This window comes from Anaeromyxobacter terrae (assembly GCF_022690685.1).
Classification (GTDB): Bacteria; Myxococcota; Myxococcia; order Myxococcales; family Anaeromyxobacteraceae; genus Anaeromyxobacter; species Anaeromyxobacter terrae.
The window spans coordinates 61,135-152,439 of the sequence record NZ_JALCYY010000006.1; the positions used below are offsets into that span (position 1 = coordinate 61,135).

80 protein-coding genes and 1 pseudogene are annotated in these 91,305 nt (G+C 71.2%); 49 read left to right on the plus strand and 32 right to left on the minus strand.

Going from position 1 to position 91,305, the window contains the following annotated elements; all coding sequences use genetic code 11:
* Positions 1-109 precede the first annotated feature (109 nt).
* A complete protein-coding gene (locus tag MNY62_RS04115) occupies positions 110-913 on the minus strand; it encodes an electron transfer flavoprotein subunit beta/FixA family protein (RefSeq protein ID WP_279426212.1) in 804 nt (267 codons plus the stop codon).
* A 154-nt stretch (positions 914-1,067) separates the two neighbouring features.
* On the opposite strand from MNY62_RS04115, the gene MNY62_RS04120 reads away from it, so the two are divergent.
* Positions 1,068-2,126 carry an AraC family transcriptional regulator gene (locus MNY62_RS04120; protein ID WP_242342831.1) on the plus strand — a complete coding sequence of 353 codons (1,059 nt, stop codon included), beginning with the start codon at positions 1,068-1,070 and terminating at the stop codon, positions 2,124-2,126.
* A 27-nt stretch (positions 2,127-2,153) separates the two neighbouring features.
* Here the strand turns inward: MNY62_RS04120 and MNY62_RS04125 are convergent, their stop codons facing one another.
* The 3 genes from MNY62_RS04125 to MNY62_RS04135 all read right to left on the minus strand — a co-directional run bounded on the left by MNY62_RS04125 (position 2,154) and on the right by MNY62_RS04135 (position 9,031).
* Positions 2,154-3,950, minus strand: a complete 1,797-nt coding sequence (locus tag MNY62_RS04125) for an acyl-CoA dehydrogenase (protein WP_242342832.1) — start codon at positions 3,948-3,950, stop codon at positions 2,154-2,156.
* Positions 3,951-4,037: 87 nt separating this feature from the next.
* On the minus strand, positions 4,038-7,325 hold the full coding sequence (gene icmF, locus MNY62_RS04130; RefSeq protein ID WP_408628816.1) for a fused isobutyryl-CoA mutase/GTPase IcmF: 3,288 nt from the start codon (positions 7,323-7,325) through the stop codon (positions 4,038-4,040).
* A gap of 2 nt (positions 7,326-7,327) precedes the next feature.
* Positions 7,328-9,031: an AMP-binding protein gene (locus MNY62_RS04135; RefSeq protein ID WP_242342834.1), complete on the minus strand. Its 1,704-nt coding sequence runs from the start codon at positions 9,029-9,031 to the stop codon at positions 7,328-7,330.
* A 269-nt stretch (positions 9,032-9,300) separates the two neighbouring features.
* Here MNY62_RS04135 and MNY62_RS04140 point away from each other — a divergent pair, with 269 nt between their 5' ends.
* Positions 9,301-10,044, plus strand: coding sequence for a hypothetical protein (locus tag MNY62_RS04140; protein WP_242342835.1), 744 nt, complete (start codon positions 9,301-9,303; stop codon positions 10,042-10,044).
* Between the two features lie 19 nt (positions 10,045-10,063).
* On the opposite strand, the gene MNY62_RS04145 is transcribed toward MNY62_RS04140, so the two are convergent.
* The 4 genes from MNY62_RS04145 to MNY62_RS04160 are packed head-to-tail and all read right to left on the minus strand — an operon-like array spanning position 10,064 to position 13,497.
* Positions 10,064-10,678, minus strand: coding sequence for a PqiC family protein (locus MNY62_RS04145; RefSeq protein WP_242342836.1), 615 nt, complete (start codon positions 10,676-10,678; stop codon positions 10,064-10,066).
* Entirely contained in the window at positions 10,675-11,631 is a 957-nt protein-coding gene (locus MNY62_RS04150) for an MlaD family protein (RefSeq protein WP_242342837.1), read from the minus strand. The genes MNY62_RS04145 and MNY62_RS04150 overlap by 4 nt, the downstream gene beginning before the upstream one ends.
* A gap of 10 nt (positions 11,632-11,641) precedes the next feature.
* Positions 11,642-12,394 carry an ABC transporter ATP-binding protein gene (locus MNY62_RS04155; RefSeq protein ID WP_242342838.1) on the minus strand — a complete coding sequence of 251 codons (753 nt, stop codon included), beginning with the start codon at positions 12,392-12,394 and terminating at the stop codon, positions 11,642-11,644.
* 2 nt (positions 12,395-12,396) lie between these two features.
* Positions 12,397-13,497 (minus strand): ABC transporter permease, encoded by a 1,101-nt coding sequence (locus MNY62_RS04160; RefSeq protein ID WP_242342839.1) that lies wholly within the window; start codon positions 13,495-13,497, stop codon positions 12,397-12,399.
* A 325-nt stretch (positions 13,498-13,822) separates the two neighbouring features.
* Here MNY62_RS04160 and MNY62_RS04165 point away from each other — a divergent pair, with 325 nt between their 5' ends.
* Positions 13,823-14,758 (plus strand): SphA family protein, encoded by a 936-nt coding sequence (locus MNY62_RS04165; protein WP_242342840.1) that lies wholly within the window; start codon positions 13,823-13,825, stop codon positions 14,756-14,758.
* Positions 14,759-14,792: 34 nt separating this feature from the next.
* Here MNY62_RS04165 and MNY62_RS04170 read toward each other — a convergent pair whose 3' ends face one another.
* A complete protein-coding gene (locus tag MNY62_RS04170; RefSeq protein WP_242342841.1) occupies positions 14,793-16,100 on the minus strand; it encodes a PAS domain-containing sensor histidine kinase in 1,308 nt (435 codons plus the stop codon).
* Positions 16,101-16,320: 220 nt separating this feature from the next.
* Here MNY62_RS04170 and MNY62_RS04175 point away from each other — a divergent pair, with 220 nt between their 5' ends.
* Positions 16,321-18,003 (plus strand): LytS/YhcK type 5TM receptor domain-containing protein, encoded by a 1,683-nt coding sequence (locus MNY62_RS04175; protein WP_242342842.1) that lies wholly within the window; start codon positions 16,321-16,323, stop codon positions 18,001-18,003.
* Positions 18,003-18,707 carry a two-component system response regulator BtsR gene (gene btsR / locus MNY62_RS04180; protein ID WP_242342843.1) on the plus strand — a complete coding sequence of 235 codons (705 nt, stop codon included), beginning with the start codon at positions 18,003-18,005 and terminating at the stop codon, positions 18,705-18,707. Before MNY62_RS04175 ends, btsR begins: the two co-directional genes overlap by 1 nt.
* Before the next feature lie 258 nt (positions 18,708-18,965).
* Here the strand turns inward: btsR and MNY62_RS04185 are convergent.
* Positions 18,966-19,419, minus strand: a pseudogene (locus tag MNY62_RS04185) (HNH endonuclease); the annotation flags it as partial.
* Between the two features lie 822 nt (positions 19,420-20,241).
* Between MNY62_RS04185 and MNY62_RS04190 the strand changes: the two are divergent.
* From MNY62_RS04190 to MNY62_RS04205, 4 genes are all read left to right on the plus strand, one after another.
* A complete protein-coding gene (locus MNY62_RS04190) occupies positions 20,242-21,909 on the plus strand; it encodes an L-lactate permease (RefSeq protein ID WP_242342844.1) in 1,668 nt (555 codons plus the stop codon).
* Positions 21,910-22,153: 244 nt separating this feature from the next.
* Positions 22,154-24,919, plus strand: a complete 2,766-nt coding sequence (locus tag MNY62_RS04195) for an FG-GAP-like repeat-containing protein (protein WP_242342845.1) — start codon at positions 22,154-22,156, stop codon at positions 24,917-24,919.
* Positions 24,920-24,988: 69 nt separating this feature from the next.
* A complete protein-coding gene (locus MNY62_RS04200) occupies positions 24,989-25,525 on the plus strand; it encodes a DUF4440 domain-containing protein (RefSeq protein ID WP_242342846.1) in 537 nt (178 codons plus the stop codon).
* Between the two features lie 139 nt (positions 25,526-25,664).
* A complete protein-coding gene (locus MNY62_RS04205) occupies positions 25,665-26,195 on the plus strand; it encodes a hypothetical protein (protein WP_242342847.1) in 531 nt (176 codons plus the stop codon).
* 45 nt (positions 26,196-26,240) lie between these two features.
* On the opposite strand, the gene MNY62_RS04210 is transcribed toward MNY62_RS04205, so the two are convergent.
* Positions 26,241-27,491 (minus strand): hypothetical protein, encoded by a 1,251-nt coding sequence (locus MNY62_RS04210; protein WP_242342848.1) that lies wholly within the window; start codon positions 27,489-27,491, stop codon positions 26,241-26,243.
* Between the two features lie 189 nt (positions 27,492-27,680).
* Here MNY62_RS04210 and MNY62_RS04215 point away from each other — a divergent pair, with 189 nt between their 5' ends.
* Positions 27,681-27,890, plus strand: coding sequence for a patatin-like phospholipase domain-containing protein (locus MNY62_RS04215; RefSeq protein WP_242342849.1), 210 nt, complete (start codon positions 27,681-27,683; stop codon positions 27,888-27,890).
* A gap of 54 nt (positions 27,891-27,944) precedes the next feature.
* Here MNY62_RS04215 and MNY62_RS04220 read toward each other — a convergent pair whose 3' ends face one another.
* Together MNY62_RS04220 and MNY62_RS04225 are read right to left on the minus strand one after the other, a co-directional pair.
* Entirely contained in the window at positions 27,945-30,368 is a 2,424-nt protein-coding gene (locus MNY62_RS04220; protein WP_242342850.1) for a PAS domain-containing hybrid sensor histidine kinase/response regulator, read from the minus strand.
* Positions 30,369-30,651: 283 nt separating this feature from the next.
* Positions 30,652-30,843 (minus strand): hypothetical protein, encoded by a 192-nt coding sequence (locus MNY62_RS04225; protein WP_242342851.1) that lies wholly within the window; start codon positions 30,841-30,843, stop codon positions 30,652-30,654.
* A gap of 169 nt (positions 30,844-31,012) precedes the next feature.
* On the opposite strand from MNY62_RS04225, the gene MNY62_RS04230 reads away from it, so the two are divergent.
* The 8 genes from MNY62_RS04230 to MNY62_RS04265 all read left to right on the plus strand — a co-directional run bounded on the left by MNY62_RS04230 (position 31,013) and on the right by MNY62_RS04265 (position 39,591).
* Complete coding sequence (locus MNY62_RS04230; protein WP_242342852.1) at positions 31,013-32,671, plus strand: B12-binding domain-containing radical SAM protein; 1,659 nt, start codon at positions 31,013-31,015, stop codon at positions 32,669-32,671.
* Between the two features lie 4 nt (positions 32,672-32,675).
* Positions 32,676-33,581 carry a YihY/virulence factor BrkB family protein gene (locus tag MNY62_RS04235; RefSeq protein ID WP_242342853.1) on the plus strand — a complete coding sequence of 302 codons (906 nt, stop codon included), beginning with the start codon at positions 32,676-32,678 and terminating at the stop codon, positions 33,579-33,581.
* Between the two features lie 73 nt (positions 33,582-33,654).
* A complete protein-coding gene (gene gpt, locus MNY62_RS04240; RefSeq protein ID WP_242342854.1) occupies positions 33,655-34,212 on the plus strand; it encodes a xanthine phosphoribosyltransferase in 558 nt (185 codons plus the stop codon).
* 10 nt (positions 34,213-34,222) lie between these two features.
* Positions 34,223-35,761, plus strand: coding sequence for an ABC transporter ATP-binding protein (locus tag MNY62_RS04245; RefSeq protein ID WP_242342855.1), 1,539 nt, complete (start codon positions 34,223-34,225; stop codon positions 35,759-35,761).
* Positions 35,758-36,846 carry an ABC transporter permease gene (locus MNY62_RS04250; RefSeq protein ID WP_242342856.1) on the plus strand — a complete coding sequence of 363 codons (1,089 nt, stop codon included), beginning with the start codon at positions 35,758-35,760 and terminating at the stop codon, positions 36,844-36,846. Before MNY62_RS04245 ends, MNY62_RS04250 begins: the two co-directional genes overlap by 4 nt.
* Positions 36,843-37,763 carry an ABC transporter permease gene (locus MNY62_RS04255; RefSeq protein WP_242342857.1) on the plus strand — a complete coding sequence of 307 codons (921 nt, stop codon included), beginning with the start codon at positions 36,843-36,845 and terminating at the stop codon, positions 37,761-37,763. Before MNY62_RS04250 ends, MNY62_RS04255 begins: the two co-directional genes overlap by 4 nt.
* Positions 37,764-37,819: 56 nt before the next feature.
* Complete coding sequence (locus MNY62_RS04260) at positions 37,820-38,950, plus strand: BMP family ABC transporter substrate-binding protein (RefSeq protein WP_242342858.1); 1,131 nt, start codon at positions 37,820-37,822, stop codon at positions 38,948-38,950.
* 269 nt (positions 38,951-39,219) lie between these two features.
* Positions 39,220-39,591 (plus strand): YciI family protein, encoded by a 372-nt coding sequence (locus MNY62_RS04265; protein ID WP_242342859.1) that lies wholly within the window; start codon positions 39,220-39,222, stop codon positions 39,589-39,591.
* 28 nt (positions 39,592-39,619) lie between these two features.
* Here the strand turns inward: MNY62_RS04265 and MNY62_RS04270 are convergent, their stop codons facing one another.
* From MNY62_RS04270 to MNY62_RS04290, 5 genes are all read right to left on the minus strand, one after another.
* Positions 39,620-42,862: a type 2 lanthipeptide synthetase LanM family protein gene (locus MNY62_RS04270; protein ID WP_242342860.1), complete on the minus strand. Its 3,243-nt coding sequence runs from the start codon at positions 42,860-42,862 to the stop codon at positions 39,620-39,622.
* Between the two features lie 195 nt (positions 42,863-43,057).
* Complete coding sequence (locus MNY62_RS04275) at positions 43,058-43,327, minus strand: mersacidin/lichenicidin family type 2 lantibiotic (protein WP_242342861.1); 270 nt, start codon at positions 43,325-43,327, stop codon at positions 43,058-43,060.
* A gap of 208 nt (positions 43,328-43,535) precedes the next feature.
* The gene (locus MNY62_RS04280) at positions 43,536-44,210 is read right to left on the minus strand and encodes a cyclase family protein (RefSeq protein ID WP_242342862.1); all 675 of its coding nucleotides are present in this window, start codon (positions 44,208-44,210) and stop codon (positions 43,536-43,538) included.
* A gap of 16 nt (positions 44,211-44,226) precedes the next feature.
* The gene (locus MNY62_RS04285; RefSeq protein WP_242342863.1) at positions 44,227-44,730 is read right to left on the minus strand and encodes a cupin domain-containing protein; all 504 of its coding nucleotides are present in this window, start codon (positions 44,728-44,730) and stop codon (positions 44,227-44,229) included.
* A gap of 127 nt (positions 44,731-44,857) precedes the next feature.
* On the minus strand, positions 44,858-45,652 hold the full coding sequence (locus MNY62_RS04290) for an AraC family transcriptional regulator (RefSeq protein WP_242342864.1): 795 nt from the start codon (positions 45,650-45,652) through the stop codon (positions 44,858-44,860).
* 106 nt (positions 45,653-45,758) lie between these two features.
* Here MNY62_RS04290 and MNY62_RS04295 point away from each other — a divergent pair, with 106 nt between their 5' ends.
* Together MNY62_RS04295 and MNY62_RS04300 are read left to right on the plus strand one after the other, a co-directional pair.
* On the plus strand, positions 45,759-46,703 hold the full coding sequence (locus tag MNY62_RS04295) for a DMT family transporter (RefSeq protein WP_242342865.1): 945 nt from the start codon (positions 45,759-45,761) through the stop codon (positions 46,701-46,703).
* Positions 46,704-46,759: 56 nt separating this feature from the next.
* Positions 46,760-47,677, plus strand: coding sequence for a LysR family transcriptional regulator (locus MNY62_RS04300; RefSeq protein ID WP_242342866.1), 918 nt, complete (start codon positions 46,760-46,762; stop codon positions 47,675-47,677).
* Positions 47,678-47,717: 40 nt separating this feature from the next.
* Here MNY62_RS04300 and MNY62_RS04305 read toward each other — a convergent pair whose 3' ends face one another.
* Together MNY62_RS04305 and MNY62_RS04310 are read right to left on the minus strand one after the other, a co-directional pair.
* Positions 47,718-48,380: a Vgb family protein gene (locus MNY62_RS04305; protein WP_242342867.1), complete on the minus strand. Its 663-nt coding sequence runs from the start codon at positions 48,378-48,380 to the stop codon at positions 47,718-47,720.
* Between the two features lie 22 nt (positions 48,381-48,402).
* Positions 48,403-49,623 carry an HTH domain-containing protein gene (locus MNY62_RS04310; RefSeq protein ID WP_242342868.1) on the minus strand — a complete coding sequence of 407 codons (1,221 nt, stop codon included), beginning with the start codon at positions 49,621-49,623 and terminating at the stop codon, positions 48,403-48,405.
* A gap of 111 nt (positions 49,624-49,734) precedes the next feature.
* On the opposite strand from MNY62_RS04310, the gene MNY62_RS04315 reads away from it, so the two are divergent.
* From MNY62_RS04315 to MNY62_RS04325, 3 genes are all read left to right on the plus strand, one after another.
* Complete coding sequence (locus tag MNY62_RS04315; protein WP_242342869.1) at positions 49,735-50,493, plus strand: SDR family oxidoreductase; 759 nt, start codon at positions 49,735-49,737, stop codon at positions 50,491-50,493.
* A gap of 85 nt (positions 50,494-50,578) precedes the next feature.
* Positions 50,579-51,352, plus strand: coding sequence for a DUF899 domain-containing protein (locus MNY62_RS04320; RefSeq protein WP_242342870.1), 774 nt, complete (start codon positions 50,579-50,581; stop codon positions 51,350-51,352).
* Positions 51,328-52,197, plus strand: coding sequence for a DUF2182 domain-containing protein (locus MNY62_RS04325; protein WP_242342871.1), 870 nt, complete (start codon positions 51,328-51,330; stop codon positions 52,195-52,197). Before MNY62_RS04320 ends, MNY62_RS04325 begins: the two co-directional genes overlap by 25 nt.
* Before the next feature lie 465 nt (positions 52,198-52,662).
* On the opposite strand, the gene MNY62_RS04330 is transcribed toward MNY62_RS04325, so the two are convergent.
* Positions 52,663-53,091: an ester cyclase gene (locus tag MNY62_RS04330; protein WP_242342872.1), complete on the minus strand. Its 429-nt coding sequence runs from the start codon at positions 53,089-53,091 to the stop codon at positions 52,663-52,665.
* A 405-nt stretch (positions 53,092-53,496) separates the two neighbouring features.
* Here MNY62_RS04330 and MNY62_RS04335 point away from each other — a divergent pair, with 405 nt between their 5' ends.
* On the plus strand, positions 53,497-54,759 hold the full coding sequence (locus MNY62_RS04335; RefSeq protein WP_242342873.1) for an amidohydrolase: 1,263 nt from the start codon (positions 53,497-53,499) through the stop codon (positions 54,757-54,759).
* Complete coding sequence (locus MNY62_RS04340; RefSeq protein WP_242342874.1) at positions 54,756-55,433, plus strand: trimeric intracellular cation channel family protein; 678 nt, start codon at positions 54,756-54,758, stop codon at positions 55,431-55,433. The genes MNY62_RS04335 and MNY62_RS04340 overlap by 4 nt, the downstream gene beginning before the upstream one ends.
* Positions 55,434-55,638: 205 nt before the next feature.
* Here MNY62_RS04340 and MNY62_RS04345 read toward each other — a convergent pair whose 3' ends face one another.
* Positions 55,639-55,941 carry a DF family (seleno)protein gene (locus tag MNY62_RS04345; RefSeq protein WP_456298373.1) on the minus strand — a complete coding sequence of 101 codons (303 nt, stop codon included), beginning with the start codon at positions 55,939-55,941 and terminating at the stop codon, positions 55,639-55,641.
* Positions 55,942-56,238: 297 nt separating this feature from the next.
* Here MNY62_RS04345 and MNY62_RS04350 point away from each other — a divergent pair, with 297 nt between their 5' ends.
* The 4 genes from MNY62_RS04350 (at position 56,239) to MNY62_RS04365 (ending at position 59,596) form a co-directional block, all read left to right on the plus strand.
* Positions 56,239-56,529 (plus strand): NAD(P)H-binding protein, encoded by a 291-nt coding sequence (locus MNY62_RS04350; RefSeq protein WP_242342876.1) that lies wholly within the window; start codon positions 56,239-56,241, stop codon positions 56,527-56,529.
* A gap of 108 nt (positions 56,530-56,637) precedes the next feature.
* Positions 56,638-57,615 carry an aldo/keto reductase gene (locus MNY62_RS04355; protein WP_242342877.1) on the plus strand — a complete coding sequence of 326 codons (978 nt, stop codon included), beginning with the start codon at positions 56,638-56,640 and terminating at the stop codon, positions 57,613-57,615.
* Positions 57,616-57,707: 92 nt separating this feature from the next.
* A complete protein-coding gene (locus MNY62_RS04360; protein WP_242342878.1) occupies positions 57,708-58,724 on the plus strand; it encodes a zinc-dependent alcohol dehydrogenase family protein in 1,017 nt (338 codons plus the stop codon).
* An 83-nt stretch (positions 58,725-58,807) separates the two neighbouring features.
* A complete protein-coding gene (locus MNY62_RS04365) occupies positions 58,808-59,596 on the plus strand; it encodes a carboxymuconolactone decarboxylase family protein (protein ID WP_242342879.1) in 789 nt (262 codons plus the stop codon).
* Between the two features lie 327 nt (positions 59,597-59,923).
* Here MNY62_RS04365 and MNY62_RS04370 read toward each other — a convergent pair whose 3' ends face one another.
* Positions 59,924-60,160: an alpha/beta fold hydrolase gene (locus tag MNY62_RS04370; RefSeq protein ID WP_332842102.1), complete on the minus strand. Its 237-nt coding sequence runs from the start codon at positions 60,158-60,160 to the stop codon at positions 59,924-59,926.
* A 67-nt stretch (positions 60,161-60,227) separates the two neighbouring features.
* Here MNY62_RS04370 and MNY62_RS04375 point away from each other — a divergent pair, with 67 nt between their 5' ends.
* A complete protein-coding gene (locus tag MNY62_RS04375) occupies positions 60,228-61,460 on the plus strand; it encodes a low temperature requirement protein A (protein WP_242342881.1) in 1,233 nt (410 codons plus the stop codon).
* A gap of 164 nt (positions 61,461-61,624) precedes the next feature.
* On the opposite strand, the gene MNY62_RS04380 is transcribed toward MNY62_RS04375, so the two are convergent.
* Positions 61,625-61,873 carry an STAS domain-containing protein gene (locus MNY62_RS04380; RefSeq protein ID WP_242342882.1) on the minus strand — a complete coding sequence of 83 codons (249 nt, stop codon included), beginning with the start codon at positions 61,871-61,873 and terminating at the stop codon, positions 61,625-61,627.
* A 177-nt stretch (positions 61,874-62,050) separates the two neighbouring features.
* Here MNY62_RS04380 and MNY62_RS04385 point away from each other — a divergent pair, with 177 nt between their 5' ends.
* Both MNY62_RS04385 and MNY62_RS04390 read left to right on the plus strand, forming a co-directional pair.
* The gene (locus MNY62_RS04385) at positions 62,051-62,689 is read left to right on the plus strand and encodes an MEDS domain-containing protein (RefSeq protein ID WP_242342883.1); all 639 of its coding nucleotides are present in this window, start codon (positions 62,051-62,053) and stop codon (positions 62,687-62,689) included.
* 38 nt (positions 62,690-62,727) lie between these two features.
* A complete protein-coding gene (locus MNY62_RS04390) occupies positions 62,728-64,653 on the plus strand; it encodes a sigma-54 interaction domain-containing protein (RefSeq protein ID WP_242342884.1) in 1,926 nt (641 codons plus the stop codon).
* A gap of 120 nt (positions 64,654-64,773) precedes the next feature.
* Here the strand turns inward: MNY62_RS04390 and MNY62_RS04395 are convergent, their stop codons facing one another.
* Positions 64,774-65,805, minus strand: coding sequence for an alpha/beta fold hydrolase (locus tag MNY62_RS04395; protein WP_242342885.1), 1,032 nt, complete (start codon positions 65,803-65,805; stop codon positions 64,774-64,776).
* 460 nt (positions 65,806-66,265) lie between these two features.
* Between MNY62_RS04395 and MNY62_RS04400 the strand changes: the two genes are divergently transcribed.
* The 4 genes from MNY62_RS04400 to MNY62_RS04415 all read left to right on the plus strand — a co-directional run bounded on the left by MNY62_RS04400 (position 66,266) and on the right by MNY62_RS04415 (position 70,992).
* Entirely contained in the window at positions 66,266-67,351 is a 1,086-nt protein-coding gene (locus tag MNY62_RS04400; RefSeq protein WP_242342886.1) for a redoxin domain-containing protein, read from the plus strand.
* Between the two features lie 121 nt (positions 67,352-67,472).
* Positions 67,473-68,231 (plus strand): SDR family oxidoreductase, encoded by a 759-nt coding sequence (locus MNY62_RS04405; protein ID WP_242342887.1) that lies wholly within the window; start codon positions 67,473-67,475, stop codon positions 68,229-68,231.
* A 161-nt stretch (positions 68,232-68,392) separates the two neighbouring features.
* Entirely contained in the window at positions 68,393-69,796 is a 1,404-nt protein-coding gene (locus tag MNY62_RS04410) for an epoxide hydrolase family protein (RefSeq protein ID WP_242342888.1), read from the plus strand.
* Between the two features lie 332 nt (positions 69,797-70,128).
* Positions 70,129-70,992, plus strand: coding sequence for a muconolactone Delta-isomerase family protein (locus MNY62_RS04415; protein ID WP_242342889.1), 864 nt, complete (start codon positions 70,129-70,131; stop codon positions 70,990-70,992).
* Between the two features lie 147 nt (positions 70,993-71,139).
* Here the strand turns inward: MNY62_RS04415 and MNY62_RS04420 are convergent, their stop codons facing one another.
* Positions 71,140-72,123, minus strand: a complete 984-nt coding sequence (locus tag MNY62_RS04420) for a tetratricopeptide repeat protein (RefSeq protein WP_242342890.1) — start codon at positions 72,121-72,123, stop codon at positions 71,140-71,142.
* Positions 72,124-72,357: 234 nt separating this feature from the next.
* On the opposite strand from MNY62_RS04420, the gene MNY62_RS04425 reads away from it, so the two are divergent.
* From MNY62_RS04425 to chrA, 3 genes are all read left to right on the plus strand, one after another.
* Entirely contained in the window at positions 72,358-73,494 is a 1,137-nt protein-coding gene (locus tag MNY62_RS04425; RefSeq protein WP_242342891.1) for a chromate resistance protein ChrB domain-containing protein, read from the plus strand.
* Positions 73,495-73,528: 34 nt separating this feature from the next.
* Positions 73,529-74,212, plus strand: coding sequence for a superoxide dismutase (locus tag MNY62_RS04430; protein ID WP_242342892.1), 684 nt, complete (start codon positions 73,529-73,531; stop codon positions 74,210-74,212).
* A gap of 73 nt (positions 74,213-74,285) precedes the next feature.
* Positions 74,286-75,515: a chromate efflux transporter gene (gene chrA, locus MNY62_RS04435; RefSeq protein WP_242342893.1), complete on the plus strand. Its 1,230-nt coding sequence runs from the start codon at positions 74,286-74,288 to the stop codon at positions 75,513-75,515.
* 20 nt (positions 75,516-75,535) lie between these two features.
* On the opposite strand, the gene MNY62_RS04440 is transcribed toward chrA, so the two are convergent.
* Together MNY62_RS04440 and MNY62_RS04445 are read right to left on the minus strand one after the other, a co-directional pair.
* Positions 75,536-76,879 (minus strand): sensor histidine kinase, encoded by a 1,344-nt coding sequence (locus tag MNY62_RS04440; protein ID WP_242342894.1) that lies wholly within the window; start codon positions 76,877-76,879, stop codon positions 75,536-75,538.
* Positions 76,876-77,577 (minus strand): response regulator, encoded by a 702-nt coding sequence (locus MNY62_RS04445; RefSeq protein WP_242342895.1) that lies wholly within the window; start codon positions 77,575-77,577, stop codon positions 76,876-76,878. Before MNY62_RS04445 ends, MNY62_RS04440 begins: the two co-directional genes overlap by 4 nt.
* A gap of 139 nt (positions 77,578-77,716) precedes the next feature.
* On the opposite strand from MNY62_RS04445, the gene MNY62_RS04450 reads away from it, so the two are divergent.
* The 6 genes from MNY62_RS04450 to MNY62_RS04475 are packed head-to-tail and all read left to right on the plus strand — an operon-like array spanning position 77,717 to position 83,791.
* Positions 77,717-78,370, plus strand: coding sequence for a DUF1080 domain-containing protein (locus MNY62_RS04450; RefSeq protein WP_242342896.1), 654 nt, complete (start codon positions 77,717-77,719; stop codon positions 78,368-78,370).
* A 56-nt stretch (positions 78,371-78,426) separates the two neighbouring features.
* Entirely contained in the window at positions 78,427-79,719 is a 1,293-nt protein-coding gene (locus MNY62_RS04455; protein ID WP_242342897.1) for a NapC/NirT family cytochrome c, read from the plus strand.
* A gap of 13 nt (positions 79,720-79,732) precedes the next feature.
* Positions 79,733-80,494: a hypothetical protein gene (locus tag MNY62_RS04460; RefSeq protein ID WP_242342898.1), complete on the plus strand. Its 762-nt coding sequence runs from the start codon at positions 79,733-79,735 to the stop codon at positions 80,492-80,494.
* Positions 80,491-81,501: an ABC transporter substrate-binding protein gene (locus MNY62_RS04465; RefSeq protein WP_242342899.1), complete on the plus strand. Its 1,011-nt coding sequence runs from the start codon at positions 80,491-80,493 to the stop codon at positions 81,499-81,501. The genes MNY62_RS04460 and MNY62_RS04465 overlap by 4 nt, the downstream gene beginning before the upstream one ends.
* Entirely contained in the window at positions 81,474-83,060 is a 1,587-nt protein-coding gene (locus tag MNY62_RS04470) for an ABC transporter permease (RefSeq protein WP_242342900.1), read from the plus strand. The genes MNY62_RS04465 and MNY62_RS04470 overlap by 28 nt, the downstream gene beginning before the upstream one ends.
* Positions 83,057-83,791 carry an ABC transporter ATP-binding protein gene (locus tag MNY62_RS04475; RefSeq protein WP_242342901.1) on the plus strand — a complete coding sequence of 245 codons (735 nt, stop codon included), beginning with the start codon at positions 83,057-83,059 and terminating at the stop codon, positions 83,789-83,791. Before MNY62_RS04470 ends, MNY62_RS04475 begins: the two co-directional genes overlap by 4 nt.
* A 70-nt stretch (positions 83,792-83,861) precedes the next feature.
* On the opposite strand, the gene MNY62_RS04480 is transcribed toward MNY62_RS04475, so the two are convergent.
* Complete coding sequence (locus tag MNY62_RS04480) at positions 83,862-84,614, minus strand: alpha/beta hydrolase (protein ID WP_242342902.1); 753 nt, start codon at positions 84,612-84,614, stop codon at positions 83,862-83,864.
* A 425-nt stretch (positions 84,615-85,039) separates the two neighbouring features.
* On the opposite strand from MNY62_RS04480, the gene MNY62_RS04485 reads away from it, so the two are divergent.
* Positions 85,040-85,306, plus strand: a complete 267-nt coding sequence (locus tag MNY62_RS04485) for a hypothetical protein (protein ID WP_242342903.1) — start codon at positions 85,040-85,042, stop codon at positions 85,304-85,306.
* Between the two features lie 83 nt (positions 85,307-85,389).
* Positions 85,390-85,863 (plus strand): VOC family protein, encoded by a 474-nt coding sequence (locus MNY62_RS04490; protein ID WP_242342904.1) that lies wholly within the window; start codon positions 85,390-85,392, stop codon positions 85,861-85,863.
* Between the two features lie 116 nt (positions 85,864-85,979).
* Here the strand turns inward: MNY62_RS04490 and MNY62_RS04495 are convergent, their stop codons facing one another.
* From MNY62_RS04495 to MNY62_RS04505, 3 genes are read right to left on the minus strand one after another with little or no spacing between them, the layout of a single operon-like run.
* The gene (locus tag MNY62_RS04495) at positions 85,980-87,290 is read right to left on the minus strand and encodes a DNA polymerase Y family protein (protein WP_242342905.1); all 1,311 of its coding nucleotides are present in this window, start codon (positions 87,288-87,290) and stop codon (positions 85,980-85,982) included.
* A gap of 43 nt (positions 87,291-87,333) precedes the next feature.
* Positions 87,334-88,332, minus strand: a complete 999-nt coding sequence (gene ligD / locus MNY62_RS04500; RefSeq protein ID WP_242342906.1) for a non-homologous end-joining DNA ligase — start codon at positions 88,330-88,332, stop codon at positions 87,334-87,336.
* Complete coding sequence (locus tag MNY62_RS04505; RefSeq protein ID WP_242342907.1) at positions 88,329-89,381, minus strand: AraC family transcriptional regulator; 1,053 nt, start codon at positions 89,379-89,381, stop codon at positions 88,329-88,331. Before MNY62_RS04505 ends, ligD begins: the two co-directional genes overlap by 4 nt.
* 153 nt (positions 89,382-89,534) lie before the next feature.
* On the opposite strand from MNY62_RS04505, the gene MNY62_RS04510 reads away from it, so the two are divergent.
* Together MNY62_RS04510 and MNY62_RS04515 are read left to right on the plus strand one after the other, a co-directional pair.
* Positions 89,535-90,551 (plus strand): zinc-dependent alcohol dehydrogenase family protein, encoded by a 1,017-nt coding sequence (locus MNY62_RS04510; protein WP_242342908.1) that lies wholly within the window; start codon positions 89,535-89,537, stop codon positions 90,549-90,551.
* Positions 90,552-90,621: 70 nt separating this feature from the next.
* A complete protein-coding gene (locus MNY62_RS04515) occupies positions 90,622-91,062 on the plus strand; it encodes an Ohr family peroxiredoxin (RefSeq protein WP_242342909.1) in 441 nt (146 codons plus the stop codon).
* Positions 91,063-91,305 lie beyond the last annotated feature (243 nt).

Genomic DNA, 91,305 nt, shown 5'->3' on the forward strand with positions numbered 1-91,305 from the left:
CCCCCCGCGGCGGGGGGCCCCCGGCCCCCCGGGGGGGGGCGGGGGGGGGTGGGGGGGGCCGCCCCGGCGGGCTCGCTTCGCTCGCCTGTTCGCTAATCATGATGGCCGTTCAGACCGCCTTCGCCTCGTCGCGCAGCTTCCGGACGAGCTCGTCCACGTCCGCGACCTTCACGCCGCCCTTGCGCGCGGGCGGCGCCACGAGCTTCCTCACGATCACCTTCGGCGTGAGGTCCACCCCGAGCGACGCGGCCGGGATCTCCCGGACCTCCTTCTTCTTCGCCTTCATGATCCCGGGGAGCGACGCGAACCGCGGCTTGTTGAGCCTGAGGTCGGTCGTGACGACCGTCGGGAGCCGGACCTCGAGCGTCTCGACGCCCCCGTCGACCTCGCGCACGACGGTGACGCGCGTGCCGTCGGCGGACACGGCGAGCCCCGGCAGCCGCTTCTGCTCCGCCTCGCTCTCGAGGCTCTCGCTCTTCGAGGCGAACGTCGCCTGCCCGACCCCGAGCCGCTCCGCGAGGTACTGGCCGGCCTGGTTCTGGTCGTCGTCGATCGACTGCTTCCCGAGGATCACGAGGTCGGGCTTCTCCTGCTCGAACACCCTCGCGAGGATGGCGGAGACGACGGCCGGGTCGAGGGGGCCCTCGTGCCGGACGAGGACGCCGCGGTCGGCCCCCATCGCGAGCGCGGCGCGGATCTCGGTCACCGACCGCTCCCCGCCGATGGAGACGACGACCACCTCGCCCCCGTGCCGCTCCCTGAGCCGCAGCGCCTCCTCGACGGCGATCTCGTCGAAGGGGTTCATCTTGTAGTTCACGCCGTCCGTCACGATCCCCGTGCCGTCCGGCTTGACCTGGATCCTCGACTCCGGGTCCTCGACCCGCTTCGCGGTGACCAGCAGCTTCAGCGGCATGCCATCCTCCCTCGCGAGCGACCGACCACCGCGACTGTACGCACCGGCGCGGCGCGGGCGCGATGCCTGGCGAGGGCCCGGTGGCTGGCGCTTTTTGCCAGTCGGCGTGGGGGCGCTGTACCATCGAGGGCCACCCCGAAGCGGCCCGAGAGCGATGCAAAAGCACACCGTCTCGATGCATTTCGTCGGCGCCGCCGTCGCCGGACTCTCCGGCGACGCGCGCGCGCGGGTGCTGGCGTCCGCCGGCATCCCCGCGGACCTCCTCGCCACGGCCCACGCGCGGGTGCCGGCGGAGTCCTTCTCTGCCCTGTGGCTCGCCGTGAACCGCGAGCTCGACGACGAGTTCTTCGGGCTCGACCGCCGGCGGATGAAGTGCGGCAGCTTCGCCCTGCTGTGCCACGCCGTCCTGCACGCCGGGACGCTCGACCGGGCGCTGCGGCGGATGCTGAGGGGGTTCGGGGTGTTCCTGGACGACGTCCGCGCGGAGCTGCGCGTGGAGGGGCGGGACGCGGTCGTCGCCGTGACGAACGGCATCGAGGCCGCGCACGCCCGGCGCTTCGCGGACGAGACGTTCCTCATCATGGTCCACGGGCTGATGTGCTGGCTGGCGGGCCGGCGGATCCCGCTCACGATGGCGGAGTTCGCGCACCCGCGGCCCCCCTACGCGCAGGAGTACACGGTCATGTACTCGCAGGCGCTGCGGTTCGACGCGGAGCGCACGGGGATCCGCTTCGACGCGCAGCTCCTCGCGCTGCCCATCCGGCAGAACGCGACCAGCCTGAAGACGTTCCTGCGCACGGCGCCGCAGTCCGTGTTCCTCAAGTACACGAACGAGGACAGCTGGACGGCGCGGCTTCGTCGGCGGCTGCGCAGGAGCATCGGCCAGATCGAGTGGCCGCGGCTCGAGGACGTCGCGCGCGAGTTCCACGTCGCACCGACGACGCTCCGCCGGCGGCTCGACGCGGAGGGGACGAGCTACCAGGGGATCAAGGACGAGCTGCGGCGCGACGCGGCCGTCCATCACCTGTGCGGCTCCCGCCTGAGCGTCGCCGAGATCGCCGCCACGCTCGGCTTCCAGGAGACGAGCGCGTTCCACCGCGCGTTCAAGCGCTGGAGCGGCGTGCAGCCCGGTGAGTACCGCAGGCGGCAGGCGGAGCTCGCGCCGCGCCGGCCGGACGACGCCGCGCCCCTGTCCGCCTCGGCGCGCGGCTGATCCGCCCGGCACCCCGCCGCGCGGCCGTCAGAACTGGTCGTCCTCGAGGGCGAGCAGCGCGTCGGCGTCGGAGACGACGGTCCGCGCGAGCCCGGCCGCGCGCACGAGCACGTGATCGGCGTAGAAGCGCGCGGTCGACACCTTGGCGCGGAGGAAGCCGGCCTCGCCCCGCCCCGCCCCGAGGTGCCGGTGCGCGGCGAGCGCGGCGCGGGCCATCTGCCACCCGCCGGCGACGGTGCCGAAGAGCTCGAGGAACGGCACGGCGCCGACCGCGGCGCGGCGCACGTCCGGGCCGAAGGTGGCGACGACGAACTGCACCGCCTGCTCGAGGGCCGTGACGCCGTCCCTGAGCCGCGCCGCGATGGCGGAGAGCGCCTCGCTCCTCTCCTGATCGAGCTGCGCCACCACCTCGCGCATCTCGTCCATCACCCGGCGGATCGTCTCTCCCCCGTCTCGGGCCACCTTCCGGCCGATGAGATCGATGGCCTGGATGCCGTTGGTGCCCTCGTAGATCGAGGTGATCCGGGCGTCGCGGAAGAACTGCGCCGCGCCGGTCTCCTCGATGAAGCCCATGCCGCCGTGGACCTGGATCCCGAGCGACGCGATGTCGATCGCGTGATCGGTGCTCCACGCCTTCACGATCGGGATCATGAGCTCGACGAACGCCTGGCTGCGCGCGCGCTGCTCCGCCTCGGGGTGGCAGCGCGCCGTATCCATCGCCGCCGCGGTGACGCACGCGATGGCGCGCATCGCCTCGGTCCGCGACTTCATGAGCAGGAGCATCCGGCGGACGTCCGGGTGGCGGAGGATCGCCACCTTCTCCTTGCTCCGCGTGCCGAGCTCCGTCCCCTGGAGCCGCTCGCGCGCGTAGGCGAGCGCGACCTGGTAGGCGCGCTCCGCGAGGCCGACCCCCTCGAGGCCGACCGAGAACCGGGCCGCGTTCATGGTGATGAACATGTACTCGAGGCCGCGGTTCTCCTCGCCGACGAGCCACCCGACCGCGCCCCCCTGGTCGCCGAAGGCGAGGACTGCCGTCGGGCTCGCGTGAATGCCGAGCTTGTGCTCGAGCGACACGCAGCGGACGTCGTTCCGCGCGCCGAGGCCGCCGTCGTCGTTCACGAGGAACTTCGGCACGACGAACAGCGAGATCCCCTTGACGCCCTCGGGGGCGTCGGGCGTCCGGGCGAGGACGAGGTGGATGATGTTCTCGGTGAGGTCGTGCTCGCCGTAGGTGATGAAGATCTTCTGCCCCTCGAGGCGGTAGCTGCCGTCCGGCTGCCGCACCGCGCGCGTGCGCACCGCCGAGAGATCCGAGCCCGCCTGCGGCTCGGTGAGCACCATCGTACCGGCCCACTCGCCCGAGGTGAGCTTCGGCAGGTATCTACGCTTCAGCTCCTCCGAGCCCTTCAGCTCGAGCGCCTCGATGGCGCCCCGGGTGAGCATGGGGCAGAGCGCGAACGAGACGTTCGCCGCGTTCCACATCTCCTCGACGAGCGCCGACACGAGCCGCGGGACCCCCTGGCCGCCGTACTCGGGGCTGCACGAGAGGGCGTTCCAGCCCCCGTCCACGAACTTGCCGTACGCGTCGCGCCAGCCGGTCGCGGTGACGACCTCGCCGCCCTCGACGCGCGCACCTTCGCGGTCGCCCACGGCGTTGAGGGGCGAGAGGACTCCGGCGGCGAACTTCCCGGCCTCCGTGAGGATCGCCTCCGCCAGCTCGAGGTTCACGTCGCCGCAGCCCGGGAGGCGGGCCACCTCCTCGAGCGGGGCGAGCTCGCGCAGGACGAACTGCATGTCGCGGAGGGGTGCGCTGTATTCCTTCATGAGGTACCTCGAGCAGCCGGTAGAGCGAGCGTTCGATGGGGAAACGGTCGGTCAGCCTTCAATCGCCATAACAGGAGCCGTGCTTCGTCACATGTTGCGCCGGTACTGTCCGCCCACCTCGAAGAGCGCGGTCGTGATCTGGCCGAGCGAGCACACCCGGACCGCGTCCATGAGCACCTCGAAGACGTTGCGGCCCTCGAGGACGGCCTGCCTCAGCCGGCGCAGCGCGAGCGGCGCCTCGTCCGCGTGGCGCGCGTGGAAGTCTCGCAGCCGGTCGAGCTGGGAGCGCTTCTCCTCCTCCGTCGAGCGCGCCAGCTCGATGTGGTCGGGGACCGGGTCGCCGTGCGGGTTGCGGAAGGTGTTCACGCCGACGATCGGGTACTCGCCGGTGTGCTTGAGCATCTCGTAGTGCATGCTCTCTTCCTGGATCCGGCTGCGCTGGTAGCCGGTCTCCATCGCGCCGAGCACGCCGCCGCGATCCGCGAGCCGCTCGAACTCGGCGAGCACCGCCTCCTCGACGAGCTCCGTCAGCTCGTCGATCACGAACGCGCCCTGGTTCGGGTTCTCGTTCTTCGCGAGTCCCCACTCACGGTTGATGATGAGCTGGATCGCCATCGCGCGGCGGACGCTCTCCTCCGTGGGCGTGGTGATCGCCTCGTCGTAGGCGTTCGTGTGGAGGGAGTTGCAGTTGTCGTAGATCGCGACGAGGGCCTGGAGCGTCGTGCGGATGTCGTTGAACGCGATCTCCTGCGCGTGCAGCGACCGGCCCGAGGTCTGGATGTGGTACTTCAGCTTCTGGCTGCGCTCGTTCGCGCCGTACCGATCGCGCATCGCCACCGCCCAGATGCGGCGCGCCACGCGGCCGAGCACCGTGTACTCCGGGTCCATGCCGTTGCTGAAGAAGAAGCTCAGGTTCGGCGCGAACTCGTCGATGCGCATGCCGCGCGCGAGGTAGGCCTCGACGAACGTGAACCCGTTCGCGAGCGTGAACGCGAGCTGGCTGATCGGGTTCGCCCCCGCCTCGGCGATGTGGTACCCGCTGATGCTGACCGAGTAGAAGTTGCGCACCTGGTGGCGGACGAAGTACTCGGCGATGTCGCCCATCACCTTCAGGCTGAACTCCGTCGAGAAGATGCAGGTGTTCTGGCCCTGATCCTCCTTGAGGATGTCGGCCTGCACCGTCCCGCGCACGCTCGAGAGCGCGCAGGCGCGGAGCTCCGCCGCCTCGGCCTCGGTCGGCTCCCGCCCGCGCTCGACCACGAACTTCTCGACCTGCTGGTCGACGGCGGTGTTCATGAACATCGCCAGGATCGCGGGCGCCGGGCCGTTGATCGTCATCGAGACCGACGTCGCGGGGTCGCAGAGGTCGAACCCCGAGTACAGCACCTTCATGTCGTCGAGCGTCGCGATCGAGACGCCGGAGTTCCCGATCTTGCCGTAGATGTCGGGGCGCGCGTCCGGGTCGCAGCCGTACAAGGTCACCGAGTCGAAGGCCGTGGAGAGCCGCTTCGCCGGCATGCCCTCGGAGACGAGCTTGAAGCGCCGGTTGGTCCGGAACGCGTCGCCCTCCCCCGCGAACATGCGGGTCGGGTCCTCGTTCTCGCGCTTGAACGGGAAGGTGCCCGCCGTGTACGGGAACGCGCCGGGCACGTTCTCCAGCATGAGCCACGCGAGCCGCTCGCCGTCGTCCTCGAACCGGGGCAGGACCACCTTCCGGATCCTGGTGCCGGAGAGGGAGGTGTGCACGAGCCGCGTCCGCACCTCGCGGTCGCGGATCTTCATGACGTATTCGTCGCCCGCGTAGGCGTCCACGAGCTCGGGCCAGCTCGCGAGCAGCGCCTTCGCGGCGGGCTCGAGGCGGGCCTCGCGCGCCTGCGCGAGCGGCTCGAGCGCCTCGGCGGGCGCCGGCCGCGCCGGGTCGGCCGCGAGCACCATGCGCTGCGCCGCGCGGAGCTGCTGCACCTCCCGCGCGAGCGCCGCCTGCTCGCGGGCGCGGCGCTTGTGGCCGCGGACGCCGTCCGCGATCTCGGCGAGGTAGCGCACGCGCCCGGCCGGCACGAGCGGGGTCTGGTGGGTGCTGTGGCGCGTCGTGACCGCCGGGAGCCGGCCCTCGCGGACCGGGAGGCCCAGCTCGCGCAGGCGCGGGCGCAGCGCGTGGTACAGCGCGGTGACGCCGTCGTCGTTGAAGCGGCTCGCGATGGTCCCGAACACCGGCATCGCGTCGAGCGGCCGGTCGAACGCTCCGCGGTTCCGCTGCACCTGCTTCGAGACGTCGCGCAGCGCGTCGGCCGCGCCCCGGCGGTCGAACTTGTTGATGGCGACGAGCTCGGCGAAGTCGAGCATGTCGATCTTCTCGAGCTGGCTCGCCGCGCCGAACTCCGGGGTCATGACGTACAGCGGCACGTCGACGAGCGGCGCGATCGCGGCGTCGCCCTGGCCGATGCCGGGGGTCTCGACGATGACGAGATCGAACCCGGCGACCTTCGCGGCGGCGACGACGTCCGGCAGCGCCCGGCTCACCTCGGCGCCGGTGTCCCGCGTGGCGAGGCTCCGGAAGTAGACGCGCGGGCCTCGCGCCCACGGGCCGATGGCGTTCATGCGGATGCGATCGCCGAGGAGCGCGCCGCCGCTCTTCCGCCGCGACGGGTCGATGCTGATGACGGCGATCCGGAGCGCGTCGTCCTGGTCGAGGCGCAGCCGCCGGATGAGCTCGTCGGTGAGGCTCGACTTGCCGGCGCCGCCCGTGCCGGTGACGCCGACGGTCGGGACGCGCCGGCTGCGCGACTGCGCGTGGAGCGCCATGACGAGCTTCGGGTCCGCGTCGCCGTTCTCGAGGGCCGTGATGAGCCGCGCGAGGGCTCGCCACGCGGCGTCGCCGTGGCCCGTGATCGCCTCGAGCGTCCGCGGGGCGAGCGGCGACGGAGCGACGTCGCACTGCTTCACGATCTCGCCGATCATCCCGGCCAGCCCCATGCGCTGGCCGTCCTCGGGGCTGTAGATCCGCCCGACGCCGTAGGCGTGCAGCTCCCGGATCTCCGCGGGCACGATGACGCCACCGCCGCCCCCGAACACCTGGATGTCCTCGCCGCCGCGCTGCCGGAGCGAGTCGACCACGTACTTGAAGAACTCGAGGTGGCCGCCCTGGTACGAGCTGATGGCGATCCCCTGCGCGTCCTCGTGCAGGGCCGCCGTGACGATCTCGTCGACCGAGCGGTTGTGGCCGAGGTGGATGACCTCGGCTCCCTCGTCCATGAGGATCCGCCGCACGATGTTGATCGCGGCGTCGTGGCCGTCGAACAGCGCGGCGGCGCTGACGATCCGGACCTTGTGCCTCGGCCGCTCCTCGGCGACGGGCGCGACCTCGCCGGACGCGATGCTCACGGGTTCGCCTTCAGCTCGGGGAAGTCTTCCTCGAAGAACTCCCGCTCGCCGCGCGCCGCGGGAGACTCGTGGCGCTGCTTCTCGAGCCGGCTCAGCTCGGTGCGGCGGATCTTCCCGGAGATGGTCTTCGGGAGCTCCGCGATCTCGATCCGGCGGACGCGCTTGTAGGGGGCGAGCACGGCCCGGATGTGCTGGAAGATCGAGAGCGCCAGCTCCCGGCTGGGCTCGTAGCCGTCGCGCAGCACGACGAACGCCTTCGGGACGCTGAGGCGGCGCGGATCGGGGCTCGGGACGACCGCCGCCTCCGCGATGGCGTCGTGCTCGATCAGCGCGCTCTCGAGCTCGAACGGGCTGATGCGGTAGTCGGACGACTTGAACACGTCGTCCATCCGGCCGACGTACGTGTAGTAGCCCTCGTCGTCCACGGAGGCGACGTCGCCGCAGTGGTAGTGGCCGTTGCGCAGCAGGTGTGCCGTCTTGGCGGGGTCGTCACTGTAGCCGCTCATGAGCCCGACGGGGCGCTCCTCGAGCGAGAGGCAGATCTCGCCCTCGCGCGCGGGCTGCTCCGCGTCGCCGAGCAGCGCGACCCGGTAGCCCGGCAACGGCCGCCCCATCGACCCGGGCTTCACCTTCTGCCCGGGCGAGTTGCCGATCTGGCAGGTGGTCTCGGTCTGGCCGTAGCCGTCGCGGATGACGATGCCCCACGCCTTCTTGACCTGCTCGATAACCTCGGGGTTGAGCGGCTCGCCCGCGCCGACGAGCTCGCGGAGCTTCACCGGGTACCTCTCGAGGTCCTCCTGGATCAGCATCCGCCACACGGTCGGCGGGGCGCACAGGGAGGTGACGCCGCAGCGCCCGACGACGTCGAGCATCGCCTTCGCGTTGAAGCGCGCGTAGTTGTAGATGAACACCGTCGCGCCTGCGTTCCACGGCGCGAAGAGGTTGCTCCAGGCGTGCTTCGCCCACCCCGGCGAGCTGACGTTGTAGTGCACGTCGCCCGGCATCAGGCCGATCCAGTACATGGTCGAGAGGTGACCGACTGGATAGCTCGTGTGCGTGTGGAGCACGAGCTTCGGCTTCGCCGTCGTGCCGGAGGTGAAGTAGAGGAGCAGCGGATCGCCGGCGGCCGTGGGCCCGTCCGGCGTGAACTCCGCCGCCACGGCGCGGGCGCTGTCGTAGGTCGTCCAGCCCGAGCGCTCGCGCCCGACGACGATGCGCGTGTAGTCGCCGGGGAGCGCGTCGAACTTGCCGGCGTCCGCCTCTCCGACGATCACGTGCCGCACCTTGCCGCGCTCGAACCGGTCCTTCAGGTCGTCGGTGGTGAGGAGGGTCGTGGCCGGGATGATCACCGCGCCGAGCTTCATGCAGGCGAGCATGACCTCCCAGAGCGGGACCACGTTCCCGAGCATCATGAGGACCGCGTCACCCCGGCGGACGCCCTTCGCGCGGAGGAAGTTCGCGACCTGGGCCGAGCGCAGGGAGAGCTCGGCGAAGGAGAGCTTCACCTCGTGGCCGCCCTCGTCGACGATCCAGAGCGCGGGGCGGTCGTTCCCTCTCGCCATCTCGTCGAAGTAGTCGAGGGCCCAGTTGAACCGCTCGAGCCTCGGCCACCGGAAGTTCCGGTAGGCCTGCTCGTAGTCGGTCCGGTGGGCGAGGAGGAAGTCTCGCGCTTCGAGGAAGGGCCGTGACGGGCTCATCATGGACGCACCTCGGTCGGTCGGGTGTGGACGCGTCTGCGACTGTACGCGGCGGCGACGCCGGGCGGCGATGCCCGAGCCGGCCGGGGCGGCTGGCTGTTTTTGCCACACCCCACGTGGTGCCGCTCCCCTGTCGGCGGGGCATGACGAAAGCGCAGCCCGCCGCCGTCCGCTCGTACGTCCATGGGCCGGGCCACCGGGCCCCCGGGCCCCCGGGCCTCATGGCGACCTGCGATGCGGCTCGCCGGTAGTGGCCACATGATCCGCACGGAATGACGACCCGGCGCGCTCGACGGCGTTCGCTCGTCCGCATCGAGGACGGGGCGCTCCCCTCGCCGCTCTTCTCGCGCCTCGCGCGCTCGGTGCGTGCGCTCGGGACCGAGAACCTGGACCGCACCTACCAGACGACCTTCTGGTTCGACCTCCGCGCGCCGGCCGCGCTGCCGGAGGAGGCGATCCTCTCGCTGCGCGAGCGCCTCCGCGTGCGCGCGGTCGCCGGCGTCGAGTGGTGGCTCTCCCGCATGCGCACGAGCGACGTCCAGGTGGACTTCCACCGGGACCGCGACGAGGCCCTGTTCCGCCGGACCGGGCGGATCGCGCACCCGGCGATCTCCTCCGTCCTGTTCCTGAACCGCTGCCGCGGCGGGCTCCTCGCCGTCGTGGACGCCCCGCCGAACGACGCGAACCCGGCGTGCGCGCCGGATGCGCTCGATGCCGACCTCGTGAGGCCCCGGCCGAACCGCCTCGCGGTCTTCGCCGGCGACGCGACCCACGGCGTGCTCGACGCGAACGACGACATCCCGTGCCGCCGGCTGCCCGCGCCGATGCCGCTGCGCCTCGCGCTCGTCATGAACTGGTGGAAGCGCCGGCCCGAGCACGTGCCGCGGTTCGCGGACTCGAGGAGGTATGGGACGCTGCGGATCGGGAGCGGCGCGCCATCCCGAGGCGGCGATAGGACCGTCCCGTCGTCGCCTCATCCTGAGCGGGCCCTCGACGTCGACCTCCGGAGGCGCTGAAGCAGGACGCGGTCCTTCCTCACGGCGTGCCGCGCGGCGCGTCCCCCCGGCTCGCGCCCACGGCCGCGGCGATGTCTCGGGCCAGCGCCCCGATCGCCCTGCTCAGCGCCGCCACCGTGGCAGCGACCCCCGGCGCGGCGCCGCGCTCGCGCGCGGTCGTGACCCCCTGCTTCGCGAGGGCGCCACCCCTGCGCACGGCCCATCGCGCCTCGAGGACGGCGCTCCCGTCCGGCTCGCCTTCGAACCGCAGCACCTCGACGGAGACCGACCACTCCGGCGAGGCGCTCACCGGCCAGGGCCACCCGAGCACCTCGCGCGCAGGGACGGCCGCTCGGAGATCCTCGGCGAGCACGCCCGTGAAGAGGACGTCGAGCGGAGCGGCCCACCGATCGGCGCTCGCCACCTCGACGCGCGCGGGTCCGGCACGCGTCACGATCTCCGGCCGGTCGAGGTATGCGGGCAGCCGCACCGGGCCGACGCCGAGCACGGGCATCGGCGGGCGGGTCGAGCCCGGTGCGCTCGCCTCGGCCTCGAGGACGTACCAGCGGGCCGGCTCGGATCGCGGCCCGAGCGTCAGGCATCCGGCGACCAGCGCGAGCGGCGCCGCGAGGGCGAGCGCGATCGCCCTTCTCATCGCCGGTCCTCCGCGCGGCCTCGGACGAGCGCGCTCGGATCGCGGTCGAGCCTCTCCGCGAGGTTGCGCAGCGTCCGGCTGGTGCTCTGGAGCTCGGCGAGCGTCCTCGTGAGCTGCCACGCGAGCGGCGAGGCGGGATCGACGAGCTCGTCCACGTGCCGGACGGCGGACTCCGCGCTCTCGAGGGTCGTGCGGAGCTGGACGACCGCGGCGCGCGTGTCGGCGGTGAGCGGCGGCACGCCGGCCTCGATCGAGCGCGCCGCCCGCCCCACGGACGCGATCGCGGCGTCCGCGGCTCGGAGCGTGCTCGGCACCCCCGCGACGGCGGCGTCGACGCCTCCGGCGGTGCGCTCGAACGAGCGCGCGGCGCGGCGAAGGTCGGCGACGAGCCCGTCGAGATCCAGGGCCTGGAGCTTCGTGAGGAGCTTCGAGGCGTCCGCCTGGAGCGCGGCCAGCCCGGGCTCGGAGTAGACCGGGATCTCCGGGTACGGGAGCCGGAGCGGTGACGGCTTCGCGGGCGGCGCCTCGGGCAGGATGTCGAGGGTGACGTAGCGGCGGTTCGAGAGGTAGCTCTCGAGCGCGAGCCGCGCGCGGAGGCCGTGGTCGATCAGCGTGCGCATGGCGCGCTGGTCCGAGAGGTCGATCTCCCCGCCGATCTCCCGGATCCGCGTCTGGTTGAGCTCGATCACGACCGGCATGCGCAGCTCGCGCAGGGGCTCCGTCGCGGAACCCATCGAGAGGTGGATGCTCGTGACGCGTCCCACGGGGACCCCGCGGAACTTCACCGGTGCGTCCAGCTCCAGGCCCGCGAGGTCCTCGGAGAAGACCACCACGAACTGGACCCGGTGCTGGAGGACACGACCGGCCCCGAGGTACACCGCCGCGACGACGCCGAGCGCGACGGCCGCGATCACGAACGCGCCGACCAACTTCGGATCCCACCTCCGTGGCATGAGACCTCCTTCACGGACCGGCGACGCTCCCTGCGAAGAACGCCCGGACCGGCGCCGGCCCGCGCTCGCGCAGCTCCGACGGCGGACCCTCCGCGATCGCCCGCTGGGCCTCTCCGTCGAGGAACAGCGCCCGCGTCCCGATCCCGAGGATCGTCGCGACGTCATGGGTGACGACGACGGCGGTCGTGCCGAGCGCGCCGCGCAGCTGCAGGATGAGCCCGTCGAGCCGCCGCGCGGTCGGCGGGTCGAGGCTCGCCGAGGGCTCGTCGATGAGGAGGATCTCCGGGTCGAGCGAGATCGCGCGGGCGAGCCCGGCGCGCTTCTGCATCCCCCCCGACAGCTCCCACGGGTAGTACTCCTCGAAGCCGCGCAGGCCGACGAGCGAGAGCTTGAGCCGCACGACGGCGCGAACGCTCGACGCGCCCAGCGAGGTGAACTGCTCGAGGGGCAGCGCGACGTTCTCGGCGAGCGTCATGGACGTCCAGAGGGCGCTCCCCTGGAACAGGACGCCGACGCGCCGGAGGATGCGCTCCCGCTCGTCCGGGGGAGCGCTCGTGAAGCTCTCGTCGCCGTAGCGGACCTCGCCGGCGGCGGGCTCCTGGAGGCCGAGGAGGTGGCGGAGCAGCGTGGTCTTCCCGCAGCCGCTCGCGCCCATCACGACGAAGATCTCGCCGCGACGGACCGTGAAGTCGAGATCGCGGATGACCACGCGCTCGCCGAACCCCATCGTGAGCCCGCGCACGCTGATGACGTCGTCCGCCACGTTCACCACCCGAACAGGAAGAACACGTACTGGTAGACGCCACACGCGGCGATGATCGCGACGATGCCCGTCACGACCGCCTGGGTCGCCGCGTCGCCCACCCGCGCTGCGCTGCGCTCCGCCTGCATGCCCCGGTGCGTGGCCGTGAGCGCGATGAGGAGCCCGTAGGTCGCGCCCTTCACGAGTCCGCCGACGAGGTCCCCCGCCGTGACGGCGAGCGCCGTCTGCCGCACGTAGCCGCTGAAGGGCTGGTGCAGCATCGTCGTGCCGACCACGGCGCCCCCCAGGATGCCGGTCGCGTCCGCGAAGAGCGTCAGGAAAGGCGTCATCGCCGTGAGGGCGAGGACGCGGGGAACGACCAGGAACTCCACCGGCGAGAAGCCGAACGTCCGCAGCGCGTCGATCTCCTGGGTCACCTTCATCGTGGCGATCTGCGCTGCGAACGCCCCGCCGCTCCGCCCCGACAGCGTGACGCCGGTGATGAGGGCGGCCATGTCGCGGACGACGGCGATCCCGACGATGTCCGCGACGTAGGTCTCCGCACCGAAGAACCGGAGCTGCGTGATCCCGACGAAGGCGAGGATGATCCCCACGAGGAAGTTCACGAGCACGACGATCGGGAGCGCCTCGGCGCCGGACTGCTGAACGAGGAGCCACAGGTCCTGGGGGCGATAGCGTCCACGGCCTCTCCCGAACCTTCCGAGCGCGAGCGCGGTGTCGCCGATGAACGCGACTGCGCCCAGCAGCTTCACGTGCCGCTTCAGGGCCCGCACGCCCACGCGCTCGATGCCGCTCGGGCTCGGCGCCGTCCGTTCCTCGGGGACGGCGGTCTCCTGCGCGAGCTCGAGGAGCCGGCCGACCTCGGCCGGGAGGCCGCGCGCGTCCACTGGAATTCCGCGGGAGCGACAGCCGTCGAGGACGGCACCGACGAACACCACGAGGGCGCTGTCCCATGCGGCGAGGCCGGCCCCATCGATCGTGACCCTCGGTGGGCGGGGGCGGTCCAGCTCGCGCTCGACGTCCTTCACGCGCGGCAGCCCATCCGCGAGCCGCCAGGTTCCACCGAGTCGGATGAACAGCGTCGCGTCGTCGGTGCGGCGCACGTCGACCGTTGCACCAGACAACGTCGTCACCGGATGCACCCCGCCTGCATCGTAGCCGGTCGTGGCCGAGGCGTTCGCACCACGCGGGCGACTCCGAAAGACCGGCCCCACGCGATGCCCCGCGCTGTGGTGCGCACCTCTGCCGCAGACGGCCGCATCCGGTCGAGCCGACGGGGGTGCGCTCGCGCGAAGCCGCGGGCCACGCCCCCGGCTCCCGGTACGCCGGACCCCGTGCGCGGAGCGCAGCCTGCGTGGACGGTCCTCGCCGGGTAGGCCGCACCAGACGGCGTTCCAGCCGCCCTGGATCGGCGAACATCCGACCACCATGAGCGCGTTGCGCCTGCAGGTCGTGGCTTTGCTCGCGCTGCTCCCGCCGCTTGCCGAGGCCCAGCTCAACGTCGGGCACAAGACGCTCGGCGCGGTCGGGCTCGACGCCGGGTCACAGCCGGAGCCGGGCCTCTACGTCGTCGAGCGTGCCCTGCTCTACGACGCGGACGAAGCGAGGGACCGGCATGGCGACCGGATTCCCATCGGCATGGACCTGGATGCTTTCGGGAACGGGATCGGGGTGATCGGCGTCGTCGAGGTGCGACCGCTCTCGACGTACCTCACCGCCGCGATCGCCATCCCCATCGCCCACGTGACCGTCACGACGGACCGACCGGAGGCGAGCACCGACCGGCTCGGCCTGGGGGACGTGTACGTGCAACCCCTGAAGCTGGGCTGGCGCTGGCCCCGGTCCGACCTCGGGATCGGGTACGGCTTCTACGCACCGACCGGCCGCTTCGAGCCCGGCGGCCGGGACGGCGTCGGTCGTGGCCACTGGACGCACCAGCTCTCGGCCGGCGGGACGGCCTACCTCGACCCGGCGCGGACCTGGAACGTCTCCGCCGTCGCGAGCTACGACCACAACCAGCGCAAGCAGGGCATCGACCTCACCCGCGGCGACACGGTCCAGCTCCAGGGCGGCGCAGGGAAGACGCTGCTCCGGTTCCTGCAGCTCGGTGTCGCGGGTTACGCGCTGTGGCAGGTCCGAGACGACCGCGGGGCGGACCTGCCGCCGGTGCTGCGGGGCGCACGGGACCGAATCTTCGGCCTGGGGCCCGAGGTCGGCGTCCTCGTCGCGCCGCTCCGCTCCAAGCTGACGATCCGCTACGAGCGCGAGCTCGGCGCACGCTCCCGCCCGCAAGGCCAGCTCCTGGTGCTGGGCTTGACGTTCGTCGCGCTCGGGGGCGAGAGACCGGCGGACCGCACGCCGTGACCCCTCGATCCCTGGCGCGGCCGTGTCAGGGAGGTCACAGCGGTCGCGCCTTCGGCAGGGCGACGCGGAACACGCTCCCGCCGCCAGCGTTGTCCTCGACCCAGATCTTGCCGCGATGCAGCTCCACGATGTGCTTCGCGATCGCGAGGCCGAGCCCCGTCCCCTTCACTCCTTCCCGCTCCAGCCGCTCGAACCGCGTGAAGATCCGCTGCTTGTCCTCGTCCCGTATGCCTTCGCCGTGGTCGGCCACGGCGACGACCCAGTGCTCGCCGGCGTCCTCGACGTCGACCGTGACGGTGCCGCCGTCGCGCCCGTACTTGATCGCGTTCGAGACGAGGTTGGCGAAGACCTCGCTGACGAGGGGGTTCGCGCGGACGGGCAGGTCGCGGAGCGACCCCAGCGCGATGCGCGCCGCGTCATCCTGGATCGGCACCTGGAAGTCCGCCACCACGTCCTGCAGCACCCGTCGAAGATCGAGCGTCTCGAGCTCGAGCTGTTCCAGCGTCGAGATCTTCGCGTACTTCGCGGCGTTCTCGATCAGGTCCGTCAGCCTCGCGCAGCTCCTCCTCATCTGGCCGAGCAGCCGCGTCGTGGTCGGGCTCGACTCTCGCTTCGCCAGCACGTCGACGGTCATCCGGAGCGTGGCGGCGGGACCGAGCAGATCGTGCCGGAGGATGTCGGCGAACAGGTCCTTGAGCCGGGTCGCCTCCTCGAGCTGCGTCGCATAGCTCCGCAGCTTCTGCTCCGTGCGCCTTCGCTCGGTGATGTCGCGGATGATCCCCACGGCCGCGGTCGGCTTCCCCGCGACGCCGAACACGAGCGCGGTCGTCAGCCAGATCGGGAAGGTCCGCCCGTCCTTGTGCTTCACCTCGAGCTCGCCGGTCCAGCGACCCGTCTGCTGGATCGCCGGGAGGATGACGCGGCTCGCGAAGTCTGGATCGACGTTCATCGAGTTCACGTGCTTCCCCCGGAGCTCGTCTGGCGAGAACCCGTAGATCTCCTGCACGGCGCGGTTCGAGTAGGCCACGTGGCCCCCGAGGTCCGAGATCTGGACGCCGTCGGGGGCCTCGGCGACCGCCGAGGAGAGCAGGTGCAGCCGAGCCCTCTCCTGCCTCAGCGCGAACACGGCCGCGATCAGCGTGGCCACGAGGACCCTCATCCACGCCTCCGACGGCGTCGGATGGACGAGCGCCGCGCTCCAGCCGCGGCGCTCGAGGACGACGGCGTCGATCGCGGCGTCGACGATCCAGAAGCCGACGAGTGCGGCGGCGGCGACGAGCGCGATCCAGCCGGCCCGCTCGCGGGGACGTTGGGATAGCAGCGCCGCCGTGGAGAAGCGCATCCACGCATCGTCGTAGCACAGGTGGGCTGGCGGCGCGCGCCGGACCGACATCCGAGGGCGGGTGGACGGCGGGCGCCTGGGCGACTGGACGTCACCGGGCGGCCTCGCGCGCGGCCGAGGCGGCGGGGGTCTTCGCGCGGGAGCGCGGAGGCGCCATAATGCCCGCTCGCCGCGCGCGGTTCACGGCTGGAGGACGACGGCCGCCCGACGGGAGACCGGCATGAAACTCGCGCTGCAGCTCACCGAGGCGCTCTCGGTCTTCCTCGTCATCTTCTACCTGTACTGCCGGTCGCCCGCGTTCCGTCCACTCAAGCCCGACTGGCCCCGCCCCCGGGGCAAGATCCGCCTGTACCTCGTCTTCAGCGGCATCGCGATCCTCGGGAACTACCTCGGCGTGCCTGTCGTGGACGGGCAGGCCATCGTGAACGCGCGGGCGGTCGGCTCGACGCTCGCCGGCCTGCTCGGCGGCCCCGCGCTCGGGATGCTCGTCGGGGCGACCGCGGGCCTGCACCGCGTGACGGCGCTCAGCGGCGCGGCCGCGTTCCCGGGCGCCGTCTCCACCACGCTGGAAGGGCTGCTCGGCGGCCTCGTGCACCTCGCGTTGAAGCGCCGGCCCGAGCAGCTCATGACCCCGCGGGTCGCGTTCGCGACGACGTTCGTCGGCGAGCTCCTCCACATGTTCATCGTGCGGTACCTCACGTCGGCGCCGCCCGAGCAGGTGATCGCGATCGTGAAGGCGATCGGCCCGCCGATGGTGATCGCGAACCCGATCGGCGCCGCGCTCTTCATGGCCGTGCTCCTCGAGCGGCAGCGCGAGCAGGACCGGGTCGCGGCGACGTCCTCGGCGCGCGCCCTCAAGGTCGCGGACCGGACGCTGCGCCTCCTCGCGCGGGGGCTCGGGCGGGAGGCCGCCGGCGAGCTCGCCGCGATCATCCGGGAGGAGACCGGCGTCGGCGCGGTGGGGGTCACGGACACCGAGCGCGTCGTCGGCTGGTCCGGGATGGGCTCCGACCATCACCTGCCAGGGAACCCGATCGCCTCGCCGTACACCCGCCAGTCCATCGCGGAGAACGCCGTCGTCTTCGCCGACGGCGTCCGGCAGGCCTACGACTGCACGGTGTCGCCGAGCTGCCCGCTCAACTCGATGGTGATCGCGCCGCTGCAGGTGGACGGCGCCGTCGTCGGGACGGTCCAGCTCTTCGAGCCGCGCGGGCGCCGCTTCCTCAACATGAACAAGTCGCTCGGCGAGGGGCTCGGCGCCGTGCTCTCGAGCCAGCTCCTCATCGCGCGCTACCAGGAGCAGAAGAGCCTGCTCGTCATGTCGGAGCTGAAGCTCGCCCAGGCGCAGGTGAACCCGCACTTCCTGTTCAACGCGCTCAACACCATCATCGCCATCCTGCGCCGCGACGCCGACCGCGCGCGGGACCTGCTCGTCCACCTCTCGAACTTCTTCCGGAAGAACCTGAAGCGCTCCAGCGACGTGTCGACGCTCCGCGAGGAGCTCGAGCACGTCGGCGCGTACCTGGAGATCGAGAAGGCGCGGTTCGAGGGCCGCATCGCCGTCGAGACGGACGTCGATCCGGAGCTCCTCTCGCTCGAGATGCCCGCGTTCACGCTCCAGCCGCTCGTCGAGAACGCCTTCAAGCACGGGCTCTCGGAGGTGCTCGGGGAGGGCCGCGCCACCATCCGCGCCTACCGGAAGGATGGCGAGGCGCTCGTCGAGGTCGAGGACAACGCCGGCGCGTGGACCGAACCGCGGGAACGCGCGGGGCTCGGCATGCAGATCGTCGACAAGCGCGTGAAGAACCGCTTCGGAGAGGCGTTCGGCCTGTCGGTCACGTGCGTGCCGCACGAGCTGACGCGCGTGACGGTGCGCCTCCCCGGGAAGGGAGTCGCGGCGTGATGCGCGCCCTGATCGTCGACGACGAGCTGCACGCGCGCGAGGAGCTCGAGTCGCTCCTCCTCGAGACGGGCGCCTTCACGATCGCGGGCCTGTGCGGCAACGCCGTCGAGGCGATCCAGGCGATCCGCAAGCAGCGTCCGGACGTGGTGTTCCTCGACATCCAGATGCCGGCGATCTCCGGGTTCGAGCTCCTCTCGATGCTCGACGACGACGAGCTGCCTGCCGTCGTCTTCGTCACTGCCCACGACGCGTTCGCGCTGCGCGCGTTCGAGGAGCGCGCCCTCGACTACCTCCTGAAGCCCGTCGGGCGGGAGCGCCTCGCGAAGACCGTCGAGCGGCTGCGAAGGCTCCCCGGCGTGGAGGCCCGGCAGGGCTACCCGCGCGCCGAGATCCGGCGCATCCCCTGCCTCGCCGCGCGCGCGATCAAGCTCGTCGACCTCCCGGACGTCGAGTTCGTGCGGTCGAGCGAGGCCGGCGTGTACGTCGTCACCGCGAAGGCGGAGCTCTTCACCGAGCTCACGCTGAAGGTGCTCGAGGAGCGCGCCGGGCTCGTCCGCTGCCACAAGCAGTTCCTCGTCAACGTCGACCAGGTCGATCAGATCAGCATCGACGAGGGGCTCGCGGTGATCCGGACCCGGTCCGGGAAGGACGTACCGGTGAGCCGCCGGCACCTGCCCGCCGTCAAGGCGCGCCTCGACCTCTGATGGCGGCCGTCGCTTGCGTGGAGCCGTCGCGAGACGCGCGATGCCGTCGCCGAGCCGGGCGCTCCGAGGAGTGAGCACCGCAGGCGTGCCTGCAAGGCCTCATCATTCACCACATCCTGAGGCTGTCGACCGTGCACGCGGTCGCCATTCGACGAGCGGCTCAGCGCGCGCGGCGGTTGGGGCATCGACGGGGGTGAGCACGCGCGGCCCGGGAACGCGCCCTTCGGAGTCGTACGGTCGGCAGCGCCGCGCTCGCCTGGGCGGGCGCGCGCTCCGGGAGCTTGCGGATCCCCGCGCGCGGCGCGGTGCGGGCCTGGATGGAGACGACGAGGTGCTCGACCTCGGCGCGGGTCCGGTACGCGGCGCGCGCGACGAGATCGTCCGCGTTCTCGTCAGTGAGAACCTGGCCGAGGAGCGCCACGGTGGACAGGCAGACGCGCCCGTCGCGCAGCGGCGCCTCGAGGCTCGGGAACCGGCGCAGCACGCGCATGGCCTGGATGCGGCGGCCGGTGGCCCCCTCCCGGAGGTGGAGGACCTTCAGGCAATAGGCCCAGAGCGAGGCGTGCCCCGCCTCGACGAAGGCGCGCCGTCGGTCGAACTCGTCGAGGTGGAGGAGGAAGTCGACCTGAACGTTTCGTTCCTCTCCGGCGAGCTCGCGCAGGCGAACGGCGAGGACGCTCGAGTCGAGGGAAGCGGGAACGGGCGCGGACATGGAGTGCACCTCCAGATGCACCCTTCGTAACACGCGTTTTCGGGAGCTCCGGAGGCGCTCCAGGCTCGTGCGAGCGCGGCTTTCTTCGGCCTCCCCTCGGCAACCCCCTGCCGCGGTCGAACGCGCGCGCCCAGCCCATTTGCGCGCGCGTGAGTGGCCCTGGCGCGCCGCCTCGAACCCAGGAGCGGAATTTCGGCGAGGAGCAGTCAAGGGCGTTCATTCACGCACCGCAACTGGGACCGATTGTTCACGTCGCCATGAAGCGCGTAAGACGTCCGTCACTACCTCTGGCGATAGTTGTTACGTTCAGTGAACTACGCAAGCTCATGCGCCGCTTCCGGGCTCGCCTCCGCGCGTGGGGGGCGCGAGCGCCCACGGCAAGACGCCTCGGTGAAGAGACGCTCACCTGCACCCGCCACTCCGGCTGGGCCGCTCGGAACCGTGCCCGGACAGCGCGATCCCACCTCGTCGATGCCCGAGTCCGATGTGCGCATCCATACGCCGGTCCATCGGCGTACGGCCCTCCGGGCGGTCGGCTCTGAGATGTGATGAGTCGAGCCCGCCAAGGCACGTCGAGGAGCGCAACGACGAGGCCGCCCGGCGCAGGCAGGCAGCGTGCGTCGCAGCAGGCTCCATGCGAGCGGGTGGCGCCATGAAGCTCGCCGGTCACCCTCGCCCACGCGCCGCTCCCCGCCTGCCCGCCACCGGTCGCCCGGAACGGCCGCGGCCCTCGCGCGCGCCGTGCGAGACCTGGCAGCGACGCAGCCCGCCCTGCCGTGTGTCGCGCGCGCCGGGGAGACCTCCAACCACAGGGGACGACGCATGACGTGGACCCAGAACTACGTGCCGCTCGGGAACCTCCATCTCTCCGCGCTCGTGGCGGCGATCCCGGTGGTCGTCCTCCTCGCCGCGCTGGCGTTCTTCCACGTGAAGGCGCACGTCGCGGCGCTGCTCGGGCTCGCGCTCGCCCTCGGCATCGCGGTCGGCGTCTACGGGATGCCCCTCGGCATGGCGGGCGCGACCGCCGCGTACGGCGCGGCCTTCGGGCTCCTGCCGATCGGCTGGATCATCCTGAACGCCATCTTCATCTACGACATCACGGTGAAGACCGGGAAGTTCGAGGTGGTGAAGGACACGATCGGCGGCCTCGCCGGCGACCGGCGCATCCAGGTGCTCCTCATCGCGTTCGCGTTCGGCGCGTTCATCGAGGGCGCGGCGGGGTTCGGCACGCCGGTCGCGATCAGCGCCGCGATGCTCATCGGCCTGGGCTTCAAGCCCCTCGCCGCAGCCGGCCTGGCGCTCATCGGCAACACCGCGCCCGTCGCCTACGGCGCGCTCGGCACGCCCATCATCACGCTCGCGAAGGTCACGGGCCTCAACGAGCTGGCGCTCTCCTCGATGGCGGGCCGCCAGCTCCCGCTGTTCTCGCTGATGGTCCCGTTCTGGCTCGTGTGGGCCATGGCCGGGTTCCGCGGGATGCTCGGGGTGTGGCCGGCGTGCCTCGTCGCGGGGCTCTCCTTCGCCATCCCTCAGTTCCTCGTCTCGAACTTCATCGGGCCGAACCTCGTCGACATCGTCGCCGCGGCGTCCTGCATCCTCGTGACCTACGGCTTCCTCAAGCTGTGGCAGCCGAAGGAGGAGTGGCGGTTCCCCGAGGAGCGCGCGCCCGAGGCGGCCGCCGCGCCGCAGCGGCGGTCGGTCGGCGCCGCCGCCGCGTTCCGCCGCCACACGTTCGGCGAGGCGTTCATGGGCTGGATGCCCTGGATCGTCCTCTCCGTCTCCGTGTTCGTGTGGGGCCAGCCCGCCGTGAAGACCTGGCTGAACGGGCTGTTCAACCCGACCTTCGACGTGCCGTTCCTCCACAACCTCGTCCTCAAGGCGCCACCGGTCGCGGCCAAGGTCCACCCCGAGGCGGCGCGGTACAGCCTGAACCTCCTCTCCGCCACCGGCACGGCCCTCCTCGTCGCCGGCCTGGTCGCGGGCCTGTGGCTGAGGCTCTCGCCGCTCACCCTCGCCAGGACCTACCTCGGCACGCTGAAGCGGGTCCGCTACTCGCTCCTGACGATCGCCGCGATGCTCGCCCTCGGGTTCACGACGCGCTACTCGGGCTCCGACTCGACGATGGGCCTCGCGTTCGCCTCGACGGGCTTCCTGTTCCCGTTCTTCTCGCCGCTCCTCGGCTGGCTCGGCGTGGCGCTGACCGGCTCCGACACGTCGTCGAACGTGCTGTTCGGGAACCTCCAGGTCGTCTCGGCCCAGCAGATCGGGATGAACCCGCTCCTCGCGGCCGCGTCCAACAGCTCGGGCGGCGTCATGGGCAAGATGATCGACGCGCAGAGCATCGTCGTGGCGTCGGTCGCGACGAAGCAGGACGGGCACGAGGGCGCCATCCTGCGCTACGTGTTCTGGCACTCGCTCGCGCTGGCGTGCCTCGTCGGCGTCGTCGTGTTCGCCCAGGCGTACTGGCTCGGCTGGATGGTCCCGCGCTAGGCACGCCCGCAGGTCCGCGGCGTGAAGTGGCCGTGGACCGACAGCGCCGTACATCGCCGTGACCCGGGCGGCCCGGGGGGCCTCGTCCATGGGTGTTCCCGATTCGCGGGCGAACCTTCACGTTCGGCGACGTCACCGTGGGTCACCATTTTGCGTTTACACCCCATTTGCGCAGAGCCGGATCCTTGCGACTCATCGTAAACGCACGGGCCGGCTCGGACGAGTCACCGCCAGAAGGGGACCCATGCTGCGCATCCGCTCGCGCGCGCTCGCCGCGCTCGCCTCTCTCTCCGCCGCCGCTGTACCCGTCGCCGCGCGCGGAGCCTGGTCGTACGACCTCGCCAAGACCGTGGTTCCGCTTCCGGTGAACTACGCGCCAGCGCCTGTCGCTGCCGACTGGAACGGCGACGGCGTCCAGGACCTCGTCGTCGGGCTCTACCAGCCCTCGCTGTTCGGCGGCGTCGCGGTCTACCTGCGCGACGCCAGCGGCGCCCTCGGCCCCGCGACGAGCGCGTTCGCGAGCGGCAGCGCGGCGAGCGTGCTGCCAGCGAGCTACCATTACAGGCCCGCCGTCGCCGACTGGAATGGAGACGGTCTTCCCGACCTGCTCCTGGGACAGCGCTCCGGCTCGCCAGCGGCCGGCGGCGTGCTGTTCTGCCCGAACACGGGGGCCGTGGGTGCGCCCGTGATCCACGGCGTGAACTGCCGTCGTCTGACGACGGCAGCGGGCGCGGTCGTGGGCGTCACCACCGGGAGCTCGTTCGGCTATCTCTCGCCCGAGGTCGTCGACTGGGACGGCGACGGCGATCTCGACCTGCTCGTCGGTACCGGCGGGCCCGCGAACGAGAAGGGCGTGCGTCTCTACCGGAACGTCGGGACCGCCCAGGCGCCATCGCTCGCCGAGCCGATCTTCGTCGTGCAGCGCGGGGTGACGGGCGGGCTCGCCACCGAGACCTACTTCGCGCCCGCGGTGGCCGATCTCGACGGCGACGGCGGCAGGGACCTCCTCGTGGCCGGGGCGCAGCAGGCACCGGGGGTGCAGGCGTTCTGGCTGTGGGAGTGCCGCGACGCAGGCACGCCGGGGGCGCCGCTCTTCCCGTCCTGCACCTCGTCCCTCGCCCACGGCCTCGTCCACAACGCCATCGACGCGGTCGACTGGGACGGCGACGGGACCGTCGACCTCCTGCGCGGGTTCTTCAGCGGGCTCATCGGGAACCCGGTCACGCTGCTCCACGGGAGCGCACCCGACACCGACGGCGACGGGCTGTCGGATCCGGTCGACAACTGCCCCGCCACGCCGAACCCGGCCGACATGAAGCTCGACCGGAGCAACCCGGTTCAGATCGACACGGACGGCGACGGCGCCGGCGACGCGTGCGACGACGACGACGACGACGGGGACGGGGTCACGGACGCCAGCGACCACTGCCCGCTCACACCCGACGCGGCTCAGGGCGACGTGGACGGCGACGGGCGCGGCGACGCCTGCGACCCCCACGACGACCGTCCTGGCGCGCCGGGCGTCGGCTCGTACGAGTGGCGCCAGGCCCACGAGACGCTGTGGGGGCGGAGGCCCGTGATCGTGCTCCGTGCCGACGCGCTCTCGATCGGCTTCCGCAGCGAGATCGCCTTCGCGCTCGCGCGCGAGGCGACGTCGCGCGGGATCGCGTTCTCGCTGGCGGTCATCCCCTGGAACGCCGCTCGGCTCGCGGGCTCGACCTCCGCGCCCTTCCTCTCCGAGATGGCGCGCCACCCGAGGTTCGAGACGGTGCAGCACGGGACGTACCATGCGTGCATGTACACGCCCGTGCTCACCGGCGCGGAGTTCGACTGCGGCATGGACTTCGCGCGCTCGCTGAACCTCATGTTCGTCGGCAAGGACGCGCTCGAGACCGCCGTCGATCGGTCGGGCGCGACGCACGCGCTCGCCGGGTTCATCCCTCCCGAGGACCAGTACGACGACGCGGCGCTCGACGCGATCGCGGCGCTCGGCTACCGGTACATCGGGTCGAGCTACTCGGCGGAGAAGTCCTCGCTGTGGCTGGCGTACGTGGACGCGCGCGGCCTCGTCCACATCCCGTGGTCGCAGACCGCTTGCGGCAACGGGGCTTCGCCGTGGATCGAGTGCCGCACGACGTCGCTCGAGGCGCACGCCGGGGTCGACTGCGCGGACGAGGCGGTCTGCAAGCCGACGAAGGATGCGAAGAGCTACGAGCCGTGGAGCGACTTCGCCCTGAACACGCTCGCGGCGCGGTGCCGCTACGACATCGAGTCGCGCTATGGCGGCGGCCTCTGCTCGATCCTCTTCGAGCTCTCGTCGTACGACGACGGCACCAGCACCGGCGGGCTCGACCCGGTCGCGTTCGAGGGCTACCAGCGCGTACTCGACGACCTGCAGGCGCTCGCGACCGAGAAGGACGCGGTCTTCATGACGCTCGGCGAGTACGCCGCGGCGCGCAGCATCGAGGACTTCGTGAAGCCCGAGATCGCGATCGTCGCTCCGGCGGCGCGCGCGTACGGACACGCCGAGCTCGTGACGGTGGGCTTCGAGGCGACGGACGCGCTGAGCGGGGTGTTCGCGGTCTCGGCGACGCTCGACGGGCGCCCGGTCGCGAACCGCGAGGTGCTCGATCTGCTCGCGCTGCCGCTCGGCAGGCACGTGCTCCGCGTCATGGCCGAGGACACCGCGCGCAACGTCGCCGAGCGTCAGGTGGCGTTCGAGGTCCGCTCCACGCTCGCGAGCCTCGAGGCGGCGGTCGTGCGCCTGCGCGCCGACGGGCGCATCGACTCGGACGGCGTCGCGACGAGTCTCCTCGCGAAGCTCGCGAGCGCGCGCAGCGCGCTGGACGCGGGGCGCCCCACCGTCGCGCGCAACATCCTCGCTGCATTCACGAACGAGGTGGCTGCGCAGCGCGGAAAGCACATCGTCGCGACCGCCGCCGACCTGCTCGTCGCGGACGCGGCGGTGACGGAAGCCGAAATGCGGGTCGAACCTCGCGCCCGCGATTAGGCTTCCTCCCCGCCGCCCGGGCAGGCCATGACCCGGTCGCCGGCCATCGCGCGGCGCCACGACCCGACCATGACCGATCACGCGACCCGGAAGGAATCCGCGCCCATGCCTTCACGCCGTCTCGCCTCCATCCTTGCCGCCGCCGTCGTGCCGGTGCTCGCGAGCTGCGCCTCGGCGCGACCGCACGCCGATGCCGAAGCTGGACGCCCGGCTGTCGAGGGCCGCGTCGCGGAGCTCTTGCGGCGGTACGCCGAGGACGATGCGGACGGCGTCCTGCGCCTCGTCGACCCCGCCGGCTTCATCGCCTACGGAAGCGATCTGTCCGAGGTCGTGCGCACTCCCGCCGAGCTGCGACGGCTGATGGCAGACGACTTCGCGCTCTGGCGCAGCGCCACGTTCGGCGCGGTGCGCGACCTCGACGTGCGCGTCGACGGTGCGCTGGCCACTGCGTACTTCCACGTTCCGTTCTCCGCGGGCGGGCGGCCGCCGGTCGTGGTGCGCTTCAGCACCACCTGGCGCAAGTCCGAGGGTCGATGGCTGCTGACGCAGATCGCCAACACCGTGCCGACGGTCGGCTCGTCCGCACGCGAGCTCATCGGACGTTAGGCCGGGTGTCTCGCGATGACGGGAGCGAACCGCGCCTGTAGACGGTCTCGAACGTCTCACACGTGAGGAGCGCCGGTGTGGCGCGCTGCAACTCCGGAGGGGGTTGCGAGCGAGGCGCGTCGCCCATAATCACGAGGACATGCTCGCCTACGTCTTCTGGCACTGGCCGGCGCCCACGGTGGACGCCGCACGCTACGCAGAGTCGCTCGTCGCGTTCCACCGCGCACTCGCGTCCACCCCTCCTCCCGGCGTGCGTTCGTCGCGCGTGTACGAGCTGGAGGCCGCGCCGTGGCTGCCGGTCGCGCGCGCGTTCGAGGACTGGTACCTCGTGGACGACTTCGCCGCGCTCGGCGCGCTGAACGAGGCCGCTGTCTCGGGAGCTCGGCGCGAGCCGCACGACGCCGCGGCACGGCTGGCGGGCGGCGGCCACGGCGGCGTCTACCGCCTCCTCGCGCCGGCCCGGGGCGGCACCCTGCCCCGCACGACGTGGTGCTCGAAGCCTGGCGGCGCCTCGTATCCCGAGTTCGTCGCGCAGCTTCCGCCCGGGGAGACGTGGCAGCGCCAGATGGTGCTCGGGCCCGCGCCGGAGTTCTGCATCATCGGGGTGGACGCGGCGGCCGCCCTCGGCGGCGTGGCGGTCGCGGCCCGGAAGATCCACGCGTCCCCGTGACCGATTCGCCGCGCTGAGGCGCGCGGGCCCCGCCGGGGAGCGCGCTCAGGGCCAGGTCCGCGAGATGGCGGCGAGGCACATCGGTCCGCCGATGCTCCCCGTCCGCCCCGCCGACAGCCTGCGGAAGCCCTGCTCGGCGAAGGTCCACCGGCACTGCCCGCCGACGAGCCACGTCTTCTCCACCGCGAGATCGAGACCCGCCGCCACGTACGCGCCGCCCGTGACGCCGCTCTCGGTCACCTCACCGGGGAAGCCGAGCGTCGCGCCGGTCAGCGTGACCTTCGACACGAGAAGGGCCACGCCGGCTCCCGCCCACGGTTGGAGGATCCCGAGCGGCGCGATCCCTCGGATCCCGGCGGCGAACCCGAGCGACGACAGGCTCATGCGATCGCTCTTCGTCTCGAACATCCCGGGTGGAGGGGCGGTGGTGGAGGAGAACTGACCGTACCCGTAGGTCAGGTCGAGATCGACGCCCAGCGACTGCATTCGGCGATACGTGGCGCCGAGCAGGAGCGCGATCCCGCCGCTCGGCTCGTCGAGGGCGCCGGGCTCGCCGCGCGGCGAGAACCAGCCCAGCGCGCCGCGAAATGCCAAGGTTCCCGGCATCTGCGGTGCCGCCTTCACGACCGGCCTGGGCAGGACGGGCCGGGGCTCCCCCGCCTCCGTCGCCCACGGATCCTGCGCTCCCTCTGGCTCCCTCGGCGAGGGGGCCGGTGGCGCGCGCGGAAGCTCCGGAGCCGGCACGGCGGCGATGCCTCGGCTGTCCATCCAGGCGCGGACAGAGGCATCGGAGAGCAGCCGGTCCACGAACGCGCGACCTGCCTCCTGGAGCGCGAGCGCGACCGCGTCGCCGATGCAGGAGCCGAGCGCCGGTGGCGGCTGCTCGCCGACGGTCTCCGTGGTCCAGCGCGCGATCGGCTCGCCGGCCGCGGTCGAGAGCTCCCAGCCGAGGGCGACGGTGGCGCGGCAGGCGGTCGCGTCGAACCCCTCGGGCGCGCGGAGCTCGAACGCGGCGAGCCGGACGTCGAGCACGGCGTCGATGCCCTCGGGCGGCGCGGTCGCCGAGAGCGGCCTCGTCCCGGCGAAGACGGCGGGGAGGAGCCGATCGCACATGGCCTCGACGGAGCGGCCCACCGGCGCGACCGACCGGACGGAGGTCCATGCCCATCCTGGCCGCGAGGAGACGTCCTCTCGCCTCGCCAGTCCTGGCTCGAAGCGGACGCCCACCGTCGCCTCGATGCGCCGCGCGGGCGGCGGCTCGACGACGGGCTCCGGGATGGCGTGACGGTGCGTCAACGTGCATCCCCCGCACGCGAGCGCGACGAGCGCCCAGGTTGCCCGCGAGCACGATCGCGCCCTGCGCCGCTCTCCTGGCATCCCCACCTCCGCCCGGAGAGCCTAGCAGGCGGGGAGATCGCTGTAACCCCTGGGGGGACTCCGCCTGGAGAGCGAGCGGCCGCCCCGGGCGTTGGGCACCTCGCGCTCGTGCGCGGCAAGCGCCTCGATGCGGCGCTCGAGCGGTGGTTCGGCGCGCGCGACATCGCCGACACGTGGCGACCCTTCTTCTGCACGTCGGCGAACCTCACGCGGGCGCGCCCCGAGGTCCACCGGAGTGGCCCGCTCGCGCTCGCGCGTCGAGACCTCCGGCGATTCGTCGAGGAGGCCTCCCTCGCCGCCGCGGCGGACGTCGCGTGACGGGCCCGCGGCGGGAGCAGGATCGGCGCGAGCGAGGAGCCTCGAGCCGGGTCGTCAACTTGCGCAGGACGGGCGCGCCGACGTCAGCCCGGAGCTCGTCGAACGCGCGCCGGTCGCGGACGGAGAGGTCTCGGCGTAGGAGCGGATGACCTGTGCGATCTCCTCCGGATCCGGCGGCTTCGCCACATGCCCGTCGAAGCCGGCCTCGGTCGCCTTCGCCACGTCCTCCGGCTGCGCGTACCCGCTCACGGCGACGATCCGGGCAGCCGTGCCGCGGCCGCGAAGCTGCCTCGCCACCTCGTAGCCATCCATCCCGGGCAGGCCGATGTCGCAGAGGATGAGGTCGGGGGCGTACTCGCGCGCTTTCGTGATCGCGCTCGGCCCGTCGTAGGCGACCTCGGCGTCGTGCCCCAGCATCTCGACGAGCTGCGCGAGGGTCTCGGCGGCGTCCTCGTTGTCGTCCACGACGAGGACTCGCCGCCGAAAAGGTGCGGGTCGCGCAACCGCGGCGCCGTCTCGCTCCGCGACGGCGGCCGTGGTCGCAGCGCCGAGCGGGAGCCTGACGACGAAATCCGTCCCTTCCCCCGTGCCGCCGCTGACCGCAAGGACCTCGCCGCCATGCAGAGCTACCAGGCCCTTCACGAGGGCGAGCCCGAGCCCGAGCCCACCGTCGCTCCGCGCGAGCGTCTGCGTCGCCTGGGTGAAGGGCTCGAAGATCGACAGCAACATGTGCGGCTCGATGCCGGGCCCGGTGTCTTGGACGTGCACCACCGCATGGCGTCCGTCGGCGCGGACCGTGAGCGTCACGCGGCCGCCCGCGGGCGTGAACTTCGCGGCATTGCTGAGCAGATTCCCGAGCACCTGCGCGAGCCGGGTGTCGTCGCCGTTCACCACGAGGCGTTCGTCCGGCACGTCCACCTTGAGGTCCAGCCCTCGAACCTGCATCAGCGCGCGGTGGTCCTCGGCGGTCCGACGCCCGAGGGCGGCGAGATCCACATCCGTGCGGCGCAGCTCGATCTTACCCCGCCCGATGCGCGTGACATCCAGGAGGTCGTCGACGAGCCGCGTGAGGTGAGTGAGCTGCCGGTTCACCACCTCCTTCGCTCGGCGCGCCTGTTGCCCCGCCGGCTCGGCGCGGTCGAGGATGTAGAGCGCGTTCCGGATGGGAGCTAGCGGGTTCCGCAGCTCGTGCGAGAGCATCCCGAGGAACTCGTTCTTGCGCTGGTCGGCGTCCCGCAGCCGCAGATTCGCCTCGCGAAGCTCCAGCTCGGTACGCTTGCGGTCGGTGATCTCCTGTATGGCGACGCTGATCCCGAGGATGCGCCCCTCGCCGTCCTTGATCGGAACCCACCGCTCGTTCCAGAACCGCGCGACGCCGGGCTGGGTGGTCGTGGTCCCGGTGAACTCGACGTCGAGGAGCGGCTCCCCGGTCTCCAGGACCTTGCGGAGCGCAGCTTCGGCCTGCTCGCCGACGTCCGGCAGCAGCTCACGCGGGGTCTTGCCGATGTGAGCCTCCAGCGAGAGGCCGTCGACCTCGGCGGCGCGCTCGTTCAGCCGCACCCAGCGCAGGTCCCGATCGAAGACGCACAGCCCCACGGGCGCGTTTGCGTAGATGGCCTCGATCTCCGCGAGCTGCCCCCGCGCGCGCTGCTCGCTGACCCGGGCCTGTTCCTCGCTTTCGCGCATCGCCGCCTCGGCGCGCTTCCGATCCTCGATGTCCAGCGCCGCGCCGATGAGCCGAGCCACCCGCCCACCCTCGACGATCGGCGCGAGGCGGCTCAGGAACCAGCGGTAGGTACCGTCCGCGGCGCGGTAACGCAGCTCGGCGTGCTGCGGAGCGAGGCTCTTCAGCGCCCGCAGTCGGCACTCGCCCGCGGCGGCCACGTCGTCCGGGTGCAGAAACCCGAGCCACCCCGCGCGTGCCGTCGCCTCGAGGTCGAGGCCGGAGAACGCGGTCCAGGCCGAGTTGACGTACTCGGGCCTGCCGTCCGGTTCGACCAGGCACACGATCTGCGGCATGGCTTCGATCACGAGCCGGAGCCGTTCCTCGAATCCGGACTCGGCCCGCCCTGGGTCCGTTGCGGGCGCGTTCCCGGCGTTCGCCGCGGCCGACGGGACCGACACGCCTTGATCGTCGCCGCGCGGCGAGACCTCCCGCGCCGTGATGAGGAGCCCCGTGCCGCCGTCCAGCGGGACGGGATCGATGCTCCCCTCCCACCACGTCTCGCGCCCCTCCACGTGCCTCGCTTGCCGAGGCACCTCGACGTGGTGCCCGGCGCGGGCGTGCGCGTGCATCGCGAGCACCGTGTCTCGCGTCGCGGGGGAGAACGCGACGATGTCCGCGCCGAGGACATCGTCGTGTGGGAAGCCCGTCGAGCGCAGCCACTCGGCGTTGGCGCGAAGGATGGTGCCGTCCGCGGCGACGAGGCACCGCCCCACGGTGCGCTCATCGAACAGGAGATCCAGGAGATGGCGCATCCAGAAGGCTCGAGGCGGTCATGACGCGCGCGACGTTTCGAAGACCGCGTATTCGAGTGTCGAACCCTACGGCAATTGCACCTCGGCGCGCCACCCGCGGATGCAACGTCGCTCGCCTGAGCCCGAGCGCCAACCGGGCGTGCACCGAAAGGCACACGGACCGCCTGGCTGCCCGACGGTCGTGATTGCGATGAGCCGACGGTCGCGTCGATTGATGACGATTGCGACTCCCGCCACCCCAGCTCGCCGCGGCGCGCGCGCAGCCGGGCGGGCGAGTGGATGGCTAGACGGCTGGTCCTTGCGGTCGCGCGAACCTGCGCCTCATGAAGCCGACCGCGAACAGGACCAGCGCGACGACCAGGAGGAGGTGGATGGCCGCGGCCGCGACGTGGAACGCCACCACCGCGATGAACCACGCGGCGAGGAGCACCAGCGCGAAGAGGAAGAGGACCAGCACCGCTCGAACGGTCGGCACTGGGCGCCAGACCTGCAACCGACGGATCACGCTCGGCTGAGCGCACGCAGCCCACCCATGGCGCCGAGATCGGGGGACCGCGCGGCGCTCCGTGGCCCGCCGACGATGGTCGGGGCAGCCATGGCGTGACCGTGACGGATCGGTGACATACAGTGAATAGCTCGCGGTCATGCGCGCCCTCCTCGTGCAGTCGCGGTCACCGACGACCTACTGGAGCTTCGAGCACGCGCTCCCGTTCGTCGAGAAGGCGGCGACGTACCCGCCGCTCGGGATCGCGACGCTGGCCGCGCTCCTGCCGACCCATTGGGAGCTGCGCCTCCGCGACCTCCACGTCGCGCCGCTCGACGACGCCGACCTCGCGTGGGCCGACGTGGTCCTCGTCTCGGGAATGCTCATCCAGCTGGAGTCGATGCGCGCCGTGCTGCGGCGCGCTCGAGCGATGGGCCGGCGCACGGTCGTGGGCGGCCCCGCCGCGAGCAGCGCGCCCGAGCTCTTCGAGCAGGCGGACCACGTGTTCCGCGGCGAGGCCGAGGGCCGACTCGACCTGCTCGTGCGCGTCCTCGAGGCGCCCGCGACCGATTCGCCCCGCCTTCTGTCCCCGCAAGGCGACGACCGCCCCGATCTGCGCCTCGCTCGGGTGCCCCGCTTCGATCTGCTCGAGCTCTCGCGCTACGGGAGCCACGCGCTCCAGTACTCGCGCGGCTGCCCTTTCAAGTGCGAGTTCTGCGACATCATCGAGATCTTCGGGCGCGTGCCGAGGGTGAAGTCGACGGAACAGGTCCTGGCCGAGCTCGACGCGCTACGCGCGCTGGGAGCCCGCGGCACCCTGTTCTTCGTGGACGACAACTTCGTGGGCAACCGGCGCGCGGTCGCGAGCCTGCTCCCGGCGCTGCGCGCGTGGCAGGAGCGGAACGGGTTCCCCTTCGCCTTCTGCACGGAGGCGAGCATCGATCTCGCGACGCATCCCGAGCTGGTGACCGCCATGGTCGGCGCGGGGTTCGGGCAGGTCTTCGTCGGGCTCGAGACCCCCTCGACCACCGCGCTCGCCGAGGCGGGAAAGACGCAGAACCTGCGGGTGCCCCAGGAGCAGGCCGTCGAGGCGCTGACCCGCGCCGGGCTCGAGGTGTACGCGGGGTTCATCGTCGGCTTCGACAGCGATGGCCCGGACATCTTCGACCGGCAGCTCGCATTCATCTCGGGCCTTCCCATCGCACGCGCCATGGTGAACCTGCTGACCGCGCTCCCGGGGACGCAGCTGTGGCGGCGGCTCGAGCAGGAGGGGCGCCTGCGCGGCGCACCGTCCGGCGACTCGTTCGAGCGTCCCAACTTCGAGCCCGCGCTGGACGAGCGGACGTTGCTCGCGGGGTACCGCCGCCTGCTCGCCGCGCTGTATGCACCGGAGGCATACTTCCGGCGTTGCGCCCTCCAGCTCGAGCAGGCGCCGCCGCGGCGCGGCGCCGTCGCGCACAGCGTCGGCAACGGATCCGTCGGGACGCTGGGTCGAGCGCTGTGGCGCCTCGGCATCCGCGGCCCCCGCCGGCGGCTTTTCTGGCGGCTCGTCGCACGCGCCCTGCGGCGCGGCACCGCCGCGCTGCCGCGGGCGGTGATGTTCGCGATCGTCGGCGAGAGCCTCATCCGCTACACGGAAGAGGTCGTGCTTCCGCGCATCGACGCCTCCCTGTCGGAGCTCGACGATGGGGGCGACGCCGCCAGCGAGCACGCTCGCATCGGCGACAGGGCGCCCGCCCGTGCGCGGGGTGCTGCCGCTTCGGGACGACGCACGCCTGGCGCTCGACTCATCACCGAGGAGGAGACGACGGTGAGGTGAGGCCATGGACCCGGTTCGCGACGCATGGCGATGGACCACTCAGCTGCTGCTCTTCGCCGGCCGAACCCTGCGCGCGTTCTCGCGAAACCGTGGAATCCTGCTCGCCGGCGGCGTGGGCTACAACGCGCTGCTCTCGCTCGTGCCCTTCCTGACGCTGGTGGTGGCCGCGCTCTCGCTCTTCTTCGACGAGGCTCGCATCCTCGACATCTTGCGCCCGGAGCTCACGGCGCTCGTTCCCCAGCACGCGGACGCCGTACTGCAGGCTGCGCAGGCGTTCCTCCACACCGAGGCGTCGACCCGCGCTCTCAGCGTGCTGGCCATGCTGTTCTTCAGCTCGATCGCGTTTCGCATGCTGGAGCAGGCAGTTGCCGCGATCTTCCACACGTCCAGCCCGACCGCGCACCGGAGCTTCTGGGTCTCGGCCCTGCTTCCCTACCTGTTCATGCTGGTGCTGATGGTCGCTCTCCTGTGTGTCACCCTGCTCACGGCCGGCCTCGACGCCCTCGACGAGCACCAGCTGCGGATGTTCGGGCTGCAGCGCCCGCTCGCGTCCGGGATCAAGCTGCTCTTGCGGCTATCGGGTTTCCTGGGGCTGGTCGTCCTGTTCGGCGGCATCTACCGCGTCCTGCCGGTGGTCAGGATCTCCGCCCGACGCGCATTCATCGGCGGGCTCGCCGCGGCGGTGCTCTGGCGGCTCACCGCGCTGTTCGTGGTCTACTTCTTCGCCAACATCTCGATGGTGAACGTGCTCTACGGCTCGCTCGCCAGCGTCGTCGTCGTGCTGCTCTCGCTCGAGATCGTGTTCGTCATCCTGCTCCTCGGCGCGCAGGTCATCGCCGAGCTCGAGGCCAGCTCCGCCGCGGGAGTGCGCTGGTACGAGAAGGCGCGCGAGGTGACGCGCCAAGCCTAGGGCGGGCCCGCCGCTGAAGACGGCTCCCCCCCCCCCGTGTGGCCCGTGTCAGCCCCATCCGGTAGAACACGCCATGGCGACAGACCCGACGAACTCCTCCCCCGGCGAGGAGCGCGGCGCGGTGCTCTCCGAGGATGGCCCGTACAAGGACGAGATCGTCATCTCGTGGCCGGAGCTGCATCGCGACACGCGCTACCTGTCGCGCGTCCTGCACGAGCTCGGCGACTGGAAGGGCATCATCGCGATCACGCGCGGCGGCCTCGTGCCGGCGGCGCTCGTCGCCCGCGAGCTCGAGATCCGGCTCATCGACACGGTCTGCATCGTCAGCTACGGCGGGGGCGAGTCCGGCGGCGCGGAGCAGAAGCAGGGCGAGCTGCGCTGGCTGAAGACGGTCCCCGGAGACGGCGACGGCTGGCTCCTCATCGACGACCTCGTCGACACCGGACGGACCGCGCAGGCGGTCCGGGAGAAGCTCCCGAAGGCGCACTTCGCGACGCTCTACGCGAAGCCGCTCGGGCGCCCCGTCGTCGACACGTTCGTGAAGGAGTTCCGACAGGAGAAGTGGATCTACTTCCCGTGGGACATCGACTACAGGTTCGTCTCGCCGATCCGGCAGCGGCGGACGGAGTGAGGGGCCCGAAGTGAGCGCACCGCGCCTCGAGCTCCGCCACATCACGAAGCGCTACGGGGACGTCGTCGCGAACGACGACGTCGGGCTCGCGGTCGCGCCCGGAGAGATCCACGCGATCCTCGGCGAGAACGGCGCGGGCAAGTCGACGCTGATGAAGGTCGTCTACGGCGCCGTCGCGCCGGACGCCGGCGAGCTCCTCTGGGACGGCGCGCCGGCCGCGATCCAGAGCCCGCACGACGCGCGCGCGCTCGGCATCGCGATGGTGTTCCAGCACTTCTCGCTGTTCGACTCGCTCACGGTCGCGGAGAACGTCTGGCTCGGCCTGTCCCGCACGGTGAGCCTGCGGGAGGTGGTCGAGGGGATCCGCGGCAAGGCGGCCGAGTACGGCCTCGACCTCGATCCCGACCGGCCGGTGCACGTGCTGTCCGTCGGCGAGCGCCAGCGCGTCGAGATCGTCCGGGCGCTCCTCGCGAACCCGCGGCTCCTGATCCTCGACGAGCCGACGGCGGTGCTCACGCCGCAGGCCGCCGAGAAGCTGTTCGAGACCCTGCGCAAGCTCGCCGCGACGGGGTGCTCGATCCTCTACATCAGCCACAAGCTCCACGAGATCCTCGCGCTGTGCCACCAGTGCACCGTGCTGCGCGGCGGCCGCGTCGTGGCGAGCTGCGATCCCACGCGGGAGAGCACCGCGAGCCTCTCGCGCATGATGATCGGCGCCGAGCCGCCGCGGCTCGAGCGGCGCCCCGCGAACGTCGGCCCCCTCGCGCTCTCGGCGCGGGGGCTCGCCCTCCCCGGCCACGACCGGTTCGGCGTCGCGCTCGAGGACGTCTCGCTCGACGTCCACGCGGGCGAGATCGTCGGGATCGCCGGGGTGTCCGGGAACGGGCAGCAGGAGCTGCTCGCCGCGCTCTCCGGCGAGGATCCGCGCGCCGACGCCGGCGCGATCCAGCTCTTCGGGCAGCCCATCGGGCGGATGGGCGCGGCCGCTCGCCGGAAGCGCGGCCTGCACTTCGTCCCCGAGGAGCGGCTCGGCCGCGGCGCGGTGCCGTCGCTCTCGCTCGCGAACAACATGCTGCTGACGCGCCACGAGGCGCTGCGCGCGTTCGGCTGGATCGATCGCGCCGCGCTCCGCCACCAGGCGTCCGGCGTGCTCCGGCGGTACTGGGTGAAGGCCTCGGGGCCGGCCGCGGCGGCGCGGAGCCTCTCGGGCGGCAACCTCCAGAAGTACATCGTCGGACGCGAGCTCGACGCCGTCCCGAAGGTGCTCGTCGTGGCGCAGCCGACCTGGGGAGTGGACGTCGGCGCGGCGGCGCAGATCCGCGCCGAGCTCGTCGCCCTCCGCGACGCGGGGTGCGCCGTGCTCGTCGTCTCCGAGGAGCTCGAGGAGCTCTTCGCGCTCGCCGACCGGCTCCACGTCATCGCGAAGGGCCGCCTCTCTCCGTCGATCGGGTCGGCCGAGGCGAGCGTCGAGCAGATCGGGGAGTGGATGAGCGGGCTGTGGACCGGCGGCCCCGGACAGGCGGCCGCGCTCGCCGGAGGAGCCCGATGATCCGCCTCGACGTCCGCCAGGTCCCTTCGCTCAGGATGAGCGTCCTGTCCCCGATCATCGCGCTCGCCGTGACCGTCGCCGCGGGCGGCGTGCTCTTCCTCGCGCTCGGCAAGGACCCCGTGCGCGTGCTCTCGATGTTCCTCGTCGAGCCGTTCAACGGCGTTCGCGCGCTCACCGAGCTCGGCCTCAAGTGCACGCCGCTCATCCTGTGCGCGCTCGGCCTCGGGCTCTGCTTCCGGTCGAACGTGTGGAACATCGGCGCCGAGGGGCAGTTCCTGATGGGCGCGATCGCGGGCGGCGGGCTCGCGCTGTGGGTCACGAACGCCTCGGCCGCGCTCTCGCCGTGGGTCTTCTTCCCGCTCGTCGTGGTGGCGGGGGCCGCGGGCGGCGCGGCGTGGGCCGCGATCGTGGCGCTCCTGCGGGACCGCTTCAACGCGAACGAGATCCTCGTCAGCCTGATGCTCGTCTACGTCGCGGACCTCTTCCTCTCGTGGCTCGTGTTCGGGCCGTGGAAGGACCCTCTCGGCTTCAACTTTCCGCAGACCGTGCAGTTCGCGGCGGCGACCGAGATCCCGCGGTTCGTGCGCGGCATGCGGCTGCACTGGGGGTTCGCGTTCGCGCTCGTCGCGGCGGTCCTCATGTGGCTGTTCATGTTCCGGACGCACCGCGGCATCCAGCTCCAGATCGGCGGCCCGGCGCCGGCGGCGGCGCGGTACGCCGGGTTCTCGTCGCGCGCCGCGATCTGGACGACGCTCCTCATCTCGGGCGCGCTCGCCGGGATCGCCGGCGCCTTCGAGGTCACCGGCCCGATGGGACAGCTCACGCCTCACGTCGCGAGCGGCTACGGGTTCACCGCGATCATCGTCGCGTTCGTGGGCCGGCTCCATCCGCTCGGGGCGGTCCTCGGCAGCGTCGTGCTCTCCGCCTTCGTGATCGGCGGCCAGCTCGCGCAGTCGCGCGTCGGCCTGCCCGCGTCGGTGAGCGGCGTGTTCCAGGGCATGCTGCTCCTCGCCCTGCTCGGCTGCGACACGCTCATCCACCACCGCCCGCGGCTCGCCCGGTGGACCTGGAGGGCCGCGCCGTGAACGAGCTCGCCCTGCTCGTCGCCGCGACGCTCTCCGCGGGCACGCCCCTCGCCATCGCTGGGCTCGGGCTCCTCCTCAATGAGCGCGCCGGCGTCCTGAACCTCGGCGCCGAGGGCATGCTGCTCATCTCCGCGGTCGCCGGCTTCGCGGCGGCGTACCACGGCGGGAGCGAGTGGCTGGGCTTCGCGGCGGGCGCGGCCGCGGGCGCGGCGGTCGCGGCCGTCTTCGGCTGGCTCGTCGTCTGGCTCAACACGAACCAGTACGCGACCGGGCTCGCGGTGAGCCTCTTCGGCTCGGGGTTCTCGGCGTTCGTGGGGATCGACTACGTCGGCAGGCAGCTCGGCGAGAAGACCGCCCACGCGGTGCCGGTCCTCGCCGACGTGCCGTTCCTCGGCCCTGCCCTCTTCCGGCAGCACCCGATGGTCTACGTGGCGGTCGCGCTCGTCGCGGCCGCGGCCTTCTTCCTGTACCGGACGCGCGCGGGGCTCGTGCTGCGGGCGGTCGGCGAGTCGCCGCAGTCCGCGCACGCGCTCGGGTACGGCGTGCGGCGGATCCGCCTCGCGGCCGTCGTGACGGGCGGGGCGCTGTGCGGCGTCGCGGGGGCGTTCCTCTCGGTGGTGTACACGCCGCTCTGGGTCGAGGGCATGGTCGCCGGACGCGGCTGGATCGCGCTCGCGCTCACGGTCTTCGCGACGTGGCGGCCCGGACGGATCCTCCTCGGCGCCTACCTGTTCGGCGGCGTGACCATGCTCCAGCTCCACCTGCAGGCGCAGGGCGTCCAGATGCCGAGCCAGTTCATGGCGATGCTGCCCTACGTCGCGACCGTCGTCGTCCTCGTCCTCATCTCCCGGAATCCGCTCTGGATCCGGCTCAACATGCCCGCGTCGCTCGGGAAGCCGTTCTTCCCGGGCGCCTGAACCGCGGGACGAAGCGCCTCACCGAAGTCACCACCGCACCTAGAGAGGGGAGACACATGACTCGCTCGTTCACCCGCAAGCTCGCGCTCGGCGCGATCGTCCTCGGGGCGACGCTCGCCGCCTGCGCCAAGAAGGAAGAGGCGCCGCCGGCGCCTGCCGCCGCCCCCGTCGCCAAGGTCGAGCCGCTGAAGGCCGCCTTCGTCTACGTCGGCCCGGTCGGCGACTCCGGCTGGAGCTTCTCGCACGACCTCGGCCGCAAGAACGCGCTCGCCAAGTTCGGCGACAAGGTCACGACCACCTTCGTCGAGAAGGTGCCCGAGGGCCCCGACGCCGAGCGCGTCATCCGCGACCTCGTCGCGCAGGGCAACAAGGTCGTCTTCGCCACGTCGTTCGGCTTCATGGACGCGATGGTGAAGGTCGCGAAGGACCACCCGGACGTCTACTTCGAGCACGCGACGGGCTACAAGACGGCGGACAACCTCCGCGTCTACGAGGCCCGCTTCTACGAGGGCGCCTACCTCGCGGGCGTCGTCGCGGGCAAGATGACGAAGACGAACACCCTCGGCTTCGTCGCCTCGTTCCCGATCCCCGAGGTGCTCCGGAACATCAACGCGTTCACGCTCGGCGCCCAGAGCGTCAACCCGAAGGTGAAGACGCGGGTGGTCTGGATCAACTCCTGGTTCGATCCGCCGAAGGAGACCGAGGCGGCGCAGTCGCTCATGAACCAGGGCGCCGACGTGCTGCTCCAGAACACCGACTCGACGGCCGTCCTCCAGGCCGCGGAGCGCAACGGCAAGTTCGCGTTCGGCTGGGACAGCGACATGAGCGCGTTCGCGCCGAAGGCGCACCTCGGCTCGGTCGCGCTGAACTGGACCGTCTACTACGAGAAGTCGTTCGGCGAGATCCTCGAGAAGAGCTGGAAGCCCGAGGTCACGAAGTGGGGCGTCAAGGAGGGCATGCTCGACTTCGTGAAGCCCGCCGCGTTCCTCCCCGAGGACACGAAGAAGGCCGTCGAGACCGCGCGCGAGGGGCTCAAGACCGGCACGGTCGCGGTGTTCAAGGGCCCGGTCGTCGACAACACCGGCAAGGAGGTCCTCGCGAAGGACGTCGTCGCCGACGACGCCTGGAAGGGCGCGATCAACTTCTACGTGAAGGGCGTCGAGGGCAAGGTCCCCTCGGGCAAGTAGCCACGCTCTCACGCAGGATCCCAGCGGCCCCGACCGGCATCGCCGGCCGGGGCCGTTCCTTTCATCCTCGCGCGTTCTTCGACACCAGCTCCGGTCGCGCCGGACGGCGCCGGCGCGCCCTGGAGCTCGCTCGCCGGCGTGAACGGCGACGGGCCCCTCGACCCGGTCGCCAAGTTCGAGACCGAAGAACGTCTCGCAGCCCAAGAGGGTGCCGACGTCGATCCGGCGCGGGCTCGCTCGTCGCCAGATTGGAACCCAGAGGAGAAGCCATGAAATACCTGACGTTCATCCGCCATTCCGAGTCCTATCGCGAGTCCCCGCCGCCTGCGGCGTTGATGGAGGCGATGGGCAAGTTCGTCGAGAAGTCGCTCAAGGACGGCACCCTCGTCGACACGGGCGGTCTGCTGCCGAGCAAGGATGGCGTCCGCGTGCGACTCGCCAGCGGCAAGATCGCCGTGTCCGACGGCCCGTTCTCCGAGAGCAAGGAGGTCATCGGGGGGTGGGCCATCCTGAAGACGGATACGAAGGGCGAGGCGATCCGGATCGCGACCGAGTTCATGGAGCTGCACCGGAAGCACTGGCCCGAGTTCGAGGGCGAGGCCGAGGTGCGGCCGATGTTCGATCCCGGCATGGGCCCGTAGCGCGCCACGCGCCCTTCGGGCGCCCGGCCTACGCGTCCGTCGGCGGCGCCAGCACCAGCACCGAGGGGACTCGCTCCGGGCGCGCGAGCCGCAAGAGCCCGTAGCCAACGCCGGCCAGACCGGTCATGAGCCCCGGCGGCGCGACGTGGGTCGGCGCGCCCAGGAGGCAGCCGCGCGCCGCGATCCCGGCCAGGGTCTCGCGCGCGAGCCGCTGCCCGGCGTCCGTCCACCAGGACTCGTCCACGTGCCGCGCGGCGTGGAGCAGGAGGTCCAGGTTGCCGAGGGCGCCGTGGCAGAGGGAGTGGTTCGACCCGAAGCCGGAGTCGATCGTCGTCTGGAGCGCGATGCGGATCTCCCCGCGAACCTCGGCGTCGTCCAGGTACGGCAGGCCGTCGATCCGGGCCAGGCCGATCCCGGGCGCGCCGTGGCACCAGGCGACCTCGCAGTGCACGTCGGCTGGATCTCCCCCGGGCCGCGCACGGTAGTCCGGCCAGTTGGCCCGCGCCGCCACGAACGTGCTGCGCTCGTACGCGATCGCTGCCTCCGCCGCCCGGCGGAAGCGCTCCTCCCCGCTCCACGCCGCGAGCTTGAGCAGCGCCCACGCGATCCCGGCCGCGCCGTGGGAGAAGCCCGTCAGCGGCCGATCACTCGCGACGTCGGTCCTCCACCCCGCCCCCGCGCCCTGGGGCTGCTGCCTTTGCAGGAGCCGCTCGCCGCAGAGGACGGCCGCCGTGAGCAGGTCGTCGCTCGCGCTGACGCCGTTCAGGACGTGCAGCGCGGCGATCGCGCCCGCCGAGCCGCCGATCACGTCGAGGGTCTCGTCCGCGCCGACCAGCGCCGGCACGTCCGCCGCGAGCGCCTTCGCCTCCTCGAGCAGCGCGGCGTCGTCCCAGAGCACCGCCAGGTGAGAGAGCGTGTAGATGATCCCGCCGAGGCCGGTGAACGCGCCCAGGCCCGCGGCGAGCGCGCCGGAGGCTCTCCCGCGAGCGACGTGCCTCCGCGCGAGGGTGAGCGCCTTCCTCGCGACCCGCTCGTACGACCCGTCCCCGGTGGCGCGCGCCAGGTAGGCCAGGAACATCGAGCAGCCGGAGAGCCCGTCGTAGAGCCCCGGATCCAGCGGGTGGATCGACGAGCGCCCGTCGCCCAGCGGCGACGTCCCGATCCAGCTCGCGCAGGCGTCGCTCTCCACGACGTCCCGGCAGAGCAGGTCTCCCACCGCGCGCGCGAGGTGGATCGGCTCGGATCCGCCCGCCGGGCGCAGCCTCGGCGCCGTCGGGCCGCCGTCGGGGGACGGCGCACTCTTCGCGACGGACGCGATGGCCGCGCGGATGAAGCTCTCCTGCCGCGCGAGGTCGTCCGCGCCGAGGCGGCTCAGCCCCTCGCGGACCAGCGCCATGGCCGGACGGTCGAAGACGTCCGGGATGCGCTCGCCGTCGCTCGTCCACAGGTCCCGCGAGTCGGGGCGGGAGGTGAAGACCGGGACGTCGCCGCGCTGGAGATCCCTCGCCTCCGCCGGGATGAGCCGCATGAGGTGCGGCTGCCGCGCGGCGTCGAGCCACAGGCCGTCGAACGCGTGATCCCAGTCGATCGCGTTCCTGAGCAGGTCGGGGTGATGCGTGGGCCTGAGCAGCATCGCGTAGGTCGCGGTGGGCCTCGCGACGAACCGCACCTCGTCGCCGGCGAAGCGCTCCAGGATCCCTCCGCCCGCGAGGAGCTCGTCGCGCCGCGCCTCGACGAGGCCGTACACGCGCCGGAAGCCTTCGACGAAGGCCGGGGCCCACTCCGCCGCGTCGACCTCCTCGCCGTCCAGCTTCGGGCGATTCCTCGCGACCATCCTCGGCACCGTCGTGCCGTGCCCCACGCGCATCTCGTCGGTCGCCGCCCCCTCCCAGGAAGAGGAGCGGCCCAGCGGGAAGGACTGATCGCTGCTCGCGCCGAAGCCGCTCATGTCGACGACCTCGCCGGAGGCGCCCTGGACGGGCTGGGGCAGCAGCATCACCTGCATGACGGACGACTGGAACGCCGCGATGGCAGGATCGTCGCGCAGGGCCGCGCCGGCGTCGTTGTGGAACATCGTCTCGAGGTCCACGGGCATCGGGTGCTCGCCGGCCGCGATCACGTTCTCGAAGTGCATGTCCCGCGCTCGCACCATCCGGAACGCGGCCAGGTACCCGCCGAGCCTTCGATAGAAGCGCTCGACCTCCTCGCGGCTCGTGCAGGGCTCATGAGCGACGAACTCGGACCAGCCGTAGCCGCCGCGGTCGAGGATCCGCAGGACGCGGAACGGCGCCTCGAAGCCCGCCGCGTTGAGCCACTCGAGGAGCTCGCCGAAGTGGACGTCGACCGACTGGCCGTGGGGCTTGTAGACGAGCTTGAAGCCCGTCGAGAACTCGAGGATCGCGACCGTCTGGCCGCGGCGGTGCGTGTCGCCGGCGCCGAAGCGGATCGCGGAGAGGTGGCCCGCCTCCGCGCCGCCGGGGAGCCTCGCGCGGATGAGCTCCCAGTCGGCGTGCAGCCGCTCCAGGAGCTCGAGGCTGCACTCCAGCCAGCTCGTCGCCTTCGCGTGGAGTGAGCGGAACAGGACCGGGTACTCCCGGGCGATCGCCAGCCGCTCGTCCCGCTCGCGGAGGCGCTCGCAGAAGCCGCGGAAGCGCGCCTCCGGGGTCTCGCCCGTGAGCGTCCCCTGCACGCGGGCGACGTTCAGCTCGAGCACCATCACGACCTCGAGCGCGTGCTCGAGCGTCTCGAGCAGCCGGGGGACGACGAGCCCTTCCGCGGACGCTGCGTCGAACGGGACGCCCCTCGCCGGGATCCGGGCCGCGCGCGCTCGGAACCGGCGGAGCGCCTCGGCGACGAGCGGGTACGCGAGCCACAGGAATCCGTTCGTCCCCTCCTCCGCGTAACGCGCGAACGCGGGGTCGACGTCGTCGTCGGGTGGCGGCGCGAGGTAGAGCGCCTCCAGCTCGCGCGCCCACTCGGGCGGCGCCGCCAGGAGGTCGGAGTAGGCGTCGGGCGGCAGCCCGAGGAGGGTCGCCAGGCCTGCTTCGCTCAGGCCGTCCAGCCGGAGCCGCCGCTGGAGGAGCTCGTCCGCCGAGAAGGGCTCACGCGACCTCCAGCGTTCCAGCGCGGCCGCCCCGCGGCCGCTGACGGGCCTCGAGCCTTCGAAGCGTTCCGCACCTCGCCGGAGGCACGCCGCCCGCTCGCCGAGCGACAGCGCCGAGTAGAGGTGTGGGGTGAGCCCGGACGCGGGAGAGCAGGCCTCGTGAGCCATGAGCCTCGTGACCTCGTTCTGTGCGGGTGGGAGGCCGGCGGCGGTCCCGGCGCGAGCCGAGACGCGCCGCCGGCCGGACGCTGTGTTTCGGGGGCGCCCCGGCGGCGGCCGACGCCGCGCGGGGGGACCGCGCCCCGGGCGGGCGGTGTTTTTGGGGGGGCGCGGCGTCGTCTCCCGCCGGGGCGCGGGGGTCCGTCACATCACCTTCATCGGACCGATGGTGGAGTTGTAGCAGCACTCCGGGTACTCGGTCTTGCAGTTGCTGCCACCGAGCGTGGTGTCCGCGAGCCGCAGCCCGCTGAAGCGCATGGCGCCGAGCCTGGCGCCGCCGACGGCCGCCTTCAGCTCCTCGTCGGACGTCGCGACGAACCCCGTCGGACACTCCGGCACGCTCGCGAGCTCCTCCGCGCTCAGGCTCTTGCGGTACTCGGGATCCTTCCACGCGCGGACGATGTCGATCTTCATTCTGTTGCTCCTCTCGTATTCGGTTGGTGTGTATTGGCCTGCCGTCTCCCCTGCGGCCCTTCTGCCGCGCTGCGGTCCGGCCCTGAAGCTCACCGGTGCCTCGGGAGAACGTGAGGTGGACCGGGGCGCGCGCCGTAGCTGACGCACGCGCCCCTTCGAGGGCGCGGGGCACGCCGCCGGCGGTCCTGCCTGGGCTCGCAGGAAGCTCCTAGCCCCCGATCACCGCGTAGGCGCGCACGGGGAACGTCCCCATGCCGTGGACGAGCGGCGGCGCGGCGTGGAACCGGAAGCCGCCGGGGGGGAGTTGCTCGAGGCCGCGGAGGTGCTCGACCACGGGGATGCCGGCCGCGAGGAGCACGGTGTGCGCCGGCCGGGTGCCGTCCTCCACGTCGTCCACGTTGACCGCGTCGATGCCGACGAGCGCCGCGCCCTCGGCCGCGAGCCACTCGGCCGCCCGGCGCGTGAGGAACGGCGCGCCGCGCGAGTACTGCTCGGTGCCGAAGTAGCGGTCCCATCCCGTGTGGACGAGCACCGCGCGCCCGCGCACCTCGAGCGGCAGCAAGAGCTCGCGATCGACCGCCCGGCCGCCGTCCCCGGCCACGCGCACGACGACGCCCTCGAGATCGGCCATGGAGGCGAGGGACGTCCCCGCCAGATCCGCGCCTCCGGCGAAGCGGTGCGAGGGCGCATCGAGGTAGGTGCCGGTGTTGGCCACCATCGAGATGCGCGCGATGTGGAACTCGGTGCCCGGGGCGTAGCGGGCCCTCGACGCCTCCCGGGTGAGGTGGTCGGTGATCTCCGGGCCGGGCAGGCCCGGGTAGGTCACCATCCCGTGCCGGATCGGATGGCTCAGCTCCACGAGGCGTCGCGCGCCGGGCGTCATGGTGCTCGCCGCCGCCTCACGGGTGCCGATGCGACGCAGGCATCCCGAGCCGATCGACCGTGGCGCTCTCGAAGTCGAACTCGATCAGCACGGCCGGCGCATCGCCGACCACGTACCCGTCGTGGCCCGGGTCGATCGCCACGATCTCCGGTGCCTCGAACTCGACGGTGCAGCCGTCCGGGTACTCGATGCCGATCGCGCCGCTCGCGAGGAAGCCGACGTGCGCGTGCATGCAGAGGTCCGTCGAGACGACCGGCTTCATGTCGGTCGACCAGCGGAACCCCGCCGGATAGATGACGCGCTTCACGCGTGCGCCGCCGGCTCGACCGATCTCGAGCTGCACGCCGCCGATGTCCCGGCGCGTCGCGCCCTTGAGCGGGGCGAACGTCGGCGCACGCCGCTGCGCCGGGCGCCGCGCCGGAGCCGCTTTCCGCTTCGCGACCCTCCCCCGCTCGCCGACCTTCTTTGCGACCCTCGCCCGCCCCCCGACCTTCTTCTTCACCGGCTTCGTCTTGGCCATGGATGCCCACCTCGGCCGCTCTGGGTGGCGGGATCATGCGTGCCCAGGAGCAGAGGGCACCGGAGAAAACGGGTACGCCAGGAAGCGCTCACCCGCTATCCCGACCCGCGCTCGCCGCGCGCGCCGGCTACCGACGCGTGGGGCTCGCGGTGGCGTCCCTCCGGAGCTTGCTCGGCGAAGTCCCCATCATCCGCCGGAACATCGCGATGAACGCGGACGAGCTGCCGTACCCGAGGTCGAGCGCGATGGACTCCACCGACCGCCCCGCCTCGAGCAGCGCGAGCGCGCGCACGACCCGCAGCCGCTGCCGCCACTCGCCGAAGGACATGCCGAGGTCGCGCTGGCACCGCCGCACGAGCGTCCGCTCCGTGGTGTGCACTCGCCTCGCCCACTGCGCCAGGGTCCGCGGATCGTCGGGGCACGCCTCGAGCGCGGCGAGGATGGGGCGGAGGAGCGGATCCTCGGAGGTGGGCAGGTACGTGCCCTGGCGCGGCGCCGCGGCGAGCTCGTCCACGAGCACCTCCACGAGCCGCGCGTCCGCGGGGGTGCGGGGCGTGTCGATCCCGCGCGCGCGCAGCTCTTCGAGGAGCACCTTCAGGAGCGGGCCCACCGCGAGGGCGCACGCCTCGCGGGGGAGCCGGCGAGACCGGTCGCGCGCGAGGTAGAGCGAGCAGAACGTCGCCTCGTGGCGGTTGAGGCCGACGTGCTCCACCTCGGGCGGGAGCCAGATCCCGTACTGCGGCGGCGCGAGGTAGTGGCGGTCCGCCAGCTTCAGCTCCATGACGCCGCTGAACGCGTACACGAACTCGCCCCAGTGGTGGCGGTGACGCGGGTACGACGAGTCCGGCTGCAGGCTGTCCGTCCGGAAGTACACCGGGTGCGGGAGCGTCTCGTCGAGCGGGGTGCGGATGTGCCTCGGCATGGCGACTTCGCTGCAGCGAATGTCCGGATCGCACTATATCGAGGCACCTCGCCAGCGGCATCATCGTGCGCGTGCCGGCGGCTGGGCTGGCGGCAGAGGGGACGGCATGAGCTCGACGCGCAAGGGTCTCGACGGCTTCGTGATGGCGACGATGGTGCTGCTGTGCGCGATCTGGGGCGCGCAGCAGGTCGCGATCAAGCTCGCGGCCCACGACGTCGTCCCGATCATGCAGGTCGGCCTCCGCTCCGGGATGAGCGCCCTGCTCGTGCTGCTCCTGATGCTGGCCCGCCGCGAGGACCTGTCGCTCCGGGACGGCACGCTTCGGCCCGGGGTCCTCGCGGGGGCGCTCTTCGCCGCCGAGTTCCTGTTCGTCGCCGAGGGGCTGCGCCGGACGTCCGCGTCGCACATGGCGGTGCTCCTCTACACCTCCCCGATCTTCACGGCGGTGGGGCTCCACTTCGCCGTCCGCGCCGAGCGCCTCCGCCGCCACCAGTGGCTCGGCATCGTGGTCGCATTCGCCGGGGTCGCGGTGGCGTTCGCGGGCGGCTGGCTCCACGGCGGCGTCTCGACGCGGATGCTCGTCGGCGACGCGCTGGGCGTCCTCGCCGGCGCGGCGTGGGGAGCGACGACGGTGGTGGTGCGGGGATCGGCGCTGTCCGACGCGGCGCCGGCGAAGACGCTGCTGTACCAGCTGGCGGTCGCGAGCGTCCTCCTGGTGGGCGCCGCCGCGATCTCGGGCCAGGCGGCGCAGGTCTCCCTCACGCCCGTCGCGTGGACGAGCCTCCTCTTCCAGGGGGTCGTCGTGTCGTTCGCGAGCTACCTCGCCTGGTTCTGGCTGCTCCGCCGCTACGCCGCGTCCCAGGTCTCGGTGTTCTCGTTCCTGACGCCGCTGTTCGGCGTGACCTTCGGCGTGGTCGTGCTCCACGAGCGCGTCGACGCCGCCTTCGGCGTGGGCGCCGCGCTGGTGCTCGCGGGCATCACCGTCGTGAGCGCGCCGGGACTTCGCCGGCGCGCTCCGCGAGCCGCCCCGACGCCGGCCGGGGCCTCGTGACGCCGCGGGGCTCGTCCCTGGCGCCGGGCGGCGAGCTCGGGTAGGAAACCTTCACTGTGGCCCTCACTCCGCTCAATGCCCTGAACGCCTTCATCGCGGTCGCGCGTCGCCGTAGCTTCGCGGCCGCTGCCAGGGATCTCGGCGTATCCACCTCCGCGCTGAGCCAGTCCGTTCGGCAGCTCGAGGTGCGCCTCGGCGTGACGCTGCTCACGCGGACGTCGCGGACCGTGGCGCTCACGGACGCGGGGCAGCGTCTGGTGGAGAACGCGGGCCCGGCGGTGGATCAGGCGCTCGAGTCGCTGAAGACCGTGTCGGCCCGGCCTGGCGAGGTCACGGGCCGGGTCCGGCTCTCGGTGCCGACCCCGTCGGTGGCGCTCGTCGTCGCTCGACTGCTCTCGCGGTTCATCGAACGGTATCCGAAGGTGGAGGTCGAGGTTCAGGCCGAGAATCGGTTCGTGAACATCGTCGCCGAGGGCTTCGACGCGGGCATCCGCCTCTCGGAGGCCATCGAGCGCGACATGGTCCAGGTCCGGCTCACGGACGCGGGCCGCTTCGTCGTCGCGGCGGCTCCGTCGTATCTTTCGCGACGGGGCATCCCGGAGAAGCCGCAGGACCTCCTCCAGCACGACTGCCTCTGCATCCGCGCGTCCCCCAGCGGAGCGCGTTACGCGTGGGAGCTCGAGCGCGGGAGGAAGACGTGGCGCGTCCCCGTGCAAGGGACGGTCACGACGAACGACCCCGACCTCATGCGACTTCTCGCCGTGGCGGGAGTGGGCCTCCTCTACGCGTTCGAGCCGCAGATCGCGGACGAGCTGCGCCGCGGGAGCCTGCGCATCGTTCTCGAGCAGTACGCGGCAGCCGTTCCGGGGTTCTTCCTGTACTTCCCGAGCCGAGCCCAGGTGTCGCCCGCGTTCAGGGCCTTCGTGGACGTCGCGCGCGAGCTGGCGACCGAGTCGAAGCAGCGATCACGGTGACCGCACGCCTCGCGCCGGGCGGACGTGCTCCCTGCTGCGACTAGCGCCCTGACCGGCGGCGTGGCTTCCGCACGGCGCGGACCCGGCCGCTCGCGCCACCGCCGGCGTAGAAGAGCTCGCCCTGGTCCGACTCCAGCCCGCTCACGCCCGTTCCCGCCGGCATCGTCAGGCGGGTCAGCACCTCGCCCGTCTCGGGGTCGACCTGGCGGATGTCGGCGTCGTCGCCTTCCCAGGTCCCGTGCCAGAGCTCGCCGTCCACCCAGGTGACTCCGGTGACGAAGCGGTTCGACTCGATCGTGCGCAGGATCGCGCCGGTGTCGGGATCGATCTGATGGATCTTCCGGTCGCGGTATTGCCCGACCCACAGCGTACCCTCACCCCAGGCCAGCCCCGAGTCACGCCCGCCGCCGGGCGCCGGGATCGTCGACAGGACCTCGCCGGTCGCCGGATCGATCTTGTGGATGCGGTCCCCCGCGATCTGGAAGAGGTGCCGGCCGTCGAAGGCCGTCCCGGCATCGCAGGCGACGTCCAGGGCTCGCACGATCCTGCCGCTCGCCGGCTCGAAGGCCTGCAGCTTCTCGCCGCTGGCGAACCAGACCCGGCTGCCGTCGAAGCTGACGCCGTGCACGTGCGGTGCGCCGGGGAAGGGCCCGTACTCGCGCACGGTCTCGGCCGGTTGCTCCGTCTCGCTGACCTTGCTCATCGCCTGCTCCTTTTCTCTCTCCCTAACCGAGCCCGTCGGAGACCGGGAGCAACAAGGTCGTCGCGAATCCGGCCACTGGCGCGGAGAGCCAGCGCTGGGAGCGGCCGCGGCCCAGCGCGCGAACCTGGCCGGCCTCCTCGAGGGCGACCAGGGCCCGCTGCACCGTCCGCTGGCTGGCCCCAAGGGCCTGAGCCAGCGCCGAGGTCGACCAGGCCTCGCCGTCGGCGAGCAGCGCCAGGACGGCGGCGTCGGGGCTCTCGATCGGTGGCGCCAGCAGCCGCACCGTGCCGGCCCCTCGCGCCACCAGGCGAAAGCCAACCGCGGTGGCCCGGATCTCGGCGAGCGGCCGCAGCTCTCGACGCAGGCGCCCGATTCCGACCCGCAGGCGCGCGCGATGGGATGGGTTCGTCCGGCGCGCGCCGAACGCGCGCTCGATCAGGCCGTCGCGCGCCGCCTCGCCGGGCCACGCCTCCGCCAGACCGTACAGCAGCGCGAACAGCGCCGGCCGGCGTGAGAGCCGCACGACCCGCTCTCCCCGGCGCGCCACCCGCCGGCAGCCGTCGACGACCAGGTCCGGTGAGGCGAGTACCGCCTCCACCTCCGCCAGGGTCAGGGACCGCGCCTCGCCCGCGGCGACGAGGCGCGCCGCCGGCAGCACGAGGGTCCGTCCCGCCTGCTCGACCTCCGCGCACAGCGCCCCGATGCCCGACCGCTCCGCCGCCGCCCGCGCGCCGGCGAGGGCCACGCGCGCCTGCTCTGCTCGCCCGCGGCGGAGCGCGATCTCGAAGGTGACCAGGGCGGCGATGGCCGCGAGGCGGGCGGGCCCGGCGCCGAGCTCGAGCGTCGCGCACGCGGCGTCCGCCTCGTCCACCCGGCCGAGCAGCAGGAGACGACGGATCTGCAGCAGCCGGGCGTGGGCCGCGTTCTCCCGGTCCCCGCGAGCGGCGAACGTGCGCAGGGCTTCGGCGAGCGCCCGCGGCGGCCAGGCGAGATCGCGCGCCGCCAGCGCCACCTCCGCCTCCGCCGTGAGGCACCGTGCCCGCGCGAGCGTCTCGCGCGGCCCGAAGCCCTGCGCCGCGCGTCGCAGCAGCTCCCGCGCGCGCCCCAGGTCCGAGAGCTGGGCCATCGCGATCCCGCGCAGCGCGAGCGCCGCCGGGTCGTCCCGCAAGGCGACGCGCTTGAGCGCGCCGAGCGGATCTCCCGCGCGCAGCGCGCGCCCTGCCGCGGTGATCGAGGAATCCATCGTCCGATCCTAACCGCGTCGTCCTTGTTACTCCCGCCTCGCTTCGTCGGCCTTTACGACTCGTCCTGTGCAGGGGCTGAGCCCTGCCGAACAACGAGAAGGGAAGAGACGATGAACGCACAGAGAATCGAAGGAGCGGTCGCCCTGGTGACGGGCGCCAACCGTGGCATCGGGCGAGCTCTGACCGAAGCGCTCCTGACCCGGGGCGTGAGGAAGGTCTACGCCACGGCGCGCAATCCGGAGGCGCTGCGCGCCGTGCGTGACGAGCGGCTCGTTTCGCTGCGGCTCGACGTGACCGACGCGAACCAGATCCGCGCGGGCGCAGAAGCGGCTTCGGACGTCGAGCTCGTCTTCAACAACGCCGGCGTGGTGCTTGCCAGAGGAATCGCGGATTCAACGCTCCTCGACCAGGCCCGGCGCGAGATGGAGGTGAACTACTTCGGGCCTCTGCAGCTGCTCCACCGCCTGGCGCCGACGCTGGCCAGGAACGGCGGGGGGGCGGTCGTCAACATCGGCTCGGCGGCCGGCCTGACCAACCTCCCCTTCTTCCCGACCTACAGCGCCTCGAAGGCCGCGCTCCATTCGCTGACCCAGGCCGCGCGTATCCTCCTCGGGGCGCAGGGCACCTCGGTCTTCGGCGTCTACGCGGGCCCCGTCGACACCGACATGGCCCGTGAGCTTGCGCTGCCGAAGACCTCGCCGCGTGACGTGGCGTTCGCGATCCTCGACGGCATCGAGACCGGGCAGGAGGACATCTTCCCGGACCCCTTCGCCGTGGAGTTTGGTCGACAGTTCGGGTCCTCGCCGAAGGCCTCGGAACGACAGATCGCCGCAATGGCCGCCGCGATGCTGTCGGGATCCGCGGCATGAACGAGCGACCTTTCGCCCGAGCAGCCGACGAACGCGGGACGGAAGGGGACGAACGATGAAGGACACCCGCAGGAAGGAGAGAAAGATGACGACGCACACGACCGGCACACGTGAGGAGTGGCTCGCTGCACGGCTCGAGCTGCTCGAGGCGGAGAAGGAGCTGACACGGCGCAGCGACGAGCTGGCGCGGCGGCGGCAGGAGCTGCCGTGGGTTCGGATCGACAAGGAGTATCGATTCGAGACCGACGAGGGGAGCGCCTCGCTGGCGGACCTCTTCCGGGGGCGCTCGCAGCTCCTCGTCTACCACTTCATGTTCGGCCCCGACTACACGGCGGGGTGTCCGTCCTGCTCGGCGATCGCGGACGGGTTCGACGGTTCCGTCGTCCACCTGGCCCACCACGACGTCACGCTCTCGGCGGTGTCGCGGGCGCCTCTCGCGAAGCTGCAGGCGTACAAGCGACGGATGGGGTGGAAGTTTCCCTGGGCGTCCTCGTTCGGAGGGGACTTCAACCTCGACTTCAACGTCCAGTTCACCGCGAGGCAACAGCGCGAGGGGGGCATCGAATACAACTACCGGCGCGAGGCGGCCGCGTTTCAGCGGAGCGCGCTCGGCCGGGACGGTGGCGGCGAGGGGGCCGTCGGCGAGATCGCGGCCATGACCGGAACCGACGTGGCCACGTACACCCGCGAGCGGCCGGGCATGAGCGCGTTCGTGCTCGAGGACGGCGTCGTCTACCACGCCTATTCCGCCTATTCGCGCGGGATCGACGGCCTGTGGGGCATGTACCAGTGGCTCGACCGCGCGCCCGGGGGGCGCAACGAGACGGACGTCTGGTGGCGCCGCCACGACGAGTACTGAGCGAAGTCGTGGGGGTCAGTGGCGCAACTGCGGGACTGGAGATCTCACCCATGGTTTCCGAGCGAGCCTCGCGGCAAGCCTTCCTCGGCGTCTCGGCCCTGCTCTTCGCCGTCAGCGCGGCGGTGACGATCGTCTGGTGCCGGTCCATGTCGGCGATGGGCGGGATGCCGATGCCCGGCGGCTGGACGATGTCGATGGCGTGGATGCGGATGCCCGGACAGACGTGGCCCGGCGCCGCGGCGTCGTTCCTCGGCATGTGGGTCGTGATGATGGTGGCGATGATGCTGCCGTCCCTGGTCCCGATGCTGGGGCGCTACCGCGAGGCAGCCGCTGGCAGGACGGGCGAGACGCACCTCGGTCGGCTGACCGCGCTCGTGGGCGTGGGTTACTTCCTGGTGTGGACGGTGTTCGGAATGGCGGCCTTTCCGCTGGGGATCGCGCTGGCGGCGGCCGAGATGATGGAGCCGGCGCTGGCGCACGGCGTACCGATCGCGGTCGGCGTGGTCGTCGTCATCGCCGGCTCCCTCCAGTTCACCGCATGGAAGGCGCGTCACCTTGCCTGCTGCCGGGAGGCACCCGGGCGCGGCCGCACGCTGCCGGCCGACGCCGCCACGGCCTGGCGGCACGGCCTGCGCCTCGGTCTCCACTGCAGCTACTGCTGCGCCGGTCCGATGGCGATCCTCCTGGTCATGGGGGTCATGGACCTTCGCGCGATGGCACTCGTGACGGCAGCCATCACCGTGGAGCGTCTCGCACCGGCCGGCGAGCGCGTCGCGCGAGCCATCGGGGCCGCCGTCGTCGGGGCGGGGCTGCTCATGATCGCGCGAGCAGCCGGGCTCGGATGACGCATCCGAGGTGCTCGCCGTCCGGTGGGGGTGTCAGCTTTCCCGCCCCGGCCCGTCTGAAGACTCGGGTCTGGCGGTGCAGCGAGCGCGCTGCTCCGTGGGGCCCCGCCCACCACGGGCGTCACCAACCCCACGAAGAAGGATGACGACAATGCGCAATCCGAACGAGAAGCCCCTCCGCCCCGTGCCCGCGCCGACGGCGCTCGGGGACGCCTTGCTGAGCAAGGTGTCCGGGGCCAGCAAGCACCCCGTCTATCCCATGCCCCCCGGCCAGTTCCCTGGCGAGGGCAACGGCTGGCTCCCCGGAAACGGCGAACGCTCGCGCTGATCCAGGGCCGCTGGGGCTCCGGTCCTGGCTGAGTCGATCCGGCCGCGCCACGCCTCGCGCTTCCCCCCTCGGCCCGGCCGCGCCTGCACGGTTCGGCCGGGCCGAGTGCGACCTTGCGCACGCGGCCGGCCACGCAACTACAGCAGGCCGATCTGCCGCAGGAAGCCGACCTGGTCGTAGAAGAGCTTCTCCTCGACGATCTCGCCGTCCTTCCAGCGCGCGACGGTGCAGAACTCCAGCTCGAACGACTTGCCGGTGGGGGGATGCACCTTGCCGCTCAGATCCTTCCACGGCCCGATCATCTTCCCCTTCCACTTCGCGATCGTGCAGGTCCAGTCGCCCGACGCGAGCATCACCTTGTAGGGATCGTTCTCGAGCTGGTTCTCGATCGACTTGAAGAATGCCGCCGACTCGGCCTGGTGTGCGTCGCGGCCGCGCGTCGGGTCGGGCTGGCCCGGCCAGAACACCTGCGTGTCCGCCGAGTGGCGCTTCCTGAAGACCTCCCAGTCCTGGCTGTTCCAGGCATCGTCGAGCGTCTTCATCCGCTGCAGGTTGTCCTCGGCCATGGTCTCGCCTCCGACGTGAACGCCTCGTCCGCGCAGGCCCAGGCCCATCCCGTCCTGCCCGTCGTGCGAGGCGCGATAACCGTACGCACCGTCCGCGGAGCGCGCGGGCGAATCGAAGCGGGTCGCGAGTGGTCGTCACGCCGCTCGTTCGCGTGGACGCTGGCCTCGGGGTTCCCTCGTTCGCCGCGCCACGGCCATCCCTGCCACGTGCCTGACGTCGTCAGGGAGGACTGACGCGGTGCTGGCGCAGCCCGCCGTGCTCAAGTTTCCGTCCGATTCACACGGGAACGGTGCCACGTCATTCCCTGACTCGACCCGGCGAGCGGGGCCCCGCCGAGGGGCCGCTCGACACGGCCTGTGGCCTCACACGCGGTCGGCCGCCCCGTGGAACGGAGTGAGGAATACATGGCACACGCGCCCGGCGTCAGCGAGTTGCTCGCCCCCCTCGACGGTCTGCTCCCGGACCTGGAGAAGGTCTACACCGACCTCCACGCGCACCCGGAGCTCTCGATGCAGGAGACCCGCACGGCGGGGATCGCGGCGGAGCGGCTGCGCGCCGCCGGGTGCGACGTCACGACGGGGATCGGGAAGACCGGCGTCGTCGGCGTGCTGCGGAACGGCGACGGTCCCACCGTCATGCTGCGCGCGGACATGGATGCACTGCCGGTCAAGGAGCTGACGGGGTTGCCCTACGCCAGCGCGGTCACGTCGGTGGACAAGGACGGCAAGACCGTTCCGGTCATGCATGCCTGCGGGCACGACATGCACGTCGCGTGGCTGGCCGGCGCGGCGGCGCTGTTCGGCCGTACCCGCGGGGCCTGGCGGGGGACGCTGCTCGCCGTGTTCCAGCCCGCGGAGGAGATCGCCACGGGCGCCCAGGCGATGATCGACGACGGGCTCTTCACCCGCTTCCCGAAGCCGGATGTCGTGCTCGGGCAGCACGTCATGGTCGGCTCCGCCGGCGTCCTCGGCTGGCGCGCCGGCGTCATGACCTCCGCCGGCGACAGCCTGCAGATCCGGCTCTTCGGCCGTGGCGCCCACGGGTCGATGCCTCAGGCGAGCATCGACCCGGTGGTGATGGCCGCGGCGACCGTGCTCCGCCTGCAGACGATCGTCTCCCGCGAGGTCGCGGCGACCGAGGCCGCGGTCGTGACGGTGGGGGCGCTGCAGGCCGGCACGAAGGAGAACGTCATCCCCGACGAGGCCCTCATCAAGCTCAACGTCCGCACCTTCGACGAGGGCGTCCGCGCTCGCGTGCTCGCCGCCATCGAGCGGATCGCGAAGGCTGAAGCGGCGGCGTCGGGTGCGCCCAAGCCGCCCGAGCTCACGCCGCTCGACCGCTACGTCTCCGTCCGGAACGACCCGGAGGCGACGCGCCGCGTGGTCGCCTCGTTCCAGCGGAGCTTCCCCGCCGAGCGCGTGCGGGAGGTGGAGCCGACGTCGGCGAGCGAGGACTTCGGCTGCTTCGGCGCGGAGTGGCACGTGCCCTCGGTGTTCTGGTTCGTGGGTGGCACCGATCCCGAGGCGTACCGGCAGGCCCGGGACGCGGGCCGCATGGGCGACCTGCCGACCAACCACAACCCGCGCTTCGCGCCGGTCCTGCACCCGACCCTGCGCACCGGCGTGGAGGCAGCCGTCGCCGCGGCGACGGCCTGGCTCGCGCCATGACCGTCACCCGCTTCGCGGTCGACCTCGGCGTGCTCCCCGTGGCGCTCGACCTCGGCGGCACGTTCGTGTTCGCGCTCAGCGGCGCGGCCGCGGGCGTGAAGCACCGGCTCGACGTCTTCGGGGCCCTCGTGCTGGCCCTCGTGGCCGCGAGCTCGGGCGGGATGGTTCGCGACGTGCTCATCGGCGCCGTGCCGCCGGCGGCGCTCGTCGACTGGCGATACCTCGCGGTCTCGCTGCTCGCAGGCGCGGTGGTGCTCCTCTGGCACTCCGCGGTGGAGCGCCTGCGGAACCCGGTGCAGCTCTTCGACGCGGTCGGCCTGGCCCTGTTCGCGGTCTCCGGCGCTCACAAGGCACTCGCCTTCCACGTCGGCCCGCTCCCCGCCGCGCTGCTCGGCATGCTGAGCGGGATCGGCGGCGGCATCGTGCGCGACCTGCTGGTCGCCGAGGTTCCCACCGTGCTGCGCGCCGAGATCTACGCCGTCGCCGCCCTCGCCGGCGCGGCCGTGGTGGTCCTCGGGAGCGCGCTCGGAGTGCCATCCTCGCTGGCCACGGCCGCCGGCGCGCTCCTCTGCTTCGGGCTCCGCTTCATGGCCCTCCGGCGCGGCTGGCGGCTGCCCGTCGCCGGCGAGCAAGAGCCGTCGGCCGACGCCGCCAAGACACGCTGGAGAGCGTGACGCCGGGTGGCGGTCGAGGGCTGGGATCTCGCGGCGCCTGATCGCTCGAGAGTTCCGGAGCTCATCTGGGCGAAGAGGACGAGCCCCCATGAGCAAGACACGACGATGGCTGTCTCCGGCCACTTCAAGCCGGGGCTCATCAGCCGCGAACCGCGAGTCCGAGCTCGCGAAGGAGGCGCCCGAGACGCGACGCCGGAAGAAGCGATCATGAGCGCGCGAGCGCCGATCTCACGGCCGCCTCGATGAGCAATCGCGGGGGCACGCCCGCGAGGCCGTACAGCCGTCAACCCAGGCCGACGTTCGTCGGCGGTTGCGGATCGATATCGCGGCCGTTCACGCGGATGGTCGGCGACCCTGGGAAGGAGAACCGCGCGGCGTCCTCCGCGGTCGCGACCAAGGTCGTCTCGATCTCCGTCCCCGGCGCGCTATGCCGGACGACGTCCGCCACCAGCTCGAGCGCTCGCTCTCCGTGCCCGCAGGCGGGGCTCATCAGGACCTGGACCTTCATCGACGGTGAAGCGTACCACTCTCAACGGGAGTCGCCGGCGTGTTCATGGTTCCGCGGTCTCGGTGAGGGCCAACAGAGCGGCGAGAGTGTGGGCGAGCGCGTCGCCGAACCAGCCGGCAATCTCGCGGTCAGGCACGCGTCGCTCGAGGGGGTCCCGGCGCGACAGCGCGACAGGCGCCGAGCGACGCGCCATGCGCTCGGCCGCGAAGATGGCACATCGTGAAGTTTTCCTGCACGGGCCATCCGCGATCGACCTCTTTCGAGACCGCCGGGCCGCGCGTAGGTTCTCGTCCGACCATGACGAACGTCCTCATCCTCGGCGCCAACGGGCAGCTCGCGCGCAAGGCGATGCTCGCGACCGGCGTCGCGCGCCTCGTCTTCATCAGCTCGATGGGGATCTACGGCGAGGTTCCGGGCGAGCGTTCCCGCAGCGTGCTCGACCCGTACCGCGACTCGGCCGCAGTCATCGAAGCCTCGGACCTCGACTACACGATCCTGCGGCCGGGCTGGTTCACGCGGGACGACGCGAGATCTCTTACCAGATCACACAGAAGGGGCAGCCGTTCGTGGGCCACGACGTGTCGCTGAACGGCCTCTCGCTCCTGATCGTGAAGCTGGCGCTCACGCCGGGGATGGAGAGCCGCCACAGCATCGGCGTGAGCCGAGGTTGAACGAAGCACGGAGAAGGAGGACGCGATGCAGAAGCGCAAGCTGGGAAGGAGCGGACTCGAGGTCTCGGCCATCGGCCTCGGCTGTATGGGGATGAGCTTCGCCTACGGAACCCCACCGGACAGGAAGGAGATGATCGCGCTCCTCCGGGCCGCGGTCGATCGTGGCGTCACGTTCTTCGACACGGCGGAGGCGTACGGGCCGTTCACGAACGAGGAGCTGGTCGGCGAGGCGCTCGCGCCCGTCCGCGACCGAGTCGTCATCGCGACGAAGTTCGGGATGAAGCTCGGGACGATCGGAGTGGACAGCCGGCCCGAGCACATCCGCGAGGTCGCCGAGGCGTCGCTCCGGAGGCTCGAGGTCGGCGCCATCGACCTCCTCTACCAGCACCGCGTCGATCCGGACGTTCCCATCGAGGATGTCGCGGGCACGGTGAAGGAGCTGATCCGCGAAGGCAAGGTGAAGCACTTCGGCATGTCGGAGGCGGGCGTGAAGACCATCCGCCGCGCGCACGCCGTGCAGCCGGTCACGGCGGTCCAGAGCGAGTACTCGCTGTGGTGGCGGAAGCCCGAGGAGGAGCTGCTCCCCACGCTCGAGGAGCTCGGCATCGGGTTCGTCCCGTTCAGCCCGCTCGGCAAGGGTTTCCTGACCGGGAAGATCGACGAGAAGACCACCTTCGAGAAGAGCGATTTCCGCAACATCGTGCCCCGCTTCTCCCCGGAGGCACGCAAGGCGAACCAGGCGCTGGTCGACCTCCTCGGGGACATCGCGACGCGCAAGGACGCGACGCCCGCGCAGATCGCGCTCGCGTGGCTGCTCGCGCAGAAGCCCTGGATCGTGCCCATCCCGGGGACGACCAAGCTGCGCCGCCTCGAGGAGAACCTCGGCGCCGCCGAGGTCGAGCTCACGCAGGACGACCTCCGCGCCATCGACGAAGCCGCATCGAACATTCGCGTGGAGGGCGCCCGGTACCCGGAGGAGCTCGAGAAGAGGACGGGGCTCTAGCCGCCCGTGTTCGGAGGAGGTTCGAAGCACATGCGGGCGGTGACGCTCGACGCCGGAGTCGTTCCAACAGAGATGGCCGAGGAGAGATCATCATGAGAGGAGCAGTCATCCACGGACCGCGCGACGTGCGCTTCGAGGAGCGCCCGACGCCAAAGATCGAGAAGCCGACCGACGCCGTCATCCGCATCTCCGCGGCGTGCGTGTGCGGGTCCGACCTGTGGCCCTACCGCGGCGCCAACCCCATCACCCAGCCCACGCCGATGGGGCACGAGTACTGCGGCTTCGTCGAGGAGGTCGGCCGAGAGGTCACCGGCGTGAAGCCGGGCCAGTTCGTGATCGGCTCGTTCTTCGCCTCCGACGGCACCTGCCCTCATTGTCATGCCGGGTATCACTCGTCGTGCCAGCACCGCGAGCTCGTCGGTGGTGCGCAGGCGCCCTTCCTGCGGGTGCCGCTCGCGGATGGCACGCTGGTCCCGACCCGGGAAACTCCCTCCGCCGACCTCGTCCCGAGCCTGCTCACGCTCTCGGACGTGATGGGCACCGGCTGGTTCGCGGCGGAGGCCGCCAACGTGAAGCCCGGCATGACCGTGGTGGTCGTCGGCGACGGCGCGGTCGGCCTCCTCGCCGTCCTCTCCGCACGGCAGAAGGGCGCCGAGCGCGTCATCGCGATGAGCCGTCACCCCTCGCGGCAGAAGCTCGCTCGCGAGTTCGGAGCGACCGACATCGTGACCGAGCGTGGCGACGAGGCAGTGGCCCGCGTCCGGGAGCTGACCCGCGGGGTCGGCGCCGATGCGGTGCTGGAGTGCGTCGGCACGCAGGAGGCGATGCAGGCGGCGATCCGGTCCACCCGCCCGGGTGGAACGGTCGGCTACGTCGGTGTTCCCCACGGCGTCGAGCTCGACGCGCAGGCCCTGTTCTTCGGGCACGTCCGCCTCTTCGGTGGCCCTGCCCCCGTGCGCCACTACCTCCCCGACCTGATCGACCTCGTCTGGAACGGCAGGATCAACCCGGGGAAGGTGTTCGACCTCATGCTCCCACTCGACCAGGTGGCGGAGGGCTACCGCGCGATGGACGAGCGCCGCGCGATCAAGGCGCTCCTGCGCCCGTAGCGCGTGCTCACGGCGCGACCCGAACGCTTCTGACCCCAGGAACGTCCCGGGCCGCCAGCAGCGCCGACACGAGGACCGGAAACATGAAACCGACCACGAATCGTCCAGTTGCCCATCTGACGGAGGCGGCCGTCCGCAATCACGAACAGCTCTTTCCCGGGTACGAGTCCAAGTTGAAGGAGACGGACCCGGAGCTGATCGAGATCTTCGACAACTTCGCGTTCGACGAGGTTCTCCGTCACGGGAACCTGGACCCGAAGACGAGGGTCATGGTCATCCTGGCGTCGACGATCGCGAGCCGGGCTTTGAGCGAGTACAGGGTGATGCTCGGCGGCGCGCTGAACGTGGGCGTCACCCCGGTCGAGGCCAAGGAGATCCTGTACCAGGCCGTCCCCTACGTCGGCCTCGCCAAGGTCCTCGACTTCATCCACACGACCAACGAGGTGCTGCGGGCCAGGGGCGTGGAGCTGCCGCTGGAGCCTCAGTCCACGACGACGCGAGAGACCCGGCGCGCGAGGGGGCTGGCGCTCCAGAAGGAGATCTTCGGGGATCGAATCGACGAGATGCACGAGGCCGCGCCCGCCAATCAGCGCCACATCAAGGAGCTCCTCTCGGCGAACTGCTTCGGCGATTACTGGACCCGGAGCGGCCTCGATACGAGGACGCGGGAGCTCCTGACGTTTTCCATGCTGGCGTCTCTCGGCGGCGCCGAGCCTCAGCTCAAGGGGCACGTCCAGGGCAACGTCAACGTCGGGAACGACAAGGAGAAGCTCATCGCGGTCGTGACGCAGCTTCTTCCGTACATCGGCTATCCGCGGGCGCTGAGCGCCCTGACTTGCGTGAACGACGTCATCCCTGAAGGCCAGCCCTAGCGCCCGACGGCGTTCACTCCTTTCATGCGGCCGCTGCGTTGCATGATCGCTTTCATGCTCGCCCTCTGACCGCCGATGAGCCGCAGCGCCCGTCGTCGCGGAAGATGCCCGGACGGCCTAGCAGCGCCGCGTCGATTTCAGCCCAAGCTCATCCATCCTCACTGCTCTTCCTTCGTCGACGCTCCCGAGGTCGTCGACGCGCTCTCCGCGCTCGAGGTGTCCGTGCGGTGCATCCCGCTCCAGCAAGAGCGGCGCCCGGCGAAGTGCCTGTTCCCCGGCAGAGATACCGATCGGTGGGCCATCTTCGCCAAAGCGTACTGACAGACTCTAGGCGTGCCCACCAGGCATGCCGGCTTCCTCGGCTCCTGCGGAGCCGACAGCTACCACCTTCACGCTCGTGGCGGCCCTGGCGATGAGCGCCGCCACGGCCTTGGGTTGCGACATGTAGATCGCGTGGGACCCCTTCTCCTCGATCGTCGTCGCTCCGGCACGCTTGGCCATGATTCGCTGCGCAGGGGGCGGGATCATCCGGTCCTCGGTGGTGACCAGGTACCAGCTCGGCACCCCGCACGGGCGTCACAATCCGAACTCTCGGCGGCCGCGGTGAGGAGAGTCGGTACCCGCGACGTCGGTGACGGACTTCGAACGCTTTCGATGGAGCGCGGCGAGCCGGCCCGCTATCCACCGCATCCTGAGCTCGCCTCGTCCCACCGGCGGCGCGAGGCTTGGCGCCCTGCCGAACCGCTCCCCGGAGACCGAGGGCGGCGAATGGTTCGATCTGTTCTTCGATCTCGTGTTCGCCGTCGCCATCGTTCTCTGGGCGGAGCAGGTCGGCGACCATCCGACCGTGGGCGCATACGCGAGGGGGGTCGCGGAGCTCGTTCCGATCTGGTGGCTGTGGCTCGGCCAGACGCTGTTCGCAGCCCGCTTCCCGGTCGATCGGCCGATGGAACGTCTCCTGGCCCTCGCCGTGGTCGTGGCGGTCGGCGTCATGTCGACCGAGCTGGTCGCGGACCCCACGCGGTCGTTGCGCTTTCCGCTCGGCTTCGTGGCGGCGCGGGCGGCGCTCCTCGCGCTGTACGCGAGCGTCCGCGGCGTTTCCTCCGATGCGCGAAGGATCGCCGACGCGTACCTGGTTGGATTCGGAGCGGGCGCGGGGCTCTGGGCGGTGTCCGCTTTGCTCCCCGCCTCGCAGCGAGGCGCGGCGTGGGCTCTCGGGCTCGCCATTGACTTCTCCGTGCCCTGGCTGGCTCGGCCACGCCTCCAGCGGATGCCGCTCGATGACCGGTACGTCCGGTCGCGCGTCGGAGCGTTCACGAGCCTGCTGCTATACGTCTCGATCGAGAGCCTCGTCCGTGGACTCACCGAGACGGGATGGAGCGCCTGGACGAGCGTTGTCGCGCTGCTGTCCTTCGCGCTCGTGGTCACGTCCTGGTGGATCTACGCGGCGCGCGTCAACAGGCAGGACATGCGTTCGGTGTTCGGCTCGAGCGCGTTGCCGTACCTGTACTCGCATCTCGCGATCGTGCTCGGGGTCGGGACGCTCAGCGTCGGCGTCCGGGTCGCGGTCGAGGCCGGTGGGCCAGGCGGCCAGGCGGCCCGCGGCGTCGGCTTCGTGGCGGCGGGGCTGTCGCTCTGGATCACCGGGCTCGTCCTCGTTCGCGCAGTCGTGCTCCGGCATCGAGATCGCTGGTGGCACTGGCCGTTCCTCGCGGCAGGGGTGTTCTTCCCCTCGCTGGCGGCCGTCGGGGCGACGCGCCGCCCGATCGCCACGCTCGGCGCATATGTGGGCGTGCTCTTCGCGTTGCTCACCCTGGAGCTTCGCCATGGCCGCGCACACGCGCGCGCGCCGCACCGGCTCTGATCACCGGGCCGCCCGGCCGGACGGCTCAGCTGCGTCGTGCGGTATGCCGCTTGCCGTTTCCGCGAACGCGCGGCCCCGGGTATGCACGGCGCCGACTTGGCGATCGGTTCTGACCGAGCGCCAAGTCGGGCGGACAGGCACGCCGCGCGCGCGACGCGGTGGTCTCATTCCCGCGCAATCCATTCACGTATGAACGGCGGACAATTGCGCAGCTCGAGACCCTGACGCTCCGCGAATTTCAGAAAACGAACGACTTCGACGTCCACGAGCGTCACCTCGGCGAGATCCAGCACGATCGCCCCGCGCGCCCCGATCTCCTTCGTCACATGATCGATATGCTCCGAGGTGATTCGCCCACTCAGGCGCAGAGTGACGACGATCCCGTTCGTAGTCGTGTCGATCCGCATCGTCATCCCGCCGAGCACGTGATGCAGCGGACGTGCCCGGCGTGGGCTCGGAGACGGCCGACGGGCTGGCAGGTGAGTCGGCGCGTGCTTGGGAGACCCGAAAGGCGTTTCGCGACGTCCCGGCGCGTCGTTTAGCTCTCCGTCGTAGACACGAGAACGCCTTCATCTCTTCGAGGGGCCCCCATGAGCGTGCCCGCCGCACCGATTCCGTTTGCCGGCTCCGAGTTGCCCGGCAGGTCGCGTCACGTTTGTGCGTTCTTCCGCAGCGACGACGAGCAGTACCGCGTGTTGCTTCCCTTCATCAAAGACGGGTTCGCGTGTGGCGACAAGGCGGTCCACGTCGTCAACCCGGCTCGACGGGCGGATCACGTGCGACGGCTCGACGCTGCGGGCATCGACTCGACGGCTGCGCAGCGCACCGGACAGCTGGAGCTCCGGAGCAACGCCGACACCTACCTGCGCGACGGCCGCTTCGATCAGGATCGCATGCTCGAGGCGTTCGAGCAGCTCGCGAGCGGCACCGCCAAAGGTGGATTCCCGCTGAGTCGCATCGTGTGCCAGATGGACTGGGCGACGGAGAGTCGATCGCATCTGGCCGCGCTCGTCGAGTTCGAGTCACGTGTGAATGACGTGTGGTCCCGACACGACGACGCGGTGATCTGCGTGTACGATCTCGCGAAGTTCGCAGGCGTCACCGTGCTCGACATGGTGCGGACGCATCCCCTGGTCATCATCGGGGGCATCCTCCAGCAGAACCCGTTCTTCGTGCCGCCGGAGGAGTTCCTGCGCGAGCATCGCGAGTATCGCGAAGGGCGCGACTGAGCGTTGGCCGCGCTGGACGACACGCCGAGATGGAACAGGTGATCGAGAGCAGACTGCTGCAGGCCTGCATAAACGATCTCGTCAGCGTCCTGGCCCTCCCCGCGATGTGGACCGGCCAGGACCCGGCACAGGTCGTCGGCACGCTCCTGGACGCGGTCGTGGGGATGCTGGGCCTGGATTTCGCGTGCGCGTGGCTCAAGCTGGAGGCGAGCGCGCCGTACCTCTTGACGGTGCGGCTCGGAGAGTCGCGAGGCTCGGGGGGCGTGGAGCGGCAGGTCGCGAGGACGTTCGATCGCTGGGTCGCGGACGAGCCGAGCCGGTGGCCGTCGACGGTGCCGAACCCCTTCGGCGGGGGCGACGTCGCGATCATGGCGCTGAGGCTTGGGCTCGCGGACGACCTCGGCGTCATGGTGGCGGCCTCGGCTCGCTCCGGATTTCCTCGTGACACCGAGCGGCTCCTGCTGAGCGTCGCAGCGAACGAGGCGGTGGTCGGGGTCCACGAGGCTCGGCTCCTCGGCGAGCAGAAGCGCATCGCGAAGGAGCTCGATGCGAGGGTCGCCGAGCGGACGAAGGAGCTCGCGGCCGCCAACGAGGAGCTGCGGCGCATCACCGACGCAGTCCCGCAGGCGATCATCGTGCTCGCGCCGGACGGACGCGTCGTGTACGTGAACGCATTCGTGCTCGCCTACGCGGGGTTGAGCGTCGTGGCCGGGAACGCCGAGGCCGCGCGCGAGCGGATCTTCCATCCCGACGATCGCGAGCGGGTCCTGAACGAACGCGAGGCGGGCCTCTCGCGTGGCGAGCCGTTCGAGTCGGAGCTGCGCGCGCGCCGCAAGGACGGGCAGTACCGCTGGTTCCTCATGCGGTACCAGCCCCTCCGCAGCGAGAGCGGAGAGATCCTGCGGTGGTACGCGACGGCGACCGACATCGAGGATCGTCGACGGGCGGAGGAGAGGGTTCGCAACGAGAACCTCGCCCTCCGCGACGAGATCGACCGCTCGTCCATGTTCGAGGAGATCGTCGGCTCGTCCGAGGGGCTCCGCCGCGTGCTCGCGAAGGTGGCGAAGGTCGCGCCGACGGACTCGACCGTCCTCATCGTCGGCGAGACGGGGACGGGGAAGGAGCTCGTGGCGCGCGCCATCCACAAGCGCTCCAGCCGCGCGAGCCGGGCGTTCATCCGCGTCAACTGCGCGGCGATCCCGCCGTCCCTGGTCGCCTCCGAGCTGTTCGGACACGAGAAGGGCGCCTTCACCGGGGCGCTGCAGCGGCGCGTCGGGCGGTTCGAGGCCGCGGACGGTGGGACGATCTTCCTGGACGAGATCGGCGATCTGCAGCCCGAGACGCAGGTGGCGCTGCTGCGCGTGCTCCAGGAGCGGGAGTTCGAGCGCATCGGCAGCAATCGCCCCGTCTCCGTCGACGTGCGCGTCTTGGCCGCGACGTACCGCGATCTGGGCGCCGCGGTGAAGGCGGGCACTTTCCGCGAGGATCTCTTCTATCGGCTGAACGTTTTCCCGGTCGAGATCCCTCCGCTGCGCGAGCGGCGGGAGGACATCCTCCTGCTGGTTCGGTACATGATCGACCGCTACGCCAAGAAGGCGGGCAAGACGATCAAGAGCATCGACGAGGACACGCTCGAGATGTTTCGGGCCTACGCGTGGCCCGGAAACGTGCGCGAGCTCCAGAACGTCGTCGAGCGGGCGGTCATCCTCAGCGACCGTGACACGTTCTTCGTGGACGAGTCGTGGTTCAAGCGCGAGGCGAGCCACGGACCTGGGCCGGCCGCCTCTCTCACCGGCGCGCTCGCCGCCAGCGAGAAGGAGCTCATCGAGGGAGCCCTGGCGTCGTGCAAGGGACGTGTCTCGGGCCCCGGCGGAGCCGCTGCGAAGCTGGGAATTCCACGGCAGACCCTGGACTCCAAGATCAGGGCCCTGCACATCGACAAGTACAAGTTCAGGACGTCCTGAAGCGCTCGCAGCCGCCCGAGGTTTGCGACGGCGGCGCCATGGAAACGAACGCGCCTGCGCGCGCACCATGCGCCCGTGCCCAGACGGCGGGCCCTCGGGCCGGCGCGCCGGAGCTCCGGCTCACCTCGCGCCCACGTCCAGCACGGCGTTCGCGAACGCCTCGGGAGCTTCCTGGGGCACGTTGTGACCGATGCCCTCGAGGATCCGGTGCGAATGCCTCCCCACATACATCCTGGCGTACGCTGCCCCGTCCGCGGCCGCGCCGTCGAAGTCGCTGGCGATGGTGATGGTCGGGACTGTGATGACGGGTCGTGCGAACAGTTTCCGCTCCAGCTCGTCGTAGCGTGCCTCGCCCTTCGCGAGGCTCAGCCGCCAGCGGTAGTTGTGGATGACGATGGCGACGTGATCCGGGTTGTCGAAGGCGGCGGCCGTGCGATCGTACGTGGCGTCGTCGAAGGCCCACCTCGGCGAGGCGTTCCTCCAGATTAGCTTGTTGAAGTCGCGCCGGTACCGCTCGTACCCGGCTCGGCCGCGCTCCGTGACGAAGTAATACTGGTACCACCACCCCAGCTCGGCGGCCGGCGGCAAGGGCTCGAGGTTCGCGTCGAGGCTCGTGATGAGGTACCCGCTGACGGCGACGAGCGCCCTGCAGCGTTCCGGCCAGAGCGCCGCGACGATGTCGGCCGTGCGCGCCCCCCAGTCGAAGCCGGCGAGGATCGCCGTCCTGATCTCGAGCGCATCCATGAGCGCGATCACGTCGAGCGCGACCGCCGACTGCTGGCCGTTCCGGAACGTCTCGCTCGAGCGGAAGCGGGTCGTCCCGTAGCCGCGCAGGAACGGGACGATCACGCGGTGTCCCGCCGACGCCAGCAGCGGGGCCACGTCGACGTAGCTGTGAATGTCGTAAGGCCACCCGTGCAGGAGGATGACCGCGGGACCGTCGCGGGGACCGGCTTCGGCATACCCGACGTTCAGCACCCCCGCGTCGATCTGCTTGAGTGGCCCGAACGACCTGCGCGCACCGGCCGTGCGCGGGGTCGGATCGCCGGCACCTGCGTCCGCAGAGGCGAGCCCCCCGAGCCGGGCGGCGACGATCGTCATCGCGGCACCGCGGAGCAGCCGGCGCCGGGAGTGGTCGACCTCGCTGGCCATGTCGTCCTCTGTGGCGAGGAGGGCGCGCGCTAGCCGGGTCGAGTGTGGACCCCGCGCCCGTCCGCTCGTGTCGAGGCGTCTCCTCACTGCCCGCCGGCTTCGCTGCACCTCGCGAGCCAGCCACGCGCCGCCGCCCGCGGCGCGTTCGTGCGCCGGGCAGGCGCCGGCACCCGCGCGCTTGCCGTCTCGCCACCGACCGCGTGCGCCCTCCGTCCCGGCGTGACGAAGGATCGGCAACCGCCGAATTCTCGGCGTGCCGCGGTCCTCCGACCCTCGGCGCGTCGTGCCAGTGCCGACGCGAGGCGAGCTCCGACGTCTCGCCGGCGGGCACGCAGCTTGCTTTTCCCGCGGCGGGCGGCGGGCGCGTCCATCGCGGGCCGAGCGTCGACGCACCTTCCGGCGCCGCCGCGTCGCCTGGCGCTCCGGACGCCGAGACCGACCGGATGAGGTGTAAACCCCCATGACTGCGCACGACCTGGTGCTCGGCGTCGTGATCGCGAGCGCGAGCGGCGTCTTGATCGATTCCTCGCCCAAGGAGACAGCCGCCCCGCAGCAGACCGCGTCCGGAGCGGTCGCGCTGCCCGTCGAAGGCGACCTGCCTTCCTTCGGGGGCGCGACGCTGTGGCTCAACTCGCAGCCATTGACCGCTGATGGTCTCCGCGGAAAGGTCGTCCTCGTCGAGTTCTGGACGTACACGTGCATCAACTGGCTTCGCCAGCTCCCGTACGTTCGCGCCTGGGCCGAGAAGTACAAGGACAGCGGGCTGGTCGTCATCGGCGTGCACACGCCCGAGTTCGCCTTCGAGAAGAACGTCGACAACGTTCGCCGAGCGGCGAAGGACATGCGGGTGGACTTCCCGATCGCGGTCGACAGCGACGGCACCGTCTGGCGCGCCTTCGGGAACGAGGCCTGGCCGGCCCTCTACTTCGTCGACGCGCGGGGGCACGTCCGTCACCGGCACTTCGGCGAGGGTGACTACGAGCGGTCGGAGACGATCATCCAGCAGTTGCTGGCCGAGGCTGGGAACGGCGGCGTCGGCCGTGAGCTGGTCTCGGTGGCTGGGCGCGGCGCGGAAGCCGCCGCCGACTGGGCCAGCTTGCGGTCTCCCGAGACGTACGTCCGCCAGCGGCGTATCGAGCGCTTCGCGTCGCCCGGCGGGTCGGCACCGGGCAAGCGCCACACCTACGTGGCTCCGGCGCGGCTCGCGCTCAACGAGTGGGCGCTCGCCGGCGCGTGGACGCTCGGGGACCACGCCGCCGTGCTGAACGAGGCCACCGGGCGCATCGTGTACCGCTTTCACGCGCGCGACCTCCATCTGATCATGGGTCCGGCGGCGCGAGGGACCTCCGCGCGGTTCCGCGTGCTCATCGACGGGCGTCCGCCCGGCGCCGCTCACGGAACGGACGTCGACGAGCAGGGGAACGGGACGGTGACCGAGCAGCGGCTGTACCAGCTCGTCCGCCAGCCCGCTCCGATCGCCGATCGCCAGTTCGAGATCGAGTTCCTCGATGCCGGCGTCGAGGCCTTCGCCTTCACGTTCGGCTGACGCACACGCGTGAAGGAGCCCGCTCATGCGCTCGGACATCGTGCCCGGAGGCACCTTTCCCGACTACGAGAGCAGAACGAGCGGCCAGGTCGGAAACCGGCGCCGCTGAGGAGGAGGACCGATGACCGCCGAACCCACAGCCGCTGCGGCCCGCCACGGGCCGGAGCTCGCCGGCCAGATCGTGGTCGTCATCGGCGGCGGCGCGGGGATCGGGCTCGAGACCGCCCGGCGCGCGCGAGCGGAGGGAGCCGATGTGATCCTCACCGCGCGCGATCCGGATCGCCTGCGACGCGCCGGCCTCGAGCTCGGGGCGCGCACCGCCGCCTTCGACGCCACCGACTTCGAACGACTCGGGCGGTTCTTCGCCGAGCTCCCCGCGACGATCGACCACGTGCTGGTCACGGGCCCGGGTCCCTACTACGCGCCGCTGCGGGAGCTCGACGTCGCCAAGGCGCGCCGCGACGTGGAGGCCCATCTCCTGCTGCCGGTGCAGGTGGCGCGGCACGCCGCGGGCAAGGTTCGCCCCGGAGGGACCCTGCTCTTCATGGGCGGCACCGGCGGCCGCCGCACGGCGGTGGGACTCGCGTTCATCTCGGCGCTCACGGCCGCGCTTCCCGCCCTGACGAAGAACCTCGCGCTCGAGCTCGCGCCCGTCCGCGTCAACCTGATCGCGGCCGGGTTCGTCGACACTCCACTGTCGGCGGCGATCCTCGGTGACCAGCTGGACGCCCGGCGCGAGCAGCTCCGCGCGACCCTCCCGATCCGGCGCGTCGTCGGCCCGGCCGACGTCGCCGCGCTCGCAGTTCACCTGATGACGAACACGGCGGTGACCGGCGCGACCTTCGACATCGACGGCGGCGAGCAGCTCGTCGCCGGCTAGGTCTCCTACGCGACAGCCGCGTCGACAATGGAAGGTCCGCGAGGATTGCGGACGCGTTCGCCGTCTCGGCGTGCTGGAGGATCGGCGCTGACTTCTCGGCGTTCCTCTGCGCGGGGACACCAGAACGCTCGAGAGGCGCCGACGCCTGATCGCTTCGTTGCGTGCCGCGTTTCGACGCGGCCGAGGAATCCGAGATCCGGCGTCACGCCCGGCGGGCATGCCGCTTGCTGCGGGCAACGTTCGGATCGCCTTCCTCCCGCCAGGAGAACGTCATGTCGGTGCTGCATTCGGTGATTGGAAGCATCGTAGCTGCCACTTCGTTGGTCGCCGCCGCCATGGCGCAGCATGGCGGCGACACATCGATCCGGCCGTTCAAGTTTCACGCGTCCGATGAAGCGCTCGCGGATCTGCATCGGCGGATCGTCGCCACGAAGTGGCCCTCCCGGGAATTGGTCGCGGATGCATCGCAAGGCGTGCAGCTCGCGACGATGCGCGAGCTCGCGCAGTATTGGCAGACAAAATATGACTGGCGCAAGTTCGAGGCGAGGCTGAACGCCCTGCCCCAGTTCGTGACGACGATCGATGGGGAGGACATTCACTTCATCCACGTCCGTTCGAAACATCCGGGCGCGTTGCCGATCATCGTCACGCACGGATGGCCCGGCTCGATCGTCGAGCAGTTGAAGATCGTCGATCCGCTGATCAACCCGACGGCACACGGCGGGAGCGCATCGGACGCCTTCGACGTCGTGATCCCGTCATTGCCGGGACATGGTTTTTCCGGGAAGCCCACGACTCTCGGCTGGGACCCCGTTCGCATCGCACGCGCCTGGGTCGTGCTGATGAAGCGCCTCGGCTACACGCGATACGTGGCCCAGGGCGGCGACTGGGGCAATGCAGTGACGGAGCAGATGGCCCTGCAGGCCCCTCCGGAACTGGCCGGCATTCACACCAACATGCCCGCCACCATCCCCGAGGACATCGCCAAGGCGCTCGCGTCCGGTGGCGCGCCACCGTCCGGCCTTTCGGCCGACGAGAAGTATGCGTACGATCAGCTCGACTTCTTCTACAAGCACGGCCTGGCCTATGCCCAGGAGATGGGGAGCCGCCCCCAGACACTGTACGGGATCGAGGACTCACCGGTCGGCCTCGCGGCCTGGATGCTCGACCACGACGCGCGCAGTTACGCGCTCATCTCACGCGTCTTCGCCGGTCAGCCCGAGGGCCTTTCCCGAGACGACGTCCTCGACAACGTCACGCTCTACTGGCTGACGAACACGGCGGTCTCTTCGGCGCGCCTCTATTGGGAGAGCAAGCTCGCCTTCTTCGCCCCGAAAGGCGTGGCCATACCCGTCGCCGTGAGCGCCTTTCCTGACGAGATCTACACGGCACCGCGGAGCTGGACGGAGAGAGCCTACCCCAAGCTCATTCATTACAACCGGCTCCCCAAAGGCGGGCACTTCGCGGCGTGGGAGCAACCGGAGGTCCTCGCCGCGGAGCTCCGCGCGGCGTTCAGGTCCCTTCGTCGGCCCGCCGAAGCCGCGTCCCCCCCGGCCACACGATGACGAGTGTCCGGCAGATCCGGCGATGCTCGGCGTGGGCATCCCGCTTGCTGTCCGGAGCTCACTTCGCAGCATGTCGACGGCTGGCACTCGGCGGCCGGGAAGAGGGGGCGGCGTATGGACATGGGGCACAACGGGCCGCTGGCGGCCGCGGCGTGGGGGGCAGTGGCGGGAGTGCGGACGTTCACCGCCCCGGCGTTCGTGAGCCTTGCGTTGTCGAGGCGGAAAGGTCAGCCGGCGCGAGCGAGCGTCGAGCGCACGCTCGGTAGAAAGGAGGCGCCGTGGCTCCTCGGGGCGCTAGCGGTTTTGAGCTGGCAGCCGATCAATGGCCTCGATTGCCGGACCGGATCGCGCCGACCTCGCTCCTCGGGCGCGTGCTCTCGGGCGCCCTCGTCGGTAGCGCCGTCGGGCGCGGCCGCGTGAGGCGCGGCCACGTCGCCATCGCGGCAACGACCGCCGCCGGATCCGCGTTCGTGACCTTCTGGCTCAGGCGCGCCGCCAACCGACGGCTGCCCAACTCGGTCACCGGACTCGTCGAGGACGCACTCGTCCTCGGCGCGGGCGCCGCCCTCGCCGCGAGCGCGCGAAGGACATCGTCGGAGTATCTGGTCGCCATGACCACTCACGTTCCGGACGGCACGTCCCCAGTGGCGGTCAGCGAGGTCCGCGGCCGCGAGGCCGCGCGGTCGCGCGAGCTCGCGGCGCAGGGGCACCTGCTGCGGCTGTGGCGCCCGCCGCTGCAACCAGGCGAATGGCGCACGTTCGGGCTGTTCGTCGCCGACGACGACGGCGGCCTCGAAAAGGTCCTGGGATCCATGCCGCTGCGCGTGTGGCGCACCGACGAGGTCACCGTGCTCTCGCCCCACCCGAACGACCCTGGCGCCTGCCGGAACCCGAAGGGAATCGGCGCGGAGTTCCTGACCACCTTCAGCCGCGCGATCCCGCAAGGCACGTCCAGTCAGGCCGTCGCTGAAGCCCTGGCGCGCGAGGCAGCACGCACCCGCCAACTGGCCGAGCAAGGACACCTCGTACGGCTTTGGGCGCTCCCCGGCCAGGGGCGCGCGCTCGGCTTGTGGCGCGCGCAGGACCGGGCCGAGATGCAGGCGATCGTCGAATCACTTCCTCTGCACGCAATGATGACCACCGAGATCACCCCGCTCACCCAGCACCCGGGCGACCCGGCGACCACCGACGGCTGACGTACGACCCACGGGAAGAGCGGGTGCGATCATCACCGGATGATCGATCCCGCGGCCGTAAGCTACAGCGCGGTCGAGCCGCTCGATCCGGGAGAGGTCGTCGCCAAGAACACCGGTCGGCGTGTGTCGCGGCGGCCGTACCGCAGCTCATTCCGAGGCGGGCTCGAGCAGGACCTCGTGGACGACGCGCGTCGACGGCTTCGCCCCCACCTCCACGCAGGCGGTGGCTACGACGCCGGTGCACGCGTCGGCGGCGACCAGGTCGCACCGGACCTGCCATGTGGATGCCGCCAGCCGCATGCATTCGTCGACCGCACTCTTCACGGTCTTCTTCACCTCCGCGGAGCAGGTCTCCATCGAGCAGTCCTCCCACATCGGGTCGGGGCAGCTCGGCGGATCCGTGCTGCAACCCTTCTTGCGGAGGCACGCGATCGCACGGGCCGAGGGCGCGGAGAGGTCCTCGATGCAGGGTGCATCCCGCGCCAACGCGACGCAATGCGCGACGAGCACCTCCATCTCGGTCGAGAGATAGACCATCCCGCGCTCGACCGGCCACGCCGCTTCGTCGGGATCGCGCTCGAGCGGCTCGACGACCTTCATGAGCACCTCGGAGGAGACCTCGTCGCCCGGGTCCTCCTCCACTCTGGCAACATCCGCGGACCGCGCGATCGCGAGCACGTCCCCCACCTCGCCGCCGCCGCTTCCCATCTGGCTCCAGCCGTAGGTGCAAGCGTGGAGCGGTCGGTCGCAACCCGGGGCGGGAGGGATGGGCCCGCACGTGCCAGCGGCGGGCACCGGCAGCGCGACGCCCATCAGCCCGAGGTTGAAGTAGGCGCTCCGCCGGAGCGACGCGTCGTCGTGCTCGGCCCAGGGCCCCGCGAGCCGGACGGCGCGGAGGGTCTCCGCGACGGCCTCCTTCTTCCGGCCGAGGCGGTGCCAGCACAGCCCCAGATCCCCGGCGAGCCGCGCGTCGCCGGGCGCGAGCTTCGCGGCCTGCGCGAACTCCTCGCACGCCTCGGCGTACCGCTTCGCCCGGTACGCGGCGGTCGCGCTCACGCGGAGCGCTTCGACGCCGTCGGCCGGCGCCGCTGCGCCAGCGAGGAGCATTGCCACGGAGATCGTGCCGATCACGGACGCGAAGTGTACCCGAGTACGTGGAGGCGGGGAGGCATCGCGCGGCTCCCTCTGACGTCGCGAAGATCGAGCTACCGCCAGCGCCTCTCGATCCGCGACCCGGTCGCCGTCGCTCGAGCGAAGGTCCTCGCGGCGGGCGCCTTCAACGTCGCTCTCGCAGTGGTGATCGGTGAGCGGTTCCGTCGACGGCTCTCCACGACCACCCGCACCTGCCGGACGTGCACCACCGCCATGGCCACTGACGGCGCGCCCGCGCTCAGCGGCTCGTCTCGGCACCTTGCGGTTGCGCGGAGGCCTGCACGCCCGGATCGACCCGTCAGGGTCTCGCACCTGGATGATTCACTTGCTAGATCCGAGACACAGTTGAGCGCGAGCAAAACGAAACGTGAAAGTTCTGCCGCCCGCCCCGAGGCGCGCTGGATGCTGCTGATCCACCAGATCCCGCCGACACCCGCCTATCTACGGGTCAAGATCGGCCGGCATCTGGCCCGCATCGGGGCAGTCGCCATCAAGAACTCGGTCTACGCCCTGCCCTACGACGACGAGACGCAGGAGGACTTCCAGTGGGTCCTCCGCGAGGTCGTGAAGGGCGGCGGAGACGCGTCGATCGTCGAGGCCCGGTTCATCGAAGGCCTCTCCGACATGCAGGTCATCGAGCTGTTCCAGACAGAGCGCGAGGCCGACTTCCGCCACCTCGCGGGGCAGGCGCGCGCCGTCGCCGCAGCTTTCCCGCACCGAGGCGTGGTTCCTGACGACCGCCGCGCCGATCTCGCAAGGCAGGTTGCCCGCCTGCGCCAGCGCGCGACCGAGCTCGCCACGATCGACTTCTTCGGAGCACCCGGACGCGAGGTCGTCGATGGCCTGCTGTCCGGAATGGAGGCACGCATGAGGCCAGTCGAGGGGACGGAGCCGGCGAAGGCGTCGCTGGCTCGCGAGCAGTACCAAGGTCGCACCTGGGTCACGCGCACTGGGATCAAGGTGGACCGGATGGCGAGCGCGTGGCTCATCCGGAAGTTCATCGATCCGGAGGCACGCTTCAAGTTCGTCCCGGCGAAGGGGTATCGCCCGGAAGAGGGCGAGCTTCGCTTCGACATGTTCGAATCGGAGTTCACTCACGAGGGCGAGCTGTGCACGTTCGAGGTGCTCGTGCAGCGGTTCGGCCTCACCGATCCCGCCCTCCGCGCCATCGCCGAGATCGTCCACGACATCGACGTGAAGGACGCGAAGTACGGCCGCGAGGAGGCGCCGGGCATCGGCCAGCTCGTCGCGGGCATCGCAGCTGCGCACGCCGACGACGAGCAACGCCTCGCGCGCGGCGCGGCGCTGTTCGACGACCTGTACGCCGTGCACGGCGCCACGAGGCACTGATCGCTCGACCCGCGCTGAAGGAGAACGCCGAGTCATGAGCGAAACGAAGAAGTCCGCCGGGGTCGCGCCTGCGTTCGCGGGGCGCCACGAGCCCCGGCCGCTCCCCTTTGATCCCTCGAAGCTCCGCGGCCTCTCCGAGCGGCTCATCCGCTCTCACTGGGAGAACAACTACTGCGGTGCGGTGAAGGCGCTGAACGTCGTGGAGCAGCGTCTCGCTGCCATGCTCGACGATCCCGTCCTGCCGCCGTACGTGTACGGCGATCTCAAGCGCGAGGAGCTGCTCCGGACCGGCTCGGTCGGCCTGCACGAGCTCTACTTCGCGAACCTCGGCGGCGATGGCGAGGCGGACGACGCGATCCACCGCGTCCTGTCGCGCGCGTTCGGCACCTTCTCCACGTGGGAAGCCGAATTCCGCCGGACCGCGAATGCGCTCGCCGGCGGCTCGGGCTGGGCCGTCCTCGCCCTCGGCCCCGAGGGCGACCTCCACAACTACTGGGCATGGGATCACACGAGCGGGGCGCCCGGGAGCCGTCCGCTGCTGGTCCTCGACATGTACGAGCATGCCTACCACCTCGACTACGGGGCGGCCGCGGCGCGGTACGTCGACGCGTTCATGCAGAACGTCGACTGGGAAGAGGTGAGCCGCCGACTGGCGGACGCCACGGCGTCGGTGGGGACTCGATACGAAACGTGGGACCAAACTTCGACGCCTGGGTGACGAGAAGCGAGCCGGGTCGAGCATCACACGAACCGCCCTCGGCTCTCGGCGGGAGATCGGCGTGGACGACGGGTTGTCAAACCGCGCGGAGGCGGAGCCCGCGGGAGTCCAGCAGCAGGTCTCGATGTCCGAGATCTTCTGGTACTTCCTCAAGCTCGGCTGGCTCGCGTTCGGCGGCCCCGTCGGCCAGATCGGCCTCATGCACCTCCAGCTGGTGGAGCGTCGGAAGTGGATCAGCGAGGACGAGTTCGTACGCGCGCTGAATTTCTGCCACCTCCTGCCCGGACCGGAGGCGCTGCAGCTCGTCATCTACGTCGGCTACAAGAAGGCGGGCTACTGGGCCGGCATCCTCGCGGGCGTGCTCTTCATCCTGCCCGGCTACATCACGCTCACCACGCTCGCCTGGATCTACGTCCACTATGGAAAGACGCCCCAGGTGCTGGGCGTGCTCTGGGGCTTCCGTCCGGTCGGACTGGCCCTGCTCCTCGCCGCGCTCGTCCGGATCTCGCGCGCCGCCTTGAAGGGCGTCTTCCCCGCGATGCTCGCGTTCGCGGCGTTCGTCGCGTTCTACTTCGGGCGGCTACCGTTCCTGCTCGTGCTCTTCGGGTGCGGCCTCACCTTCATCGCGTGGCGGCGGATGGGGCCGGGCTCGCGAGTCGCGACGGCCGCCGCCTCCTTGCTCGTCGCGGCGCGCGCGGAGGCGGCCGAGTCGATGGCGAGCCGCCTCTTCGACATCTCGTGGTTCTTCTTCAAGGTGGGGCTCTTCTCCTTCGGCGGCGCCTACGCGGTGCTGCCCTACATCCGCGAAGGGGCGGTCGCGACGTACGGGTGGATCAGCGACCGGCAGATGATCGACGCGCTGGCGCTCGGGGAGACGACGCCGGGCCCGCTGATCTCGATCGGCATCTTCGTCGGGTTCCTCGCTGGGAACGGGGCGCGCGTCCCATGGCTGGGCGCCACTGCGTCGACGTTCTGGCTCTTCCTGCCGTCTTTCCTCTTCATGTTGCCCGCCGCTCGCCACATGAACTGGCTGACGTCGCGCCCCGGCCTGAAGGAGTTCCTGCGCGGCGTCACCTCCGGGGTCGTAGGCCTCATCTTCTCCATCTCGATCCCGCTCGCGAAGGTGGCGTTCATGCCGGGCGGCTCGATCGACTGGATCACGGTCGCTCTCGGCCTGGCAGCGTTCGCGGTGCTCACCTTCTGGAAGTGGCGGCTGAACGTCGTCGCCGTCGTGCTGGCAGGGGGAGCGCTCGGCCTTCTCCGCGCGTTCGCTCCAGGCCTCTTCGGAGGAGCGCTCTCGTGAGGGACGCGTCCAGCCGGCCGTCACACGGCGGGCAGCACCATTCGAAAGACGCTCCCGTTTCCCACGGTGCTCTCGACCTCTATCCGGCCGCCGTTCGCCGCGATGACCGACCGCGCGATGGCGAGGCCAAGCCCCATCCCGCCAGCTTGCCTCGCTCGGTCGGCATCCACCCGGTAGAAGCGCTCGAAGATCCGCTCCAGGTGCGCCGGGGCGATGCCGGGACCGGTGTCTCTCACCTCGACGGCTGGCTCGCCAGAAGGCAGGACCTCGACGACGACGCGAATCGAGCCCCTCTGCGGCGTGTACTTGATCGCGTTGTCCAGGAGGTTCACGACTCCCTGCCGGACCAAGGCCGGATCGCACCGCGCCCGAACCCCAGAATGGGCAGCGGCCGTCAGCTCCTGCCCCTTCTCCTCGGCGAGCACCCGGAGGTGCTCCACGGCGCTCGTTGCGAGCGCGCCCAGATCCACCACCTCCCGGGCAGCGTGGGTGCGTCCCGTGTCGGCGCGGGTCAGGAGGAGCAGGCCCTCCACGAGCCTCGTCAGCCGTTCGACTTCCTCGAGCATGCTGCCGATGACCTCGCGATAGGCTGCCGGATCGCGCGCGTTCTGCAGCGCCACCTCCCCCACGCTCCGCATCGCGGTGAGCGGCGTCCGCAGCTCGTGCGACGCGTCGGCGGTGAAGCGGCGGAGGCGCTCGAACGCGTCTTGCAGCCGGGCCAGCGTGTCGTTGAACACGCCCGCGAGCTGGCCGAACTCGTCCCGGGGATCCTCGACGGGAAGCCGTGCGTCAAGCGCCTCGGCGGTGATGCGCCGGGCGTGATCGGCCAATGCGCCGACCGGCGCGAGTACGCGGCCGGCGAGGAGGTACCCGCCTGCCAGCGCGACGATCGCAGCGCAGGGGATGGCGAGCGCGAGAATGAGCGCGAGCCGGCCCAGCGCGCCGCGAGTGAGCGCCTCGTCAGTGGCGACCGCGATCCGGAGCTCGTGCCACGACCTCGTCTCCATCCGGTAGGAGTGCCCATGCGGCGACGACCAGGTGGCCGGCCCGGCCTCGGTCAGCGCCGCCCGGTCGAGCCCGATCCTCGTCCAGGCAGCCGTTCGATAGAGGACGCGTCCGGCGCTGGTGACCTCGAAGAGCTCGACTCCGGCGCGGGTCTCGACCTCTGCGAGGTCGTAGTCGGCCTCCCGATAGGTTCGCTCGATCGTCGCCAGGTCGCGCGCCAGCCGGGCATCGAGATCGCGGAGGAGCTGGGCTCGTACGAGAGCGTAGACCGCTCCGGAGAAGGCGCAGACGATGAGCGTCAGCACGCCGGCGTGCCACAGCGCGAGACGCCCGCGGACGCTGCGCGGCCGGAGCATCATCGCGGCTCCGGGCCGAGCACGAAGCCGACGCCACGGATGGTGTGGACCAGCTTTCTCGGGAAGGGGTCGTCCACCTTCCGGCGCAGCCGCGCGATGGTCACGTCGATCACGTTGTCGAGCGGGGTCGCGCGCGCGGTCACCTTCCAGACGTCTCGCGCCAGCATCTCGCGGGAGACCACGCGCCCCTGGTGGCGAAGGAGGTACTCGAGGATCTCGAACTCCTTGGCCGTGAGGTCCACCGATCGTGAATCGCGCACGACCGCCCGCTTCACGGGGTCGAGCTCGAGGTCTTCGTGCCGGAGCTTCGACGCCGGGTCGAGCCTGCCGCGGCGAAGCAGGGCGCGAACGCGAGCCAGCAGCTCGGGGAACGCGAAGGGCTTCACGAGGTAGTCGTCCGCGCCCACATCGAGGCCCTGGACCCGGTCCTCGATGGTGTCCTTGGCCGTGAGGATGAGCACCGGGGTCTGAAGACCGCGAGCCCGGAGCGCGGCGAGGATCTCGAGGCCGCCGCGGTTCGGGAGCATGAGGTCGAGCAGGATGAGATCGAACGACTCGTTCGAGACGAGGAAGAACCCCTCCTCCCCGGTCGACGCGACGCGGGTCTCGAAGCGCTCGGCGCCGAGCCCGTCGGCGAGCGCCCGCGCCACCTTCGACTCGTCCTCGACGATCAGGATTCTCGAATGATCTTCGTGATGCACGCCCGGAAGTATAGCTGCGCCATGGCAGGCGAATCCTGACAGCGCTGTCAGGGAGTCTTCAGGAGCTTCACGAGCGCGGTCGCGCCATCCTGCGCTCGCTCGCGGAGCGGATCGCTCCGACCGAGGAAAGGAGATGCCCATGCTTCGGACGATCGGTGTTCTTGCGCTGGCCCTTGTCGCGCTCCCAGGAGCGGCGCTCGCGCAGGGCGCGGGGAGGACCTGGGACTTCCAGGCAGATGCTGTGGGCTCCCCTCCCGCCGGCTTCTCCTTCGGCCGGACGGGCGAGGGCCGCCCCGGAAAGTGGGTCATCCAGCTCGACCCGACCGCCCCGGCCGGCGATCACGTGCTGGCCCAGGTCGATGAGGACCGCACCGACAACCGCTTCCCGGTGGCGGCTGCCGACGCACCCGCGCTCAGGGACCTTCGCGCCGAGGTCCGGTGCAAGCCGGTCTCGGGGAAGGTCGACCAGGCATGCGGGCTCGTCATTCGCTACCGCGACGCCGACAACTACTACCTGGCCCGGGCCAACGCGCTCGAGGACAACGTGAACCTGTACCGCGTGGTCGACGGCCGGCGCCGGCAGATCAAGGGCTGGAGCGGGCGGGTCGTGTCCGGGGCCTGGCACACGCTCGCGGTCGAGGCGCGCGGCAACCGGCTCCAGGTCTTCTGGGAAGGGAAGCCGATCATCGACGCGACGGACGACACGTTCAAGGAGGCCGGGAAGGTCGGGGTGTGGACGAAGGCCGACTCGGTCACGTCCTTCGACGCGCTGGCGGTGACCGGGCTTCCATAGCGCCTCTTGCTGCCGCTGATTCTCCGTCCCGCAGCCCAAACGACAGGAGCCGTCTCGTGAAGATCCTCACCGCTGCCCTCGTCTCGCTCGTCCTGGCGGGTTCCGCTGCCAGGGCGCAGGCACCCGCTCCCACCGGACCCGCATCCGCCGCGCCCGCCGCCCCTCCGATCGCACCCGCGGCCCCTGCCATCACGCCGTCCAAGGACTTCCCCAAGGGGACCGCCACACCGTCCGCCGACTGCGGCGCCTGCCATCAGGCCATCTATCGTGAGTACGCCGAGGGGTTCGGGAGCGACATGCGGTACCCCGGCGTCAGGCTGCGATCGAAGGATGACAAGGTCCTCGAGATGCCTGCCGGCAGCTCGGTCGCGGCGAGCGCGCACGCCGTCTCCGGTACGGATCCATGGCCCATCCACGCGCGAGAGGCCGAGGAGGAAGGCAAGAAGTGCAACGTCTGCCACTTCCCGCAGCCTTTCGCGATCCCGGAGCGCACCGCGCTCGAGGTCGTGAAGCCGGCCCCCCGCGCTGAGGCTCAGGGCGAGGGCATCACCTGTGCCTCCTGCCATCTGACGCCCGAAGGGAAGATCCGAGGACCGCACAAGGCCGACGCGCCCCACGAGACCGTCGCCGACGAGCGGATGTCGAGCTCGGAGATGTGCGCGTTCTGCCACTCATTGGGAAAGCGCGTCCCGGGCAAGCAGACCCAGACCTATCTCGAGTGGCGTGACGACTTCGCCGCGCCGGGCCTCGGTCGCCAGCAGTGCCAGGACTGCCACATGCCACGCACGCAGCGAAAGACCGCCGAGGATGCGGACGTCCCGCTCCGCGCGGTCGCGCGCCACCTCTGGACCGGCGGTCACTCCGGCCAGCGGCTCGGCAGTGCCCTTTCGCTCGTCATGCTTCAGCCGCAGAAGGACGGCGCGAACGTGGAGCTCCACCTGATCAACGTCGGCGCGGGGCACTCGGTCCCCACCGGCTCGAACCGGCGCGCCATCTATCTCCAGACGCGGGCCGTCGATCGCAAGGGGAAGGTGCTCGCCACGCGCGAGTGGATGTTCGCCCCTTGGTACGGGCCGCGCCCCGACGACCGAACCTTCCTCGAGGAGGACAAGAAGCGTCCCGACCACATCGCCGCGACCCAGGCCGACGAGCAGGGCCTTCACGAGGCGCCGATCCGGGCGGGCGAGGAACGCGTCCTGACCTGGCAACCCGCGCTCCGCGACGGCAGCTACACCGTCGAGGCGAGCCTCATCTACGATCTCAACCGCTACAACGACCGGGCGTCCAAGGGAGACCAGCGGGAGATCTCGCGCTTCACCTTGCCATTCCAGGTGAAGGCGAGCCACTGAGGAACGACGGTCAGTGAGAACGACATCCTGGACTCCGCGCGCTCTCATTCTCTGCTCGTTCTCGCTCGTGGCGGCGTGGCCGCTCACCGCGAGCGCGTATCGGCCCTTCAACTCGACGGACGCCGCGGTGGCAGCGAAGGGTGAGATGGAGATCGAGCTCGGACCCCTCGGGTACGTGGTGCAGGGCGCCGACAGGACGCTGGTCGCGCCGAGCCTCATCCTCAACTGGGGCTTCGCGGATCGCTGGGAGGCGGTGCTCGAGGGGCGCCACTTCGTGGAGCTCGGACGCGACGTCCCGGAGCCGCGCCTGCGCGTCGAAGATACCGCCTTCTCGCTGAAGAGGGTCCTGCGCGAGGGTAGCCTCCAGGAGAAGGCCGGCCCGAGCGTCGCCACGGAGATCTCCGCCCTGCTCCCGACCGTCAACGGCGACCCCGGCGTAGGCGCGGAAGGAGCGCTCATCGTGTCGCAGCGCTGGCAGGATCTCACGTTCCACGTGAACGGAGCCGCTGCCTGGACCCGGGCGCACACCCCCGGTGTGTTCGGCGGGGTCATCCTCGAAGCTCACGACGCCTGGGCCATTCGCCCCGTCGCGGAGGTCTTCGTGGAGCGCGAGCGCGATCTACCGACGACGGTCTCCGGCCTGGTCGGTGCGATCTGGCGTGCTTCCGACCGGCTCTCGTTCGATGCGGCGGTACGCCGAGCGCGCGCCGGAGGCGTGGATACGACCGAGCTCCGCGTCGGGCTGACGTGGGGATTCAGCGTGGGGTTCCCGTGATCCAACGACGACCGACTGTCCTCCTCCTCGTCCTCGCGATGGCCTCCGGCGCCCTGGCCTGCCGGAGCCGCTCGCGCGAGGTCGTCGTGTACCTGTCGATCGACCAGGTCTTCACGGAGCCCATCCTGCGCGACTTCGAGCGCCAGAGCGGCGTCAAGGTGCGCGCCGTCTTCGACACCGAGGAGACGAAGAGCACGGGCGTCCTCAACCGGATCATCGCCGAGGCGAGGAGCCCGCAGGCGGACGTGTTCTGGTCGGGCGACCCCGTCCGCCCGCAGTTGCTCGTGAAGCGCGGGCTCGTGCGGGCGTACCTCTCGCCCGAAGCGGCTGCGATTCCACCCGCCTTCAAGGCCGCCGACGGGACCTGGACCGGCGGTGCCGCGAGAGCGCGCCTCCTCCTCGTGAACAAGACCCGCGTGAAGCCTGAGGAGATGCCTCGCTCGGTTCGTGACCTCGCGGACCGGAGGTGGAAGGGCCAGACGGCGATCGCGAACCCGCTCTTCGGCACGACCACGATGCACGTCGCCGCGCTCGCGGACGCGTGGGGCGATGACGCGCTGAAGTCCTTCCTCACGCAGCTCAAGGCGAACGGGTGCCGGATCGCGAGCTCGAACGGCGAGGTGAAGCGCCTCGTCGCCTCGGGCGAGGTGGCCTTCGGCCTCGCCGACACGGACGACGCCGCCGAAGCCCTCCACGACGGCGCGCCGATCGAGGTCGTCTACCCCGACCAGGATGGGATGGGCACGTTGCTGATGCCTACCGCGGTGGTGTCGCTCGCGGGACCGCACACCGAGGAGGCGCGGCGGCTGGTCGATTACCTCCTCTCCGTCCCTGCCGAGCAGAAGCTCGTCGATGTCGCCGCACACATCCCGCTGCGCGCCGACGTGAAGCCTGCCGCGGGCGGGAAGCGGGCGAGCGAGATCAAGACGATGCAGATCGACTACGCGAAGGTCGCCGGCACGATGGAAAGGCTCCAGCCATGGCTGCGGGACTGGGCTGGGCTCTAGCGCTGAGGCGCCGGGAGGAGCCATTCCTCCTCCTCGCAGCGGGGGTCGTCCTCGCGGCGGTGGCGCTCGTGCCGCTCATGTTCCTCGGCGGCGAGCTCGGCAAGGGCGACGCGCTCCGTCACGCGGCGCACGCGCTCTCGGCACCGCGGACCTGGGCGCTGTTCGTCTCGTCGCTCGGGTTCGCGACGGCGGTCACGGTCCTATGCCTCGCCATCGGACTCCCTCTGGGTCTCCTCCTCGGCCGCGCCGACGTGCCGCTCCGGCGCGTTGCCCTCTGGCTCCACGCGTTTCCGGTCTTCGTGCCTCCATTCCTCCTCGCGCTGGGCTGGTTCCACGTCTTCGGCCGCGGCGGTCTCGCCGCCTCGACTCTCGGCGCCCGGCTCCTCTTCTCGTGGCCGGGCGCGGTCGCCGTCCTCGCGCTGGCGCTCACGCCGGTCGTCACCTCGCTCGTCGCGGTCGGCCTCCAGGCGATCGATCCTTCGCTCGAGGAGGCGGCGCTGCTGGTCGCCGGTCCGCGCCGGACTGCGGCGGGCATCCTGTTGCCGCTCGTGCGCCCGGCGACCGCGCTCGCGGCGCTGGTCGTGTTCTCGCTCGCTTTCTCCGAGCTCGGCGTCCCGATGTTCCTGCGCGTGCCCGTTTACCCCGGCATGGTCTTCTCGCGGCTCGGTGGCGTCGACTACGCGCCCGGTGAGGCGTTCGCGCTTGCGCTCCCGCTCTTCGCGGTCGCCGTCGGGCTGCTCCTGTTCGAGCGTCGCGCCGCCGGCCGGCGTTCGTTCGCGGTCCTCGGTCTTCGCAGCCGCGAGGTCCCGGACCTCCGCCTCGGCCACTGGCGCCCCGTCGCGATCGTCTTCACGGCAGCCGCCGCGCTCTTGCCGGTGGCGCCCTTGGCGGCGCTCGTGATCGACGCCGCCCGCGGTCACGGCTTTTCGGAGCTGGCGCAGTGGATCGGCGCGAGCGCATGGAACAGCCTCTTCGACGCGCTCATGGCCGCCACGTTGGTGCTGGCGCTCTCGGTCGTCATCGGCCACGCCGCGGCGCGCGGCCGGCGCGGCGGCGTGGGACTCGATGCGCTTGCCGTCCTCGCCTTCGTGACGCCGGCGTCCGTGCTCGGCGTGGGCCTCATCGCCACCTGGAACCGTCCTTCGCTCCAGGGGGTCTACGGCACGAGCGCGATCGTTGCCCTTGCGTTCGCCGCACGGTACGGTGCGGTGGGCCTGCGGACCGCGGCGGTGTCGTTCTCGCAGGGTTCGGAGCACTACGAGGAGGCGGCCGCGATCGGCGGCGCGCGCTTCCTCCGCCGGCTCGGCCGGATCCTCGTGCCCATCCACGCGCGCGGGCTCCTCGCTGCGTGGCTGCTCGCCGTCGTGTTCTGCCTCCGGGACCTGGAGACGGCAGTCCTCCTGTATCCCGCGGGTCAGGAGCCTCTGACGGTCCGGATCTTCACGCTCGAGGCCAACGGGCCGGGGTCGGTCGTGGCGGCGCTGTCGTGCGTCCAGGTAGCGATGACCGCCGCCGTCCTCGCCGTCGGATCCGCCCTGCTCTTCCGGAGGAAGGCGTGAGCACCTCCATCCAGCTCGACGGCGTCACCGTGCTCCGGCAGGGCCGCAAGGTGCTGGACGACGTCTCCCTGGCGATTCCGGCGAGCGAGACACTTTCCCTGCTCGGCAGCTCGGGGTCCGGTAAGACCACGCTGCTCCGGGTGGTCGCCGGCTTCGTCGCGCCGCACCTCGGCGTCGTGCGCCTCGGCGATGCGCTCGTGACCGAGCGCGGGCGGATCGTCCTCGCGCCAGAGGAGCGGGATGTCGCGATGGTCTTCCAGGACCTCGCCCTCTGGCCCCACCTCACCGTCCACGGGAACCTCGCGTTCGGGCTCGATGGGAAGAAGGTGCCGCGAACCGAGCGCGACGACCGCATCGCCGCGATCCTCGCTCGCGTCGGCCTCTCCGGGAAGGAGCGTCGCCACCCCGGCGAGCTGTCGGGCGGGGAGCGGCAGCGCGTCGCCATCGCCCGGGCGCTCGTGCTCGATCCGCGTGCCGTCCTGTTCGACGAGCCGCTCTCGAACCTCGACGTCGGCCTCAAGCAGGAGCTGCTCGCCCTCTTCCGCGAGCTCCTCGGCGAACGCAGGGCCACCGCGCTCTACGTCACCCACGATCCTCGGGAGGCGCAGGCGCTCGGCGATCGCACCGCGGTCCTCGACGAGGGCCGCATCGTCCACCTGGGCCGCATCGATGACCTGCGCTCGCGACCTGACCTGCCATTCGCACGAATGATCCTGGAAGCGCTCGGGTAGCTTGGGAGCTCGAGCGCGGGAGGAAGGAGTGGCACGTGCCCGTCCACGGATCGACGAACGATCCCGGGCTCTACGCGTGCCCGCCAGGCATGCCGGCTTCCTCCGCTCCTGCGGAGCCGACAGCCAAAACCTTCACGCCAGTGGCGGCCCTGGAGATGAGTGCCGCCACGGCCTTGGGTTGCGACACGTAGATCGCGTGGGACCCCTTCTCCTCGATCGTCGTCGCTCCGGCACGCTTGGCCATGATTCGCTGCGCAGGGGGCGGAATCATCCGGTCCTCGGTGGTGACCAGGTACCAGCTCGGCTTGGTCCTCCAGGACGCCTTGGTTATCGTCCCACGCAGAGCGTCCACGCCCCATGGCACCTGCGAGTCTGCCATGAAGGCGGCCTCTTCCTGGTCGAGGTCGCCTGCGAAGGCGGCGTGGAACTTGTCCTTGTCGAGGAAGAGACGACCGTCACGCGGCGCCAGGATCGGCGGCACCGGAGCCCCAGGCGGCGGGTTCCGAATCAGAGCGTCAACGGACTCGCCCTCGCTGGGAGCGAAGGCCGCGACGTATACCAGCCCGACGACCTTCGGATGGTTTCCTGCCTCGGTGATCACCACGCCACCGTAGGAGTGTCCAACGAGGATGACGGGTCGGTCCTGCGCGTCGAGGATGAGCTTCGTCGCGGCGACATCGTCGGCGAGGGTCGTCGTCGGGTTCTGCACGACGCTGACCGTGTAGCCGTCCTGCTTCAAGAGCTGGTAGACACGCCGCCAGCCGCTGCCGTCCACGAAGCCGCCGTGTACGAGCACCACGTTCACCGCATCGCTTCCTGCCATGACGGTCGTCTCCTTGCGCCGGCGGAAGGACGCGCATCGTGGAGGTGGTGCTGATCGCCGGTGCGGCCTTCCTAGCAAGGTGTCAGAGCCAGCGCCCTGCGATCCCGTCGGCTCATGGAGGGGCAGCTGGCAGGCGAGCCCGGCCGCACCCTCTGACGGCTTTGCCAGTCCACGAGTCTCTGCCTTCGGCCATGGTGATGCCCGACGACGAGCGGCAGGTCGCGCCGCTCCTCGCCGCCATCGCCGGCCTCTGCCAGCTCGACGTCTTGATCGAAGCGAAGCAGGACGGCCAAGGGCACGACGCCCCGTCTTCCCGAGGCCAAGGCCGGCGACACCCAGGCCTTCCGTGCCCTCGTCTCTCGCAATGTGGTACGCGGGCCGATTGACCGGCGCCGCTCCAGCGCCGCGCGGCCGAGGTTCCGTCGATGGCCTCGGAACGTCGCGGAGCGCGCGCCACTGCCTGCCCGGCCAGGACGAAGACGAGGCTCGATGACGACCGGCTCGCCGTCATCGGATCTCTCGGCGACGACGACATGGTCGTCGTTTCCGGCGTGAACCATGCCGCGACCGGAGTCGCGACGTACTCGAGCTTCGCCGTGGACGGCGACCGGCGGTGCTCTGCGCTTCCCGACGGTCGTTGCATCGAAGGGCGCTCGACGATTCCTGGTGCAGCGGGCGGCGGCTACGACTAGCACCTCACGGATCGACTGCCCCCTGGCATCGGCCGACATGGCCTCACCCCAATACCGACCGCTCCCGAACGGAGGACGAGCACATGGCCAAGAACACGATCGTTCTGTGGTACGACGAGGACGCCGAGGCCGCGGCCCGCTTCTACACCCAGACCTTCCCAAATAGCGCGATGGGTCGCATTTTCCGCGCGCCTAGCGACTACCCCAGCGGCAAGAAGGGCGACGTGCTGACGGTCGAGTTCACCGTAGCTGGCGTGCCTTGTATGGGCCTGAATGGTGGACCCGAGTTCACGCACAACGAAGCGTTCTCGTTCCAGATCGCGACCGACGATCAGGAAGAGACCGATCGCTACTGGAACGCGATCGTCGGCAATGGTGGCCAGGAGAGCGCGTGCGGCTGGTGCAAGGACAGGTGGGGCGTGTCCTGGCAGATCACGCCGCGGGTCTTGACCGAAGCGCTCGCGGCAGGGGGTGAGGAAGCGAGGCGCGCTTTCCAAGCGATGATGCCCATGAAGAAGATTGACGTCGCCACGATCGAGGCCGCGAGGCGTGGCTGACGCTTCGCCTCTCCTCATTTCGCGGAGCGGGCACTCTCGGGCGGGGCGCCGAGCCCGCGCACTGAGCGTACGAAGAGGCATCTCCGCCGAGGATTGGACGGTGCGCGCATGCGGTCTCAACCCCCATGCGGCCGCACGCGTGCTCGCGGCCTGGAAGGCGCGCGCCTCGTCGGGCTGTCGCGCGCGGTCGCCAGCGAGACCGTCGCGAAGCCGAAGCGCTCCCGGATGCTGTCGACGACCGCGCCGACCCGGTCGTTGCGATCGAAGAGCGGGAGCTGCTCGAACGTGCCGAGGTTCGAGAGCTGGATGCCGAGCAGGCGGATCGGCAGCGACCGCGTACGCGCCGCCGCGAACATCTCCTTGACGATGGGATAGAGCTCGAGCTCCGAGTTGGTTGCCATCGTGGTGTGCGAACGCGTGAGCGTGTGGAAGTCGGCGTAACGCAGCTTGAGGGTCACCGTTCGCGCCTTGACGTGGCGCTTGCGCGCGCGCCAGCAGACCCGCTCGCACAGACCGCACAGGACCGCCTCGATCGACGCCGGGTCGGTCACGTCCTCGCGGAAGGTCCGCTCGTTGGAGATGCTGCCGACCGTCTCGCCCTCGGGATCGTGCTCGGCGAACGCCGGGCGCTCGCGGCCGAGGTCGCCCGAGCCCAGGCCCTGCACGCCGCGCGAGATCGACGCCGCCCATGCGCCGAAGATCTTCTGCAGATCCGCCTCCGACGCCTCGGCGACCGCGCCCAGCGTCCGGTAGCCGGCGGCGTGCAGCTTGGCCTCGGCGACGGGACCGATGCCGGGGAACGACCGCACCGGCAGCGGCGCGAGCACGGCGCGCTCGACGCCCGCGGGCACCAGCATCACACCGCGTGGCTTGGCCAGCGCCGACGCCACCTTGGCCACGGCCTTGCTGGTCGCGACCCCAGCGCTCGAAGGCAAGCCGATCTCGTCGAAGATGGCCGTGGTCAACTGCAGCACCGCGCCTTCGATGGCGACGTCGCCAGCGCGGTCCTCCCCGCGGTTCCCGCTGGCGGCGTCGCCGGATGCGTAGAGCCGCTCGCAGCCGGAGAGATCGAGATACATCTCGTCGATGCTGGCGACGAGCACCTTGGGCGCGTAGCGACGCGCGATCTCGCGCACGCGCTCGGCGTAGGTGCCGTAGATCTCATGCCGCGTGGGCAGGTAGATCGCGTTCGGCGCGCGCTTTCCGGCCTCGACCAGCGACATGCCCGACTTCACGCCGAGGCGGCGCACCTCGTAGCTGGCGGCGGTGACCACGCCGCGGCTCCCCGGCTTTCCCCCGACGACCACCGGTTTGCCTTCCAGCGTGGGATCGAGCAGTCGCTCGACGGACACGAAGAACGTATCGAGATCCAGGCAGCAGATGCGCGGCGCCGTGAGCGGCTGCGCGCGCGCGAGCTCCGACGCCATCCCCATGAGGCGGACGTTAACTGATCATCCGTTCAGGTGCAAGTCACCGCTTGGTCTTCGACGGAGTGTTCCTGGGCGACTTCCGGGTCTGATTGCGCGGTGCCTTGCGCGACACCGGCCGGCGCGTCGACGCGGCCAGCGCCTCGCTCAGTTCCGCGTCGGTCAACATCGATTGAAGCTTCGCCGTCGCGTCGCGCAGCGAGCACCGCCGACCGTCCATGTCGGACCAGAGCTCGCCCACTTCACCGATGCGCGCCGCCATCGTGCGCAGCGTGAACGTGCGCGGACCGACGGTGCCTCCCTCGAGCTCGGCCCACGTGCACGGCGCCGAGATCGGCGCGCCCGGCCTGGCACGAACCGCGTAGACCGCGGCGAACGTCGCGCCCGGCAGGTTGCGCCCGGTGTCGACGAAGATGCGGTCGCCACGGTCGGCCTTGATGAACTCTTGCGTCAGGATGTGCGGGTGGCGCTTGACCAGCACCGCGCCTGCGCCGTGCGCAAACCGCCAGACGCTCTCCGCGTCTCCCTCGCCGTCGAGCGGAATCAGGATGTGGAATCCCTTCGAGCCCGACGTCTTCACGTACGACGGCAGCCCGAATTCGTCGAGCAGCTCGCGCACCGCCAGGGCGGCCGTGCGCAGCGACTGCGGATCCTCCGCGGAGGGATCGAGATCGAACACGCACAGGTCCGGCTGATGGAGCTTCGGTACCCGCGAGATCCAGACGTGGGGCGTGACCGAGTTCTGGTTCGCGAGCCAGACCAGCGATCGCGCGTCGCCGACCAGCGGGTAGTGCACGGACTCACCCGCCTTGTCGTTGCGCTTCTCGACCTCGACGCGCTCGAGCCAGCTCGGAAACCCCTTCGACACATCCTTCTGGATGAAGCCCTTCTTGTCGATGCCGGCGGGGAATCGCTCCATCGTGATCGGACGCCCGCGAATGTGCGGGATCATCAACGGCGCCACCGCCTCGTAGTACGCGCACAGCTCACCCTTGGTGATGGCGGAGTCGGCAAAGAGCACCTTCTCGGGATGGGTGATCACAGCCGTAGCTTGCCGCCGGCGCCCCACCTTGTCGACGCCCGAACCGTGCCGACAGACCGGCGTGGAGACGTCGGTGAGACTGTGCCCTTACCCCGGCGGAGCCGCCGGCGATACTGCGCGGGCGGGACCCCGAACGCCCGCCTGAACGCGCGGTTGAACGCAGGCTCGGAGCCGTACCCGACCTGCAGCGCGATCTGAAGGACCTTGTGGTCCGTCGCCTCGAGGAGCCTCGCGGCGAGCTGGAGACGCCAGCGTGCGAGGTATGCCAAGGGTGGCTCGCCCAGGAGCCGGGTGAACCGCTCCACCAGCACGGTGCGCGACGCGCCGGCCTCCTTCGCCAGCTCGGGCAGCGTCCAAGGGCGCGCAGGATGGCGATGAATGCTGGCGAGCGCCCTGCCCGCGACCTCGTCGCGCGCCGCGGCGAGCCACCCGGTGCATTCCGCCGGAAGCTCATCCATGTACCGGCACAGCGTCTCCATGAACAGGGCTTCCGACAGCTTCGAGAGCAGGGCGAGGCGGCCTGCGCGCCCGGACTCGATCTCGTTCACGGAGTGACGGATGGAGCTCTCGATCCAAGCGCCCGCGGGGTCGCCGCGGATGTGCACCTTGAACACCGGGGGCAGGCCAGCCAGGAACAGCCTCTCGGCGTAGCGCTCGCACCCGAAGTAGCCACAGACGAACCTCGTCACTGCGCCGCCGCCGCCGCCGCGCTCCGAGACGAGCAGGCCGGTGAGGAGCTTCGGCAGGAGCTCGGTTGCGTAGTGCAGCTCTTTCACGTGTCCGTTCCACAGCCCGTGCGCGTCTCCATGCGGAAACACGACGATGTCGCCGGCCCCGAGCGATACGTCGTCGTGCCCCGAGACGCGCGCCGTGGCCTGTCCTTCCGTCAGCAGGTGGAAGAAGACCAGGTGCTCCGTTCCGGGCGCCAGGAGCGGCGCAACCGAAGCGGAGGGTGGCGACGCGAACCCCCAGGGCGCGCCGTACTCCGCGTTGAAGAACAAGGCGCCGGTGATCCGCACTCCGCGCAGCGCTTCCGACAGGGCATCCATCGCAGCCTCGTGCAGCAAAGAAATCCGTACGGCGAATCAAGCCCCCGGCGGCTCGGCCCAGCAGATCACGGCAAGGCCGGATGCCGGGATGACCCGAAGGCCGCTGAAGGGGTCGTCACGACGAATCGTAATGGCCGAAGGAGAGGGCGTCCGATGAGGAGCTACCACGCGAACCTGGGTGCGGGACTCGAGGGGCTCACTCTGAAGGACGGCCCCGAGCCGAAGGTCCGTCCCGAAGAAGTCCTCGTCCGGGTCCGAGCGGCATCGCTGAACTACCGGGAGCTGATGATCATGATCGGCGGCCGCTACCCGCTGCCGGTGAAGCCCGACGTGATCGTGGCGTCGGACGGGGCCGGAGAGATCGTCGCGGTCGGCGAAGCCGTCACCCGCGCCAGGGTCGGCGACCGGATCGTCGCCTCCATGTTCCCGCGCTGGATGGACGGCCCGTTCACCCTCGAGCACGCCGCGCAGCTCGGTGGCTCGCTGGACGGGATGATGACGGAGCTCAAGGCGCTGCGCGAGGACGCGATCGTGCCCATTCCGGAGCACCTCTCGTTCGAGGAGGCCGCGACGCTGCCCTGCGCGGCCGTCACGGCGTGGAACGCGCTCACCGGAGGACGGCCGCTGCGAGCCGGAGAGAGCGTGCTCACGCTGGGCTCGGGTGGCGTGTCGCTGTTCGCGCTGCAGTTCGCGAAGATGTTCGGATCGTACGTCATAGCCACCACCTCGACAGAAGAGAAGGCGGCCAAGCTCAAGGCTCTCGGGGTCGACCACGTCATCGACTACCGAGCGTCGCCGGACTGGCCAGCCGAGGTCCGGGAGGCGACGGGTGGGCGAGGTGTCGATCACGTCGTGGAGGTCGGCGGTCCGGCCACCCTGGAACAATCCTTGCGGGCGACGGCGGTCGGCGGCGAGATCGCCTGGGTCGGGAGCCTGGCCCAGGGCGCCCCGCCAGTCGACGTCACTGCCCTCTTCAATGCCGCCGCGTCCCTGCGCTCGATCGCGGCCGGCAGCCGTGCGCAGCTCGTGGCGGTGACCCGCGCCATCGCGGTCCACCGAGCGAGGCCCATCCTCGATCGGGTCTTCGCGTTCGAGGAGGTGCCTGCCGCGTTCTCGTACTACGTCGCGGGCAGGGCGTTCGGCAAGGTCGTGATCCGCGTTTGTCCCTGACGCCGCGCAGCCGGATCGAGAAGGTGCGAGGTCAGGACGCTCTTTCGAAGAGTCATGGGAGGCAGGCACGATGACGAAGCCAGCATACAGAACCACCGCGCGAGTGACGGGCGGTCGCGCAGGCGGGAAAGGGACCATCACCAGCGGCGAGCTCACGGTCGAGCTCCAGCTACCGAAGGAGCTCGGCGGCCCTGGCGGTGCAACGAATCCCGAGCAGCTCTTCGCGATCGGGTACGCGGCTTGTTTTGAAACCGTGCTCCGCATCCTCGGGCAGCGCATGAGCCTCACGGCCGACGATGCCGTCATTGATTCCACGGTGGCGTTGATTCCAATCGAGAATGGGCGTTTCAAGCTCGGCGTCGAGCTCGACATATCATTGCCGTCCATCGCCGATACGCAGCAGGCCATCGACCTCGTCAGAAGGGCCCACCAGACCTGCCCTTACTCCGCCGCGGTCCGCGGAAACGTCGAGGTCGCGCTCGTGGTGAATGGGGCGCTGGTACGCGAATAGCTCGGGGACGCGAGCCCCGACGGCGCCCGGTGACGAACGTTCAGCGGCAGTGGCATCGCCTTCCGACGGTCGTCGCATCGCTGGGCGCTGGACGGTTCCTGGTGCAGCGGGCGGCGGCTACGACTAGCACCTCACGGATCGACTGCCCCCTGGCATCGGCCGACATGGCCTCACCCCAATACCGACCGCTCCCGAACGGAGGACGAGCACATGGCCAAGAACACGATCGTTCTGTGGTACGAC

Excerpts from the sequence above, each read along its gene's own strand:
- MNY62_RS04115 (WP_279426212.1), bottom strand. The coding sequence starts at position 913 with ATGCCGCTGAAGCTGCTGGTCACCGCGAAGCGGGTCGAGGACCCGGAG.
- MNY62_RS04120 (WP_242342831.1), top strand. The coding sequence starts at position 1,068 with ATGCAAAAGCACACCGTCTCGATGCATTTCGTCGGCGCCGCCGTCGCC.
- MNY62_RS04125 (WP_242342832.1), bottom strand. The coding sequence starts at position 3,950 with ATGAAGGAATACAGCGCACCCCTCCGCGACATGCAGTTCGTCCTGCGC.
- MNY62_RS04135 (WP_242342834.1), bottom strand. The coding sequence starts at position 9,031 with ATGATGAGCCCGTCACGGCCCTTCCTCGAAGCGCGAGACTTCCTCCTC.
- MNY62_RS04140 (WP_242342835.1), top strand. The coding sequence starts at position 9,301 with ATGACGACCCGGCGCGCTCGACGGCGTTCGCTCGTCCGCATCGAGGAC.
- MNY62_RS04145 (WP_242342836.1), bottom strand. The coding sequence starts at position 10,678 with ATGAGAAGGGCGATCGCGCTCGCCCTCGCGGCGCCGCTCGCGCTGGTC.
- MNY62_RS04150 (WP_242342837.1), bottom strand. The coding sequence starts at position 11,631 with ATGCCACGGAGGTGGGATCCGAAGTTGGTCGGCGCGTTCGTGATCGCG.
- MNY62_RS04165 (WP_242342840.1), top strand. The coding sequence starts at position 13,823 with ATGAGCGCGTTGCGCCTGCAGGTCGTGGCTTTGCTCGCGCTGCTCCCG.
- MNY62_RS04170 (WP_242342841.1), bottom strand. The coding sequence starts at position 16,100 with ATGCGCTTCTCCACGGCGGCGCTGCTATCCCAACGTCCCCGCGAGCGG.
- MNY62_RS04175 (WP_242342842.1), top strand. The coding sequence starts at position 16,321 with ATGAAACTCGCGCTGCAGCTCACCGAGGCGCTCTCGGTCTTCCTCGTC.
- btsR (WP_242342843.1), top strand. The coding sequence starts at position 18,003 with ATGCGCGCCCTGATCGTCGACGACGAGCTGCACGCGCGCGAGGAGCTC.
- MNY62_RS04190 (WP_242342844.1), top strand. The coding sequence starts at position 20,242 with ATGACGTGGACCCAGAACTACGTGCCGCTCGGGAACCTCCATCTCTCC.
- MNY62_RS04195 (WP_242342845.1), top strand. The coding sequence starts at position 22,154 with ATGCTGCGCATCCGCTCGCGCGCGCTCGCCGCGCTCGCCTCTCTCTCC.
- MNY62_RS04200 (WP_242342846.1), top strand. The coding sequence starts at position 24,989 with ATGACCGATCACGCGACCCGGAAGGAATCCGCGCCCATGCCTTCACGC.
- MNY62_RS04205 (WP_242342847.1), top strand. The coding sequence starts at position 25,665 with ATGCTCGCCTACGTCTTCTGGCACTGGCCGGCGCCCACGGTGGACGCC.
- MNY62_RS04220 (WP_242342850.1), bottom strand. The coding sequence starts at position 30,368 with ATGCGCCATCTCCTGGATCTCCTGTTCGATGAGCGCACCGTGGGGCGG.
- MNY62_RS04230 (WP_242342852.1), top strand. The coding sequence starts at position 31,013 with ATGCGCGCCCTCCTCGTGCAGTCGCGGTCACCGACGACCTACTGGAGC.
- MNY62_RS04235 (WP_242342853.1), top strand. The coding sequence starts at position 32,676 with ATGGACCCGGTTCGCGACGCATGGCGATGGACCACTCAGCTGCTGCTC.
- gpt (WP_242342854.1), top strand. The coding sequence starts at position 33,655 with ATGGCGACAGACCCGACGAACTCCTCCCCCGGCGAGGAGCGCGGCGCG.
- MNY62_RS04250 (WP_242342856.1), top strand. The coding sequence starts at position 35,758 with ATGATCCGCCTCGACGTCCGCCAGGTCCCTTCGCTCAGGATGAGCGTC.
- MNY62_RS04260 (WP_242342858.1), top strand. The coding sequence starts at position 37,820 with ATGACTCGCTCGTTCACCCGCAAGCTCGCGCTCGGCGCGATCGTCCTC.
- MNY62_RS04265 (WP_242342859.1), top strand. The coding sequence starts at position 39,220 with ATGAAATACCTGACGTTCATCCGCCATTCCGAGTCCTATCGCGAGTCC.
- MNY62_RS04270 (WP_242342860.1), bottom strand. The coding sequence starts at position 42,862 with ATGGCTCACGAGGCCTGCTCTCCCGCGTCCGGGCTCACCCCACACCTC.
- MNY62_RS04275 (WP_242342861.1), bottom strand. The coding sequence starts at position 43,327 with ATGAAGATCGACATCGTCCGCGCGTGGAAGGATCCCGAGTACCGCAAG.
- MNY62_RS04280 (WP_242342862.1), bottom strand. The coding sequence starts at position 44,210 with ATGACGCCCGGCGCGCGACGCCTCGTGGAGCTGAGCCATCCGATCCGG.
- MNY62_RS04285 (WP_242342863.1), bottom strand. The coding sequence starts at position 44,730 with ATGGCCAAGACGAAGCCGGTGAAGAAGAAGGTCGGGGGGCGGGCGAGG.
- MNY62_RS04290 (WP_242342864.1), bottom strand. The coding sequence starts at position 45,652 with ATGCCGAGGCACATCCGCACCCCGCTCGACGAGACGCTCCCGCACCCG.
- MNY62_RS04295 (WP_242342865.1), top strand. The coding sequence starts at position 45,759 with ATGAGCTCGACGCGCAAGGGTCTCGACGGCTTCGTGATGGCGACGATG.
- MNY62_RS04305 (WP_242342867.1), bottom strand. The coding sequence starts at position 48,380 with ATGAGCAAGGTCAGCGAGACGGAGCAACCGGCCGAGACCGTGCGCGAG.
- MNY62_RS04310 (WP_242342868.1), bottom strand. The coding sequence starts at position 49,623 with ATGGATTCCTCGATCACCGCGGCAGGGCGCGCGCTGCGCGCGGGAGAT.
- MNY62_RS04315 (WP_242342869.1), top strand. The coding sequence starts at position 49,735 with ATGAACGCACAGAGAATCGAAGGAGCGGTCGCCCTGGTGACGGGCGCC.
- MNY62_RS04320 (WP_242342870.1), top strand. The coding sequence starts at position 50,579 with ATGACGACGCACACGACCGGCACACGTGAGGAGTGGCTCGCTGCACGG.
- MNY62_RS04330 (WP_242342872.1), bottom strand. The coding sequence starts at position 53,091 with ATGGCCGAGGACAACCTGCAGCGGATGAAGACGCTCGACGATGCCTGG.
- MNY62_RS04335 (WP_242342873.1), top strand. The coding sequence starts at position 53,497 with ATGGCACACGCGCCCGGCGTCAGCGAGTTGCTCGCCCCCCTCGACGGT.
- MNY62_RS04340 (WP_242342874.1), top strand. The coding sequence starts at position 54,756 with ATGACCGTCACCCGCTTCGCGGTCGACCTCGGCGTGCTCCCCGTGGCG.
- MNY62_RS04350 (WP_242342876.1), top strand. The coding sequence starts at position 56,239 with ATGACGAACGTCCTCATCCTCGGCGCCAACGGGCAGCTCGCGCGCAAG.
- MNY62_RS04355 (WP_242342877.1), top strand. The coding sequence starts at position 56,638 with ATGCAGAAGCGCAAGCTGGGAAGGAGCGGACTCGAGGTCTCGGCCATC.
- MNY62_RS04360 (WP_242342878.1), top strand. The coding sequence starts at position 57,708 with ATGAGAGGAGCAGTCATCCACGGACCGCGCGACGTGCGCTTCGAGGAG.
- MNY62_RS04365 (WP_242342879.1), top strand. The coding sequence starts at position 58,808 with ATGAAACCGACCACGAATCGTCCAGTTGCCCATCTGACGGAGGCGGCC.
- MNY62_RS04380 (WP_242342882.1), bottom strand. The coding sequence starts at position 61,873 with ATGACGATGCGGATCGACACGACTACGAACGGGATCGTCGTCACTCTG.
- MNY62_RS04385 (WP_242342883.1), top strand. The coding sequence starts at position 62,051 with ATGAGCGTGCCCGCCGCACCGATTCCGTTTGCCGGCTCCGAGTTGCCC.
- MNY62_RS04395 (WP_242342885.1), bottom strand. The coding sequence starts at position 65,805 with ATGGCCAGCGAGGTCGACCACTCCCGGCGCCGGCTGCTCCGCGGTGCC.
- MNY62_RS04400 (WP_242342886.1), top strand. The coding sequence starts at position 66,266 with ATGACTGCGCACGACCTGGTGCTCGGCGTCGTGATCGCGAGCGCGAGC.
- MNY62_RS04405 (WP_242342887.1), top strand. The coding sequence starts at position 67,473 with ATGACCGCCGAACCCACAGCCGCTGCGGCCCGCCACGGGCCGGAGCTC.
- MNY62_RS04425 (WP_242342891.1), top strand. The coding sequence starts at position 72,358 with ATGGCCACTGACGGCGCGCCCGCGCTCAGCGGCTCGTCTCGGCACCTT.
- MNY62_RS04430 (WP_242342892.1), top strand. The coding sequence starts at position 73,529 with ATGAGCGAAACGAAGAAGTCCGCCGGGGTCGCGCCTGCGTTCGCGGGG.
- MNY62_RS04440 (WP_242342894.1), bottom strand. The coding sequence starts at position 76,879 with ATGATGCTCCGGCCGCGCAGCGTCCGCGGGCGTCTCGCGCTGTGGCAC.
- MNY62_RS04450 (WP_242342896.1), top strand. The coding sequence starts at position 77,717 with ATGCTTCGGACGATCGGTGTTCTTGCGCTGGCCCTTGTCGCGCTCCCA.
- MNY62_RS04470 (WP_242342900.1), top strand. The coding sequence starts at position 81,474 with ATGGCTGCGGGACTGGGCTGGGCTCTAGCGCTGAGGCGCCGGGAGGAG.
- MNY62_RS04480 (WP_242342902.1), bottom strand. The coding sequence starts at position 84,614 with ATGGCAGGAAGCGATGCGGTGAACGTGGTGCTCGTACACGGCGGCTTC.
- MNY62_RS04485 (WP_242342903.1), top strand. The coding sequence starts at position 85,040 with ATGGCCTCGGAACGTCGCGGAGCGCGCGCCACTGCCTGCCCGGCCAGG.
- MNY62_RS04490 (WP_242342904.1), top strand. The coding sequence starts at position 85,390 with ATGGCCAAGAACACGATCGTTCTGTGGTACGACGAGGACGCCGAGGCC.
- MNY62_RS04495 (WP_242342905.1), bottom strand. The coding sequence starts at position 87,290 with ATGGCGTCGGAGCTCGCGCGCGCGCAGCCGCTCACGGCGCCGCGCATC.
- MNY62_RS04505 (WP_242342907.1), bottom strand. The coding sequence starts at position 89,381 with ATGGATGCCCTGTCGGAAGCGCTGCGCGGAGTGCGGATCACCGGCGCC.
- MNY62_RS04510 (WP_242342908.1), top strand. The coding sequence starts at position 89,535 with ATGAGGAGCTACCACGCGAACCTGGGTGCGGGACTCGAGGGGCTCACT.
- MNY62_RS04515 (WP_242342909.1), top strand. The coding sequence starts at position 90,622 with ATGACGAAGCCAGCATACAGAACCACCGCGCGAGTGACGGGCGGTCGC.